This window comes from Flavobacterium succinicans (assembly GCF_001662485.1).
Lineage (GTDB): Bacteria > Bacteroidota > Bacteroidia > Flavobacteriales > Flavobacteriaceae > Flavobacterium > Flavobacterium succinicans_A.
The window spans coordinates 230,686-346,028 of record NZ_JMTM01000035.1; the positions used below are offsets into that span (position 1 = coordinate 230,686).

Genomic DNA, 115,343 nt, shown 5'->3' on the forward strand with positions numbered 1-115,343 from the left:
ACTGCCAAATATTTGAAATTAAGAGCCGATTTATGGAAAATTGATGCTGATAAAAAAACAATTACCGAAAAACAACTGGCCTTACAAGTTGAAATTAACACCAACCACGAGAACATTCGAAAAGTACTTATTGGCAATCAATCACTTTCTTCGGATTCAGCTCAAAATCGAAAACTCTTGATTGTATTTGTTAATCTGGTTGAAATATTAGAACTCGCATTGGCGACCGCTTTCGATCATAAAACACTGCATCAAAAATTTGACACACATCCAGAACTTATAAGAAGTTATGCTACAATTGCTACTAATTTGAAAAAGACCTTAAAGCAATTGAGCAAAAATATTGAGAGCAGAACTACGTATCGTTCCAAACATTCGTTAGTCGAAGATTTGAAAAAATTTGAAGCAACTATTTTAGCCTACGAGAAAGCATTAGGCAATAATGAAGCAAAAGAAGGTGTAATTATGCTGACTACCATGTTGCATTATGCCGAAAGTCAGGTTGAAAAAATTAAAATTATAGAACGTGCATTTAATTTAAAGATAAAAGAGGTAGATGTGGTTACAAATCAAAAAGAGTTAGAAAAATTCCTAACGCCACAATACTATCCTTTATCTACCTTTATCAATAATTTAAGTTTCTCTTCTACTCTTTTTAGGCACTCACTCCGTCTATCGATTGCGCTACTCTTCGGATTTTTGATTGGTACCTTTTTGCCTTTTCAAAATGTGTATTGGATTTTACTTACCATCATCGTTATTATGCGACCTGGTTATGGGTTAACTAAAGAGCGTTCCTTTGAGCGAACTTTTGGGACTTTCCTCGGCGGCTTCATTGCTTTTGGTTGTATTTATTTTATAGACAATAATGTTGTATTGAGTTTGATGGCCATTTTATGTGTGCTTTTGGGTATGTCTTTTACTAACATTAGCTACAAAACCAGTGCCACATTTGTCACTATGTATGTCGTTTTTTTATATAGCATTCTTTCCCCAGATTTTGACAATGTTATTCAATTTAGAATTATTGATACCATGGTCGGAGCATTTTTAGCGTATACTTTTAATCATTTTGTTTGGCCATCGTGGGAATTTATAAATACGCCTAATCATATTGAAAAAGCAATTTATGCTAATAAAAAATACCTGACTGAAATTGCACTTTTTTATAACAAAAAAGGAAATGTTACCACAGTTTATAAAGTAGCCCGAAAAAATGCCTTTATAGAAATAGGCAATCTAATGGCTTCGTTTCAACGCATGAGCCAAGAACCTAAATCAAAACAGAAAAAGATTGACCAAGTGTATAAATTAGCAGTTTTGAATCACACGTTACTATCCTCCATTGCATCAATGGGAACGTACATTCAATCTCACAAAACAACGGCTGCTTCTGATGCGTTCAATCGTGTAATGGCTACCGTCTTACAAAACTTAGATGAAGCCTTACTCCTTTTGAATCCAAATTATAATGCTGAAATTAACCCTATTTCAACTTCTGAAAAAGCAAAAGGTTTTACTGAACTTATGGCAATCCGTATGAAGGAATTAACAGAAAAAAGTACTTTGGACACTACAACCAACAAAGTACAAATGCAAGAAGCACAACTCATAATCGAGCAGTTAATTTGGTTGATTAATCTCTCTGAAAATATCTTAAAAAACACCAAATTATTAATAGAAAAAGAATAAAAAAAACCCCAAATTTCTAAATGAAATATGGGGCTAAATGAACAAAATTAATCCTTTACAAATTTAAAACTTCAGCGGTATTTGCTCTCACCTCTGCTAATAACGCTGGATTTTCATTCAAAGCTTGTCCGTAAGAAGGTATCATTTTTTTGACTTTTTCTTTCCATTCAGAAGATTGCATCTCTTTTTCAAAGCATTTTCCAACCAAATCTACCATAATCGAAACTGCTGTAGAAGCACCTGGAGAAGCACCTAAAAGAACGGCCAAACTACCATCGGCAGTAGTAATCATCTCCGTTCCAAATTCTAATTTACCAATTAATTCTTCGTCTCTTTTTATAACTTGAACGCGTTGGCCTGCGCGTTCTAGCTTCCAATCTTTCGCTTTTGCATTTGGTACATATTCTCTCAAAGCATTCATTCTATCTTTTGGAGATTGACGAACTTGTTCAATTAAATATTTCGTAAGTGGAATGTTTTTATATCCCGCCACCAACATAGGTATGATGTTATTTGGTTTTATAGACAATGGCAAATCAGAATAAGAGCCATTTTTTAAGAATCGAGTCGAGAAACCTGCAAAAGGACCAAAAAGCAATGCCTTTTCTCCATCAATCATACGAGAATCAACATGAGGTACGGACATTGGTGGTGCTCCCACACTTGCTTTCCCGTATACCTTTGCTTCATGTTGCGCAATCACGTCTGGATTTGTACATTTTAACCACTGTCCACTCACTGGAAAACCGCCATATCCTTTGCCTTCTGGAACATCAGCTTTTTCTAATAAAGGTAGCGAACCTCCTCCAGCTCCAATAAAGACAAACTTTGTATAGGCCTTTACTTTTTGTCCCGATTCTAAATCAGCAATTTTTATACGCCATGATTTATCCTCACGTTGTTTCAACTTCTTTACTTCATGACCAAAATGAATCGTAACTCCATCTAAAGAAGTTAAGTAGGCTAACATCATTCTTGTTAAAGTACCAAAGTTAACATCAGTTCCTATTTTCATTGAAGTTGCAGCGACCTTCTCTCCTTCTTTTCTACCATTCATAACCAATGGCATCCATTCCTTTAATTCTGAAGGATCGGTACTAAATTTCATGTCCGCAAAAAGAGGATTAGCTTGCAAAACATTAAATCTGTTTTTCAGGAAAGCAACATTTTCATCTCCCCAAACAAAACTAATATGCGGTATACTTTTAATGAATTCTTTTGCTGAGGCCAGTTTACCTTCGTTTACAAGATAGGACCAAAACTGCCTTGAAACCTCAAACTGTTCTGCAATACTTATGGCTTTAGCAGGATTAATAGTACCATCAGGGCTTTCGGGAGTGTAATTTAATTCACAAAAAGCTGAGTGTCCTGTTCCTGCATTATTCCATGCGTCTGAGCTTTCTAATGCAGCAGCATCTAAACGTTCGAATATTTCAATCTTAAGATCAGGCTGCAATTCTTTAAGCAATAACCCTAAAGTGGCACTCATAATTCCAGCACCAATTAACACTACATCACTATTAATTCTTATGGTTGTATCTGACATTGTTGGTTGTGTTTTTTAAAAGTGCAAAAATAGTTCATAAAAACACAATAAAAAAAACAAAATTGTAAAGAGATAGTTTACAAATCCAACAATAGAAATAAAGTATGTTATAAGTTATACTAGAGCAAAAAAAATCATTTTCTATTGAGATAATCTTGTAGCATAATTGTTGCCGATATTTCGTCAATAAGTGCTTTGTTTTGGCGTTGCTTTTTGTTTAACCCGCTATCAATCATGGTCTGAAATGCCATTTTTGAAGTAAATCTTTCGTCAACTCGAATAACTTTCATTTCAGGAAAATGATTAGTAAAATGCGTTACAAACCCTTTGATTATCGAGGCACTTTGCGAAGGCTCGCCGTTCATTTGTTTGGGTTCACCAATCAAAACTGCTTCGACTTTTTCTTTGGAAAAATACGTTTTCAGGAAATCAATGGCAGTAGCAGAAGGTATAGTGGTTAATCCCGAAGCAATGATTTGTAGTTCATCGGTAACTGCTATTCCGGTGCGCTTTTGTCCGTAATCTATGGCTATAATTCTTGGCATTGGTAACTTTTTTGTGGACAAATATACGCAAAGAAATGCATTGAATTGTAGATAAAAACCGCTCCAATATCTTGAAGCGGTTTGTGTATATTGAAATTTAAAAAACTAAATTAATTCCCAAAAAATCGTCTAAAGAAACCTCTTTCATCTTCGACTTCTACTGGCGTTTCGGATTTTTGCGCCTTTTCATATTCAGTAAACAAATCATTAATATATTCTACATAAGAGCGATTTTTTTCTTCTAAAAAACCTACTAAATACTTTTCACTATATTCTACTCCACTCGCATTTTCAATTTGCAACAATTTTTTATACAATGGCTCAATATGATTTGAGATGATTTCCTGAGGAACAGCTCTTCTTCTTCCAAAATAATTGGTAATCTCTCCATTTTCATTTTTGGTAGATTCAAAATCGGTAACTACCCAATAATATCTTCCTGATTTTGCTAAATTTTTTACGACAGCATGAAAATTCACTCCTTGTTTTAGATTTTCCCACAAGACTTTGAATAGTACTTTTGGCATATCTGGGTGTCTGATAATACTATGGGGCTGTCCCATTAATTCATAATCCTCATAGCCACAAACATCTACAAAAACATCATTTGCATACTCAATGATTCCTCGATGATCTGTTTTACTCATAATGACTTGAGACTTGTCCCATGCCACCTCTTTGTCAATAATTACTGGTTGTTTAAATAATTCGTTGGTTTCCATTTGTGTTAAATTAAGTTGGTTTTGATTGCTTTTTTACTGAAAATACTTCCATAAAAAATCCAAAATTATTGATAACAAAATGTTCAAAAAATGATTTTTATCAGCTATTCATTTCTTTATTGCCTTAGAAGAAAAAAAGGGCATGGATAGATTCACTTCCTTTAATAAACAACACTCTCCATAAGATAATAAATGAGTACTATTAAATAAACTAAAGTTTGATTTAAAAAAAATCGATTTATCTTTGCCAAAAATATTTTTAACATGAAAACATTACAAACTATTATAGAAAAAGCCTGGGAAAACAGAGCTTTGTTACAAGAAACCGTTACAACCGACGCTATTAGAGCTGTAATTGAGTTGTTAGATGCTGGAAAACTTCGCGTTGCTGAACCTGTAGGCGATGGATGGCAAGTAAACGAATGGGTAAAAAAAGCCGTGGTGATGTACTTCCCTATTCAAAAAATGGAAACCTGGGATTCGGGTATTTTTGAGTACCATGATAAAATGCTCTTAAAAAGAGGCTATGCCGAAAAAGGAATTCGTGTAGTTCCTAATGCGGTAGCTCGTTATGGAGCTTATATTTCTAGTGGTGTGATTTTGATGCCAAGTTATGTAAACATTGGAGCTTATGTAGACGAAGGAACAATGGTCGATACTTGGGCTACTGTTGGAAGTTGTGCTCAAATTGGTAAAAATGTTCACCTTAGTGGTGGTGTAGGAATTGGTGGTGTTTTGGAACCTTTACAAGCGGCTCCAGTAATTATTGAAGATGGTGCATTTATTGGCTCTCGTTGTATCGTGGTTGAAGGTGTTCACGTAGGAAAAGAAGCGGTTCTTGGTGCTAACGTTTGCTTGACTGCCTCAACAAAAATTATCGATGTAACTGGTGATGAACCTGTGGAAATGAAAGGCTTTGTTCCAGCTCGTTCTGTGGTAATTCCAGGAAGTTATACTAAAAAATTTGCTGCTGGTGAATTTCAAGTTCCATGTGCATTGATCATTGGAACTCGTAAACCTTCGACCGACTTAAAAACTTCATTAAATAATGCGCTTCGTGAATATGATGTAGCGGTATAATTAAAGAACAACAAAACTGCGATACCTTTGTATTGCTCATTATTTCAATAAATGAAAATAGGATTTGAAGCAAAGCGTGTTTTTCATAACAAAACAGGATTAGGAAATTATAGCAGGGATTTAATTCGAATCCTTGCTGATTTTTTCCCAGAAAATGATTTTTTATTGTACAATCCTAAACCCAATAACGAGATACTATTTAAGAATACAAACGCAAATGTGTTTGAAAAACGACCTGCAACTTCTTTCTATCAAAAGTTTTATAATTTATGGCGACAAATAGGGATTGTGAAAGACCTAAAGAAAGATGGAATTGAATTATTTCATGGAATATCTGGAGAGATACCATGGGGACTGAGGCAAAACAACATAAAAAGCGTGGTTACTATTCATGATTTAATTTTTGTTCGATATCCCGAATTGTATTCTTTTTTTGACCGTAAAATTCATTGCTACAAGTTTAAAAAAGCAGCAAAAGATGCCGATCTTATCATAGCAATAAGTGAACAAACAAAAAGAGATATTGAACTTTTTTTAAAAATTCCTTCTGAAAAAATACAAGTAGTCTACCAAGGTTGCCAAAATGTTTTTAAGAAGGAGTATTCAGAAACAGAAAAGGAAATGGTGCGTCAAAAATTCAACCTCCCTAATGAGTTTATTCTCAACGTAGGGACACTTGAAGAACGAAAAAATGCATTAACATTAGTAAAAGCTATAAAAGACATTGACACTAAGTTAGTTTTGGTGGGAAAAAAAACTACTTACACCCAACAAATACGTCAATACATAAAAGAAAATGGTCTTGAAGGAAAAGTCATTTTTTTGAAAGGATTAAGTAGCGAAGAATTAGCTATAACTTACCAACTTGCAACCGTTTTTGTTTATCCCTCCATTTTTGAAGGTTTTGGTATTCCAATCATTGAAGCTTTATTTTCAAAAACACCTGTAATCACTACAAATTCTGGTGTTTTCCCTGAAGCTGGAGGGCCAAATTCTATGTACATTGACCCTATGAATGAACAAGAAATAAAATCCAAAATTGAATTTTTACTACAAAATGAAGTGGTTCGTAATGACATGGCTCAAAAAGGATTAGAATATGCCGCTAAGTTTAAGGATGATGTCATTGCAAAACAAATAATGGATTGCTATACTTCCTTAATTTGATCTAAATCATACAACTTAGCATATTTCAAAAAACTACCAAAAGCTGCGAACATACTCCAAACAAATCCTTGATAGCCGTTTAAAAAATTACACTGCAAAAAATAAACTCTAAAAAATTCAAATGGAAATTTGATCACTGCCTTAAACAGTGAGCCTTTTTTTCCTTTTTCAGCTAACAACTCACCACTCAATAATGAATATTTTACTTGTTTCTGAATAGCGGTAGAAACATCAAAAACAGTATAATGCAGCATTTCATTTTTCAAGTGCCCTATATTGCCTTGAATTTTTATGACTTCGTGAACTTTATCCGCTGTAAATCCTCCCTTTGTTTTATCAAATAAACGTAGTATTGGTTTTTTATTTTCACTTCCAAATTTGAAAATTTTATTCAAAAAAACATGCGTTCTTGGAATTAAATATCCAGAGTATCCCTTGGAAAAATCTAAGGATTGTATTTCATTTATTAATTCATCTGACAACACTTCATCAGCATCGAGAGATAAAACCCAATCATTTTGGGTTTGATGTAATGCAAATTGTTTTTGTTTACCAAAATCCTCGAATTGATTAAAGACAACTCTTGCTCCAAATTTTTCACAAATCATCACAGTTTCATCAGAACTTCCAGAATCTACTACCACAATTTCGTTTGCCCAATGCAATTTCTCTAGACATTGTCCAATTATTTTTGCTTCATTGTATGCTATGATAAAAACAGATATTTTCATTATTTAATAGTAGCTATAAATTGCTTAAAAGTTCCAAAAGGGTATTTTTTTGATTTTAAAAACAAAATAAAATCATCCAATCTATTTACTAAACTTTGCCCACTATTTCTAACAACATAGCCAGGAAAATTAAATTTTTCTGGTTGGTTTAGATCGGTAAATTCCCAAGGATGTAAATAGATATTCAAATAGTTATCTTTTTTATAAGTCCAGTGCGCTAATAGTTTATAAATCCACATTGGTAAATTATGAAACGATAACCAAAATAGAGGGAATCGAAAAACAGGACTTACTGATGCCGGAATTTGCAAAACACTATCTTGGTAAAAAAAAGTACGAGGCTTGTTAAAATTATTATAACGCCCAGGCAAATAGGTTGGATTTATAGAAGAATTATATACATACCCAGCTTTTTTTACTTCTTTTTCATCAACAGGATACATACGAGGCATACGAAAACCGATGACTTCAGTACCTGTTAATTCTTCTAATTTGTCTTTGGATTCTTTAAGATGTTGTATTTCAAAATCAGTGTGAAAATAATTATGTGAGGCGATTTCGTGACCTGAAGCAATAATTCTTTCAATTACTTTTGGGGCATTTATGGCAAAGGTAGCGGTTGAAAAAAAGGTAGCTTTTACTTGGTGTTTTTCCAGTACATCAAGTATCGTATTGGTACCTTTTATAGATATTGCTATTTGTTCTTCAAAAGAAATATTTCTATTGTACTCAAAAGGCATATCAAACTCTTCGATATCAAAACTTAATAAAACCATTACTTATAATTTGTTTCTTTAATTAAATAATTAGGGCGATTTTTAGATTGTATAAAAAGCTTACCTACATAGATCCCTATAATTCCCATTACAATCAAATTTAGTCCTCCAAAGAAAACGACTGTGCTAATCAATGAAGCCCAACCCGAAATAACATGACCATAAACCAAACTATAAATCACATATCCTATATAAAGCATAAATGCTAAAAAAGAAACTCCTAAACCAAGGTAAATTGCAATATACAAAGGACGTATACTGAAGGATGTGATGCCTTGAATGGCAAATCGCATCATTTTTTTGATGGTATATTTGCTTTCGCCTGAGAATCGCTCTTCAGGCTTGTAATCGATACCAAATTGTTTAAAACCTAACCAATTCACTAATCCCCTTATAAACAGCTCGTTTTCAGAGAAATCAGAAAAAACTTTTACCACTTTCTCATCCATTAACCTAAAATCCGCAGTGCCAGGTTCAAATTGCATATCAGAAAGATAATTCATTAACCTATAAAATGCTTTGGATGATTTTTTCTTAAAGAAAGTTAGTTTCTTATCCTCTTGTCTTCTTGTGTACACTACATCATAGCCTTCTTCCCACTTCTTTAACAATTCAGGAATAAGTTCTGGAGGATGCTGCATGTCACCATCCATAGTAATAACCGCATTAGCTTTTGCTACATCGACACCCGCTTTTAAAGCATTTTGGTGTCCAAAATTTCGTGACAACTCGATAAAAAACAATCTGGCATCTTTTGCTGCCAATTGCTTTAGTCTTTCTAGCGTTTTATCACTACTACCATCATCTACAAAAATCAGATCATACTCATAATTCAAAGTAGAAAAAACAGCATGCAGGGCAGTTACAATTACTTCAATATTTCCTTCTTCATTGTGAGAAGGAATCACAACTGCTATTTTTTTAGGAGTATACATTATTTCAGTTCAATTAAATTTGCATTTACGTCTTTCAAAGTCATCATTTCATAAACAATTTTTAACCAAACTAGCACACAAGGCAATGCTTTAAGAGCATAAGGTTCTATAAAATTATTTTGTAAATACTTAGGCATCAAATCTGTTGGAGATAAACTTGTTACTACTATTGCAAATATAAACAAAACCCAGTTTGCGATAGAAATTGGGCTTTCCTGAATCACAAACCAAATCGCTACTCCTAAAAAAGCAATAATATAAGTAGGTGATTCTGATCCGGAACTAAAAATCACTGTGAAAATTAAAACAGAAGCTAATAATAATAATTTAAATTTTTCGTTGCTATATAATTTAAATCGTAAATAAGGTAATCCAAATAACAGTATCCCAACCGCTAAAAAAGGAAGATTTGATAAATTAGGCATTTGCAATACTCTTCTAAATATACCCATTACCGAAATATCTTGCATGGAGTTTAGAGAGGTATTCTCTGCATTTTTTACGATTAATCGCTCAAACCATTCTTGATAACTGTTTAAAATAAACTCTGGCGAGGAAATAAACATAGGTAAAACAAACAAGATCACTGACCAGATAACTAGCGAGCCTAGGAATTTTGGCTTATTCTTTGAAAAAAAGAAAAAAGCAAGACCAACCACACCATACAACTTAATAAAAGTCCCTAAAACAATACAAAAAGCTGCCCAAAAATCTTTCCCTGTAACAATACAGACATAGGAAAAAATGATTATTGCAGTCATTACAGGATTGAACTGAAAACCTAAATTGGCGGTCACAAACTCATTGACACCGATCCAAAGTATAAGATTTATTTTATTGGATTGCAGCGGTAATTTTGATATAGCCCATACTAAAAGCGCAGCATTAAAAACATTCCAAAAAATTACTCCCAACCAATCAGGCATAAGGGCAAATGGTGCTATAAACAAACTAAAAACAGGACCATAATGATTATGATCAAAATATTCGGTTGGATATTCTTTATAGAGGGATGTTTGCTGTATTGTATGCCAAAAAACATTCTTAAAAATCAAATAATTATTCAATCTATGAAAACTGAATTGCTTAATGGCCGAAATTATTGCAATGACTATCCAAATAATAGCAATGTATTTTTTATTCGTAAAAAAAGAACTTTTAAAAATCTTTATCATTAAAATTTTAACTTTTGCTTTATCCTTTGTCGTTTTTTATATTTCTCTTGAAATCGAGAAGTATAGTACCACATTTTTTCAAAAACTTCTTCTTTTGATTTACCATACCACTTAGCATATTCCTCACTAATCACTTCAACTTGATCTTGTCGGGCTGTGATTCTACGCAAATTTTTCATACGGGTTTCAAAGTCCATGTTATCATGAAACTTCATTCGGTTTAAATCAACTAGATAAAAGTTAAATTGGCCACTCGCTATTTTTTTAATTAGTGTATTTCCAGGGGAATGATCCAAAAATTCAATTCCTTTTTCATGGAGATTAAAAGTGAATTTTGCAAATTGCCTTAAAATATTTTCGCGTTCAAAATAATTTGAAATTTCAACAATCTCCCTGTAAGTCAAATCAACATTTAGATGTTCGCTCACATAATAACTATCTTTTAATCCAAAAAGAGAAAAGTTTTCAAAAAAAGCAATTGGTTGTGGAGTTCCTATCCCTTTTTCTAATAAAATTCTAGCATATTCAAAAGATCGCTTAGCCTTTGACTTTCTAAAATACTTATAAGCCACTTTATTAAATACATTCGGAATTTTAAATGATTTTATGTTAATCGTTTTACCATTTAAATCAAATAATTTGATCTTGTTTCGATCTCCATTTCCAAAAAGTTCACCTGTAGAACTAAATTTTTTGACTTTGTCAAGTATTGACTCAGTACTATTTTCAAAAATTGGATTTATTTTAAAATTCATCAGATTTTTTTTTAAAAGCAACAAAAATACACATAGAATTTAGGACTTAAAGTTAAGATTCATTCTTCACCTACTTTCATTTATGGCATGATTACTTTATCGTTTTTTTCAATAAGTATTTCAACCATTGCAGAAAATTTTCATAATTAATATACCATTTTGATACACCCAGTCTTTTTTCTTTTTCAATAATCTCTTTGATTTGAGGAATACTTTTATTGGGGAAAAAATTCAGTTTCTTGGATTTTTTAGGATTCAGATAATAAAAATCCTTGAAATCGTTATAATTATTTTCATCTACAGCTAGCCATTTGCTCAGAAATCCTTTATCTATTTCTTGATTATGTCCCCAATTATCGAGTTTGAAACGCAATTCTTCCTCTGTTCTTGCCAAGGATTCGTGTAAAACAATACTATCCGTATAAATTTTACGTCCTTTAATTCTTCGTCCGCCTTTGTAATTAGGGAAATTAGTAGCAAAAATAGCGTTCATGGGCTTATCTACATACAAAATACCATTAGCGGTATATTTATATAGCATTACCCAAAAAGCACATACTTGTATCGGATTCTTTTCTGGATGTATTAAAAATGAATCATAACGTCTCAGATTTGCAACAAATTTTTTAAAATCAACGAAATATTCATCACAATCTACCTGAACAATCCAATTCCCGATACCCATTTTTTCGGCAAGCATTTTTCTTTCTCTGATTTCACATTGCATTGTAGTTAATTCAGGAACATAAAAATCATCTTCATAAATGACTACTTTATTATCAACATCAAAAGCCTTAATCCACTCAAAAAAGGAATCATCAATGCTAAAACTTCCGCCATTCCAGGTATTTCTATTTTTATCAATAGCGATAAAAATTTGATCAGACTCAATGTATACTGTAGGAAGTGAGGTTTTTAACAATTCATAATCATACGAAACTAAGTAGCCCGTCTGTATTTTCCCCGCCATATTTACCAATTTAAAAATGGCGCAATTTAGGAATAATTATCTAATTTTGTGCCATGAAAAAAGAATATGATTATCTAATAGTAGGCTCAGGTCTCTTTGGCAGCGTGTTTGCTCATGAAGCTTATAAAGCTGGAAAAAAATGCTTGGTTATTGACAAGAGAAATCATTTAGGGGGTAACGTTTACTGTGAAAAGATTGGAGACATTAACGTTCATAAATATGGAGCTCATATCTTTCATACGAATGATAAAAATTTATGGAACTATGTCAATCAATTTGTAGAATTCAATAATTATATCAATGCACCACTAGCCTTTACCAAAGGAAAACTGTACAACCTACCCTTCAATATGAATACTTTTTATCAATTGTGGGGCACCAAAACTCCAGCTGAAGCTCAAGCAAAAATTGATGACCAAATCAAAACCTATGGCGTACAAGAACCTAAAAATCTAGAAGAACAAGCTTTGTCATTGATTGGAAAAGACATTTATGAAAACTTCATAAAGGAATATACCGAAAAACAATGGGGACGAAAAGCATCAGAACTACCGGCTTTCATCATTAAAAGACTACCTGTTCGATTTACTTTTGACAATAACTATTTTAACGACAAATATCAAGGGATTCCGATTGGTGGGTATAACAAATTGATTGATGGCCTACTGAAAGGGATTGAATGCAAAACCGATGTTGATTATTTTAAGGAAAAAGAATATTACGACAACCTAGCCTCTAAAATTGTTTATACTGGAAAAATAGATGAGTATTTTGATTTTCGATTAGGAGTTTTGGAATACCGATCCTTACGTTTTGAAAATGAGACTTTAGATCTTAAAAATTTTCAAGGCAATGCCGTTGTAAATTATAATGATGCTAGTTATGATTATACTCGTATTATAGAACACAAACATTTTGAATTTGGTAATCAGTCTCAAACGGTAATTACAAAAGAATATCCCCAGGAATGGGATCGTAAAAACGAGCCTTTTTACCCAATTAATGACCATCACAATCAATCCCTATTTGAGGAATATAAAAGACTTTCTCTTCAAGAAAAAAATGTTATATTCGGAGGAAGGTTAGCTGAATACAGGTATTATGACATGCATCAAGTAATTGCGTCCGCTTTACATAAATCCAAAATAGAACTTCAGAATGACTAAAATATTTATTGTTACACACGAAAAAAGCCCAATATTAGCAAATGATATTCTCGTACCTATTCAGGTTGGAAACAGGGCTAATATAGAAACTAACATTCTAAGGGATGACACTTTTGATACAATCTCTAAAAAAAACAATACTTTTTGCGAATTGACTGCAGCCTATTGGATTTGGAAAAATTATAATGATGCAGACATTGTGGGGATTTGCCATTATAGGAGATATTTCAACTTCTTTAATCCAATTTACAACCTAAAGCCTTCTGCTCAAAAAAAAATAAGTGTTTCGAAATTTAAGCAGACTAAAGCATTTAAAAGTTCATCCAGTATTTTAGATAAAAAAATTACTTCTATACTCAGTACTCATGATATCATATTAGTTAGGCCTTATGAGTTCAAAAAAGGCTCCTTAAGTCAAAATTACTGTGATGAGCATAGGCATGAGGACTGGGAGTTGACAAAAAAAATAATTAAAGAGAAATATCCACAGTATACTGAAAGTATCAAATTGTTTTTAGACGAAGGAACCAAATTTCATATTGGCAATATGCTAATTTGCACAAAGAAATTATTTGATGATTATCATGAATGGCTATTTTCTATCCTTTTCGAACTTGAATCTAAAGTCACCATACCAGACGATCCATATCAAGCTAGGCTATTTGGATTTATATCCGAAAGACTAATTAACTTATATGTATACCACAATAGTCTAAAAATAAAAGGCATCCCATCTTATAAAATTATTGATCTTTAACTTTCTGTATTTTTTCAAGGGTGAAGTATCGAAATAATTCAAAAACCAATCAACAAAAAAAAAGGCTTAGAATCAAAATTTCTTAAGCCTTTGTTTAGTAAAAATTGAAAAAAAAATTTAACTATTCAATAGGTAAAACTAAAGTTGAAGTTATTGCCTCTAATACTTCAAAAGCAGTTTCTGCCATTTTATTGCCTTTGGTATCCAATAATGGATTAACTTCTACGACTTCAATACATACTACTTTTTTGGTTTTGATAATTTGATCTATTATAGCGATTATCTCGTACTGATCAAATCCTCTTGATACCGGAGTTCCAGTCCCAAAGGATATCAAATCACAATCCATAGCATCTACATCAAAAGAAATATAAAGCACTTCGCAATGTGACAAATGCACTAAAGCCTCTGCAACACACTTTTCTAATCCTCTATAACGTACTTCGTCTACTTTATAATTACGAATAGACAAACGTAGCATTTGCTGATCTTCAGCTTCTTCGGTATCACGAACCCCGAAATAAACCAAATTCTCTGGCTTTATTTTTGGTCCTTTATAACCAATTTGCTTCATTTCTTCCCAATACTTTTGAGTAGCTAAATCCACAGCATTTGTTTTGGCTTCTAAATTATCATTAGCCAATGCGGCAGCCAAAGGCATACCATGAATATTTCCTGAGGGTGAAGTATAAGGTGAATGCAAATCTGCATGCGCATCAATCCAAATTACTCCCACATTCTGTTCCGGAAATGCCGCTTTTATTCCGCTAATAGTTCCTAAAGCCGAGGAATGATCTCCAGAAAGTACGATGGGGAAATAATCTTTTACATTTTTCTGAACTGCATTACTGACACGAACACATTGTTCTACCACATGTTCAATTCGCTTGGCAACAGTACTCCTATTTTTATCGTAAATCGATTCATTATGCGTTTTGATATCCTCAAAAGGAAACTGATTAAAGTAATCACTTCCTTGATTGATTGCTGCAATTTCTATAGCATCGATACCCATATCTGAACCACGTGTACCAGCTCCAATATCGGATCTGTTTTTAATTAATTTAATAGGCTTCATACATCCTTCTAGATAAAGTCATTTAACGCTTTTTCAATAATCGCTAAACATTCTTGAATTTGTCCTTCAGTAATTACTAATGGTGGAGCAAAACGAATTTTATTACCGTGAGTTGGTTTGGCCAACAAACCATAATCTCTAAATCGCAAACAAATATCCCAAGCCAAATCAGAATTTTCATCGCTATTAATCACTATTGCATTTAGCAATCCTTTTCCTCTAACCAAAGTTATCAAAGGATTTTTGGCAGCAATATCATTCAATCCTTGTCTTAAAATTTTTCCTAAACGATCTGCATTAGCAGCCAAATTTTCATCTTTTATTACCTCCAAAGCTGCGATAGCCACAGCAGCTGCAACAGGATTACCACCAAAAGTAGAACCATGTTGCCCAGGTTTGATCACATTCATAATCTCATTATTGGCTAAAACTGCCGAAACTGGATATACTCCACCTGAAATAGCTTTCCCAAGAATCAGAATATCTGGTTTTACTTCTGGTGTCTTTTCACAACCTTTTTCACAAGAACAATTTCCGCAAGTAGCTAATAAACGGCCTGTACGAGCGATTCCTGTTTGTACCTCATCGGCAATAAAAAGTGCATTATGTGCTTCACAAAGCGCTTTAGCTTTGGCCAAATATCCTTCGGATGGAACATACACTCCAGCTTCACCTTGAATAGGTTCAACTAAAAAACCAGCAATATTAGAAGTTGATTGCAATGCTTTTTCTAATGCTTCGATATCATCATACGGAATTCTGATAAAACCTTCGGTGAATGGACCAAAACTTTTACGTGCTCCTTCATCATTAGAAAAAGAAATAATGGTTGTGGTTCTACCGTGGAAATTATTTTCGCAAACAATTACTTGTGCTTGATTTTCTGGAATACCTTTCACTTCATATGCCCATTTACGGCATAATTTTAAAGCAGTTTCTACCGCTTCTGCCCCAGTATTCATTGGTAATACTTTATCGAAGCCGAAATAATCTGTAATATATTCTTCGAATACGCCTAATTTATCATTATGAAAAGCACGAGAAGTTAAGGTCAATTTTTGGGCTTGTTCTACCATGGCGCCAACAATTTTTGGATGACAGTGTCCTTGATTCACGGCTGAATAAGCCGAAAGAAAATCAAAGTATTTTTTCCCATCAACATCCCAAACATAAACCCCTTCCCCTCGTTCTAAAACTACAGGTAACGGATGATAATTATGGGCACCGTATTGGTCTTCTTTTGCAATCAAAACTTCGGATTTTGAAGAGAGAATTTGTTCTGAATGTATCATTTTATTGCATTTAATTTATACTTTAAAAACAAAAGTAGCATAATTAAATCAAAAAATATTTAAAAAAGTAAATTTTGACTCTATTTTTTATTCAAAAAAATATTTTTTAGCTTTATTTGTATCTTTTCAAGTCATTTTGTTATTTTTAAAACCGAATCAAAGCTTTAATTTTGAAATGAAATAAAAATAATTACTTTTATAAATGAAATAAAAAGTGATTTTAACTTAAAAATACATTTAAAAATGGAAGTATTAGACGAATTTGACATCAACATTATTAAGGAATTGGAGAAAGATGGCAGAATGGCTTTTTCTGCTATTGCCACTAGTCTCAAAATTTCGAATACCATGGTGCATCAACGAATCAACCGATTAATTGACCAAGGTGTAATTACTGGAATTAAACCTGTAATTAACGAGAAAAAAATTGGCTATGATTGGGGTGCTTTTACTGGTATCACTTTAAATAAAGATGCCGATTCAAAAAGAGTAATTGACGAATTGAAAGAAATTCCAGAAATAACCGAATGCTATTTCATCACAGGGTCATACACCTTATATATCAAAATGATTGCAAAAGATCATGAGCACATGAGAAAGCTACTCTACGAAAAAATAGATAACATTCCCGGTATTGCCAAAACCGATTCTATTATCGAATTAGGCTGTGCTTTTAAAAGAAATGTCACTTTTTAAACCACTAAATATGTTCCCCGATTTTCTAACCAACCACCAATCCAATACAATTTCTAACTTGTTCTGTATAGTATTGACTACAATGTAAAGATGACACACATTCTATTCAAAAAAAATCATGAGTAAACCATTACTAACTGTTAAAACAAGTCCTATTATGCCGTTTTCAAAAACTACTATATCAAAATTTTCCGTTTTTGTGATTCTTTTTTTAACCATTAGCTGTGTGACGCATGCTCAAAAAAACAAAGGAAAATTATTCATCATTGGTGGCGGAAAACGCTCTGATGTATTGATGAATCAGATGCTAAAAGTAGCTGATTTAAAAACCAAAGATTTTATTGTAGTACTTCCAATGTCGAGTGAAGAACCTGATAGTGCCTATATTTATTTCAAAAAACAGTTAAGTAAACTTACTCCTCACCCTATCGTGATGCTCAATTTTGACAAAACTACAGGTCAAAATAAAGTCCTTACGGATTCGTTACAAAAAGCCAAACTCATATTCATCAGCGGTGGCGACCAAACCCGATTTATGGGAGTCGTTCGCGGAACTCCTATTTATGATGCCATTCACAAAGCGCATCAAAACGGAAGCACAATTGCTGGAACCAGTGCTGGCGCAGCAGTTATGTGTGAAAATATGATTACGGGGAACCAAAAATTAGAAACAAAATACACCGAGACCTTTGACAATATCCGTTATGATAATCTTGAAATCAATTCTGGTTTGGGATTAGTTAAAAACGTCATTATTGACCAGCATTTTCTAAAAAGAAGTCGTTACAATCGCTTACTGACAGGCCTAGTCGATTTTCCAAATCACATTGGAATTGGCATTGACGAAAGTACCGCGATTGTCGTGAGAGATAAAAACATAGAAATCGTGGGCGAAAGCGAAGTCATCGTGGTCAAAAATCCTAAAGAAATCAAGAAAGCACCCAAGAATCATCTCGTTAGCATCAAATCTTTAGAAATGAGCGTTTTGATTGAAGGCCAAAAATTTAATATCCAATAAAATGAAGACACAACACTATTATTGGGCGATTGTTTGGATGCTAGTATTGAATCCATTTTCTTCGATTTGGGCACAACAATTAACGGCTTCGGAAGTAAAACGAATGGAGCAACAAGCCAAACAAGTCACTATCATCAGAGACAATTGGGGCATTGCTCACGTCTACGGAAAGACTGATGCTGATGCTGTTTTTGGGATGTTGTACGCGCAATGCGAAGACGACTTTAAACGTGTCGAAATGAACTATATTGATAAGTTAGGACGCTTGGCCGAAGTAAAAGGCGCTAGCGTTTTGTACAACGATTTAGAAACCCGTTTACTTATTGACGCTGAAGAAGCCAAAGCCGATTACAAAAAAGCGGCACCTTGGCTCAAAAAATTAATGAACAGTTATGCCGATGCCATCAACTATTACTTGTACAAACATCCTGAGATAAAACCATTATTACTGACGCGTTTTGAACCTTGGTTTCCTTTGCTTTGGACCGACGGCAGTATTGGCGCGATTAGCACCGCCGATTTAAGCACGGGCGAACTGAAAGCTTTTTACTCTGGCAACAACGACAAAGTTGCTTACATTGAAAGAGACGTAAATGTACAAACAGGCTCTAATGGATTTGCTATTGCACCTTCAAAATCGGTAACGGGCAATGCACTTTTGTACATCAATCCACACACAACTTTTTATTTCAGACCCGAAATCCAAATCAGTAGCCAAGAAGGATTAAATGCATACGGAGCCGTGACTTGGGGACAATTTTTTATTTACCAAGGTTTTAATGAAAACTGTGGCTGGATGCATACGTCTTCGAATGTAGATGTAGCCGATATGTATGCAGAAAAAATAGTTGAGCAAAAAGGTAAACTATTTTATGAATACGATGGAAAATTATTGCCAGTAAAAGAAAAAAACATCGTTCTAAAGTATTTGGATAAAGAACAAATGGCCTCCAAAACCATCAAAACGTATTTTACGATTCATGGTCCAATTATGGCTAAACGAGACGGAAAATGGATTAGTTTGAAATCCAAAAACCGCAATATGGAAAGTTTGGTGCAAAGTTGGGTGAGAACCAAATCAAAGGATTTCAAGGATTACCAAAAAGCGATGGCTTTAAAAGCCAATACGTCTAACAATACTGTGTACGCCGACAACAAAGGCAACATTGCCTACTGGCACGGGAACTTTATTCCGGTGCGCGACAAAAGTCTCAATTGGGCAAAAGTAGTCGATGGAACCACCTCCAAAACCCAATGGAAAGGTTTGCATCCTGTATCCGAAACCGTGCATTTGTACAATCCAAGTAACGGTTGGTTACAAAATTGCAACTCTACGCCCTATTCTGTAGCAGGCAATAATAGCCCAAAAGAATCCAACTATTTGCCTTATATGGCACCTGATGGCGAAAATTTTAGAGGAATCAATGCCGTTCGTATTTTCAGTCAAAACAAAAAATACACGCTAGACGATTTAATTAAGGATGGTTACGACACCAAACTTTCGGCTTTTGAAGTGTTACTTCCAGCTTTGATTGCTAATTTTCAAAAAGACGCGCAAACTCAAGAACCCAAATTCAAAGATTTGGAAGCTCCTATTCAAGTGTTGAAAAATTGGAATTATTACTCCAATGTAAATTCTGTAGCGACTACCTTGGCCAATGAATGGGCTTTCAAATTGAATCCAATTTTACAAAAAGTCTACATTGACGAAGGTGAAAAAGACCAAGTAGAGAATATGACCGAATTTGCCAAAACTGCTGGCATTGATGATATGCTACCACAATTGCGAGAAGTTATACAAGAACTGCGAACTAAATTTGGGAAATGGGAAATTCCGTGGGGCGACATCAACCGTTTTCAACGTCCTTCTGGAGACATAGACTTAACGTATGACGACAACCAAGAAAGTTTAGCAATGGGTACCGCTTCTGTATTGTGGGGAAGCTTGCCTGCTTTCAAAAGTTCGTACCAAAACAACAGCAAAAAACGCTATGGTTACAACGGCAACAGCTTTATTTGTGCAGTTGAATTTGGTACAAAGATAAAAGCCAAGTCTTTATTGGCAGGAGGAAATTCAGGAGACCCTAACTCGAAACACTTTTTTGACCAAGCCAAAATGTATCAAAACGCTCAATTCAAAGACGTTTTATTTTACAAAGAAGACGTCCAAAAAAATGCTGAGAAAACCTATCATCCTGGTGAGTAACATGATTTTGTACAATTTTCGCTTAAACGCTTCCTTTGAAAACAAGTAACTAATTATAGTAAAAAAACAATCAATATTCTGTTTTACAAAGAAATACACTATTATTTTTTAATTATAATTATAGATATTTGCTAATAATGACAAGTAGTAATATATCATCTATTACATACTTTACGCGTTATATTCCGTAAGTATGCTATCTAGAAAATACATAAATTAAATCAACAAAACACAATGATTAAAAAAGTCCTACTATTATCGGTACTTATAGGAATTTCATGTACCGCACAAAACAAAACCAAAGCAGCTCCCATACAAAAATACCTGGCTACCATTACCCAAGCCGACCTCAAAAAACACCTGACTATCGTAGCTTCCGACGAAATGGAAGGACGCGACACAGGAACCGAAGGTCAAAAAAAAGCCGGTCGCTATCTCATCGAACAATACAAAAAAAACGGCATTTCCTTTCCCGATGGCGCCACCGACTATTACCAAAAAGTACCCGCCGAGTTCATGAACACCCGTTACGGATCAAAACTCAATGACTCCGAAAACATTTGGGCTTTCATTAAAGGAACTGAAAAACCAGACGAAATTTTGGTTATTTCTGCCCATTACGACCATGTAGGCGTTGAAAATGGTGACGTATACAACGGCGCCGACGACGATGGCTCAGGAACCGTGGCACTTTTAGAAATCGCACAAGCCTTTCAACTGGCAAAAAAACAAGGTCACGGGCCAAAACGTTCCATCTTAATTTTGCATGTAACAGGTGAAGAACACGGCTTGCACGGTTCTCGTTTTTATGCCAAAAACCCATTATTTCCTTTAAAAAACACCATTGCCGACATCAATATTGATATGATTGGACGTCGCGATTTTGACCATCCCAAAACCAACAATTACGTTTATGTCATTGGTGCCGATCGATTGTCGAGTCAACTGCACGACATCACTGTGGCCGCCAACGAAAAATACACCAAATTGGATTTGGATTTCAAATACAACGACAAGAAGGACCCCAATCATTTTTATGAGCGTTCCGACCATTACAACTTCGCTAAAAATGGCATCCCATCGGTGTTTTTGTTCAATGGCGTACACGAAGACTACCATAAAAAAACCGATGAAGTCAGCAAAATCGAGTTTGATGCCCTAGCCAAAAGAACCCAATTGGCCTTTGCTATGGCTTGGGAATTGGCCAACAGACCCGAACGCCCCATAGTAGACAAACCTTTACAATAGTTGCCTTCTAAGGAGCAGAGAAAATAGGCTTCTTTGCCAGCATAGGTCCCGCCATCCGCTGTATCTTTGCTTTTCTAAAGAAAAAAAGCAAAGGATGCCGCTGCTGTCGGGGCTAAAAGGAAATATTTTTGATGATTTGAGAGATATAAATATTTAAATACTTAAACTAGGTAACAATATTATAAACACCCTAAAAACAAAAGCTTTAACGGACAAGCTGAACACCGTTTTACAAAGTAGGCAAAACAAATATTTTAAAAAATGAAAAAGATATCATTAGTAGTATTTACCCTTTTTGCTTTTCAAACACTAATTTTTGCTCAAGCAAAAAAAACAAAAAAAACAAAAAAAATTGAAACAGAGACAATAACTGACTCCCTAAAATGGAGGAAAGAACACTATGTTGTCAATCGAGATTCTGCTTATGCAGATCCTAGATTAGGACTTAAAAAGCTAATGGGAGGAAACAAGCGATTTATTGAAGGAAAAAGCATTAGACCTCGACAAGATGCTCAAACGATTAAGAAATTAGAATTTGGTCAAGCACCTTTTGCAACTATCGTCGGCTGTTCTGATAGTAGAGTACCTAACGAAATGGTTTTTGATCAAGGCTTAGGTGATTTGTTTATCATAAGAACAGCAGGCCAAGTATCAGCTGCAGCGTCATACGGAAGTATGGAATTTGCAACATTAAAACTAAAAACAAAGCTGATTGTAGTTTTAGGTCATACAGAATGTGGTGCCGTGGCAGCTGCTGTTCAAAGACAAGAAAACGTACCCGGTCATATCGTTACTTTAATCAATGAAATAAAACCCGCAGCAGCGAAAAGTTCTCATTTGTATGGTGACCCTGTAAATAATGCAGTTCGTCAAAATGTAATTGACCAAGTGAACTCATTACGCGATTTAGAGCCTATTTTACACAAAAAATATGTAGATGGAGAAATATTAATTGTTGGCGCAGTGTATGACGTTCACACTGGGAAAGTTGAATTTTTACAAGAGACACTTTTAAATCTGCCACAACCAAAAGCCAAGTAATTGATGAAAAGACATTTTTTTTACGCTGTATTTATACTGTTTGTCATAAATACAGCGTATTCTCAAAACACAAGAATATCCAACCATAACAGTATTGGTTGGTATAACTTTTTTGGTACATTCAAAGTGAACAAAAAATGGAGCATCCATACAGAATACCAATGGCGTAGAGAAAACACAGTAACTGAATGGCAACAAAGCCTTTTGCGTTTAGGTGTAAATTATCAGTTAAATCCAAAAATTCAATTAAGGGCAGGATACGCTTGGATAGAAACTTTTCCTTATGGTGAAATTCCAATAAACGGAATGGGTAAAGATTTTACGGAACATCGTGCCTTTGAAATGGTGACCATAACAGATAAAATTTCTATCGTTGATGTATCTCACCGCTTTATGCTTGAACAGCGTTGGATAGGGCGATACTCAAACGCCACTTTGACAACAGAAGATGAATTTCCATTTTTAAATCGTTTAAGATATATGTTTCGTTGCCAAATTCCACTAAAAGGCACAGAAATTAAAGACAAAACCCCTTACGTTGCAGTATATGATGAAATATTTGTGGGCTTTGGCAAAAATGTAAATGAAAATATTTTTGACCAAAATAGGTTAGGTATTCTTTTGGGCTATCGATTTAATTCTACAGTACGCATGGAAGCAGGCTACCTAAATCAAATTGTGCAGTTAGGCAGAGAAGTAAATAGCAGAAACGTATTTCAATACAATAACGGACTTATTATAAACGCAAACTTTAACATAGACCTGAGTAAAAAAAACCAAAAGTAAACAGCTCTTAATTGAGTCTTCGGCTGTAAGAATTTATGATCCGCTGTATCTTTGCTTTTTTTACAGCAAAAAAGCAAAGGATACCGCTGCTGTCGGGGCTAAAAGGAAACATTTTTGATGATTTGTAAGAAAAAATTATATTTTTGAACAATCATAAAGCAAGTCTACTACGTTCGGTGTGGATAGACTAAAATTGACAATCACTTGTATAACAACATCAGCAAGAATGACAATTACTCAAAAAAAAACATTTAAAATCATAGCGCTCCTATTGCTCGCCTTTACTTTTCAATTTTCAAAAGCCCAAATAACCCTTACCAATAATGTTGGGACAACACTAATTAAGACGGATATGTATTCTTGTCTTGAAGAAGAAACTTGGGGTAAAGTATTTAAGTTATCTGATTTTGGCATTGCTCCCAATGAACAATTTGTTATCAAATCAGGCCAGATAGGAATTGCTCAATCAGATATTGGTTCACAATTATATTTTTCAGTATACATTGTTGATGAAAGATTTCCTGCCATATATAATTCCAACTGGGATAAGCCGATATTAGGGTCAACGGGCGGTAAAGCTACCAAAGCCATAAATGGAAATCCAGAAATAATGCATTTTGATTTTGAGCAACCAATCATTGTGCCTGCTGGTATTCAAAAAATTTTGGTAGTAGTCGATAAAACAAGAGATTATAATACAATTGCTAAAGTTTTTGTAGCTGGCACAACAGAGGACAAAGGAGTGTCATGGTATAAAGGTTGTAATGATAACCAACGTTTAGTGCCAACGACGGATTTAAATATCCCTGTACCCAATGCGAATTTTTATATAACTGTAAAAGGCGATGTTTTTAATTCAAAAAGTCAGGGATCTGTTACCCGATTATCACACAATGTATGCGACGATTTGGTAAAAACAGATATGTATGCTTGTTCTCAGCAAAATTTTTATTGGGCTAGAGATTTTGACTTAAAAGATTTTGGCATATCACCCAAAGAAGAATTCACAATTACTTCTGCGCAGGTTGCCGTAAATGGAACTGCATGGGGAGCTAATGCCAAATTTAATATTTACAAAATCGACGCTAATTTTCCAACATCTTTTTCTGAAACTAATCTAATTGGAAGTAGTCAAGTTACTGACCTTCCTCGAGTTATCGGCAGGGAATCTCAGATAATGCAAATGGACTTTACTACACCTGTAAAGATACCTGCAGGTATTGAAAAAATATTAGTTGAAGTAGAAGTTGGAGGTGGATCATTAGGTGTTTTCATAGCTGGATCTACACAAGACAATGGCACTTCATGGTTTAAAGGTTGTAATCGCTCACCTAATATTGGATACAATCAATATTTCTCTACAGCCGATGATGGAATTACAAATGCCAATTTCTACATCAATGTAACTGGAAATGTAAAAAACATTTCGAATCATTTCGAAATGAATTTCACGAATATCTGCTCTGAATTTCTAAAAGAGTTTAGCATTGATGATGAGTCAAAAATAGCTTCAATTGTCTGGAATTTTGGAGATCCAGCTTCAGGAATACAAAATACTTCTACAGATTTATCTCCTTTTCACGATTTTTCAATAGATGGAAAATATACAGTTACTGCCATCGTTACTGGAAAAGATGGTACAGTAGAAATTTTAACCGAAATAATTGATGTAAAAGAACCACCAAAAGCATACGGAATCAACAATATATATGCCTGTGAAAATGAAGCCGCTACAGGCATTTCAAAATCTTTTGATGTTTCTATGATCACACAACAAGTTTTAAGTGGGCAAACGGATAAAGTCGTTACATTCATAGATGGAAAGGGAAATAAATACACATCATTACCAAATCCTTTTACCAATAGCATAAAAGATAAAGAGACAATAACGGTAAGAGTAAGTCATAAGGATAATCTATGCTGTTACTCTGAAACTACTTTTGATTTAATTGTGAACCCATTACCAAAATTATCAGCTTTTTCTAATCTAATTGTATGTGATAACGACACTGATGGTTTTGGACAATTTAATTTAAAGCCTATAGAAAATTTAATTATTGGAAGTGCTACAGATATAAAAGTAGAATTTTATCATGAAAACGGACAAAAAATTGTAGCTCCATTAACTGCAATTCCAAATTTAATCATCAATGAAGAAGAAATAAAAGTAAAGGCCATAAATACAAATACAAATTGTTATAATGAATCAAGTTTTAAATTAATAGTAAGTGTTTTACCAAAAGCAAATTCATTACAAGAAATTATAGGTTGTGATGATAATAATGATGGTATTTCGGAATATTTTGACACTTCAAATATAGCGTCCAACGTTTTAGGAAATCAAACAGGAATGGAGGTGAGTTACTACGACATTTATGGAAATCAACTTCCAAGTCCTTTACCAAATCCATTTACTAACACTGTAGCGAACAAGGAAAAGATCACAGTAAGAGTTATTAACCCCCAAACAAAATGTTATACCGAAACATTTTTAAACTTAGTAACATCAACTAAACCACTCATTAATCAACCAAAAACATTGTACGCTTGCGATGAGGGAAACGGGTTTTCGTACTTTGATACTTCAGCCATTGAAAGTCAATTGATAGCAAACAAAACAGGTTACCGTATATCCTATACAGACGAAAATGGAAATAAATTACCAAGTCCTTTACCTATAAAATATCAAAATACGGTTGCTTGGTCTCAAACTATTAATGTGCGAGTTGAGAATGAATCTAATCCATTATGCTTTTGTGAAACTAGTTGTAAACTAGTTGTAAATAGGTTGCCCAAAATTGATTTAGAAAAAGAATATTTTTTATGTGATTTAGAACCTTCATTAAAAATAGCAACGGACTTTACTTTCGATTCTTGGGAATGGACAAATGAGGATAATTCAATTATTTCAAATTCTTTTCAAGCAAATTTAGTAGCTGCCGGACAATATCGACTTAAAGTTTCTAAAATAAATAATGGAATATCTTGTGAAAATTCATTTTCATTCACTCTAGTTCGCTCAACTTTGCCTAAAATTGTCGAAGTTAAAATTCAAGATATTTCACAAAACAATTATATTGAAATTAAAACCTCTGGTGATGGTGATTTTGAGTATTCTATTGATGGATTTAATTTCCAAAACAACAACACTTTTAATAACATTTCAGGAGGAGTCTATGAGGTTCAAGTTAGAGATAAAAAAGGTTGTGGTTTTGATAAAAGAGAAATAGTACTGATAGATTATCCTAAATTTTTCACTCCTAATAATGACGGATATAATGATTATTGGCACATCCTAGGGATAGAAAAATTTCCTGAATCAATTACAAACATCTACGATCGATATGGAAAACTTCTGAAAAGATTAACATTTAAAGATTCTGGTTGGGACGGAACTTTAAATGGGGAAAAATTATTTGCTACAGATTATTGGTTTACTGTCGAACTAGGTAATGGAAGAAATTTTAAAGGCCATTTTTCACTTAAAAGATAATTTAAATTGTCTTAACTCAATAGATAGATTTACTAATTTGAAGTGATCACTATGGCGAATCCGAAAATAAGCCTTAATATAGTCATAAACTGCGTGGTACAACAAGATATGCTTAGCAGTAATTTCAAAAGAACAAAATGACTACAGAACAAGTAATAGAATTTACAAAATTGCTAAGCAAAATAGTTTTTTTGGTAATAACTTGTTTATTATCATTTGTGTATGGTACAGCTTTGTCTATGAAAATTGAACATCCAAACTTTAAAAATTTACCAGTAAGTGATTTTTTTATTTTTGGTACTATACTAATTATTATGATTTTTATTAATCTTAAAGTCTTTGGGATTTTGAAACCACGCTCCGTAACGACTACCTAATTCGTCGCTCAAGCAGCAAACATCCCTATTGTTGTAGCCTATACCATAGCTTAAGTGTTCATTTTCTAAAACCAGAACTATCAATTAAAAATATGTCCAAATTAAAAGCCATCAGAGAAACTCAAAACCTCACCCAAGAAGAATTAGCTCAAAAATCAGGTGTTTCGGTAAGAACGATTCAGCGCATCGAAACGGGAAAAGAACCCAAAGGATATACTCTTAAAGTTTTAGCTCAAGTATTAGCAATTGAAGCTAATGAATTGCTTACTGAAAAACCAGCAAAAGAAAATTTAGCAGATGTCGAAGAAATCGAGAAAAACCAAGAAACCGATTTAATCAATTTTACCAAGCTAAAATTAATCAATCTTTCTTCCATTCCGTTTATCATTATTCCACCTTTTAATATTATCCTTCCGTTGTTGCTAATGTTCACAATGAAACAAAAAAACAGCCTAGCAAAGCAACTTATTTCCGTACAAATACTTTGGACTATAGTAGCACCTATCATTTTTATGCTGGGCATTTTTTTGAAACTAGGCAACCAATTCACAATCTTGCTTATGGCGCTAATTGCAATCTCAAATGTGATAATTGTCCTTAGGAACGCTGTAGCCTTAGACAAAGAAAAAAAACTTTTTTTTAAGCTGAATTTCAGCATACTATAAAAACTGACGGGTAGTTGTCAGGTTATTGTCAGGATTGTTTTTACGATTTTAAAACGCAAAGCACATAGCTTTGTTTCTGGAATTAAAATCGCAAAACAAAAATAATTATGACAAAAAAAATTATCATTAGCTTTATCATTGTTCTGTTTTTTGGAACAAAAAGCCAAGCGCAAGTCGAGAAAAACTCAGCATTATACCAAACTATTCTTTCAAAAGACAGTCTGTTGTTTGAGGTAGGTTTTAATCATTGCAACATCACTCAGTTTGAAAACCTGTTGAGTGATACGTTTGAATTCTTTCACGACAAAGACAGTATTTCCTATAAAAAAGAGTTTCTATACAAGTTTAAAAATGGCTTGTGTAAATCCCCTACAACGTACCAATCAAGACGCGAATTAAATACAGAAAGCACCGAAATTTTTCCTCTTTATAAGAACCAAGTACTATATGGAGCCATTCAAACAGGAAATCATAAATTCTATGAAACGATTTTAGGTCATAAAGAAACCTTAGCTGGTTCAGCAAAATTTACACACGTTTGGCTTTTAGAAAATGGTGTTTGGAAATTAGCCAAAAGTTTAAGTTATGACCACCAAGACAACAATAATAATTCTAACTATCAATCTTCCATTTTTGACAACGATACTAAAATAGAAAAGTGGTTACAAGAAAACAAAGTGCCTACTTTAGGAATTGGTGTTATTAAAGATGGAAAATTGCAACAAGTAAAAGTATTTGGAACCATAAAAAAAGGCATAACGGCTCCATACAACACTATATTTAACGTCGCTTCACTAACCAAACCCATAACGGCTATGGTAGCTTTAAAATTAGTGAATTTAGGCAAATGGGATTTGGATGAACCTATTTCTAAATATTGGATTGACCCTGATGTTTCAAAAGATAAAAATTGCAAAATACTTACAACAAGACATATTTTGAGCCATCAAACTGGATTTACCAATTGGCGTGGCAATAACAAAGACGGAAAACTTCATTTTGAATTTGAACCAGGAACAAAGTATCAATATTCGGGAGAAGGTTTTGAATATTTGAGAAAAGCGTTAGAAAGAAAATTCCATAAATCACTAAACGAATTAGCAAGTGAATTGATTTTTAAACCATTACAAATGACAGACACCAACTATTTTTGGAACAACAAAACAGATATTTCACGATTTGCAATAGGTTATGACACTAAAGGAATGGCTTACGAAATAGAAAAAAATGAAGTAGCCAACGGTGCTGACAATTTATTGACAACCGTTGAAGATTATGGAAAATTCTTGACAAGTGTTATGAATAGCGATGGTTTAAGTGATGACCTATTTAACGAGATGGTTAAAAATCAAGTCGAAACCAAAAATGGAAAACATTTTGGACTTGGTTTTGAAATATATGATCTTGGAAATGGAGAATATGCTTTATCCCACGGTGGTTCTGACAAAGGCTGTCAAACGATAGTCTTTATTCTTCCAAAGACAAAGCAAGGGTTACTTATTTTTACCAACGTAGATGATGGCTATAAAGTTTATGAAAAAATAGTAAAACATTATCTAGGAGTGTATGGAAACAAAATATTTGAAATAGAAACAAAAAAAGAATAAAATAACAATTGAATGTTACAAAATTAAAAAGATTGTGAGAGGAAAGAGATTATGAAGTAAGAAAGCAGTTTTATTGCAACAAAAAAAGCCTTGAATTCCTTCAAGGCTTTTTATTTTGGGTGGCTGACCGGGTTCGAACCGGCGACCCGCGGCACCACAAACCGCTACTCTAACCAGCTGAGCTACAACCACCATTTTGCTTAGCGGTTGCAAATATAGAACAATTGTTTGCTTCTGCAAAGATTTTTTCAAAAAAAATACTAGAAATTTACATCAAATCACTTAAGCTATTGACAGCCAAATACCTTTCGGTAGTAAATCCTTCGGCGTGTTCGAGTCCGGTTAAACGTCCTAAATCTCGGGAACGATAATTCAAGCTTTCCAAAAAGTTTTTACTCGAAATGGGCGATTCGGGTTCTTTGGAATTAGGGTCGTAAAACTGAGAACTATAGGCCAAAATAGCCGCTGTTTTTTGCTCCACGTAACCTGTAATATCGACTACGAAATCTGGCACAAGGTTTTTCCATTGCATATAATGGTATACTACTTTGGGACGCCACGCTTTTTGCTCTTCGTCATCTAAACTTGTGGAAATTCGCATTAATCCCGATAAAAAACAAGCATCCGAAACCAGTTGGCTCCCTTTGGGATGGTCGATATGGCGGTCATCAACGGCGTTACACAACACGATTTCGGGTTGGTATTTGCGAATCATTTTTATGACTTCGAGTTGGTGTGCTTCGTCATTTACAAAAAAGCCATCTCGAAACGCTAGATTCTTTCGCACTGAAACGCCTAAAATTGCCGCTGCTGCTGCGGCTTCTTTGTCTCTAATTTCGGCTGAACCACGTGTGCCCAACTCCCCTCTTGTCAAATCTACGATGCCTACTTTTTTTCCTAAAGCGACTTCTTTTAAAATAGTGCCTGCGCAACCCAACTCTACGTCGTCTGGATGGGCACCAAAAGCTAATATATCTAGTTTCATATATTTAAAAATTTAAACAGCTATGACTGTTGTTGACTTTGTATGATTAAAATTTTCTCTTTTACCCAAATAACGACTCACAAAACGGAACCCAAAAAATCACTTTGTTGCTCTCTAGCCCCGATGGCAGTGGCATCCTTTGCCTTTTTTCTTTAAAAAGGCAAAGATATAACGGACAGCGGGACTATTGCTGGCCAAGAAGCCTTTTGTTGCTGCTCCTCACCAAGCTACTGTTCCATTTTGTCTAAGACTCTTTTCATCGTCATCGATTTGTTGACACTTTCCTCCCATTCTTTCTCTGGAATACTTTCTAAAGTAATGCCGCAACCCATATATAAATAAGCTTTTGCTGTGTCGGATTTGTCTTCACTTTGCTTAATTTGCATACAACGCAAATTTACAAATAAATGAGATTTTGGTTTATTCAAATAATCTCCTTTTACATTTAGCTCACCCAAAAAACCAGTATAATAACTACGGTCATAGCCTTCATTAGCCAAAATAAAATCTTTAGCTTGCTGCTTGGGTAATCCGCAAACGGCGGGCGTTGGATGCAAAACCGAGACCACTTCTTTTAAACTCGAACTTCGTTTCAGCACGCCTTCGATATCTGTGTTGATATGTAGCAACTTTCCTGCTTGAACTGTGTAAGGACTCGAAAGTACAATCTCAGCAGTATGGTTTTTAAGACTATCTAAAATAGAATCTGTAACATATTGTTGCTCTTTTTGTTCTTTATTTCCCCAAACTGCTGTTCTTTTTTTGGGGTCAAAGATTTGCGTTCCAGCCAAAGCAGTGGTGTAAAACTTAGATTTGTTTGCTTTCAACAATCGTTCAGGTGTAGCCCCCATCCAAAGCCCTATTTTGGGATGAAACCAACAATACGTAAAAGCAGTAGGATACAAAGCAATTAATTTTTCGAAAGTTGTCACAACATCAAAATTGGAGACATTGACTTCTTCTTGTCGAGACAAAACTACTTTATCAAAAACTCCTTTTTTAATCGTTTCGACTCCTTTTTCAATTAGTGCTAAAAAATGATTTTTCGCCTCCTGATTTTCATCTGAAGAAGTAACTTTTGTTTCTTCAAATTCAACGGTTGGCACAATCGTTTCCCATTTAACAGACTCCTTGAGTGGAATCAAAATCATCTGATTCCCATTGAAAGGTGAAAAAACAAATCCACTTTCTTTAAAATCATCTACGAAAAACAAGTGGTCATTTTTTTGAAAAAAGCCTATTAACTTACTCTTATTAGGTTTGTGATAGATAACGAAAGGTAAGTTTAAGGCAATTTGCTGCTGTACTTTTATAAAAAAATCAATCATAACCGCTATTTTATGGTTCGTAAATAATTAAGGCTTTTTTTGCAAAACCATATTGGTCAATTTGCATAAGGAAATCAAATTTCCGGCTTCGTCGGTGATTTTTATTTCCCATAAATGTACGGTTTTGCCTTTATGAATAATTTTGGCTGTGCCGAAAACTACTCCTTCGCGTATGCTTTTTAGATGATTGGCCGAGATTTCAATCCCGCGAACTTCTTGTTCCTTAGGATTGATAAAAAAGTGAGAAGCCGCACTCCCAACACTCTCTGCCAAAGCCACAGAAGCACCGCCGTGCAACAATCCCATAGGCTGATGTACTGCTGAATTGACTGGCATTTTGGCCACCAAAAAACCTTCGCCAGCATCAATGTATTCTATATTTAAGGTCTCCATCAACGTATTCTTCGAAAAGGCATTGCAAAATTGGAGCATTTTTTCTTTGTCTATTTCCATTGTCAATATATTTCCCGTAAAAATAAGCGAACTAATTGGTCAGTACAAACCAATCACTGTTTTTTAGTATAATTCACTAAATTTAAAGGCAACAGCCATCACCATCAAATTTGTAGGATTTGCGATGGCATATTCTAATTAATCGTTATTTTTACAAAAAAAAATAAGAAATGCGCTCCATTGCTACCGTTTTTATTCTTGGAATTATACTGCTTCTGGCTTCTTGCCGAGCTGATTTTGATACGGTGGCTAGTACTGGCGACTTGAAATTTTCTAAGGATACGGTGTATTTGGACACGGTTTTTACCAACATTGGTTCGAGTACGTACCAACTAAAAGTCTATAATAAAAGTAAAAACGACATCAATATTCCAATCATTCAATTCGAAAAAGGACTCAATTCTAAATACCGAATGACTGTAGACGGACAGCAAGGAACTGCAGGTAAAATTTTCAAAGACATTACTTTGTTGGCCAAAGACAGCTTGTATATTTTCATCGAAACCACAGCAAGTATAGCTGATGCCAACCCTACTGATTTTTTGTACACCGATAAAATTCAATTTGATAGTGGTGCCAATTTGCAAACGGTTGAATTGGTTACGCTAATTCAAGATGCTATTTTTCTTTATCCACAGCGATTCGCGGATGGCACGACTGAGACGCTACCAATTGGCAATGAAAAAATAGAAGGTTTTTATTTGGACGAAAATGATGTAATCAACGGTAATGAGTTGCATTTTACCAAAACAAAACCTTATGTTATTTATGGTTATGCCGCAGTTCCTTCGGGAAAAACAGCTGTTTTTGATGCGGGTGCTCGAGTGCATTTTCACGCCAATTCTGGATTGATTGTTGCCAATCAAGGAAGTATTCAAATCAACGGAACTACCTCAACCACCAATGCTTTAGAAAATGAAGTCATTTTTGAAGGCAATCGCTTAGAGCCCGGATTTTCTGATGTTGCAGGGCAATGGGGCGCGTTATGGCTAACCAACGGAAGCACCAATAACCGCATCAACCATTTGACTATAAAAAATGCAACCATCGGACTTTTGATTCAAAATAACGATGGAACTACAGTACAACTAAAAAATACTCAGATATATAATTCTAGCAACTACGGCATTCTGGCTCAAACAGGCAAAATCGTAGGTGAAAATCTAGTCATAAACAATTCGGGTATAGCGAGTTTGGCTTGTTTATATGGTGGAGCGTATCATTTTACGCATTCGACCTTTAACAATAATTGGAATAGCTCCAAACAAGTTGCAGTTTTGGTCAGCAACTTTATCACAGGCGCCGTTCCTGAGTCTAAAGATTTGACGCAAGCCACTTTTAATAACTGTATCATTTATGGTTCTTATGCTAATGAAATGCTGTTGAATAAAAAAACTACTTCGGTTTTCAATTATCAATTCAATCATTGTTTGTTGAAATTCAACAATAGCAATAACTCATTTACCACTGATCCTTTGTACCAATTTGAAACGGATGCTACACATTACAGCGGGATAATTTTAAACAAAGACCCTAAGTTTTTCAAAGCAAATCAGAACCTACTCAACATTGACAATACTTCGGCGGCTTTTGCCAAAGGGAATACTGATTTTTTAATTCCATTGGACATTTTAGGAACAAGTAGAACCTTACCTCCTGATTTGGGCGCTTATCAAAATAAAGCATTTCCGAAAACCAATTAAAAAGACTTGCTTTTGGCATTTGTACTTAGTATTTTTTAAACTAAATTTGCAGCGCAATACAACAAACCCTACAACAATGATTCATTTCTTTGAAAACCAAAGTAACACTGTTTTTGCCGTACAAACGCAGAACGCATTGAGCGAAGACGAAATGTCGGCTCAAGACATCTCAAAACTCAATTGGCTATTTGCTGATGCCACTAAAATAGAAAAATCCGTTTTGTCGGATTTTTTTGTTGGACCACGTGCCACTATGATTACGCCTTGGAGTACCAATGCGGTAGAAATTACTCAAAATATGGGGATTTCTGGTATCATCAGAATCGAGGAATTTCAACGTGTTACCGAAGATTTTTCGGATTTTGACCCTATGCTTTCGCAAAAATTTAGCGAACTCAACCAAGATATTTTTACTATCAATATCCAACCGGAACCTATTTTGGAAATCGATGATATTGAAGCTTATAATCAATCGGAAGGTTTGGCATTAAGTCCAGAAGAAGTGGAGTATCTTTCTAATTTGGCCACTAAATTAGGTAGAAAATTAACCGACTCTGAGATTTTTGCGTTCTCGCAAGCGAATTCAGAGCACTGTCGCCACAAAATTTTCAACGGAACTTTTGTAATTGATGGCGAAGAAAAACCGACTTCTCTTTTCAAATTAATTAAAAAAACGTCAGAAACGAATCCAAACGATATTGTTTCTGCCTATAAAGATAATGTGGCTTTTGTAAAAGGACCAAAAGTGACACAATTTGCACCAAAAAGTGCCGACAAACCTGATTTTTACGAAGAAAAAGAATTTGACGCCGTACTTTCCTTAAAAGCCGAAACCCACAACTTCCCTACAACTGTCGAGCCGTTCAACGGAGCGGCAACAGGTTCTGGTGGAGAAATTCGCGACCGTTTGGCAGGAGGACAAGGTTCATTACCATTGGCCGGAACAGCGGTTTATATGACTGCGTATTCTCGATTAAACGATGAACATTCATGGGAAAAAGGAATGGCAGAAAGACCTTGGTTGTACCAAACACCAATGGATATTTTGATTAAAGCTTCGAATGGAGCGTCTGATTTTGGAAACAAATTTGGACAACCGTTAATTACAGGTTCTGTTTTGACCTTCGAACACGAAGAAAACAACCGTAAAATTGGCTATGACAAAGTTATCATGCAAGCAGGTGGAATTGGTTACGGAAAATTAGACCAAGCGATTAAAAAGAAACCTACCGCTGGCGATAAAATCGTTATTTTAGGTGGAGAAAACTATAGAATTGGAATGGGTGGTGCTGCGGTTTCTTCAGCTGATACGGGTGCTTTTGGATCTGGAATTGAGTTGAACGCCGTGCAACGTTCTAATCCAGAAATGCAAAAACGTGCCGCGAATGCCATTCGTGGACTAGTGGAAAGCGACCACAACCCTATCGTATCAATTCACGACCACGGAGCGGGTGGACACCTCAACTGTCTTTCGGAATTGGTGGAAGAAACTGGTGGATTGATTGACTTGGATAAACTTCCTGTTGGTGACCCAACGCTTTCTGCTAAAGAAATTATTGGTAACGAATCGCAAGAGCGTATGGGATTAGTGATTGGTGAAAAAGATATCGATACCTTACAACGTATTGCCGATAGAGAACGTTCTCCAATGTACCAAGTAGGTGACGTGACGAACAACCATCGTTTCACTTTTGAATCCAAAACTACAGGAGTAAAACCTATGGATTATGCTTTGGAAGATTTCTTTGGAAGTTCTCCAAAAACGATAATGACAGACAAAAAAGTAGCTGTAAATTATACGGAACTAAATTATGCTACTGAAAATATCCCGAACTATCTTAATCAAGTACTGCAATTAGAATCCGTTGCATGTAAAGACTGGTTAACGAATAAAGTAGACCGTTGTGTGGGAGGTCGCGTGGCCAAACAACAATGTGCTGGTCCGTTGCAATTACCTTTAAACAATGTTGGAGTAATGGCCTTGGATTTCAAAGGAAAAGAAGGAATTGCAACCACTGTTGGCCACTCGCCAGTAGCCTCGTTAATTGACCCTGTAGCGGGAACAAGAACAGCTATTGCAGAAGCACTTTCTAATATTGTTTGGGCTCCGCTAAAAGACGGTTTACAATCAGTTTCTTTATCGGCCAACTGGATGTGGGCTTGTAAGAACGAAGGTGAAGATGCTCGTTTGTACGAAGCAGTTCAAGCGTGTTCTGATTTTGCTATCGAATTAGGGATCAACATCCCAACAGGGAAAGATTCGCTTTCTATGAAACAAAAATATCCTAACGACGAAGTAATAGCACCAGGAACAGTGATTATTTCGGCAGCAGGAAATTGTACCAATATCACCAAAGTTGTAGAACCTGTTTTACAACGCAACGGAGGCAACATTTACTACTTGAACTTATCTCAAGATAGCTTCAAATTGGGAGGTTCATCTTTTGCACAAATTTTGAACAAAGTAGGAACTGATGTGCCAAGCATTACCGATGCAGCCTATTTTAAAACAGCTTTCAATACCCTACAAGACGCTATCAAAAACCGCCAAATCAAAGCAGGTCACGACGTAGGTAGCGGTGGTTTGATTACTACTTTGTTAGAACTATGTTTCAGCCCCCTAACCCCCGAAGGGGGAACTAGCAACTATGCTGAAACAGGAATGAAACTAAATTTTGACGAATTAATCAACAAATGGGGTAATAAAAAAGATTATGTAGAAGTATTATTCTCAGAAAATATTGGGATTGTCGTACAACCTGCAAATAATATTGAATTTGAAACTTTGTTAGAAGAACAAAAAATAGAATTCTTTAATTTAGGAACAGTTAACACAACCGGTAAATTGGAATTTGGCGATTGGAGTTTGGATATTCCTAGTTTAAGAGATACTTGGTTTAAAACATCGTATTTGTTAGACGCCAAACAATCTCGCAACGGTATGGCTGAAGCGCGTTTTGCCAATTACAAAAACCAACCGTTAGACTATCAATTCCCAGCGCATTTTACTGGTAAAGCAGCTGTCACTTCGAGCGCAGTCGGTGTCACTTCGAGCGCAGTCGAGAAGCCAAAAGCAGCTATTATCCGTGAAAAAGGAAGTAATTCCGAGCGTGAAATGGCAAACGCTATGTACTTGGCTGGTTTTGATGTGAAAGATGTACACATGACCGATTTAATTTCTGGTCGTGAGACGCTGGAAGACATTCAGTTTATTGGTGCCGTGGGTGGTTTCTCTAACTCGGATGTTTTAGGCTCTGCCAAAGGTTGGGCGGGAGCTTTCTTGTACAACGAAAAAGCCAATACCGCTTTGAAAAACTTCTTCAAACGCGAAGACACTTTATCAGTGGGAATTTGCAACGGTTGTCAGTTATGGATGGAATTAGAATTAATCAATCCAGAACACAAAGTACACGGAAAAATGCACCACAATACTTCGAACAAACACGAGAGTATTTTTACCTCGGTAAAAGTGCAAAAAAATAACTCGGTGATGCTTTCTAGCTTAGAAGGCGCTACTCTTGGGGTTTGGGTGTCACACGGTGAAGGAAAATTCCATTTACCTGAACAAGAAGCGAATTATAACATCGTTGCAAAATATGGTTACGAAGGCTATCCTTCTAACCCAAATGGTTCGGATTACAACACGGCTATGCTATGTGATACGACTGGTCGTCACTTGGTGATGATGCCGCATATTGAGCGTTCTATTTTCCCTTGGAACTGGGCACATTACCCAGACAATGGACGAAAAGATGAAGTTTCGCCTTGGCTAGAAGCTTTTGTGAACGCAAGAAAATGGATTGAAAAAAAGTAATGTTTATAATGAATTAATTTGATAAAGCTCATTCTTATTGAATGGGCTTTTTTTTGTCAAAAGTTGAAATGATAATGACAACAAAAAAGAAACCATAACTCCTCATAGCCCCGATGGCAGTGGCATCCTTTGCCGACGGGGTTCGGCGGCAAAGATAAAACGGACAGCGGGTTCAATGAAAACAGGAATGCACTTTGTTGCTGCTCCCTAAAAAAATAATAAAATCGGTACCTAAAACTATGCATGCCGCGTGAGATGTTAAAAAGTATTCTTACAGCTAAGAAGGGTGTTTGAGAAACAAATCTTAATTTTTAAAAAATAATTAGAAAATTTTATACTTTATAGATTTTTTTTCATAAAATTGAATTCTTAATTTTAGAAAAATGAATACTTCTTCAAAATGCTTAAATTGTGATCACGAAATGAACCATAATTATTGTAGTAATTGTGGTCAAAAAACAGCTATCCATAGAATTACGTTTAAACATTTTATAAGCCATGATGTTTTGCACGGACTATTTCATTTAGAAAAAGGAATGCTTTATACGGCAAAAGAAGTATTGACCCGACCTGGAAAAGCAGCTTTAGACTATATTGAAGGAAAGAGAATTAGATATTACAATGTATTTTATTTTATTCTAATTCTTATTGGTTTGAATTTATTTTTAAATGGTTATTATGATAAATTTTACGAATATTATATATCAAAATTTCCAGAACATTTAAATATTGTTCAAACTAAACTTGATAAATTCATCCACGAAAATGCTAAAATCATAATTTTTTCTGTAGTACCTATTTTAGCCTTAAATGGTGCTATACTTTTTAGAAAACGAAAATTAAACTTAAGTGAACATTTTATCATTGCGGCTTTTACTTTTTTAGGAATACTTTTAATTGTCACTGCAAATAACATATTGTCTTTTTTTGATTTTGTAAAGCATTTAGATTTTATTTCTGATTTTTCTGGGTTTATTACAACTATTGCTATTTTTACCTTAACAACCATAAGCTATTATCAAACATTTAAAGAGTATTACAAAAAAGGATCATTTATCATCAGAATCTTTTTGTTTGCTACTTTATTAATCATAGAGTTAGTGATTTTTTCGATTTTACTTATTGGCTATACAACCAATTGGTTGTTTTCGGATTTCACTTACCAGTTTTAAGTATACCGATACAAAAAAAACAACGCATTCAGTTTTTTAATGATTTTATGAAATCGATTTCGCTGAATAACACCCAATTAGTATTCAGAGCAATATTTAGTTTTTAAAAACCTAAAAACATAAGCATTTTTTATTTAATTTGCGACAAATTCAATTCATTTATAATGGTAAACATCACACGCCTTTTTGATTTTCCTTACTATCAATTAGAAAAATTCAACTCAATTCCCGATGCTTTGGTAACCAAGCAAAATGGAGTTTGGATCAAAACTTCAACCGAAGATTATATTGCAAAATCGAATACCATTTCTAGGGCTTTGATTAGATTGGGCATTCAAAAAAACGACAAAATTGCCATTATATCCTCGAATAACAGAACCGAATGGCACATCATGGATATTGGTGTACTCCAAACCGGAGCTCAAACGGTGCCGATTTACCCAACAATTGGCGAGGAAGATTACGAATACATTCTGAACCATTCTGGCTCTTTATATTGCTTTGTTTCAGATGTAGAAGTATACAACAAAGTAAAAAATATTCAAGCTAATGTTCCTTCTTTGAAAGGGGTATATTCTTTTAATGAAATTGAAGGTTGCGAGAACTGGTATTCACTTTTAACCCTTGGCGCAGATGCCAGTAATCAAGATGTAGTAAACGATCGCAAAAATAATGTGGGCACCCAAGATTTAGCCACCATAATTTACACCTCTGGAACCACTGGGAAACCAAAAGGAGTAATGCTTTCGCACCAAAATATTGTTTCTAATGTATTGAACAGTGCGCCTAGAATTCCGTTTGAACCCGGAAAAAATACAGCGTTAAGCTTCTTGCCTATTTGCCATATTTTTGAACGTATGATTTTGTACTTGTACCAATATTATGGTGTTTCAGTTTATTTTGGAGAATCAATTGAAAAAATTAGCGATAATATCAAAGAAGTACGTCCAAACGTGATTACAGCGGTTCCGCGTTTGTTAGAAAAAGTATACGATAAAATTTATGCTAAAGGAGCCGAATTAACTGGCATCAAAAAAGCCTTATTCTTCTGGGCTATCGATTTAGGATTACGGTACGAGCCTTATGGAGCAAACGGATTTTGGTATGAATTTCAATTAAAAATAGCCCGAAAACTAATTTTCAGCAAATGGAAAGAAGGTCTGGGTGGCAAACTTGATTTAATGGTTTCAGGAAGTGCTGCTTTGCAACCACGTTTATCAAGAGTGTTTGCCGCAGCAGAAATTCCTGTGATGGAAGGTTATGGTCTAACTGAAACTTCGCCCGTAATTTCTGTAAATGATGTGAGAAATAAAGGCTTCAAAGTAGGAACGGTAGGAAAACTAATCAACGGTGTAGAAGTAAAAATTGCTGAAGATGGTGAGATTCTTTGCAAAGGTCCAAACGTAATGATGGGCTACTACAAAGATGAAGAAAAAACAAATGAAGCTTTGGCTAATGGCTATTTCCATACTGGAGACATTGGCAACATCGATGCTGAAGGTTTCTTGAAAATTACCGACCGTAAAAAAGAAATGTTCAAAACCTCTGGTGGAAAATACATTGCTCCACAATTGATTGAAAACACCATGAAACAATCCCGTTTTATTGAACAAATTATGGTGATTGGCGATGGCGAAAAAATGCCTGCCGCTTTTATTCAGCCAAGTTTTGAATTCATCAAAGAATGGGAAAAACTACACGGTATTGAAGTGGGCAAAACCAACCAAGAAATCATTTCTAATCCAAAAGTAATTGCACGTATTCAGGAAGAAGTAGATCACTTGAACGCTAAATTTGGAAATTGGGAAAAAATCAAACGTTTTGAGCTAACACCAGACGTTTGGTCTATTGATGGTGGGCAACTTACTCCTACCCTAAAACTAAAACGTAAAATTGTACTAGAAATGTACCGTGATTTATACGATAAAATTTATGGTCAATCATAAATAGATGATTTTAAAAAAAACTAAAAGTCTTGAATTTAAAATTCAGGACTTTTTTTTGTGGGTGATTTTAGGAAAATTTCTGGATACAATTCATAAACTCCAATCGCTTTTGACCATTTCTCAATTCATTTTTCTTTTTGTTAGCAAAATTATAATGTATTGGGAAAAAAAATAGTTTTACAACCACATAAACTCCTGAAATAGAAAGGAGTTTTTTTATTTTTACAAAAAAAATAAAAAAATAATATGCATGCATAGTATTTTTTATATATATTTGAAATCGATATAGTAAACTATGAAAGACAAAACAATTGATTATGTTTTAAGAGCAACATGGCAAGCCGTTTCCAGAATGTATAACGAAGAAGCCGCGAAATATGATGCAACGATGGCAACAGGATTTGCCTTATTGAGTATTGATAAAGAAGAAGGAACACCATCGACTGCGTTAGGACCAAGAATGGGAATGGAAGCTACTAGTTTAACCAGAACCTTGAAAACTATGGAAGAAAAGGGGTTAATCTTTAGAAAGAAAAATCCAGACGACGGCAGAGGGGTTTTACTATATCTAACGCCTTTTGGAAAGGAAAAAAGAGAGCTTTCAAAAAATACAGTGCTAAAGTTTAATGAAACAGTTAAACAACATGTTTCGGAAGAAAAATTAGCGCACTTTATGGAGGTCGCCGAAATCATCAACGAATTGATCCTTGAGAAAAGCATTTTCACTTCACCAGAAAATGAAGCCGATGAAAATACAATGATGATGAGTAAAAATACCAAGCAGTAACTTACGGCTTGAAAAGCGACACAACAATCAAAAAATAAAATAAAAAAAATAAATAGTAACTAAGTATGAAACGCACAATTAAAAAAGTCGCAGTAATCGGGTCTGGAATTATGGGTTCTGGAATTGCTTGCCATTTTGCCAACATTGGTGTTGAAGTCTTGCTTTTGGATATTGTTCCAAGAGAATTGACGGATGCAGAAGCCAAAAAAGGATTAACTCTCGAGAGTAAAATCGTGAGAAACCGATTGGTAAATGATAGTTTAGCTACCGCTTTAAAATCAAAACCCTCTCCTATTTACAATCAAAAATTCGCTAACCGTATTAGTACTGGAAACACTACTGATGATATGGCCAAAATTGCAGGAGTTGATTGGATTATCGAGGTGGTTGTAGAGCGTTTAGACATCAAGAAATTGGTTTTCGAACAAATTGAAAAATTCAGAAAACCAGGTACTTTGGTAACCTCAAACACTTCTGGTATTCCGATTCACTTTATGAGTGAAGGTCGTAGCGAAGATTTCCAAAAGCACTTCTGTGGTACTCACTTTTTTAACCCTGCGCGTTACTTAAAATTATTCGAAATCATTCCTGGCCCACAAACTTCTACTGAAGTATTGGATTTCTTAACAGGATATGGCGAAAAATTCTTAGGAAAAACTTCGGTTGTAGCCAAAGATACTCCAGCTTTTATCGGAAACAGAATTGGAATCTACGGAATCCAAAGTTTGTTTCACTTGGTAAAAGAATTGGGATTAACTATTGAAGAAGTGGATAAATTGACAGGACCAGTTATTGGTCGTCCAAAATCGGCTACCTTCAGAACGGTAGACGTTGTGGGATTGGACACCTTGGTTCACGTTGCCAACGGAATCTACGAAAACTGTCCAACCGATGAGCAACACGAATTGTTCAAGCTACCAGATTTCGTCAACAAAATGATGGAAAACAAATGGTTGGGAAGCAAAACAGGTCAAGGTTTCTACAAAAAAGAAGGCAAAGAAATTTTATCTTTAGACTTAGACACTTTAGAATATCGTGCTGCAAAAAGAGCTTCTTTTGCTACTTTGGAATTGACAAAAACAATTGACAAACCCATCAATAGATTTAAAGTTTTAGTAAAAGGAAAAGACAAAGCGGGTGAATTCTACAGAAAAAGTTTTGCTGGAATGTTTGCTTATGTTTCGAATAGAATTCCTGAAATCTCAGACGAATTATACAAAATTGACGACGCTATGAAAGCTGGTTTTGGATGGGAAAATGGGCCATTCGAAATTTGGGATGCCATAGGTGTTGAAAAAGGAATTGAAATCATGAAAGCTGAAGGTTTAGCGCCTGCTGCATGGGTTACCGAAATGATAGCTGCTGGAAACACAAGTTTTTATACTGTAAAAGAAGGCGCTACTTATTTCTACAATGTTCCAACCAAATCACAAACTAAAGTGCCTGGTCAGGATGCATTCATCATCTTGAACAACATTCGCGAAACCAAAAAAGTATGGAGCAACAGTGGCGCCATTATTCAAGATTTGGGAGATGGTATCTTAAACCTAGAATTCCAATCTAAAATGAATACTATTGGTGGTGATGTATTGCAAGGCATCAACAAAGCAATCGATCTAGCCGAAAAAGAATACCAAGGTTTGGTTATTGGAAATCAAGCAGCAAACTTTTCTGTTGGAGCCAATATTGGAATGATTTTCATGATGGCTGTAGAGCAAGAATATGACGAATTGAACATGGCGATCAAAATGTTCCAAGATACTATGATGCGTGTACGTTACTCCGGAATTCCAGTAGTAGTAGCTCCTCATGGAATGACATTAGGTGGTGGTTGCGAAATGAGTTTACATGCTGACAAAGTTGTAGCTGCAGCTGAATCTTACATTGGATTAGTAGAATTTGGTGTAGGTGTAATTCCAGGTGGTGGTGGATCAAAAGAAATGGCGTTGAGAGCGTCTGATTTGTTCCGTAAAAACGACGTAGAATTGAACGTACTTCAAGAGTATTTCTTAACAGTGGCTATGGCCAAAGTATCTACATCTGCTTATGAAGCTTTTGACTTAGGTATTTTACAACATGGTAAAGACATAGTGGTAGTCAACAAAGATCGTCAGATTGCTGAGGCTAAAAAACATGCTTTATTGATCTCCGAAGCTGGTTACACTCAACCAATCCGCAGAAAAGATGTAAAAGTATTAGGAAAACAAGCCTTAGGAATGTTCTTAGTAGGAACTGACCAAATGCAAGCTGGTAAATACATCTCTGAACACGACAAGAAGATTGCCAACAAACTGGCTTATGTAATGGCTGGTGGAGACTTATCTGAAGCGACCTTAGTATCTGAACAATACTTATTGGATATTGAAAGAGAAGCTTTCTTATCACTTTGTACAGAAAGAAAGACATTGGAGAGAATTCAATTCATGTTAACTAAAGGAAAACCGTTGAGAAACTAGATTGAAGTACAAAGAATTAAGTATTAAGTATTAAGTATCAAGACCTAGAAACATGCATCAATTTGAAAAGTTAAAGATTTGGCAAAAAGCAATGGATATAGCTGTAGATGTTTACAAAGTCACTTCAGAATTACCCTCTGATGAGAAATTTAACTTAACACCTCAAATTAAAAAATGTGCCGTTTCTATTCCATCAAATATTGCTGAGGGCTCAGGAAGAAACTCAAATAATGAGTTTGTGCATTTTCTTGGTATTACAAATGGTTCTACTTATGAATTAATCACTCAATTAATGATTTCAAAACGCTTAGAATTAGTTGAAGAAGTAAAAATTACTCCAATCATCCATAATTTAGTTGAAGTGAGTAATATGAATTTTGCCCTTCAAAAATCTCTAAAAACTAATAACAAATAACGATTGGAAAATCTTAATACTTAATTCTCCAATCTTAATACTTTATAACAATGAAAACAGCATATATAGTAAAAGCTTATCGTACAGCCGTAGGAAAAGCACCAAAGGGAGTTTTTAGATTCAAACGCCCTGATGAATTAGCAGCAGAAACCATTCAATATATGATGAATGAGTTGCCTGATTTTGACAAAACTCGTATTGATGACGTAATGGTTGGAAATGCCATGCCAGAAGCTGAGCAAGGTCTAAATGTCGGGCGTTTAATCTCTTTAATGGGATTAAAAGTAGACGATGTTCCTGGAGTTACCGTAAACAGATATTGTGCTTCAGGTTTAGAAACTATCGGAATGGCAACTGCCAAAATCCAGTCTGGAATGGCGCATTGCATCATTGCAGGTGGAGCAGAAAGTATGAGTTATATTCCAATGGGAGGTTACAAACCAACTCCAGATTACAAAGTGGCTGCAGCTGGTCACGAAGATTACTACTGGGGAATGGGATTGACTTCTGAAGCGGTGGCTAAACAATTCAACATTTCTCGCGCAGATCAAGATGAGTTTGCTTTTCAATCACACAATAAAGCCTTAAAAGCCCAAGCAGAAGGAAAATTTGACAACCAAATTGTACCTATTACAGTTGAGCAAACTTTTATCAATGAAAATGGTAAAAAAGATACCAAATCGTATGTAGTCACTAAAGATGAAGGGCCTAGAGCTGGTACTTCATTGGAAGCCTTGGCAGGTCTACGTCCTGTTTTTGCTGCCGATGGAAGTGTAACTGCTGGTAACTCTTCTCAAATGAGTGATGGAGCTGCTTTCGTTTTGGTAATGAGCGAAGAAATGGTGAAAGAATTAAACATTCAGCCGATTGCTCGTTTGGTAAACTTTGCTTCTGCAGGTGTAGAACCAAGAATTATGGGAATTGGTCCGGTAAAAGCGATTCCAAAAGCCTTAAAACAAGCCGGATTGACACTAAATGACATCGATTTGATTGAGTTAAATGAGGCTTTTGCTTCTCAAGCTTTAGCAGTAACTAGAGAATTGAACTTAAATCCTGACATCATCAACGTAAACGGTGGAGCTATCGCTTTAGGTCACCCTCTAGGTTGTACAGGTGCTAAACTTTCGGTTCAATTATTCGACGAAATGAAACGAAGAGGCAACAAATACGGAATTGTTTCTATGTGCGTAGGTACAGGACAAGGAAGTGCGGGTATTTTTGAGTTGGTATAAAAGACCCCCTAGCCCCCAAAGGGGGAACTCCAAAAACAATTCAAAAAATAAAGTTCTTTAAAAAAGTATAATCACATCTTTAACTTTATCAAGGTTAAAGAATTTAAAAACCTACTGACCCCTAGTAGGAATTCCCCCTTTCGGGGGATTAGGGGGCTACTATGAGCAATAAAACAAGAGGTGGTCAATTCATCGTAAAAGAAACAAAATGTGAAGATATTTTCACACCAGAAGATTTTAATGAAGAGCAGTTAATGATGCGTGACTCTGTAAAAGAGTTCGTAGACAAAGAATTATGGGCGCACAAAGATCGTTTTGAGAAAAAAGATTACGCTTACACTGAAGAAACTATGCGTAAAGCTGGTGATTTAGGATTCTTAAGTGTTGCGGTTCCCGAAGCTTATGGCGGAATGGGAATGGGATTTGTAAACACGGTCTTGGTATGTGATTATATCTCTGGAGCTACTGGATCATTTTCAACTGCATTTGGAGCACACACAGGAATTGGAACTATGCCAATTACTTTGTATGGAACAGAAGAACAAAAATTAAAATACGTTCCAAAATTGGCTTCAGGTGAGTGGTTTGGTGCGTATTGTTTGACGGAACCAGGAGCTGGATCGGATGCAAACTCAGGAAAAACAAAAGCAGTTTTATCTGAAGATGGAAAATATTATTCTATCACAGGACAAAAAATGTGGATTTCAAACGCAGGATTTTGTTCGCTTTTCATTGTTTTCGCTAGAATTGGCGATGACAAAAACATTACAGGTTTCATCGTAGAAAACGATCCAGCTAACGGAATTTCTATGAATGAAGAAGAGCATAAATTAGGAATTCGTGCTTCTTCTACTCGTCAGGTATTCTTTAACGAAACCAAAGTTCCTGTAGAAAACATGTTGTCTGAAAGAGGAAATGGATTCAAAATTGCAATGAACGCCTTGAACGTAGGACGTATCAAATTAGCAGCGGCTTGTTTGGATGCACAAAGAAGAGTGATTTCTGGTGCAGTAAACTATTCTAATGAAAGAATTCAATTCAACACTCCTATTGCTCAATTTGGGGCTATCCGTTCTAAATTAGCTGAAATGGCTACTTCATGCTATGCTGGAGAAAGTGCTTCCTACCGTGCTGCTAAAGATATCGAAGACAGAATCACAGAACGCGAAGCTGCTGGTTCTTCACACCAAGAAGCAGAATTAAAAGGGGTTGAAGAATATGCTATCGAGTGTTCTATCTTGAAAGTAGCCGTTTCTGAAGACGTTCAAAACTGTTCTGATGAAGGGATTCAAATTTTTGGTGGAATGGGATTCTCTGAAGACACTCCTATGGAAAGCGCTTGGAGAGATGCTCGTATCGCTCGTATCTATGAAGGTACTAACGAAATCAACCGTATGTTATCAGTAGGTATGTTGGTTAAAAAAGCCATGAAAGGTCACGTAGATTTGTTAGGGCCAGCTTCTGAAGTACAAGCGGAATTAATGGGAATTCCTTCTTTCGAAACACCTGATTATTCTGAATTATTTGCTGAAGAAAAAGAAATGATTGGCAAATTGAAGAAAGCATTCTTAATGGTTGCTGGTGGAGCAGTTCAAAAATACGGTCCAGACTTAGACGGTCACCAACAATTACTAATGGCTGCTGCAGATATCCTTATCGAAATTTATATGGCTGAAAGTACCATTTTGAGAACAGAAAAATTAGCTAAGACAAAAGGTGAAGCTGCTGTAAAAGGACAAATTGCTATGGCGCAGTTATACTTGTATAAAGCAGTAGATATCATTACTCAAAAAGGAAAAGAAGGAATCGTATCTTTTGCCGAAGGCGATGAGCAACGCATGATGTTAATGGGACTTCGTCGTTATACTAAATATACTAACATGCCGAATGTGGTAGGTTTAAGAGAAATTATTGCCTCGCAACTAGTAGCTGAAAACGCATACTGTTTCTAAGATTTTTTTAGTTTTTATTTGTTTAAAAAAGTCGGCTTGTGTGGTACAAGTCGGCTTTTTTATTTTTAGAAAAAAAACCGAAAATTCGCAAATTACTATTTACCAAGAATGGCAAACAATCTGCAAATTTGCGGTACTTTTTCTAACCTTTTTTCTTAGATAATGTTCGATAGGAAAGATAAAAACTAATCAAAGTCAGGCATGAAGCCAAGAAAAAAGGAGCGCCAGGCACATGAAATACACTATCTTTTGCAGTAGCGAAAGCAAACAGATTGGTCATTAACAAAGGGCCAAAAACGCCACACAAACTCATTAAACTGGTAAGTGCGCCTTGCAATTCACCCTGTTCATTAGCGGGTACTTGGCTCGAAATAACACCTTGTATACTTGGCCCAGCAATTCCGCCCAAACAATATGGAATCAAAAAAGCAAACATCATCCAGCTTTCTGAAGCCAATCCAAAAAGTAATAATCCAAGGGCTGAAAAAGACATCCCTAAGTAAATGGATTTGACTTCTCCCAAACGAGGAATAATCTTCCGAATCAAAAATCCTTGTACAAAAGCGACTAATACTCCGACTACGGCAAGAGAATACCCAACGATTTCTGGTGTCCAATTGAATTTATAAATAGTGTAAAAAGACCAATTAGATTGTACTGCATGTGAAGCAATAAAAGTGAGTACCAATGAAATTACCAATCCTGAAACTACAGGATACTTTTTCAAATTCTGCAAAGAGCTAATTGGATTAGCGCGCTTCCAATCAAAAGCTCTACGATTAGCTTTGGATAAGGATTCTGGCAAAACAAAAAAACCATACATCACATTCAATAAAGTAAGACCCGCAGCAATCAAAAAAGGAACATTCGTCCCCCATTTACTACTTATTCCTCCAATTACAGGTCCAATAATAAAACCCAAACCAAAAGCGGCTCCGATTAGTCCAAAATTCTGTGCTCTTTTTTCGGGTGAACTAATATCTGCAATGTAAGCAGTAGCCGTACTAAAACTCGCTCCCATGATTCCCGCAATAATTCTGCCCACAAAAAGCCAAGCAATAGTTGGCGCAAAAGCATGAAAAACATAGTCCAACCCTAGGCCAAAAAGGGACAACAATAATATAGGTCGTCGCCCAAAACGATCACTAAGTCCTCCTAAAATCGGCGAAAAAATAAATTGCATCATAGCAAATGAAAACAACAACCAACCTCCATATTTTGAGGCTTCATTGATTCCGAGTCCCGTAAGATTTTCAATCAATTTTGGAACAATAGGAATAATTATCCCCAAACCAATAACATCGACTAAAACGGTAATAAAAATAAACAGTAAGGCATTATTGGTTGATGTCTTCATATAAAAGCAATAGAATTAAGAAAATAAAAATAGCATTTAAAAACCAGCACGCATGCTATTCATGTTTTTAAAATTTCGCGTAATAAAATCAAAGACCGCCGTCATTATACCCCCCATAGATTTTGCATTTTTAAAGTTCAAATCGTGGGTATAGTTATACAGTTCCAATTTAAGTGTATTCAAATGTTCAACTGGCGCTAAGGTCTCCGCAGACATAATTTGTACCAATCGTTTTATTCTGTTTTCCGAAGAATGTACTCTTTTGGCCATAGCTGAACGCTCTTCATTTTTGTATTGCTCAATAGAACTTTCTTGTAATTTCTCTTTTACCAACATAACCATGGGATAATTTTCTTTAAAAAACTGAGGACGATACACTTTAAAATTTCCTTCATAACACTGCTGATCAAAATCTATAGCGCGAATTTTATAGACTACTTGATCAAAATCATGTGTGGGCACAATTACATAATTATAAGCGCGCATGTCGCCCAAAAGCCGAATCATACATCTTTCATTAAACTTTACAAACTCTTTTGCAATTTGAGCTTTGGCGGTTTCGGTGCAATCTTTCAAAATTGTTTTCATAAAAACATCTCCTGGAATTCCCATAATATGTTCTTCGATCAAAGTATCGTTATACACCAAAAAATTGATTTTATCAGGCGATAAAATATGTTCAAATTCTAAACCATATACCCTAGAAGCATCTGCTTTTTTGATATAAAAATGTGTATAATTGTCGTTGAGAATGTTTCGTACTTTTACCCGAAAGGGTTTTGAATTACCAAAAGTGCAATAATCTATCGAATCGACATTGAGGAATTTGATGATATTCAAATTTCCATCAGAATGTAAAAGAGAATAGATTTTCATTAAAGTCAAATCGATTTCTTTGCGTTCAAACTCGTTATAGTATACCCGAATCCATAAAGTATCGTTATTATTTTTATCGTAGACGTTTATAGAACCTGAAAAACGCAACAAATCATCATAAAAAATAGGGACTTTAGAAATGCGTTCAAATCGTTCTAAGTATTCCATCAAAGGTTTATTGATGGGATATGTGGGTTTTTTAAAAACCATTAATGGCTCACTCATAAATCTGTCTTTTATACAAATTTACGGTATTTTCTATTTTATAAGTAACAAATATCAAATTGGTTCGTCCTACAAGAAACTAAAAATTAATACCATTGGAAACCATTCTAACCATCAAAAACCTCAACAAACGCTATGGAAGAATTCAGGCGTTAAAAAACGTTTCTTTTGAAATCAAAAAAGGGAATGTTTACGGCATTTTAGGCCCTAACGGAAGCGGAAAATCAACAACTTTGGGTATCACCCTCAATGTGGTAAACGCTACCTCTGGAGAATACCAGTGGTTCGACGGTGCTCTCGAAACACACGAAGCACTAAAAAAAGTTGGCGCAATCATCGAACGACCTAACTTCTACCCGTACATGACTGCCTACGAAAATCTCAAATTAGTCTGCAAGATAAAAAACATCAGTTATGCTAAAATAGAAGAAAAACTAGAACTAGTAGGCCTTATCGAGAGAAAAGATAGCAAATTCAGCACCTTTTCTTTGGGAATGAAACAACGTTTAGCGATTGCATCAGCCCTGCTCAACGATCCCGAAATTTTAATTCTAGACGAACCCACTAATGGTCTAGACCCACAAGGAATCCATCAAATTCGCGATATAATTAAGAAAGTGGCCAGTTTAGGCACCACTATTTTATTGGCTTCGCATCTTTTGGACGAAGTCGAAAAAGTATGTTCGCATGTGATAGTTTTGAGAAAAGGAGAAATTTTGTATGCTGGTTTAGTAGACGGAATGGCTGCTAACGAAGGCTTTTTCGAACTTGAAGCGGATGATAATGCAAAACTTAAAACAGTCCTTGCTTCACATCCATCAGTGGATAAAATTGTAGCAGATGAAAACAAAGTATTGGTGTATCTAAAAAGTGAATTGAAAGCATCGGATTTGAATAGGTATTTATTCGAACATGGTATTACGCTAAACCATTTGGTCAAACGAAAAAACAGTTTGGAAGAGCAATTCTTAGCATTAACCAAAAAATAGTTTTTTTTTCTCTTAACCTTCTCAAAAAATAAATCATGAAACGATTACTTTCTATAGAACTTCAAAAAATCTGGCTCAATAAAGCTAGTAGAGTACTAACATTAACTTATTTCATATTACTTTCTTTCATTGCCTTAATTGCATCCATCAAATTTGATTTGGGTGTTTTCCAATTTCATCTGGCCGAAATGGGGATTTTCAACTTTCCTTTTATTTGGCATTTTAATACCTATATCGCGGCCATTCTAAAATTCTTTTTGGCGATTGTCATTGTATCGATGATGGCCAATGAGTACAGTTATGGTACGCTGAAACAAAACCTCATCGACGGCATGAGTAAAAAAGAACTGGTGCTTTCTAAATTTTTGACCGTAGTCGCTTTTGCTTTAGCTTCTACTGTATTCGTTTTTGTAATGAGTTTAATTCTGGGATTGTGTTTTTCTTCCTACACTGAGGTAAGCATTATATTTTCGGATTTGGAGTATCTTTTGGCCTTTTTTGTAAAACTAACAGGTTTCTTTTCTTTGTGTTTGTTCTTAGGAATTTTGGTTAAACGTTCTGCTTTTGCTTTGGGATTTTTATTGGTTTTATCTATAGCCGAAGGAATAATTAAAGGTATTTTAACTTTCAAAATCTTTCCTGATAGCCCAATTGCGGGATATATTACCCAATTTTTCCCCTTAGAAGCCATGTCTAATTTGATAACAGAGCCTTTCTCTAGGTTATCGTTAGTGAAAACTATTGGTAACCAAATTGGAGTAGAAAACACCAAAGAGTATGGAGTAGCAATTTCCACCATTCTGATTGTTTTGGCATGGACAGTTATCCTTAATTTCTTGTCTTATAAAATATTAAAAAAGCGCGATTTATAGTATATTTGCTGTACTATGAAAACAAATTCCTTTCTTTTTTTACTAGTTGTTTTTTGTTTTTTTCAAGAAGCAAAGGCGCAATACATCAAAGTAGATGATACATTTAACACCCTGTATTTGGTTGAAAAAGTATTGGTCAACAGTTCTTGTGCCCAAGTTTCTAATTTTAAAGAAACGGGCGACACCTTTACAACTGGTAAAAAAAGTTTAGGTTTTTTTGATTTTAATGGCAGTGCCTTTCCTTTTAAACAGGGGATCTTTTTGAGTACATGGAGTAGCAACAACACTCCTGGCCCTTACGTTGACAATCAAAGAGGCGGTGGCTCTAAAAACTGGGGAGGAGATGCTGATTTAGATGCAGCTCTTGGCATTTCGAGTATTAATGCATCTGTCATAGAATTTGACTTTGTTCCTCTGACAGATTATGTGAGCTTTAATTACTTTTTTGCTTCCAATGAATACCAATCATACTTTCCTTGTCAGTACTCCGATGGGTTTGCTTTTTTAATCAAAGAAAAAGGAAGCGCTACTCCTTACAAAAATTTAGCTGTTTTGCCAGGAACCACAATTCCTGTAGCTTCAACTAGTGTACATCCGTTGATAAATCCAGTCCCCACTAGCAATAATGTTATCCCAGGATGTCCTGCCCAAAACGAAATCTATTTTGGAGGATACAATCAGTTCAATAGTCCAATTAATTATGCTGGACAAACCAAAGTATTGACGGCCGAAACCAAAGTTACTGCTGGTAAAACCTATCACATAAAATTAGTGGTTGCTGATGACAGAGAAGAAGTTTTTGACTCGGCAGTTTTTATTGAAGCTGGAAGTTTTAACGCCAAAATCGATTTGGGTCCAGATCGCTTATTGGCTACTAAGAATCCTATATGTTTTGGAGAGCAACTGCTTTTGAATACTAATTTACTCGCAACCAATTCATTTGAATGGTTCAAAAATGGAGTAAAAATTCCAGGAGCCAACCAACCTACCTACCAAGTTAGTTCGGCAGGAACTTACAGAGTAGACGTAGCGTTTTCTCCAACTTGTATTATTTCTGAAGAAATTAAAATAGAGTTTACCACAGATTTGACACTAAACAGCAGTACGCTAGTACAATGTGACATTGATGCGGATGGTTTAACCACTTTTGATTTGAGCACTACCGATGCCAACATAAAAAGTAATGATGCAAACATTACAAAAACTTCTTGGTACAGCAACCTCACAGACGCTCAAAATTCTACCAATGCTATACCTAATTTAACTTCCTTCAACAATACGAGTCCAAATCAAGTGCTTTATATCAAGGCAAGTTCAACCTACGAATGTTCTAAAATTGCGACTGTTACATTGAGTACAGCTACCACCGTTGTCCCGAGTCCGAATCCGATTGCTGTTTGTGACGAAGATGGTACGCAAGATGGATTGTATAAGTTTGATTTGACAACACTTGTAACCCCAAAGCTTTTGAATGGTTTGCCTGCTGGCTTAGTGGCAAAATATTACCTTTCGTTTTCTGAGGCTTTGGCTGAAAAGAACAAAATAGGCCCTGTGTTTACCAATACCCAGGCTTTGCAACAAACCATTTATGGTCGAATTAAAAATGGTCAAGATTGCTATGGTATAACACCAATTACGTTGGTGGTCAACATTTTTAACCCTATAAATTTTGAAGAAGAATCTTCTTTTTTATGCACTGGAAGAAGTTTAAATTTGAGTGTAGATTCGGGATTTTCTAGTTATTTGTGGAATACTGGTGCTACCACTGCTGCAATTACCGTGCAACAAGTAGGGACTTATACAGTAGCTGTCACTAACGATAAGGGATGTAAAAAAATAAAAACTTTTATAGTAAAAGCCTCTGAAAAAGCACTATATGAGGGGGCAGAAGTAAATGATTTTGCTGGGAATAAAAACACAATTACTATAAAATATAGCGGAAAAGGCGACTATGAATTTTCGTTAGATGGTACAAGTTATCAAGACAATCCTCTTTTTGCCAATGTAGCTCCCGGGAGTTACACCATTGTAATTCGAGATAAAAATGGCTGCGGCATAACTGTTAGTGATTTGATTTATGTATTGGATTATCCTCGTTTCTTTACCCCTAACGGTGATGGTTATAACGATACGTGGAAAATCAATAATTGGAGTGCGCTTCCGCCGTCTAGAATTGTGATTTTTGACCGATATGGAAAACTTCTTAAGGAAATAAACAATTCAAGTGATTCTTGGAACGGTACTTTTTCGGGCAGCCCTTTGCCTTCGGATGATTATTGGTTTCAACTTATCATTCCTAATGGCAAGATCATTAAAGGTCATTTTAGTTTAAAGCGGTAATTTCTTTTATTTTATCATTTTTGCTTTTCTTGCAACAAAACAGAAAAAAAACAACAAGAGTTTACATAAAAAATTGAGAATAATTCTTTATATCACTCTTTTTTAATCCACTTATTAAACCTATTTTTGGTTTTAAAATCTAAAAAACGAATGCGTTTGTTGTAACCAAGCAATCGATTTTTTGGTTTTTAGCCCCGGTAGTAGCGGCATCCTTTTCCTTTTTTCTTTAAAAAGGAAAAGATACAGCGGATAACGGGACGATGTTACCTGATCAAGCCTATTGTTACTGCTCCTAAAAAAGCCATTTTACAATTTGGTGAACCATAAATCATGCTTTTAACTACCCTATGAAAAACCTTTTTTCCTTTTTTTTACTCCTTTTTGTTGTGGCTTCTCAAGCTCAGTTTAGTAAAACGCATTACCTACCTCCTATTACGGCCCAATCGGGTATAGTGGAAGATCATTATATTTATATTTCTACTCCAAACACTAAAAATGTTCCGTTTAAAATCATTGAAAATGGCGGCAACGTAATTACGGGTGTGGTGAATAATGTAACCCCTTTTCGTTATTTTATTGGAACGGGGGATTTTACGCAATTGTTTACTCCAAAAAACACCATTGGGATTGTTAAAAATAAAGGATATATAATTGAAGCTGAGGATTTGGTGTATGCCAATATTCGCGTGAATGCAGCAAGAAGTGGTTTTGGAGGTTATAATCATGCTGGTGGGCTAGTTTCGAAAGGGAATAGTGCATTGGGAAAAACATTTCGCTTAGGAGCGATGTTGAATCCACTTTTTGACACAACATTATTGAATTTTGCCTCAATTTTAGCTACTGAAAATGGGACAAAAGTTACCATTTCTAATCTACCTATCGGAACTATTTTGACCGATGGAATTGTGACAAATGGTCCAATAACTGTGACACTTAACAAAAATGAAAGTTACGTACTCGCACTAGAGAATAATAATTCAGGCGGAACACCTTCTAACAGCTCAAAAATGATTGGTGCTTTAATTGAATCTGACAAAGCAATCGCAGTAAATGCTGGATCTATTTGCGGAAGTAATAGCACTGTTCTTGGTGTAGGAGGGAATCCAATTGGAAGGGATTTAGGTTTTGATCAAATTGTTCCTCTAGAACGTACAGGAACAGAATATATTTTTGGTAAGGGCTTTGGAACAGATGAATTGGAGCGCGTACTTCTTGTTGCTCATTTTGATGCAACAAGTGTTTTTTTGAATGGTAATCCTACTCCTTATACCACCTTGAATAAAGGAGAATATATAGCGATTGACGGATCACAGTTCAGTAACGGTAGTTTGTACATTAAAACTTCTGAAAAAGTATTTGCTTATCAAAGTATTGGTGGAACAAACTCACCTGCTAATCAAAACATGTTTTTTGTCCCACCGTTGAATTGTTCGACACCGAATGTGGTGGATAACATTCCTAACATTCAAGAAATAGGAAGTACTTTTTATGATGGTGGATTGAATATTATTACTGAAACTGGGGCGACCGTTTTAATTAATAACAGTCCAATTGGAAGCAGTCCTCAAACTATCACTGGAAATCCAAACTTTGTAAAATACACTGTTTCTGGACTAAACGGAAACATAGCTGTAAAATCAACCAAACAAGTGTATGTTTCTTATTTTGCTACAAATGGAGCAGCAACCTATGGTGGTTACTATTCTGGTTTTGATTTAAAACCAGAGATTGTATCGGATAAAATTGCTGTTGGAACCTCATCTTGTATTCCTAATGTTGTTTTAAAAATTAGTAGTTTATCGGCTTATGATACGTTTCAATGGTACAAAGATGATGTAGCTATTCCGTTGGCTACTACCAACACCTACACCCCTACTACTCCTGGTTATTATCAAGTTAGAGGAAGTATTTCGGGTTGTTTGAGTGATGTCTTTTCGGATAAAATCCCTGTTAGCGATTGTGCCAAAGACGATGACAATGATGGTACCAACAACAACATTGATATTGACTGGGACAATGACGGCATCTTAAACAATACCGAAAGCAATACTACGTTGCTTAACCAAAGTACACCTTTAGCATCAAGTGATTATGATGGAACTATTACAGGCCCAGGAACGATTTCTGGTTATCCTTTTTATGGATTTGTTTCTGAAGTACCTGCTGTTAAAAACACTCCAAATAACTATACTTTGACTTTCAAAAAACCTGAAACCATTACTTTTCAATACATAATTGATGGCACTTCTCAAACTACACCTGTTGGAGATTTAGCCAATGGGGATGGAGATTTCGTAGTTAGTGCGCCAACGAATCAGACGTTGACTATTACCAACCCATTCGATGATGTCTTAATTGATACGAATTTTGATGGAATTTACGAAAGTGGTGTAAAAGAATTTACCTCTTTTGAAATTCGTTTTCGATTTAAAAGCACTACACCTATTCCCCAAGGTGGTGCACGCTTCAAAATTCAAGGATACAAAATTACAGCCTTAACATTTAAACATTACAATCTTTCGGAAACAACCAGCAATCGTGCTGCATTTATGCTAGGCCAAAATATTGAAACGGACTCTGATGCAGATGGTATTGCGAACGCCTTGGATTTAGATAGTGACAATGATGGAATTCCTGATAGTATTGAAGCACAAGGAAAAGGATTCAAATCATTCTCTGGTGTAGACACCAATAAAGACGGTTTGGATGATGCCTTTGAACCTGGATTACAACCCATTAATTTTGATACTGATGCAACTATTAGTTTCACTGGTTATGACTACTTAGACCTTGATAGCGACAATGATGGTATTTTTGACCTTGTTGAAGCTGGTCATAATGCCACTGATGCCAACAAAGATGGCAAAGTAGACGGGAATGTCGGTTTGAATGGTTTATTAGACAATTTAGAAACGGCTCTAGATAGCGGAAAATTGAAATACACTATTGCAGATTCGGATGCAGATGGCAACTCTAACTATTTTGAATTAGATAGTGATAATGATGGTTGTAAAGACGTCATCGAGGCAGGTTTCCTAGATGGTGACGCCGATGGATTTTTAGGAAACAGTCCCGTTACGGTAAATGACAAAGGAGTTGTTACATCGGGCATAGGATACACAACGATACCAAATGCTAATTACACTCTTGGAGCGCCCATAACTATAACTACACAGCCTAGCAACAAATCACAATGTCTACTACAAAGTACTACTTTTGAAGTGGTCTCCAATGCAGACAGTTTTCAATGGGAATTGAGTACTGATGGCACAAGTTGGACTACCCTAACGAATAACACAAACTATACTGGCGTTACATCCAAAACATTACAAATCAATGCCATTGCTGCCAATATGAATAATTACAGCTATCGTGTTCAATTAAACAGAGTAGGAAATTCTTGTGGCTTAACTTCTACAGCGTCAACATTAACCACATTAGCGCTCCCAACCGTCGCCACAAGTATCACTTTGAAACAATGCGATGATAACATTGATGGCATTTCTGACTTTAATTTGACGGAAAAAAATAGCTTTATCAGTACCAATTATCTTAATGAAACTTTTACCTATTTCAAAACTGCTGCCGGAGCTGCAACCAAGGATCTGGCAACAAAAATTGCCGATCCAACCAAATATACCAGTGGAATCGGAAGCGTTTGGGCAAGAGTAGAAAACACCAATGGCTGCTTTAGTACGACGGAGATAAAATTAATTGTTTCGGCTACACAAATTCCAATAACTTTTAAACGAAATTTTACAGTATGCGATGACTATGTAGATGCCGCAAACGACGACAAAGACGGAATCGCTACCTTTAATTTTAGTACTGTTACTACTGCTATTCAAGCCTTGTTACCTTCCCCTTCTACCGCTTACACTATAAAGTATTACCCAAATTTAGCCGACGCACTAGCCGAAACTAACGAAATCACAAATAGTACTTCCTATAGAAACACGATTGCAAATCAACACCCAATTTTTGTGCGTGTCGATTCAACCCTTGACAATGCCTGTTTTGGTTTAGGAAACTATGTAACATTAACCGTTGAAAAATTACCAGTAGCAAATCCAATTTCAGATTATAAAGAATGCGATGAGATTAGCAATGATGGTATTTTTACATTCAATACGGCAACCTTACAATCTGATTTATTAAAAGGACAAACGAACGTTGCGGTTACCTATTTTGATGAAAATAATAATCCGTTGCCAAGTCCGTTTCCAGCTAATTTTTCGACTAAATCACAAACCATAAAAGCCCGAGTAACGAACACCATTACCAATACAAACGACGGCGTTCCTTGTTATGACGAAACCACCATCAAATTTATCGTAGACATCCATCCTGTAGCCAATACAGTAACCATTTCTCCAGCTTGTGATGACGCTAATCCTAGTGACACGGATGGTTTAAATACTTTTGACACTAGTACTATAGAAAGCCAATTATTAAATGGGCAAACGGGAATGGTGGTTCGCTATTTTGATGCCAACAACACTCCTTTACCAAGTCCGTTGCCTAATCCGTTTACCACCGCTACGCAAAATGTTAGAGCAACGGTTGAAAACCCAAAAAACACGACTTGCATAGAAGAAACCTTACTCTCTTTTGTTGTAAATCCATTGCCAAATATTAATTTGAATACAAATGGATCAGAGGATCAATTGGTTTGTACCAATTTGCCAACCTTCACGGTCCAACTCAATGGAGGAATTAATGATGGAAGTCCTACAACTAATTACACCTACGTTTGGAAAAAAGACGGAACTGTACTAACAGGACAAAAAAATTACACTTTAAATGTTAATAGCGAAGGGCTCTATACTGTTGATGTTGTTACTCCACAAGGATGTAGCAGAACTAGAACCATAAAAGTGACCGCCTCTGATATTGCAAAAATTGAATCAGTAGAAGTAGTTGATTTAACGGATGTAAACAAAGTTACAATCAATGTTAGCGGTCAAGGAGATTATGAATACAGCTTAGATGATGCGACAGGCCCTTTTATTTCTTCGAATGTATTTGAAAATATTCCTTCCGGTATTCACACCATTTATGTAAATGATAAAAATGGATGTGGAATTGTAAGTAAAGAAGTAGCCGTAGTTGGAGCTCCGAAATATTTCACCCCAAACGGAGACGGATACAATGATTACTGGAATGTTAAAGGAACCAATACTGCCGCCAACTCAAAATCTGTGATTCGTATTTTTGACCGATACGGTAAATTACTAAAACAAATTTTCCCTAACAGTAATGGTTGGGACGGAACCTTCAATGGCCAGCCCTTACCTTCGGATGACTATTGGTACACGGTTGTACTGGAAGATGGTCGAGAAATCAAAGGGCATTTTGCTTTGAAACGATAAATCATCTATTTTTTTCAACTTTTTTTTTCAAACTACCATCGTTTGCGTAACTGGATTTCCTAAAATAAAAGTTAAGATCAGATTTAATTTATTTCAATAAATGTAAATTTAGGGATATTGTATTTTCATGATAGAAATTCTATAGAGAATACAAAAAAAATATTTCTAAATAAAAACGATTGCAATGAAAAAATTAGCGCTCTTCTTAATTCTCATTTCTACAACAATTTACGCACAAATCAATAGAATAGAACCTGCAAATTGGTGGGTAGGAATGAAACTCAATCAAATCACTTTATTGGTCTACGGAAACAATATTCAAGATTTAGAACCTACTATAAAATACGATGGGGTTCATGTTGTAAAAATAGAAAAAGTTGAAAATCCAAACTATCTGTTTGTGACGATAAACATAGCTCCCGACACAAAAATCGGTAAAGCTAAAATTGACTTCAAGAAAAATGGAAAAACCATCATTACTAAAGATTTTCCTTTATTAGCAAGAGAAAACAACAGCGCCAACAGGGAAAGTTTTTCTAACAAAGATGCTATACTGTTAATCATGCCTGATCGTTTTGCAAATGGCAATCCAAAAAATGATAACCTGCCCGGTAGTTTAGAAAAAGCCAATCGTAATGACGAAAATGGAAGACACGGAGGCGATATTCAAGGCATAATCAATAATCTAGATTATATTCAATCCCTAGGTTACACTCAAATTTGGAACACACCATTGGTAGAAAATAACATGCAAAAATATTCCTATCATGGTTATGCCGCAACCGATTTTTACAAAATTGATCCTCGCTATGGAACCAATGAAGATTTTAAAAGATTAGTTCAAGAAGCCAAAAAAAGAAATATCGGTTTAATTTGGGATGTAGTATTGAACCATTGTGGATTGGAATATTACTTCATCAAGGATATGCCAATGAAAGATTGGGTTAATTTCCCAGATACTAGAACAAGAACGAATCATTTAAAATCTACACTTTTGGATCCTTATGCTACCAAACAAGACAAAAAAGGCTATACCGATGGGTGGTTCGATACCACTATGCCTGATCTAAACCAAAGAAATCCTTTGATGGCAAGTTATTTGACTCAAAACACCATTTGGTGGATAGAATATGCTGGTTTATCTGGCTTTAGAGAAGATACTTTTTCCTATGCCGATAAAGACTTTTTGGCCTATTGGACCAAAACTATCTTAGAAGAATACCCCAACTTTAATATTGTGGGAGAAGAAATGACGCATGTTACCGAAATCGCTGCGTATTGGCAAAAAAACAAAAAAAATATTGACGGATACCAATGCTATTTACCCTCACTTATGGACTTTGCCTTAACCGATAATTTAGTAAAAGCATTGAACAATAAAAATGATTGGGAATCGACATGGAAAGAAGTATACAAAAGCATGGGTCAAGATTACCAATTTCCAAATCCAAATAATTTATTGATATTTCCAGACAATCACGATATGGATCGAATTTATTCAAGGTTGAATAAAAATTTAGACCACTGGAAATTGGCGATGACCTTATATGCCACCATGCGTGGGATTCCACAAATTTATTATGGTACAGAATTACTATTTACTCATGAAAAAATGGGCAATGATGGACAACGTAGAGGTGATTTTTATGGCGGATGGGAAGGTGATACCAAAAACGCTATTACAAGAAAAGGGTTGACAAATGAGGAACTAGAAGCACAAAAATTCTTTACCCATCTTTTCAATTGGAGAAAAACAGCTACTGCCATTCATGATGGAAAATTCACCCATTATGTTCCAGAAAAAAATGAAGCCTATGTTTATTTTAGATATACTGACAAGCAAAAAATCATGGTGATTTTGAATAAAAACGATAAAAAAATCACCTTAGATATGAAAACCTATCAAGATATAATTCCTTCTAATTTCAGTGCAAAAGAAGCACTAAGCGGAAAAGAAATAAATGTGAATGGAATGCTAGAAGTTGCTCCAAAATCGGCTTTGATTTTAGAAATTAAATAATGTAAAACGAGTTGTTAATTGAATTCAGATTTAGCTGGAGACAGTTTTTATCTTATAAAAAGCGAACTCAATTATCAAACCTTTGATTTCCTGCAAGGTTTTCAAAACCTTGTAGGTATATCTAAACACCAACAATTCCTACGAGGTCAAAAAAAGACCTTGCTCAGAATTGAGAAAAACACTAAACACAAACAAATGAAATTCAACCTAATTTTACTATTTTCTATCCTTTTTATCCAACACTCGTTGGCACAAGTAAAAGTAAGTTCGGGCAAAGTACAGCGTTTTGAAAATTTCAAATCAAAACTGATTGATACCCGAAATATTGATGTTTGGTTGCCTAACGGTTATTCTGAGAAAGAAAAATATGCCGTTTTGTATATGCATGACGGGCAAGCTTTATACGATGCCCAAAGTACTTGGAACAAACAAGCATGGGAAATAGATGAAGTGGCTGGAAAATTAATTGCCGAGGGAAAAACACAAAAATTTATTGTCGTAGGTATTTGGAACAACGGGCCAAAACGCCACCCCGAATATTTTCCTCAAAAGCCTTTTGAAAGTTTGACACAAATTCAAAGAGACACAGTCACCGCTCAATTACAAAAAGCAGGTAGAACCAAGGACATTTTTAAACCGTATTCTGATTTGTACCTTCAGTTTTTGGTTACCGAATTAAAGCCATTTATTGATAAAAATTTCTCGACGAAGCCTAATCAAAAGAACACATTTATAGCGGGTTCCAGCATGGGAGGACTCATTTCGATGTATGCGATTTGTGAATATCCAAAAATTTTTGGTGGTGCCGCTTGTTTATCTACACATTGGCCAGGTACTTTTTCTTTAGAAAATAATCCCATTCCAAATGCCTTTGTAGAGTACCTCAAAAAGAAACTTCCCAATCCCAAAAACCATAAAATCTATTTTGATTATGGCGACCAAACCTTGGATGCCATGTACAAGCCTTTACAAGAAAAAGTAGATGTTGTGATGAAAGCCAAAGGTTTTACCAACAAAAACTGGGAAACCAAATTCTTCCCCGGAGAAAACCATTCGGAAGTAGCTTGGGCGAAGCGATTGGATATACCTTTACTGTTTTTATTAAATTAGTGAATTTTACTTCTAATTTTCAAATAATAAAAATCCCAAACTCCATATATTTTGGAATTTGGGATTTACTATTTTTGAGATTTAGAAAAATTTAGACTTTAAATCTTTTTCTATCTGTTTCAGTTAAATAGATTTTTCTCAAACGAATCGATTTTGGTGTACACTCTACATATTCATCTTTTTGAATGTACTCTAAAGCTTCTTCCAATGAAAAGATAATTGGAGGAATAATTCTAGCTTTTTCATCATTTCCTGAAGAACGTACATTAGATTGTTTTTTCTCTTTCGTTACGTTTACACACATATCATCTCCACGAGAGTTTTCTCCAATAACTTGTCCTTCGTAGATTTCAGCATTTGGCTCAACGAAAAATTTACCACGATCTTGCAATTTATCGATAGAATAAGGAATAGCTTTTCCTTTTTCCATAGAGATCAAAGACCCTTTGTTACGTCCAGCAATTTCACCTTTGTAAGGCTCATAACCGATAAAACGGTGTGCCATAATAGCCTCACCAGCAGTAGCAGTAAGCAATTGATTACGCAATCCAATAATTCCACGAGATGGAATATTAAATTTAATAATCATACGCTCTCCTTTTGTTTCCATAGAAAGCATTTCACCTTTACGCAAAGTAACAAATTCAACAGCTCTTCCAGAAAGATTTTCTGGTAAGTCGATAGTTAACTCTTCAATTGGTTCACATTTTTTACCATCAATTTCTTTGATAATTACTTGTGGTTGACCAATTTGCAATTCGTAACCTTCTCTTCTCATGGTTTCAATAAGAACAGATAAGTGCAATACACCACGACCAAAAACCATAAACTTATCAGCTGAATCAGTTTCACCCAATTTCATTGCTAAGTTTTTCTCTAATTCTTTGGTTAAACGCTCTCTAATATGACGAGAAGTTACAAATTTACCTTCTTTACCAAAGAATGGTGAGTCGTTAATGGTAAACAACATACTCATTGTAGGTTCATCAATTGCAATAGAAGCTAATCCTTCAGGATTTTCAAAATCAGAGATAGTATCACCAATTTCAAAACCTTCAACACCAACAATTGCACAAATATCTCCAGCAATTACTTGTTCTACTTTTTTACGTCCAAGACCTTCAAAAGTATGTAATTCTTTAATTTTAGATTTAGATATAGAACCATCTCTTTTTACTAAAGAAATTGGCATCCCTTCTTTCAAAACACCTCTTTCCAAACGACCAATAGCGATACGTCCTGTAAAAGCAGAAAAATCAAGAGAAGTAATCAACATTTGTGGCGTTCCTTCAGACACTTTTGGTGCAGGAACATTCTCAATTACCATATCCAACAAAGGCTCGATGTTTTCTGTTTGATTTTTCCAATCATCAGACATCCAGTTGTTTTTTGCAGAACCGTATACTGTTGGAAAATCCAATTGCCATTCTTGTGCACCCAATTCAAACATCAAGTCAAAAACTTTTTCGTGAACTTCTTCTGGTGTACAGTTTTCTTTATCAACTTTATTGATAACTACACATGGTTTTAATCCCAAATCGATTGCTTTTTGCAAAACGAAACGAGTTTGAGGCATTGGTCCCTCAAAAGCATCTACTAGTAAACAAACACCGTCTGCCATGTTCAATACACGTTCTACTTCTCCACCAAAATCAGCGTGACCAGGAGTATCAATAATATTAATTTTAGTTCCTTTATACTGTACCGATACGTTTTTTGATGTAATAGTAATCCCTCTTTCACGCTCTAAGTCGTTATTATCTAGAATTAAATCACCTGTGTTTTCGTTGTCACGAAATAATTGACAGTGATACATAATTTTATCAACCAAAGTGGTTTTACCGTGATCGACGTGGGCAATAATTGCAATGTTTCTAATAGATTCCATCTGTGATTTTTTGTGGGTGCAAATGTACACTTTATTTTCATATAAAAAACATTCCTAGACCGTTTACTAAAACAATGAATAGCAAGTAGTTCAATATTCATGATTTTTATAAAATTAAGTTTTGCAACAAAAATTTAAAATTCTAACAAATAAATTATTTATATTTGAGTAATGAAAAGTAAAACCAACCAAATAATTAGTATTTTCATTCTTTTCTCCATATTTATGGCTATTGTTTGGTATAAATTTTCAAACAAAATCCATTTTGAAAACCCTCTCTTCAACAATTTAATCAAAGACATAATTTTTATCTTATTTGTAGGATTATTATTTAGATACATTTTATCCAAAAACGACAATCGCAACATTAGAATTTTAGATAAAATAAGAACAAATACAAATGAAATAAAAGAATCAAATGAAAAGTACGACATTGTCTCGAAGGCTACTAGTGATACTATTTGGGATTGGAAAATACAAGAAGACTCAATCACTTGGAACAAAGGAATAGCATCTATTTTTGGGTATACCGAAGATCAAGTAGGCAATACGTCTGCATGGTGGTTTGACAAAATTCACCCCGAAGACAGCATAAAAATGTCTGTAAAATTATATTCTTTCATTGAACAAAAGTCTGAAAAATGGCAAGACCAATATCGCTTTAGATGCTCCGACAATACTTATAAATATGTACTTGACCGAGGTTTTCTTTTAAAAGACAAAGAGGGTAGAGCTTTACGGATGATTGGAGCCATTCAAGACATTACAAAACAAAAACAAGAAGAACAAAACCTGAAATTATTAGAAACTGTAGTTACCCAAACAAAAGATGCAGTAGTAATCACCAAATCCGATTCAGAAAGTGCTTTGTTCCCAAATATCATTTATGTAAATGACGCTTTTCGCCTCATGACAGGACATAAATCAGAAAACATTCTTTTAAAACCTTTCAATCCTTTCAACACTGACAATCTTGATCACAATGAATATGAAAAATTCTGCTCAGCACTTGCCGAAAAAAGGGAATGTCAAATCGAAACTCTAACTAGAAAAAAAAACAAAGAAGAATATTGGGTTCGTTTTTCAATGATTCCCATTTACAATGCAGACAAAGAACTTTCACATTGGATTTCAATTCAGAAAGATGTTACAGCTGAAAGAAAGCAAGAAAAGGAAAAAGAACAGCTCATACGCGAATTGACGCAAAACAACAAAGACCTAAAACAATTTTCTTACATCACTTCCCATAATTTAAGAGCACCATTATCAAATTTAATAGGCCTCCTGAATTTAATTGAAGACATAACAATTACTGATAGCGAATTGTTAGAAATAATAAATGGATTCAATAAATCTACCCATCTTTTAAACGAAACCATCAATGATTTGGTCAAAATTATTGTAATAAAAGATCAAATTTCTATACAAAAAGAAAATGTTTCTATTTGTGAAGTTTTGGAACATGTTTTTAATCAACTTCAATTTCAAATTGAACAATCCGAACCCGTATTAAAAGTAAATATTGACCCAATTGAAACCATCTATACTAATAAAGCATATCTTGAAAGTATTTTAATGAACTTGTTAACCAATTCCATTAAATATAAATCCGAATCTAATAGATTAAAAATTACAATTTCAACGAAAAAAATCAACAATAAAACGGTATTAAAATTCAAAGATAATGGCATTGGAATTGATTTAAAACGAAACTCCGACCATGTCTTTGGTTTATATCAAAGATTCCATGATTACCCAGACAGCAAAGGTTTGGGACTCTACTTAGTCAAATCGCAAATAGAATCATTAGGCGGAAACATAAGTATAGAAAGTGAAGTAAACAAAGGTACTCAATTCACATTAACCTTTTAAAGAAAAGCAAAATGTACAACACCATTTTTTGTATTGATGACGACCCAATATCATTGATGATTAGCAAAAAAATCATCTCAAAAACTGCCTTTGCAAAGGAAGTCATTACCGCTTTAAATGGCGAAGAAGCCCTACGAATGTATGATACCGCTAAAAAAAACACCTCAACAAATCTTAATTCAATACCTGAATTAATCTTTTTAGATCTAAACATGCCTGTTATGGGAGGATGGAAATTTCTTGAACTTTTCACCAGCGAGCATTACTTAGAGTTCAACAAGGCTAAAGTAATTATACTTTCGTCAACTATTGACCCACAAGACCTAGCAAAAGCAAAGACGTTTAGTGTGGTTGCTGATTTTCTTCCAAAACCGATCACCGTAGGAATGCTAGATTATTTGAAAGAAAAATTTAAATAACAAAAAGCATAAAAAAAACTCCTTAAAGGAGTTTTTTTTTATTAGTATGCTATATAAAATATCGTATTACAATTTAGCAACATGTTTAGTTAACTTAGATTTCAAGTTAGAAGCTTTATTATCATGGATAATATTTTTCTTAGCTAACTTATCAATCATAGAAATAACAGCAGACAATTTAGCTGTAGCATCAGCTTTATCCGTAGCAATTCTTAATGCCTTAATAGCATTACGAGTAGTTTTGTGTTGGTATCTATTTAACACTCTTTTCTTTTCGTTACTTCTGATTCTCTTTAGAGCTGACTTATGATTTGCCATTGTATTATTTTTTTATCTTTATTATTTTTCTGTAGTCCGTAAGGGAATCGAACCCCTGTTACCAAGATGAAATCTTGGCGTCCTAACCCCTAGACGAACGGACCATTATTCTTCTAAGTTCGGGAATCAATTCAATAAAAATTCGTAGTCCGTGGGGGAATCGAACCCCCCTTACCAGGATGAAAACCTGGCGTCCTAACCGATAGACGAACGGACCCTGCTTCTGTATTGCGGATGCAAAAATACAACTATTTTTGAGAAGCACAATAGCTGATGCAAAAAAAATTAATTTTTTTTAATATGCCTTTGCAAATAGCACTCTTCCAACCGAAGAATTCCCAGTAAACACGCAGCTTCCCGCCTCCTCTACTCTATCCAAAGGAATACATCTTATAGTTGCTTTTGTCAACTCTTTTATCTTTTCTTCAGTAGCCGCAGTACCATCCCAATGGGCTGAAACGAACCCTCCTTTTCCTTCCAAAACAGACTTAAATTCCTCAAAATTATTTACTTCCGTAACATGACTCTCTCTATAAGATAACGCATTATTAAATAAATCCGTTTGAATTTGAGAAAGTAAAGTAGCAATATAATTTTCAATTCCATCTGCAGCAATGACCTCTTTAGACAAATTATCTCGTCGAGCTACTTCAAAAGTTCCATTTTCTAAATCTTTTGGACCAACTGCAATTCGAACAGGAACACCTTTTAATTCCCACTCTGCAAATTTAAATCCTGGTTTCTGTGTGGTTCTATCATCATACTTAACACTAATATTAAGTTTGCGTAGCGCAGCTGAAACAATAGCAACAGCAGCAGAAATAGCTTGCAATTGTTCATCTGACTTATATATAGGCACAATCACCACTTGTATGGGTGCTAAATTTGGAGGCAAAACCAATCCTTTGTCATCAGAATGCGTCATTACTAGCGCACCCATCAATCGAGTCGAAACTCCCCAAGAAGTTCCCCAAACATATTCTTGCTTTCCTTCGGCATTAGCAAACTTAACATCAAAAGCTTTAGCAAAATTCTGACCTAAGAAATGAGATGTCCCAGCTTGTAATGCCTTTCCATCTTGCATTAAAGCCTCTATACAATACGTTTCTTCGGCTCCTGCAAATCGTTCTGTTTCAGTTTTCAATCCTTTGATTACTGGAATCGCCATGAAGTTCTGAACAAAATCAGCATAAACATTCATCATTTTTTCAGATTCTTCTATAGCTTCTTTTCTTGTAGCATGAGCGGTATGACCTTCTTGCCACAAAAACTCAGCGGTTCTCAAAAACAAACGTGTTCTCATCTCCCATCTTACTACATTTGCCCACTGATTAATTAATAAAGGTAAATCTCTATAAGACTGAACCCATCCTTTATAGGTTGACCAGATAATCGCTTCACTTGTTGGACGCACAATTAGTTCCTCCTCTAATTTAGCATTTGGATCAACCATTAATTTTCCGGGCTTGTCAGGATCGTTTTTTAATCTATAATGGGTCACAATAGCACATTCTTTTGCAAACCCTTCAGCATTTTTCTCTTCTGCCTCAAACATGCTTTTGGGCACAAACAATGGGAAATAAGCATTTTGATGTCCTGTTTCTTTGAACATACGATCCAATTCTGCTTGCATTTTTTCCCAGATAGCATATCCGTACGGTTTAATTACCATACAGCCTCTAACCCCTGAATTCTCGGCTAAATCAGCTTTTACAACTAGCTCATTATACCATTTAGAATAATCTTCTTCTCTTGTAGTAAGGTTCTTGCTCATATCAAATAGTTTGGCACAAATTTTGTTTTATTTTTTTTAACGTATTAGTTAGGCAAAACTAACTATTTTTGTATTGTTCAACAATAAAAATTCCTATAGATATGAAAACTACCGTTTTTCCCTCAAAAAATATTATCCAATTTACCTTTGTTGGACTTCTAAGTTTAGTAATTGTTTCGTGTGGTTCTTATCAAAATAGCTCCTACTACGAATCAGATGGTGTATATGGTTCTAATTCCTCTAGAGTAGTTTATAACGAATCACAAAACACTGCAGGTAATCAATATCAAGAATACTTTAATTCGCTACAAAACACCAATTCATCGGCAGACATTTTTACTGATGTAGAAAGTTATAACAACTATGTAGACGTTACTGATAGTATTCAAGCTCCAAACACTGGCTATGCTAGTTGGGGAAGCAATCCACAAAGTACTACCATATATATAAACAACAACGGTTGGAACAATTGGTATGGCCCTGGATGGGGATGGGGAATGAACAACTGGTATGGCGGATGGGGCTGGAATAACCCTTGGGGATGGAATGCCGGCTGGGGATGGAATACTGGTTGGGGATGGAATATTGGCTGGGGTTATCCTGGCGGTGGCTGGTGGGGTTACCCTGGAGGACATTGGGATTACCCAAGTTATAGATACAACAATTACGCCTACAACTCTAGTAGAAGAGGCTCAGGTTACTCTAACGGAAACTATATCAATAGAACTTATAACAGCCGAAACAGTCAAAACATTACCAATTTCAACAGAAGAAGTAGTACTGACCTTAGACGAAATTCAAATTATGATTACAGCTCTAACAATTCTGTAAATAGAAGAAATTCGAATTCCGATTACAGCTCTAGCAATTCTTTCAATAGAAGAAACAATAGTTCTGATTACAGTTCTAACAGTTCTTTTACCAGAAGAAATAGCAGCTCTAACTCAAACAACTCTTCATACAACCCGATGAGAACAAGTAGAGAAAGCAGTAATTACAACACAAACTCTAATTCCTCTTCAACATCAAGAAATAATAGTTACACCCCTACTCGTTCTTATTCTCCAAGCTCTTCAAGCGGCAGCATGCGTTCTTCTGGAGGTGGAGGTGGAGGCGGTGGATCAAGATCTTCTAGCGGAGGCGGAAGAGGCGGAAGAGGATAAAATCTTCTTTTTAACAACTATTCAATCAAAATAACTCAATCAATATGAAGAAACCCTTTATACTACTAGCTTTTGCTTTTATGTTTACATCGGCAAATGCTCAAGAAATATCTGACGCCTTACGTTATTCTATAGAAAACCTAAATGGAACTGCAAGATACAGGGCAATGAGTGGCGCTTTTGGAGCACTAGGAGGTGACTTATCGTCTATCAATGTAAATCCTGCGGGTTCTGCGGTGTTTAACAACAACCAATTAGGATTAACCATCAGCAATTATGACACTAAAAACAATTCAAATTATTTCGGCACCCAGACTAGTGATAGCGAGAATTCTTTTGATTTGAATCAAGCAGGAGGTGTTTTTGTTTTTAAAAACCATGATAAAAATGCCAAATGGACTAAAATAGCCTTTGCGGTTAACTATGAAAACACCAACAATTTTGATAATGCAAAATTTTCTGCGGGTGTAAATCCAACCAACTCAATTGCGAATTATTTTTTGAGTTTTGCTAATGGAATCCCTTTAAATGTGTTAGAAAATGGTAATTACTCAGCATTAAATAACGCAGAACAACAAGCTTTTTTGGGCTATCAAGGATATATCATCAACCCGGTTTCGAATTCTACAAATAATACTGCCTATACTTCAAATGTTCGCGAAGGAGGCAATTACTTTCAAGAGAACGGTATTTATTCTAATGGGTACAACGGAAAGTTATCTTTTAACTTTTCGTCTTCCTACAAGGACAAACTTTATATAGGTATTAACCTTAACTCGCATTTTTCTAATTTTACGCAATCTTCTAGGTTTTACGAAGACAACGATAACACCTTAACAAACGTGGATCGCATTAACAGAATGCGTTTTAGTAATGATTTATACACCAACGGAACAGGATTTTCTTTTCAAATTGGCGCTATTGCAAAAATTACAGATGGATTAAGACTAGGTGCGGCATATGAATCACCAACTTGGATGAATTTGAGTGACGAATTGACACAACGACTGAGCTCCGTTAGAAGCAACCTTTCTGGAGAATTACCTGCCGATGTAATTGATCCGCGCATCACTAATTATTATGCTCCTTATCGATTACAGACTCCTAGTAAATTTACTGGAAGCGCGGCTTATGTGTTTGGCAAAAAGGGATTGATAAGTATCGATTACTCTGTAAAAGATTATTCAAATGTAAAATTTAGACCTACAAGCGATGATTATTTTAGAGGATTGAATGCTGAAATGAATACAACTCTTGATTATTCAGGTGAATTACGAATTGGAGCTGAATACAAAATAAAAGCGTTGAGCTTGAGAGGTGGCTACCGTATGGAACAAAGTCCTTATAAAAACAAAACTACCATTGGCGATTTGACTGGCTATTCTGGAGGTTTGGGATACAATTTTGGAGCAACACGAGTAGACCTTGCCTATTCTTATGCCAAACGAAATTACCAACAAGGTTTTTTTAGCACGGGACTTACGAATGCTGCGAGTATAGATGCTATCAATAACAATGTATCGCTCACGGTGTTGTTTGAATTATAAAAAGATATAAAGATAGAAGCCAAGTTCGGCTTCTTTTTTTTTGCTCTTGCATTATCGAGTCTTCTTTTAAATGCTGGCAAAAAAGCCCTATCTTCCTTATAGCCCCGGTAGGAGCGGCATCCTTTGCCTTTTTTCTTTCAAAAGGCAAAGATATAGCGGATAACGGGTCTTTGCCCTCAAGAAAGCCTCCTTCTTTCTGCTTCTAAAACATTACAAAAATCTATCTAAAATCCGACACATAATGGGATAACAACCCTAATTAATGCTTTTTCTGAAGAAAAAAAACGTAATTTTGCCAATTCCTAGAAGAAGGGGAATTTATATTATGAGAACAAAGTCAACAAAAAAGAATAAAATTAATGTCATCACTTTAGGGTGTTCTAAAAATGTTTATGATAGCGAAGTCTTGATGGGACAACTTCGTGCCAGCGGAAAAGAAGTTACTCACGAAGCAAAAGCGGAAGACGAAGGAAATATCATAGTAATTAACACTTGTGGTTTTATTGATAACGCTAAAGCAGAATCGGTAAACATGATTTTGGAATATGCGGATAAGAAAGAAAAAGGTTTGGTTGACAAAGTTTTCGTAACAGGTTGCCTTTCTGAAAGATACCGTCCGGATTTAGAAAAAGAAATCCCGAATATAGATCAGTATTTTGGAACCACTGAATTGCCGGGTTTATTGAAGGCTTTGGGAGCGGATTACAAACATGAATTATTGGGCGAGCGTTTGACAACAACTCCTAAAAACTATGCTTATTTGAAAATTTCGGAAGGTTGTGACCGACCTTGTAGTTTTTGTGCAATTCCGTTAATGAGAGGAAAAAATGTTTCTCAAACCATTGAAAAATTGGTTAAAGAAGCAGAAGGATTAGCCAAAGATGGTGTAAAAGAATTGATTTTGATTGCGCAAGACTTGACGTATTATGGTCTTGATTTATATAAAAAACGTGCACTTGGCGATTTGCTAGAAGCACTAGTAAAAGTGGAAGGTATTGAATGGATTCGTTTGCATTATGCATTTCCAACTGGATTCCCGATGGATGTATTGGAAATCATGAAACGTGAACCAAAAATTTGTAACTATATTGATATTCCGTTACAACATATTTCAGACAGCATACTGAAATCTATGCGTCGAGGAACAACTCAAGCAAAAACTACGCAATTGTTGAAAGATTTTAGAGCAGCTGTTCCAGGGATTACAATTCGCACAACTTTAATCGTAGGATATCCCGGAGAAACTCAAGAGGACTTTGACACGTTAAAAGATTTTGTTCAAGAAATGAAATTTGACAGAATGGGTTGTTTTGCTTATTCACACGAAGAAAACACACACGCTTATTTACTAGAAGACAATGTTCCTGATGATGTAAAACAAGCTCGTGTAAACGAATTAATGGACCTACAATCACAAATTTCATGGGATTTGAACCAAGAAAAAGTAGGCAAAACCTTTAAATGCATTATTGATCGCAAAGAAGGAGCACACTTTATTGGGAGAACCGAATTTGATAGCCCAGATGTTGACAATGAAGTTTTAATCGATGCATCAAAACATTATGTAAAAACTGGTGAATTTGTCATGATCAAAATTACAGAAGCTACGGAATTTGACTTATACGGAGAACCCGTTTAATTAGTATATTTGAATTTATAAATCAATCGCAATGCAAAAGATTCAATTTTTATTTTTTTTAGGATGCACCTTGTTTTTTACTCAAACTAATTGGGCACAATTCAATAATGGATATGGCAACAATGGAAGAATGAGTCAAATGAACCAAATGGGGCCTGGACCAACACAAAGCGCACCAAAACCGCCCTCTAATGAAGAGACGGCTAGCAGAGTAATGGAAAATCTTAAAACAGAAATGAATTTGGATGCTTTGCAAGAGATTGCTATTAAAAACATTTTGATCCAAAGTCTAAATGCACAAGGCGTAATTCTAAAAAAAGAAGGCTCTAACGAAAGTAAAAGCGAGGATATTAAAGTAATCTCTGAAAATACCGACCAAAAAATACTAGAGTTATTAAATCCAGATCAAAAAGATACTTACAAAAAAATTATTGCAGGAGGATTCAAAAAGAAGAAAAAGAAATAAAAGAAGCCACACTTGCTATAACAACTAACCAACTTACAAATGTACAAACAACTTTTACTTAGTATTGCTTTGGGCTTACTTATAAGTTCATGTGGAACTAATCCTTACAAGGAAAGTAATAAAGTATACGAGCAGCAACTTAAAGTTTTACAGCAAAAACTAGCAGAAAAAGAAGCTATTGCTCTAAAAAAAGTAGAGACTACCACCACTTCTTTGGACACGCTTTACACAAAACAAATCAATACCCTAAAGGATTCTATCTCTAAATTTAACCCAACTGCGTTAGAAAATGTAACTACTGAATGGATTGGAACAGTAAACTTTAATCTAAGAAAACCAAATTTTGTAATTATACATCACACCGCACAAGATTCATTAAGACAAACATTGAAAACTTTCACATTAGCTAGTACAAAAGTTAGTGCGCATTATGTAATCGCAGAAGATGGAAAAGTGGTACAAATGCTAAATGATTACTTAAGAGGATGGCATGCAGGCAATGGAACTTGGGGAAGAAATAGCGACATCAACTCTGCTTCTATTGGGATTGAACTTGACAACAATGGATTTGAACCCTTTTCAGAACCACAGATTAATAGTTTATTGGCTCTATTAACAAAATTGAAGAAAGACTATAACATCCCTACACAAAATTTCATAGGTCATTCTGACATTGCTCCAACCAGAAAAGTAGATCCTAGCGCTTTATTTCCGTGGCAATTATTAGCAGAAAAAGGGTTCGGAATTTGGCCAGATGCGCTATTAGAAACCGCCCCTACAGATTTTAATGCTGAAATGGCGTTGCGAATAATTGGGTATGATACCAAAAACTTGAGTGCCGCTATCAAAGCGTTTAAATTGCATTATATCAAAACAGAAATCGACTCGGTTATAGATCAAAAAACATTAAATGTTATCTATGCGATTTATAAAAAACAGTAACATGTTATCTTAATAAAAAAAGGGCTTTTGAATATGAAAAGCCCTTTTCTTTATTACTTAAAACTTAAACCAAGCATAAGGTTCATGTTCAAAATCTAATGCTCTTGGTAAACCATCCCCAGGTATAACTTTTAGTTCTGGCAATATTGATGGATTAGACGGGTAAGTTTTTCCATTAAACTTCACAACACGGTATTTACTTCCGCTGTAAATAAATAAATCCTTCCATCCGTTGGTTTTATTCGTATCAATTACAACTGGATTACCCGATACCGAAAATTGCGTAATTATATTTCCTTGATCATTCAACAGCAGTTGAGTACAACCTCCAGTACCACAAAAATAACCTCCAGTTAATCCGACTAGAATCTCTTTTTTTCCATCTTCGTTTAAATCATATTCAAAGAAAATAAACTTTTTACTATTGTCATCGATAAAATTCTTTGCTAAGTCATCTTTGTATAATTTTTTCAAAATTAAACGAATCAAATCGGCGGTTTTACTACTTGACGAATGTATACCGTAGCTGCCTGCTGGGATGGTATCTGTTAGATCAGGATCTACCACAGCTTCGGTTTTTAAAGAATCTACTATAACAGTGGTTGATTCACCTGGTTTTACTTCTTTCTTACAAGAAGATAATACCCAAAAAACAAAAAGGGCAAGTGTTACAATTACTTTTTTCATTTCATTTTAATATTAAAATAGTTACTAATACTCTAATTACGGATGAATAATTTTTCTTTAACAAAAGGACGCATTTGGTAACGAAAAAATTATTCTTTATCTAGATTTTCATCATTAGAATTAGAAACATTGGAACGAATATGTAGATCTTGTTGCGGAAATGGGATTTCGATTCCATTGACTTTAAAGGCAACATCTATTGCTATAATCAAATCATTTTTTACATCATTTCCAAAATTAAAATGAGGCACCCAATATTTTATGGCAAAGTCAATAGAACTATCATTAAACTTAGTTACCCAAACCATGGGTGCAGGATTTTTCAATACTAGCTCGTGCTGCATTAAAATGTCAATCAAAATTGTTTTTACCTCCTTTAAATCTGAACCGTAAGCTACGCCAAGATCAATCTCAAATCTACGACGATTGCTTCCCATAGTCCAATTCACCAAATGTTGACTTAATAAATCTCCATTCGGAATAATAACATCAGCACCATCCCAAGTAGTAATTACACTGCTACGAATTCCAATTGATTTCATTTTTCCTGTCTGCCCTCCGACCTCGACAATATCATCTAAATTAATGGGTTTTTCGAAAGCAATGATTAATCCGCTTACCAAATTGTTAATTACATTTTGTAAACCAAAACCAATACCTACACTTAAAGCACTAATCATTAACGCAATTTTATCCATTGGGATACCTACCGAAATAAAAGCGATTAAAACACCAATGGTGATTATGGCGATGCGTATCAACAATAACCAACTTCCTAAACCTGATTTTGGCTTTCCATTATTTGTTCCTTTACTATCGGTAGTTAAAAAAGAAACTATTTTGGCACTTAATCCTGACATGAATAAAATAAAGAAAAACAAGAATATGGCATTGAATGAGAATTTGAATTCCCCAAATTGTTTTTCTTCATAAAAAGCCTCAGAAATTGGTTCTATAAAACTTTGAAAACTGTAGGAATTCCTGCTTATTAACACATACCATGCTATCGCAAATAAAACGTAAATAAAAGTGGGGACTTTAAATTTCTTTTCTTTTTCTTCTGAAAAAAGGGATTCCTCTTCAGATTGTGATAAGTATTTTGAAAAATTTAAAATATCTAAACTTAAACCAAATGCCCAAATTAATTGATACGCTATTAAAATGGTAAAATATCCATTGGTCATCAAAATTTTGGCCAAATTATAACAATTTGCAATTGACAAAATCATAGCGCATAATTCAAAAATCACAAAGACGAGCAGTGCAATTACAAAACTTTTTTCGTGAATCTCTTTCTCTTTATCCTTTCTATTCCAAAAAACATAAACCCCTAAAGCAAAACCAATAACGCTTAGAAGCAAAACAAATCGAGACTCTGATACTGAAAATAGTAGTAATAAATTATCTTGAAAGGCTAAATTATTACAAACAAAAAATGCCATCCAAATGAAGAACCAATAGTTACTTACGGATTTGTACAAAATGCGAGTTAAAGCTAACCCTCCAATAATCCACAAAAATGCACTAAACACAAATGGCGGCGAAGGCAAGAAAAATTGAAAAATTGAAATCATTATTAGTATAGAAGCTGCCAAAGGGTAATTCAAAACATGGCCCGGGTATTTTAAATTTTCATACATATTTGCCTTCTTATATTTACTTCTAACCACTCTTAAATAAAGCGTGAGGCCGATGATAAAGAGAAACAACAAGGATAAAATCCCTGTTTGATTAGCAAAATAAAACACAAACAATAAATATCCTTTTATAAAGGAATGCAAAAAATTCTCCGCTAATGTCAAGCCTATTTCTTTTTGATCAGCAACATCTGGTGATATTGAATTTACTTTTTTACTTAGCTTTTTCCTTACATTATTTACGACAGCTAAGTCTGATTCAAGACTAAATTTGAACATTTTTCCATTAACTTCTAACTTTTGAATGCTATCAATGGCATTTTTCAAGTTGGCATTGGCGCTATTTAAATCTTTAGCCATTAATACCATTCGTTGGTAATAATTTTTTTTTGCAGATTCTTGAACAGGAATTTGATAAAAAATCTTATCGGTTGCCAAGGAATCTATTCTTCGCTGTATACCACTCAACGACTTGTTATTTGATGAAATTCTGTCTAATTGATAATCGGTTCTTTTTAGTAGTTCTTTCAATAAAAGTGAAGTAGTCGTTAAATCCCTAACGGTTTGCATCTTGCTTACATTCTTAACTATGCCTTTTACTGATTTATCTTTCCATTCTACTAACAGTGCTAATTCTTTAGTAAAACCTTTATAATCAATACCTTCTTTCAAAATAGTATTAGCTCTTTGAATTTCTTCATTAATTAAATTAAAACTTGAATTTTGTCTATTGGTCAACACATTAAATGCGTAGTTTGTTTTATTTTCCTTCAAACTTGCCGCGTTCAATTGCTGCATTAGACTATCTAATCGTTTACTTTCATTTGTTTTTGCATCCTTTTTTATCCCTTCTTTGGATTGACCATAAGAGATAAAAGTCATGGCAAAAAAGAGTACACTAACGCATCTTTTAAAATTTAAAACGAAAACATTTTGGCGCACTCTTTTTGGACTGGTTTTCATAAAAAATGGAATAATAATGAAATAAAAAAACTGGTTTTGAAGCCATTGTTCAAACAAAAATCACAAAACTCATTATAAAAATAGTTAAAAAAACAGAAGTAAAATTAATTATTCTGTATAACCCTTTGAATTTCTGAAACTAATCATTCGTTAATAAAATTCAAAAAGAATAAGAAATTAAAACAGATTGATTTAATTTTACTAGCTAATTCAGTGTTTCTACATGGAGCAAGATTTGAAGAAATACTACTATTTTTAGCAAAAAAAAAAAAAAAAAAAAATGACGCTCACCCTCAACAATATATTTACCAAAGCATTACCAGCCGACAGTCTACTAGACAATGCTCCAAGACAAGTATATCAAGCATGCTTTTCTTTTGTTTCACCCAAAATACCTTCAAATCCTTTCTTAATTCACGTGGGCATTGATGTAGCAAAGCAAATTGGATTAGAACCAGAAGATTTAAAGGACGATGATTTCTTAGCCGTTTTTTCAGGAACAAAAACATATCCCAATACGCAACCTTTTGCCATGTGTTATGCAGGACATCAATTTGGGAATTGGGCAGGACAATTAGGAGATGGAAGAGCCATTAATTTGATGGAAGTAACTCACGAAGGGAAAAATTTTACGCTACAATTAAAAGGTGCTGGGCCAACGCCCTATTCACGAACTGCAGATGGATTGGCCGTTTTACGTTCTTCTATTAGGGAATACTTATGTGCAGAGGCGATGCATCATTTAGGAGTGCCCACTACCCGATCCCTTTCATTGGTTTTAACTGGAGACGAAGTACTGAGAGACATTATGTACAATGGGAATCCAGCTTACGAAAAAGGCGCTATAGTTTGTAGAGTAGCACCAAGTTTTATTCGATTTGGAAATTTTGAAATCTTTGCTGCCAGACAAGATCATAATAATCTGAAACTACTGGCTGATTTTACCATTCAACATTATTTTCCATCTATTAAAGAAACAGGAAAAGAAAAATACATTCAATTTTTTGAAGCAGTTTCTAAAAGCACACTAGAGATGATTCTTCACTGGCAAAGAGTGGGTTTTGTCCATGGCGTTATGAACACAGATAACATGTCAATTCACGGTATTACCATTGACTATGGCCCTTATGGTTGGCTAGAAGACTACAACCCAACTTGGACACCAAACACAACAGACAATCAACACAAAAGATATCGATTCGAAAATCAACCTCAAATTAGTTTGTGGAATTTGTATCAACTCGCCAATGCCTTATATCCATTAATCGAAGAAACGCAACCTCTGGAAGCTATTTTGGATGCCTACACCAAACAGTATGACTCAAAATATCTCCAAATGATGCAATCAAAATTGGGATTACAAATACAACCTACTGAAGATCGCAACTTAATTCAAGAACTTATTGATTTGCTACAAGAAATAGAGACCGATATGACTATTTTCTTTAGAAACTTAAGTTCAGTGCTTAAAAATGACACTCCAGCAACTGCTTTAACAAAAATTGAATTTGCCTTTTACAACACCAATGATTGTAATGAAAGCATAACTTTAAAATGGCATAATTGGTTCACTAAATATATCGAAAGACTTCAATTAGAAATCGTATCTGATGCGGAAAGAAGTATTGCTATGAATCAAGTAAATCCAAAATATGTCCTTCGCAATTATATGGCGCAATTATGTATTGATGCCGCAGAGAAAGGAGACTATAGCCTACTCAACGAATTGTATGAACTTTTACAAAACCCTTACAAAGAACAACCCGAACATGAAAAATGGTTCGCCAAACGCCCCGATTGGGCAAGAGTTAAAATAGGATGTTCAATGTTGAGTTGTAGTTCTTAAAAAGTTTCAAAACATGAACACTTTTTGAACCAATAGATAAAATTCATCTAGAATCCATTTCTGAACAAAGAAAAAAAACGCTTTTTTATACGCTATCAAAAATCAAATGGATAGTTTTGCATTTTATGGAACAAAGTCAAAATCATTAAAATAAAATGCAGATGAATCAAGAGATTATCAATGCTTTTGAAGTAATAAAAAACGGCGGCATCATTCTTTATCCAACAGACACCGTTTGGGGCATAGGCTGCGACGCAACAAATCCTGAAGCCGTCGCTAAAATATACCAACTCAAACAAAGAACCGAAAGCAAAAGTATGATTTGCCTTATGAACGGAGAAAAAATGCTATATAATGTATTCAAGGAAATCCCAGAAGTAGCCTGGCAAATTCTAGATTTATCCGAAAAGCCAACAACTTTAATATTAGATAATCCAAGAAATGTAGCTCCTAATTTAATTTCTGAAGACAAATCATTAGGTATTCGACTGATAAAAGAACCTTTTTGCTTTAAGCTTTTAGAACGAATGAAGAAACCATTAGTATCCACTTCAGCGAATATTTCTGGACAACCCACCCCATTATCTTTCAAAGAAATTAGTCCAGAAATTATAAAAGGCGTAGACTATATTGTAAATTTGCAGCAGGAAAAAATTGCAGGAAAACCTTCTACGATTATTAAATTGACGAATGATTCTCAGGTTAAAATCATTAGAAAATAATTTTTTTTTTGCCGCAGATTCGCAGATTTTAGAGAAAGAAGAAATTAATATGATTTTATAATTTATGGCTCAATATTTATTTGAAAAAGAGACCTATAAAATAATAGGAATTTTATTTGACGTACATAAAAATCTAGGAAAAGGTTTTTCTGAAATCGTGTATAAAGACGCATTAGAATATGAATTTAATATAGCTAACATACCTTTTGAAAGAGAAAAGGAATATGTAGTAAATTATAAAAACACCATTTTAAAACACAAATTCTATGCTGATTTTGTAGTTTTTGACAGTATTATTCTTGAAATAAAATCTTGTGAATCTTTTAATAACAGTCATATTTCACAATGTTTAAATTATTTAAAAGTGTCGAAAACTAAATTAGCGCTTTTAGTAAATTTTAATAAAACATCTTTAGAACACAAACGAATAGTACTATCAGAAAATTAGCTGAAAATCATAATTTTTAAAATAAAATCAGCGAATCTGCGGCAAAAAATCGTGGTAAAAACAAGATATGAATTATAAATCAGCACTTAATAACACAATATTCGAAGTAATATCGAAAGCTTCCCAAGAACTAAACATAGAAAGCTATGTAATTGGTGGGTTTGTTAGGGATTTACTTTTAAAAAGAGGCTCCAAAAAAGATATCGATGTGGTGGCTGTAGGCAGTGGCATCGAATTGGCGCTCAAAGTTTCAGAACTTTTACCTAAAAAACCAAAGGTGCAAGTGTTCAAAACTTATGGAACCGCTATGCTTCGTTTTGAAGATACAGATATCGAATTTGTTGGTGCCAGAAAAGAATCCTACACCCACGATAGCCGAAATCCAATCGTAGAAAATGGAACCTTACAAGATGATCAAAACCGCCGTGATTTTACCATCAATGCCTTGGCTTTATCTTTGAATCCGTCTAACTATGGAGAACTTTTAGATCCATTTGCTGGTATTTCTGATTTAGAATCTAAAACGATAAAAACGCCGCTTGACCCAGATATTACCTTTTCGGATGATCCATTGAGAATGTTGAGAGGCATTCGTTTTGCTACGCAATTAGGTTTTGATATTCATCCAGAATCTTTAGCTTCAATTACCAAAAATGCAGAACGAATAAAAATCATTTCGGGAGAACGCATTGTTGAAGAGTTAAACAAAATTCTCTTGACAGAAAAACCTTCTTTGGGCTTTTTATTACTTTACAAAACGGGATTATTAGAACTGATTCTACCTGAATTAACAGCCTTGAATCAAGTAGAAGAAATAGAAGGGCATACCCATAAAAACAACTTTTATCATTCTTTGGAAGTAGTCGATAATATTTGCCCGAATACAGACGATGTTTGGTTGCGTTGGGCAGCTTTATTGCACGATATCGGAAAAGCACCAACGAAACGCTTCAACAAAAAACAAGGATGGACGTTTCACGGTCACGAGTTTTTGGGCGGTAAAATGGTTAAAAAAATCTTCGAAAGATTGCATATGCCTTTGAATCACAAAATGAAATTTGTACAAAAAATGGTCGTAATGAGTTCGAGACCAATTGTCTTGGCGCAAGACACTGTTACCGACTCAGCAGTACGCCGTTTGGTTTTTGATGCAGGAGAAGATGTAGAAAATTTAATGACCCTTTGTGAAGCCGATATCACCACTAAAAACCCAAACAAGTTCAAAAAATACCATAGTAATTTTGAAATTGTTCGCAAAAAAATTGTTGAAGTTGAAGCGCGCGACCACGTCCGCAATTTTCAACCTCCAATCAGTGGTGAGGAAATAATGGAGCTCTTCAATTTAAAACCATCCAGAGAGATTGGCATCCTAAAAGAAGCCGTAAAAGAAGCTATTCTAGAAGGAGAAATACAAAATGAGTACCAAGCAGCTTATGAATTTATCTTAAAAAAAGGAGCCAAATTAGGCCTAAAGATTAACGATTGTTAGCCCTTTTTTTCGTTGCCAAACCCATAAATTTGCAATTAAATAATTGATTTTTATCACTAAAAAAATGACTAAATCTAATAAACCTGTTATCATTTGGCTGCTTTCTGGTTGCCTACTCTTATTTTTAATGGTTGTGGTTGGCGGAATTACCCGTTTAACTAATTCTGGACTCTCAATGACCGACTGGCATTTGATTACCGATACCTTCCCTCCTATGACCGAAGAAAAATGGAGTCAAGCTTTTGAAGAATACAAAAAGTTTCCTGAGTATCAAAAAATCAATATTCATAATGATTTTACCTTATCTGATTATAAATTCATTTACTTCTGGGAATGGTTTCACCGTTTTATTGGTCGAATCATCGGTATGGTATTTTTAATCCCTTTCTTTTATTTTTTAGCTAAAAAAAGATTAGACAAATCGACCATCAAAAAATGTATTGTTCTTTTGTGTATGGGAGGATTTCAAGGCTTTTTGGGTTGGTTTATGGTAAAAAGTGGATTAATCGACAATCCGGATGTGAGTCATTTTAGACTGGCGTTGCACCTTACTTTTGCTTTCATCACCTTTGCCTATACCCTTTGGGTGGCTTTGGATTTGATTTACCCCAACAAAGACAACTTTTATCCTCAGTTGAGAACTATTGCTCGATTTGCCTTGGTGTTTTTGATTATTCAAATTATATACGGTGGTTTTGTTGCAGGACTCAACGCTGGATTAATTCACAACCATTGGCCACTAATGAGCGATGGGCAATTCATTCACGACAGTGTATTTATCGAAAAAAACAGTTTTATCCTCAATTTGATTGAAGGAAAAAGCGGCGTACAATTCGTGCATCGTACAACCGCTTATCTTGTTGTAGCGTTAATGGTTTTGTTGTATTTCAAAAGCAAAAAGTACACTTTGTCAATTGCGCAACAAAACGGACTCAATGCGCTAGTAGTACTTGTGTTTGTACAATTTGCACTAGGCGTTTTGACTTTGTTGTACAGCGTACCGCTATGGTTAGGATTGGCACACCAAATCACGGCTTTCTTTTTATTGACAGCTATGACTTATACGCTACACCGTTTCACTAAATAAGATAAAGAGATGGTCTAATACACCATCTCTTCTCTTTCAAACGTTGGTAAAACGATGTGATTTATGTTTTGCTCCATCCATTGGTTCTCTAACAAATCTGCCCACGCATTCATATATTTTACCGTATCTGACATCACATTTCTATTGAAAGAAGCCACACCAGCTTTGGCTAAAATCTCGGGATTGGACAAGTTTTCGAGTTGTCTCAAATCTGATTGGGTAAAACCAAATTCAATCATTCTACCGATAATTAAATCCATAGGATAACCACTCGTTGGGCAATAATCTATAACTTGTTCCGACCAATCACCGCGTTTTTGCAAGGCAAATTGTTGAATTTCTGCTCTGGTAAACGAAGTTATATTTTGTGCCAAATGCCCACAATTACAACTTCCCATATGCCCCCATTCATAACGACCGCTACTTGCAATTTGTTTCGCTGTTTCTCTAAGGGCTTGAATTACTTTTAAATTTGGTGCCGCCATAATACAATAAATTTGGTTTTTTAATACCATAAAAGTACTAAAACTCGAAACGCGCTTTTTTTACTTTAACACAAAGTAAACTATTGTTTAGGCAACTATTCCCCTTAAATAGAGCTACTTTTGCGCCTAGACTATATTGTCATTCTACTTTTACAGCTTATAATGTCAAAACTTGCAACACAAGATAAGTTCTTCGACCTCTCAGATTATGGTCGCCCATTTGGTAAATTTCTGGCGCAACAACTAAAAGAAACTCGATTTACCCCAATTCACGTAACGCTACTTTTTGGCCTTTCTGGCTTGATTGCCATTTTTTGCATACTCACCAATCATTACTTTTTGGCCGCCTTTTTCATTGTATTAAAATCTGGAATTGACGCTGCTGATGGTGAATTAGCAAGACTAAAAAACAAACCTTCATACGTTGGTAGATACCTCGATAGTGTCTTTGATATCGTCTTAAATTTTATGATTTTTATGGCCATTTGTTGGGTCTCAAAAACGACATTTTGGTATGCGTTTGCAGCTTTTTTCGGCATCCAATTACAAGGAACTTTATACAATTATTACTACGTAATTTTGAGACATAAATCGGTTGGAGGAGATAGTACCAGTAAAATTTTTGAGTACAAAACCCCCAAAGCTTTGCCTGGAGAAACACAAAAATCGGTGACTCTTTTGTTCCGAATTTATACAATCGTTTATGGGCTTTTTGACAAAATAATTCACGCGCTAGACCAAGAGGCATACAAAGTAAAAACGTTTCCGAATTGGTTTATGAGCTTGTTATCCATTTATGGTTTAGGCTTTCAATTGCTAATTATTGCCGTGATGTTACCGTTGCATCTTATTGAATACATAGCACCATTTTTTATTGCCTACACACTGATGATTTTTGTGCTTATCGCTATCAGAAAACGGTTTATTAGTGAATAAAAGCGCAATAGATAAATCCTATACCAAACACGTAAATAACTAATAACCAGTATTTTTAACAAGCTTTATCTAAACTAAAAAATAAAGTCATTTTTTAACCAATCCAGTTTTTGAAATCCGCTACTTTTTCTCTACTTACTATCACCTCTTCTGCTTTATAAGTAGGTAAAATAATCTTTAAACGAGAGTTACTGTACACCACTATTTCCTTTATGGCCTTTAATGGAATGATAAATTTTCGACTGATTCTATAAAAAGCAGCAGGGTCTAATTCTTGTTCCAAAACCTCTAAAGTGGTTTCCAGAAGATAATCTCTGTTGTCGAAAGTATGCAAATAGGTTCCTTTATTTTCGCTGTAAAAACATTCAATTTCATCAACTGAAATCACCTTCAAATGTTGCCCAATTTTTAACGTAAATCGCTTTTTGTAATTTTTCTCAAACGGGTTCGTCAGCATCCTTTTGATAGCTTCAAAATCTAAAGCAAGCGAAGGATTTTCAGGCGCCTTTTCTGGCACTCTTGATTTGTATTTATTCACTGCTATTTCCAAGTCATCTTCATCGATGGGTTTGAGTAAATAATCAATACTATTAAGTTTAAAAGCACGCAAAGCATATTCGTCATAAGCAGTGGTAAAAATGATAGCACTCTTAATTTCGACCGCTTCAAAAATGGCAAAAGACAAGCCATCGGATAATTGAATATCCAAAAAAATTAGGTCAGGATGTGGATGGTTCGAAAACCATTCGATAGCCTCTTCTACCGAGTGCAGCAGTACGGTTACATTGATTTGTAGTTTTTCGAGTTTACGTTGCAACAAACGCGCTGCAGGTTTTTCGTCTTCGATGATTATAGTTGTCATTATTTGAGGTTAGAGGTTAGAAGTTAGAGGTTAGAAGTTAGAGGTTAGAGGTTAGAGGTTAGAGGTTAGAGGTTAGAGGTTAGAGGTTAGAAGTTAGAGGTTAGAAGTTAGAGGTTAGAAGTTAGAGGTTAGAAGTTAGAAGGCAGAAAGCAGAACATAGAAAACAGATTAAACTTTAAACTATAAACTTTAAACTTTTAAACCTTAAACCTTAAACTTTAAAACTGAAATCACTTCCACTGTTGTTGTTTTTCATCTTCTTCTTTTAAAAATTCCTCCATTTTTCTTTTCTCCCAATCTTTGCCTAAAAACAAATCTTTCCCAAAAACAGAAGCTCCGTGTGCTATCAATCCAATGCCCCAAAAGAAAGCGGTATTGAGTGTTTGCCAACTCCAAAAATTGTTATCTAACGAATCCAAATGCCTCGCTCTCAAAGCGATTAATCCGATATTGACTAAAACATAGACTATTAGATGCACATAAAATCCTTTTATTTTCTGCACTCTTTTAAATGCGATTTCGTAACGCTCTTCTTGAGTTCTGTCTAAAAATGAATCGTATTGGTTTTGCTTAATTTCCATTTTATTTTCTATTTAATCTTACTTTTTTATTTCCAATCGTTTCTGGATTGTTTTTCTTTTTCCATAAACTCTTTAATTTTTTGCTCTTCCCATGCTGCGCCGAAAAATGGCATCCAATTAAACACTTTCATCGCGTGAAAGAACACGCCTACACCCCAACCTAGTAAAGGCCAAAAGAACCATAAATATCCTGGAGAGGTTAGTAAATTGATTACTGCTAAAAATATATTCACTACAATGTAAGAGGTCAAATTTCCGTAAAATCCTTTTAAATCCTCTACTCTTTTCTTGGCTTGATAATATCTGTCTTCTTCTTGAAAATTCGTTTCCATAATTATTTCCAGATTTGTTTTTCGTTATTCTTTTCAATCATTTTTTTAATTTGCTTTTCCTCCCAAGATTTACCCAAAATAACTTCGGTAAAAAATAATTGAACCGCTTGAATAGCAAAAAAGGTCGTCCAAATCGCCATCACAAAACCGTTGATATACCGAATGGGAAAAAAGTTCAAAGGTGCGCCATAATACGTTTTCAAAACATAGATTACTACGCCTAGCATAAAAAATACCATATGAAAATAAAAATCTTTCAACTTTTTTACTCTTTCTTTGGCCATTTGAACCAAAGCTTCTTGTTCTTGATTAGTATCTATTCGTTCCATCGTTATTTCCATTTTTGTTGTTCGTCTTCTTTTCTTAAAATCTCTTGAATTTTTCGTTCTTCCCAGCTAGAGCTGTAACCAAAAACTTTGAAACCGTGCATAATCAAACCAAATCCCCAGCCTCCTGCGGAGAACCAAAACCAATGAAATTGTGGGACAAAAGTAAGATTCACATAAATTAAAATAGGGATCACTACACAATACGAAATCAGGTTGCCATAAAATCCTTTTAATTCCTCTACTCTCTTTTTTGCGCGGTAGTACGCATTATTTTCTCTGTAATTTAAGGTCGTTTCCATAACAGTTATTTGTTGGGTTAAAATGGGTATTTTAACGGTAAAAGTTTGTTCGTTTTGTTCAATCAGTACTTTTCGTTTGGTAATGATTGCGTATCGATTGATGATGTTTTGTAATCCAACGCCTTGGCGGTCTTGTAATACTTCTTTCTTTTGATAATCATTCTGAATCACCAAATAATCATTTTCAATATAAATTCGGATATGCAAAGGTCTTTGCTCGCTTACCACATTGTGTTTTACGGTATTTTCTAGTAATAATTGCAGCGAGAGCGGCACTACTTTGGCGTCTGGGTTTTGAACTTCGGCAGTCACTTCATAAAACAAGCTGTTCTCAAAGCGCATTTTCAGCAGTTTCATATAGGTAGTTGCAAAACTCAATTCCTCGGCTACAGAAACCAATTCTTTATCTTTTTGTTCCAACACATAGCGGTAAATTTTAGATAAAGAAGTGGTGAAACGTTGCGCATTATCTGGATTTTCCTCAATCAGCGAGCTTAACACATTCAAACTATTGAAAAGAAAATGTGGGTCGATTTGATTTTTTAAGGTTTCGAATTTGGCCGAAGCCGTTCCTGCAATGATCTTTTGTTCGAATACTTCTTTTTTAGAAGCTTGTTTCCAATTGAGCATAAAACTACGTGCGTGCATAAAGGTCGAAACTCCCAAGGAAAGAATGATATAAAACATATGCACCCAAACCATTCGGTTGTTGAAAAACTCAGCAACCTCTAGTTTTTGAAACACTACGAAAGTCAAATAATCGATTCCTAAAACTACAGGAACGGTGTACAAAATGGTGCAAAAAATTCCAAAATACACTCTCAAATTGGTTTGCTCTAACCAATTCCATCTGCGGTCCAAAATATCATTGATGAGTCCGTTTCCAAAACCAATTCCGTAAGAATATAGAGCACTAACTAAAAAAGTGGTGAGTAGACTTTGAGGACTGAAATCCCCTTGCAACAACGAAAAAACAAGCGTAAATACTAGTGTAATCTTCAAACAATCTATAAAGCCTTTTTTGATTCCTTCTAGTGTACTGTATTTCTGTTTTTCCATTGTTTTGGGTTTTGGGTTTTGGGTTTTGGGTTTTGGGTTTTGGGTTTTGGGTTTTGGGTTTTCAACCCTTCAGAGTTAAAACTCTGAAAGGGTTACTGCTATTTTTTACAATTTTTTTGAGCTTCTTGAGCGCGATCTAATCCCCATTTTGGTGAGAAAGCTGTTTCTGGTTTAAAAGTAGCAAAAAGTCCGATAGCTTTATCAATTTGTGCACACATAGGTGTTGTATCTGTTCCCCAAAACTTGGCTCCACCAATTTCAAACTCGGCTTTACAGAATACCACTCTTGGATTTTCTGGAGCAATGGCCTGTGCTTTACCGTAGAGTTCCATTACTTTTCCAGACAACTTTTGTCCATTGGTCATTGGGTCATAGGCAATCCAAGCGGTGTGAATCATAGCTTGCATTACTAATAATTCGGGATTATTTTCGTTTTTGATTAATTCTACATCCAAAGCGTTTTGTGCTTTGGTTAGTAAAGCTGTTACTTCGTCTTTGCCTTTGGTTCTAAAAGCGGTTGTAGTATTTACCAAAGCCACATAATAGTTAGGCAACCAGTTGTTTTTTTCGACTGCTGCAATTCTTTCGAATAAAGCGGCAGCTTCGGTATTTTTTCCTTCTCCCCACAACTGGAATGCTTTTCCCATTCCTTGTTCGTATTGTCCTTGGGCAGCTAATAAACTGCAAATAAATAAAGCGGCGGCGGTTAAAACTTTGATCATAATTTCTATTTTTTAGTTGTTAATTTCTTTTAAATGGTTGTTGTTATTTTGATGATGTAAAAGTATTGCTGATGTGCTACTTTTGAAATTGATTCTGACTGAACTGTCGTTTTTTGAGGATGAATTGTAAACCGGTTATACTTTCAATACGATGTGCTTGTTTTGTGTGGCTTGGAACTTAGCGTCTTTGTATTTTGGAGGGCCCATAAACCCTTTGGCATCGTTTGAAGCGGCATAAGCTTCTTTTGGAATTCCCATAAAGTTGGTGTCTAATTTTCCGTTGCTGTTTTCATCGTGAAAAACGCTTATCGCATACTCGCCAGCAGGAAGGTTTTCAAAAGTGACCGTTGCTTTTGCGTTTTTGATTAAAGCGACATTGCCTTTGTAGACTTTTTTTAGAAAATGATTTTCGGAATTGTACAATCCGATTAGGACTTGACCTTTGTTGTTTTTTAGACCAACGATGTCTACTTTGATAGCGACTTGAGCGGTTGCCATTGTACTTATGGCTAAGAACAGGATAAGAACTGATGTTTTCATAGTTTATTTTTTAAAGGTTGTTTATTATGCTGATGTAAAAGTAGTTTGGACCAATCGAAACTAAAATTGATTGTAACTGAACTGTTGTTTTTGGTGGATGAATTGTAAAAACACTTTTCTTTCCAAAAACACCTTATCTTGCCTCTTAGCCCCGGGAGGAGCGGCATCCTTTGCTGACGGGGTTCGGCAGCAAAGATATAGCGGATCACGGGACGATGCCTGCTGGAAATGCCCTATGCTTACTGCTCCTAATTCGGTTTATAAATTCTTTAACTGGTTGTCGTTTTTGTTGTCGCTGATGGTCCAAAAGAAACCTACAAAAAAGAAACTATCGGCCGTTGGTATGATGGCTCTGCGGTTGTAAACGCCCGCTGAATCTGGAGTATTGGCGTACTCGTAACCAAAGACATTTTGAGTTTGCAAAATATTGGACACGGAGAAATACAGGATTTTTTGTTGCGACACTAAATACGCCCAATTGAAACTCAAATTATTGAAAGCTTTGGTTTTTCCGTTCATAAATTGGGTCTCGTTTGGATTGTTGTACGGACGACCTGTGGCGAAAGAATGGGTGAAACCAATTTGTGATTTCCAGTCGGTGATGAAGTATTTTGTCACCAACGACGCTGTATGGTCCGCCACAAAATTTGGCGTAACTTGTTTAGGGAAATTGCGATAATCGCGCTCCGTATCGATGTAAGAATAGGAAATCCAATACTCTAAATTCTTAATCGAGCTGCCGTCTCTCCAGAACAAATCAAGTCCTTTGGCGTAGCCAGAACCGTTGTTGTTGTACACTGAATTAAACATTGGCGTTGTTGTATTGAATTTTACCAAATTGCTGTAGTCTTTGTAATAAGCCTCGGCTCTAAAGGTTTGACGGTCGTTGTTGTATTGAAAGTTTAAGATGTAATGCGAGGCTTTTTCGCTTTCGAATTGGTGCATTTTGGAATACTTGATAAAATCGACACTTGGCGCCTGAGTGAAATCGCCATAAGCGAAAGAAAACTGGCTGGTTTTATTCAGTTTGTAAGCCAAGGAAACACGAGGAGCAACGGCGGTTTCGTCCAACAAATCGTTGTATGAAGCACGAACCCCTACTTTGGCAGCAAAGTTTTTGGTGAATAAAATATCGCCTTCGGCAAAAGCTGCTGCAATGGAAGAATTGTATCCGCTAGTGCCTCCAAATCCAGAATTTGGCGTAAAATCTTCGTTGAAACGAGTAATGAAATAATCCGTTCCGAAAGCTAATTTAACGTGTTGCGAAATGCTTTTACGGAGTTTGAATTTAAGGTGTGAGGCGTTTTCGTCATTGTTTAGCTTGTCCAAATCCAATCCCAATTTGTTTTTGGAATAACCATAACTCAATCCCGTTGTCACTTGCCAATTGTTGCCAAAACCACCTTTGTAGGAAGTATTTAAGTAAAAGTTGTTATTGTTCAAATCGACTCTGACTTTGTTAGGCGAATTAACGCTTTCTTGATTCAAATCGAATTTGGAGGAATCAAAAGCTGCATACAATTTTAAGATTCCGTTATTGAAGTTGTAACGATACACGGTTTCGCCAGATAGCGATTGAAAAGGATTGTTCCATTCGATATTTTGAGGCACCACTTTTTGATAGGGCGCCAAGTTGATGTAAGCAGCATTGACACTCAAAGAGCTTTTTTTCCATTTTTGTGTATTTCCAACGCCCAAACCTACAGTCATTAAGGCGATTTCGGTTTTGTTTTGGTCGGGTTCGTCTTGGGTATTCAATAATAACACACTTGACAAAGCCTCGCCATACTCGGCAGAATAACCTCCAGTAGAAAAAGAGATACCGCTGAACAAAAACGGAGAAAAGCGTCCGCGAGTAGGCAAATTATTTGTGCTAGCGCCATAAGGCTGCGCCACTCGGATACCATCGACAAAAGTTTGTGTTTCATTGGCCTCACCTCCACGAACGAACAAACGACCGTCTTCACCCACGTTTTGAGTACCTGGTAAAGTTTGTAGCGCAGCAATAATATTTCCAGCAGAACCCGCTGTGGTGACAATATCCAAAGGTTTCAATACCGAAACACGAGCTTTGTCTCCCGACTCTAAAGTTCCAGCCGTAATCACCACCGCATCTAAGGTGTTGACATTCTCTTTGAGGGTTATGGTTTTGCTTTTGTAATTCGAAACATCTATTGAAATGGTAGCTGTTTCGTGTATCAAAGAGCTTATGATTAGGGTCGCATTTCCTTTGACTGTGGTTTCGAATGAGAAAAGCCCTTTCTCATCGCTTGTGGCGCCATCATAAGTGCCTTCGATATAAATATTGGCGCTAACTACGGGCTTACCTTTTGGGTCAATAACTTTTCCTGAAATAGTATTTTGAGCAAGAGTAACACTACTCATCAAAACCAATAGGGTTGCTAAAAAGAATTTGTGTGCGATTTTTTTGATACTTGTTTTCATTATACTGTTTGTTTTTTGATGAAGCAAATATCTTTCGGGATTATGGATTCTCTAAAAAGTTATGACCGAATTGTAGAAAAACGAGGCTGAATTGTAATTCAAATTGAATAAAAAATTCTCAACAAAAAATTAAAAAAGACAAATAATAATGATTATAAATCTTAACCAAAACAAAACAACCCTAATAATTCAATGAAAAAAAGTTAATATAAATACTAATATATAATTAAATTACTTAATTTTTAAAAAAGTAATAATAATACCAAATAGTAAAAAAAACCTTGGAAAATCAACCTTAATTTATTTATGTTTGTGCCAAAATTGGTAACTATGCACATAAGTAAAAACAAACATACTAATAAAAATAGCAGCATTGCCTTGCTATTTCTATTTGTATTTTTTCATTTTTTACTATATTCCGCATTTAGTGCCATTCCTGTTTTTTCTTCTTCAAAATTAGAAAAAGAAAATCTTGTTCAAATCTCGACAAAAAGTGATCATTCAAAATACTCAAAAATCACTTTTCCCTCCTCGGATATGGAAGAGGATTTTGAATATAATGAGATTGAAATAGATCCTTTTCTTAACGCTAGTACTGGATTAATTGCTTTGAATTCTTTGAATAAAAAGATTATAGCAATTCATTCTAAATTTTTAAATAATTATTTCTACAAAAAAAGCAGTTTATTTCTACTGTTTTGTAATTTAAAATACCATTTGGGTTAATACAATCATTGAAAATTATTTTCGATTATTTGTTTATTAACCTAATAAAATACATCAACTACTTTATTAAAACAGCAATAGCCTTACACAAAAGACTAACTGATAATCTGTTATTTAATTCCGTATTGTAAGTATTTTAGAAATATTTTAAAAAAAATGAAATCAACTTCCATCGTTTTTGATGAACATGAAGTACTTCATAGTCTAAAGCATTATTTACCCGCTCAAAACCCACTAAAGGATTTTGTACACCACAATACACTTCATGCTTTTCAGGGAAAAACATTCTTTGAAGCCTTAGAAGAATCCTCCAAAATTTTTGGCTACAAAACGTATCTCCCTTTGTCTAGTTTTAGAGAGCGATATGCCAAAAAAGAGATCAACAATGCAATTCTTGAACAAGTCATTCGTTCAAAAAAAGGAGAAAAACAGCTTTCGACATGGAAACATAATCTTCTTGAAAAAAACTATGACGAATCTATTTACCCTAGAATTGGTAGTTTGCGAGCAACCTGGAAGAAAGAATACGCCATTAATCTAGAAAAATCTACTTATAGCATTTTATTCAAGGTTCTTTGTGGCTACTTAGATCAAGGAATCGCAATCACTACTTTTCCGGTTTTAGGAACTAGCTTTTTAGAATCTATAAAAGAACTAGATAAAAACAGTTCGATTGGAATTCTTAGAACCAAACGCGCTAAAAATATGCTCCAAAATGGAGCCTCTATCGAGGAGCTGCTTCATATTATTGTTGGAGATCCAAAATATTACAAACATTATTTATTCGATCAACAATTTGGTCATCCGGGTTGGAGCGGAATAGTTGCAACGATTGAAAGCAATCCCGCATCTTTATTAGACAAACGCACCATTTCTTTAAAAGAGTTAATTCAGTTTGAATTACTGCTTGAAATAGATAGTTTGGATCAAAAATTTAATTCCATTTGGTCTCCTTTGAGTTTCAAAATCAGTCAGGAACCAGCTCCAATTTTTGATACCATAAAAAAATCAGAACTTTTCGAAACCTTATCGCTTTGGCAAGAGGCATTCGAATGGACATTTTATGATCAAGTTTTATCAGGAATCAAAACTGTTGAAAAAGAAACAGCAACTACAACACCTTCATTTCAAGGTTTATTCTGCATGGATGATCGTGAATGTTCTTTCAGAAGACATGTTGAGCATTTAGATAATTCAGCAATAACCTTTGGTACTCCTGCATTTTTTAATTTTGAGTTCTTTTATCAGCCTGTAAATGGGCAGTTTTTTACCAAACTTTGCCCTGCGCCAATGCAGCCAAAATACTTGATAAAAGAAGCACAAAGAAAGAAAAAACAAGCTAGAGATTTACACTACCATAAACATTCGCATTCTTTAGTTTTTGGCTGGATTATCAGTCAAACTCTTGGTTTTTCAGCGGCTTTGAAATTGTTTTTGAACATTTGGAAACCAACGTTAACCCCTGCTACAAGTGCCTCGTTTAAGCATCTAAATAAAAAATCAAAACTAATTATAGAACATGATGCCAAATTTGAAAACATAGATGGGCTACAAGTAGGCTTTACTGTTGAGGAAATGGCAAATCGTGTTGAGGGTTTACTAAAAAGTATTGGATTTGTATCCAATTTTGCTCCAATAGTTTATATCGTAGGTCATGGAGCGACTAGTGTAAATAATACGCATTATGCCGGTTATGATTGTGGGGCTTGTTGCGGAAGACCAAGTTCTGTAAATGCAAAAGTGGCTTCTTTTGCCGCTAATCATCCTGAAGTTCGTGAAATCCTAAAAAAACGTGGTATCATTATTCCTGATACAACACAATTTTTACCTGCATTGCACGACACAACAAGGGATGAAATCGCTTTTTATGATGAAGAAACGCTAACCGCTAGCAACAAAGAATTACATCAACAAAACGAGATTACTTTTGCGAAAGCTTTGGCTAGAAATGCAAAAGAACGTTCTCGCCGATTTGACACTATAGATTCTACACAAAGTCTAGAAAAAGTACATGAAAAAATTAAAAGACGTTCCGTTTCTCTTTTCGAACCTAGACCTGAATTAAATCATGCGACCAATGCGATGTGCATAGTAGGTCGTAGAAGTTTGTCTAAGCACTTGTTTCTAGACAGACGTTCGTTTATGAATTCTTACGACTATCAAGTGGATCCTACGGGGGATTATCTTGCTGGAATTCTTGGAGCTGTTGCCCCAGTTGGTGGTGGAATCAACTTAGAATATTACTTCTCTAAAGTAGATAACCAAAAGTTAGGTGCTGGAAGTAAGCTTCCTCACAATGTCATGGGATTAATTGGTGTTTCCAATGGGATCGATGGAGATTTGCGTTCGGGTTTACCAAGTCAAATGATAGAAGTACATGACCCTATTCGTTTATTAATTATTGTAGAACATTTTCCAGAAATAGCCAAATATGCTATTACTAAAAATCCTGCAACTTATGAATGGTTCAAAAACCAATGGGTAAAATTGATTGTAGTTCATCCTGAAAATCAAGAACTCTTTCATTTCATTGACGAAACCTTTGAGTCCTACTCCCCTATTCAGCAAGAGAACGCAAGCATTCATGACGAGTTAGCATTGGCAGAAGTTTCACAAGAAAACCTTCCAATCTATATTCTAAAATAACAATATCCCCTATGAACGAGATACTTCAATACTTTATATTACTTCCATTTATTGGATTCGTAATCAGCTTACTTATTCCAGAAAGAAAAGAATCCAGTATTTCCTGGCTGGCTTTTGGTATCGTTTTTACGCAACTTACAGGTATTGCTATTTTTACCATCATTTGGATTATAAATGGAAGCGAAACTTTAAACTTAGATGAGTTAACAATCGTAAAAACGAACAATTATACTTTTTTTATTGATTTTTACTTTGATAAAATTTCGGCTGTTTATTTGTTAATTGGCGCGTTATTAACGGCTATGATTTCTACTTACAGTAGGTATTATTTACACAGAGAAAAAGGTTATAAGCGTTTCTTTAATACCGTTCTTTTTTTCTTTTTTGGATACAATTTAGCCATTCTCTCGGGCAATTTTGAAACGCTATTCATTGGTTGGGAAATCATTGGAATTTCTTCTTTTTTGCTTATTGCTTTTTACAGAGAACGTTATTTACCTGTGAAAAATGCTTTCAAAGTGTATTCACTTTATCGCATTGGAGATGTTGGATTGATATTAGCCATGTGGGCTAGTCATCACTTATTTCATGAAAACATAACGTTTATTGAATTAAACAATTATGCATTAGTCCATCATCATTTAGCGAGTCATACTTTTATTGGTTTCTTTATCGCTTTCAGTTTAGCATGCGCTGCAGCTGTAAAGTCAGCTCAAATCCCATTTTCGAGCTGGTTACCTAGAGCTATGGAAGGACCAACACCCTCGAGTGCTATTTTTTATGGTTCGTTATCTGTACATTTAGGTATTTTCTTAATGCTCAGAACCTATCCTTTCTGGGAACACCAAATCATTGTAAGAGTCGCCATTGGTATCATGGGATTGACCACTAGTGTAATCGCATCCATGATTGGTAAAGTACAATCGAATGTGAAAAGTCAAATCGCTTACAGCTCTATTTCGCAGATTGGATTAATTTTCATCGAAATTGCTTTAGGATTAGACAATCTAGCTTTACTACATTTTACTGGAAATGCATTATTGCGTACTTATCAATTACTGGTATCTCCATCAGTAGTAAGTTACTTAATTCGTGATCAGTTTTATAATTTCGTTCCTATGCAAGAGAAAACCAACCCTTGGCTTTCAAAACGTGTACGTAATTCTTTATACGTGCTTAGTTTAAATGAATTTAATGTAGAAAATATTCAAAGTGCTTTTTTATGGAGACCTTTGCGTGCTTTGGGGAAATCATTAGATTTTCTAAATTTAAATAGCGTCTATCTTATCTTCTTACCGCTTTATTCAGTAGGAGCATTACTATATATTTTCCAAGAGAGTATCCCACCTGAAGTAATAAATAGCATTCCGAACTTATTTGCTTTTTTTGGTTTTGTCTTTGTATTAAAATCATTTTCAGAGCGTAAGTCCCCATTTTTGGCTTGGACGTTAATTGTTTTGAGTCATTATTGGATTGCTATGGCTATTCTTTTCAACGAAAAAGTAACGGCAAGCGAACTCATTATGTACCTAGCAGGAATTACCATTTCTGGAATCATAGGTTATGTCTCTTTATTACAACTCAAGAAATTAGAAAAACGCATCTTGATTAACCAATACTTGGGCCATGCTTATGATCACCCAATATTTGCGCTGTTCTTTTTGATTGCTGCACTAGGCGTTACTGGATTTCCAATCACTTCTACTTTTATAGGTGAAGATCTCTTATTTAGTCATATTGAAAGCAATCAATACCTATTAGCATTTCTTATTTCTTCTTGTTTTGTAGTTTCTGGAATTGCTGGTATACGCATTTATGCTAGACTATTCTTGGGCCCTCACGTAAAGACCAATCACGAATTACCATATAAATCAGCTTAGCCTAATTTTAACCAACTTAATTATCAAAAGAATGTCATTAAAAAATAAACTAAATATACCTGCTGATGGACTTGCAGGATTAAAAGAAAACTTCAAAACAGACGCCATTTCAGGTTTCATTGTATTTTTATTAGCATTACCGCTAAGTTTAGGTATTGCCAAAGCCTCTGAATTCCCTCCTATCATGGGACTTTTAACTGCCATAATTGGAGGGTTAGTAGTTAGTTTGATGATGGGCTCAAAATTGACCATCAAAGGACCAGCTGCTGGACTTATTGTAATTGTTGCTGGTGCTGTGGCTGAATTTGGTCAAGGAGACCCAGTCTTAGGCTGGAAACTTGCACTAGGCGCTATGGCTGTTGCTGGCGTAATTCAAATCCTTTTTGGTATTTTAAAACTAGGTAAACTAGCCGATTTCTTCCCGCTTTCCGCTATACACGGGATGCTTGCCGCTATTGGTATTATCATTATAGCCAAACAATTCCCTGTCTTGCTTAATGACGATCCAAGTTTAGCCAAAGGAAAAGGCCCTTTAGAATTGATTGCCAACATTCCAAATTTTATCATGAATTTGGATCCAAAAGCAACATTAATTGGAATTGTAAGTTTAACCATAATGTTAGGGTGGCCATTTATCAAAAACAAAACAATCAAAATGATTCCTGCTCCTTTGGTGGTATTGCTTTTTGCTATTCCATGTGAATTGTTTATGCATTTCAAAGAAACTGAACCTGCTTATGCCCTAGTAAAAATTGGAAGTTTAGTAGACAACCTTCATGTTAATGTAAGCTTCGATGGTTTTACTCAAACGGGTTTATTTATCAAGTATGTAATCATGTTTGCGTTAGTTGGTACCATTGAATCTTTACTTACTGTAAAAGCAATTGATTTGATGGATCCTTTCAAACGAAAATCAAATATGAATCAAGATTTGATTGCTGTAGGGGTTGGAAATACCATTGCAGCTATTTTTGGTGGTTTACCAATGATTTCTGAAGTAGCTCGTTCTTCTTCCAACGTAAACAATGGAGCAAAAACTCGTTGGGCCAACTTTTTCCATGGTTTCTTTATCTTGATTTTTGTGCTTTTGGCAGCTCCTATTTTAGAGTTGATTCCAAATGCAGCATTAGCTGCAATGTTGATTACTGTAGGAATCAAATTAACGCATCCAAGAGAGTTTATCCATACCTTAAACATTGGAAAAGAACAATTGGCTATTTTCTTAATTACTATTTTCTTTACTCTTCATGAAGATTTACTAGTAGGTATTGCAGCAGGGATTTTATTAAAAATCTTCTTCCACTTAATTCATGGTGCTCCAATTAGTTCTTTATTCAAAGCTACTGCATTGGTTTCATCAAATGGGAATGAGTATCTAGTCGAGGTAGAAAAGTCGGCTATTTTTAGTAACTTTTTGGGAATTAAAAGTAGATTAGATGCACTACCATCAGCCATGAATGTAACCATCGATTTTACAAAAACAAAACTAGTAGATCACTCGGTTATGGAAAACCTTCATCATTTTGAAAACGAATATGTTGCCAAAGGTGGAAAAGTAACCATAATTGGTTTAGATAATCATATCACTTTCTCTGATCACAAATTGTCTTCAAGAATGAAAGGTCAAAAATAATTGTATTAAGTCGTTTGATTTTAGTTAGGGTTGCGATTGTACTTCCCGCAAGAAAATTCTTGTGGGAGTACTAGTCGCGTTCCTATATTCAAGTTACATCTTCACTTTATAAAACAAAATGAAAAAAAAAATAATATTTCCAATACTATTACTCTTCCTTTTCTTGATCTTTACAAAAGCTTCTGCCCAAGTAAAATCGCAGAATAATGACATTTGGTTCCATTATTTTGGAAAAAACATGATTACCAAAAAGACCTCAGTTTCGTTTGAAGCCGTAATGCGCTATGCTAATGGTTTTAGCGAAAAACAACAATGGTTTGTTCGTCCATCTGTAGATTACCAGTTTACCAAGAGATTCATGGGAAGCCTTGGTTACTCGCACTATAACACCTATTCTTATGGTGATCCTGCGATGAACAAAATTAGCATTCCCGAAAATCATGTTTGGATACAAGGTACTTACACCATTGTTTCTGGGGATTTTAAATTTGTCAATCGTTTACGAGATGAATTTAGATATGTTGGCGTTGCGGTTGGACAAAAAGACCCCGCAACAGACCAAACAGAATATTCTATAGACCATTATGATTACAGAAACCGACTTCGTTATCTTTTCTTAGCCAACTATAATTTGACCAAAAAAGACGGCAAAGTAAAACTCTTTACTTTTGTTGGTGATGAAGTTTTTATGAATATTGGCAGTAATGCTGGGGCAACCTTTTTAAATCAAAATAGAATTATTGGCGGTTTTGGCTACAATATCAATACGCATCATCAAATTCAGTTATCCTATATTCATCAACATATTTGGAATTATAAGAATACGATTCAAGAAGATAATCCAACCTTGAGAATATCTTACATTACTAATTTTAACTTATAATGGCTGTTATTTAAATTCGTTCTTTTTTTTCATCAACTAAAAAGTTGATACCTTTGAACCAATAACTTTTAAACAATAACCATGAAATCTTTAAAATTCTTAGCTGTTTTGTTCTTCTTTTTAGTCGTTTCCAATTTGTCTGCACAAACTACTTTTGAAAAATGGCCTGCTATCAAAACCTTTCACGGGGTAATGTCACAAACTTTTCATCCTGCAGAAGAAGGTGATTTGAATCCAATTAAAACGCGTTCTGAAGAAATGGTTCAAAAAGCTGATGCATTGTCAAAAGAAGCGATCCCAGCCGAATTCAAAACACCAGCAATCTTAGCTTCCATCAAAAAATTACAAGAAGGTGCCAAAGGCTTGGACAAACTAGTAAAAGCCAAAGGTTCAGACGAAGCTACCCTAAAATCATTGACTGCCTTGCACGATGTATTCCATGAAATTGTAGGTTTGTGCTCTGAAGAGAAACACTAAAACTTCAATTTTAATCATAGTAAAAGCTGTCTGTTATGGACAGCTTTTTTTGTTTGCGCAGCTTTTGAAAATAAAATCTTTTCAACAAAATAAGATTGCAAAATGGTTTTCCAAAATTAAGTTTTACCTTTGGCGTTTCAACAAAAACAAAAATTATGGTTTATAAATTTAGAGTTATTCTAGATGCCGAAGAAGACATTTTTAGAGACATAGCAATACGTTCTGACGATACTTTAGAAGATTTACACAACGCTATTTTTAATGCATTTGGCTTTGATGGTATGGAGGTAGCTTCCTTTTATACCTGTGATGAAACTTGGAATCAAGAAGATGAAATTCCTTTGTTTGATACGGGTGATGTTCCTGGCGAACAACGCACCATGAGCGATTACGCTTTATCTGATATCCTTGATGAAGCCAATACCAAAATCATCTATGTGTACGATTTCATCAACATGTGGACGTTCTTGGTTGAATTAGCCGCTATAGAAGAACCAGTTGCTGGTGGTACCTATCCAGAAACCTTATTCTCTCACGGTATTATGCCTGCAGAAGCCGGTGAAAAAAACTTTGAAGCCGATATGAATGACGACATCTACGGCGAATTCGAAGACGATCTTGACGAAGACGACCTAGATATGTTTAGCGGTGACGATAGCTTCGAAGACTACGGTTTCGAGGAGAATTGGAACTAAGAGCTTAATAGTGGTATAGAAGTTTAATGTTGTTTAAAATTGTTTAAAGGTTTAAGATTGTTAAAAGCTAAAACTACCTAGTATGGCTACTATAAAAAGATTTGAAGATTTAGAAATTTGGCAAGACGCTAGAAGACTTTCAAAAGAAATCATTTTTATAGCTAAAAATACCGATTTAAACAAAGATTTTAAATTTAATGCTCAAATAAAAGACTCCTCGGGATCTGTTATGGATAACATTGCCGAAGGATTTGAAAGAAATGGGAACATAGAATTTCGTCAATTTCTGTCAATAGCAAAAGGATCTGCCGGAGAGACTCGCTCTCAATTGTATAGAATATTTGACAATGATTATATTAATGAAGAAAAATTAAACTATTTAGTCATTGAATATGAAAAATTGAGTGTTAAAATCCATAATTTCATCACATACCTAAACAAAAAAGACTTTAAAGGAACAAAATTCATAGGCGAACATGCCCAGAACCAAAATAAACTTTAAACTATTAAACCCCTTTAAACGTTAAACAATTTTAAACCTTTAAACAACTTTAAACACTTAAACAACATTAAACAATTTCAAACTTTTAAACAACTTTAAACCTTCATACTTCCTTAATGATCAACTTATTCAACACCCACATCGAAACGCTTTCCATACATCGTGTTGGAAACAAGAGTCGTAATGAAGCGATCTTCTTATCAGAACAACCTTTTAACCTCAACGATGAAATTGTTCCGTTGATTAAAGAATTCTTCTTAAAACCTTTTAGAGAAAAAGAAGAAAATTACTTTCAATTTGCACACGAAGTAGATTTGGATTACAACGACATGTTCAAATTTGCCACTCAAATTTTTGATAATCCAAACAATCTTCACGAAGTTTCTAAACAAATTACCCAACACTTGTTCGAGCAATCCAATCATCCGCACATCAAGAATGGCGAGGTGTATGTGGCGCACTTGACGAATGTTTCGATAGACAATAACATAGTAGATGCGATTGGTGTTTTTAAAAGCGAAATCCAATCCGACTTTTTACAATTTGAGGAAAAAGAAACGCACTTGGAGATGATTCTACAACACGGCGTGAGCTTGAACAAACTCGACAAAGGTTGTTTGATTTTCAACCACAAAAAAGAAGAAGGCTACAAAATATTAACCGTAGACAGCAACCGTTATGATGCGCGCTACTGGTTGGAGCATTTCTTGTCTGTAGATGCTTTTGAGGACGAAAACTTCATCACCAAAAAGTATTTGAAATTTTGTCAAAACTTTGCCAAAGATGTTGTTTTTCCTGCCGAAGACAAAAAAGAAGAAGTGATGTTCATGAACCGCTCGGTGAATTATTTTGCTAAAAATGACCAATTTGAAGAATCGAATTTCTTGAACGAGGTTATTGATAATCCCGATTTGATTCCTGAATTCAAAAACTATAAAGTTGACAAAGGAGAAAAATATAGCATCGAAGATGTGACCTCCTTCCCTATTGCCAATGCTGCCGTTTCAGACGCTAGAAAATCCATCAAAAACGTGATTAATCTGGATACGCATATCCAAATCAAAATGGATTTTATCAATCCAGAAAGTGCCGAAAAATTTGTAGAAAAAGGCTGGGACGAAGAAAAACAAATGTATTACTACTTAGTATATTTCAACAAAGAAGAGAAAAACTAGATTTTTTTCAGACTTCAAAAGTACTATCCTCAATTGCCCCGTGCAGTTGAGGATTTTTTTTGAGCCATAGCACACAAAGATTGCGTAAATTTGCATTCTTAAGCCTAAGCAAATGAAAAGCATTACACTCAAAGAAAGTCCTTTCAAAACGCTCATTTCGTTTCATAAACTCATCGAATCTTTAGAAGAAATTGCACAATCCGATGTGGATTACCGTTCCAACTATGCCAAAGCCTTACTAAAAGAAATCGAAGCTTTTCCTCAATTTAGAGACGGAATCGAGGATTTAAGCCTAATACAAGACAACGAAGCCTTAGTACGCAATTTACTCGCCGACTTGTTTCCTACCGCTTTAACCCACAACGAAATCAAAGCGGTGGCCATTCCTTTTCAAAATCTGACCTTCAATTATACTGAACGTTTCAAAAAAATACTCCAGCACCAAGGATTTACGCCCGAATTCTCGATAAGAGATGTAGACGATGACCAATTGTATATTATGAATTGCGCCTTGATTCTGAATGAATTCTACGGTCAAAAAATCAATTTCAACCAACCTTTGTTTTTTGATATCCAAGACCAAAACGGTATTATGAATCATTATCGCATTTTGTACAATGCCGATTTTGTCGAAATCATTCCTACCGAGAAATCCTTGACTTTAACCCAAGAAGAAGTACACGAATTGCTCGACAATTATGACAACATCGACCTTTGGAAAGCCAAATTCCCTAAAGAAAGCTGGATTCTCAAAGGCTTTGGAATTGTGTCTTTGTATGATGCCACGACCGAAAGCGCCATTTCGAATTTAAAAAGTAACCTTTTGAAGTCCGAAATCGAAAAGGCTGAATATGTTGATGAATTTGAAACCATTTTCCGTTCCGTGTTTCGAATTCCTGAGCTTAGAGTGGGATTCATTTTGTACAATCAAGAAGAAAACACCTTTGTCAAACCTCCTTATTCTGATGAGACCTTGTCGAGCTATTTGCTTTTTAACGAGCAAGAATTGAGTTGTTCCGACTCGCTATTTAGCTGTTGTTTCGAAGAAGCCATCGCAGAAAAAAAATCGCTTATCATTGCTGATGTAGACCAATATTTACTGCAAACAGAAAATAAGGTCTTGTGCGAACATTTGCTTTCGCAAGGCATCAAAAGTGCCGTGTTTTCGCCTGTCATCAAAAACAATGTGTTGCTGGGTGTAATTGAACTCGTGGCACCAACGGCTAGAGTGCTCAACAGCCTCAATGCCGAAAAACTCGATTTGATTATTCCTTATTTAGTCGACACTATAGAACGTCACAATACCGATATTTTGCATCAGGTCGAAGCAGTGATTCAACGTGAGTATACCGCCATTCATCCTAGCGTGTATTGGAAATTCCGTAAAGAAGCTTATAAATACATTCAAACCAACAGCTTCAACAAAGAGTACATTTTCAAGGAAATTGTCTTCAAAGAAGTCTTTCCGCTTTATGGTCAAATCGACATCAAAGGCTCCTCCGTTCACCGTAACGAGGTCGTCAAAGAAGATTTGAAAAACCAATTAAAAACGTTGTTGGATATTTTTTCGAACCAAAAATCCAATCAGCATTTGTTGTTGCTCGAGCAACGCCAATTCGAATTGCAGTCGTTCTACAACGAACTCGACGCACCGCTCAAAGCCGACTCAGAGCAGCTGATTCAGAATTACATCGAAAACGAAATTCACCCCATTTTGAGAAACACCAAAATGGATTTTGATACCGAAAAAGTAGAAAATAGTTACTTTGCGAGTTTGGACCCAAAAACGGGATTGTTTTACCACGCCCGCAAAAAGTTCGATAACGCCATGTCGATTATCAACAAAAAACTGGCTGCTGTCCTCGACAAAAAACAAGTCGAAGCACAGCAAATTTACCCGCATTACTACGAACGCTTCAAAACCGACGGCGTAGAACACAACCTGTACATTGGCACCAGCATTGCGCCCACCCGAAGTTTCGATATGATGTATTTGCACAATTTGCGCCTTTGGCAATTGCAAACCCTTTGCGAAATGGAGTTGGAACACCACCAGCTCAAAGCCACTTTGCCGTATGAGCTCGACGTCACCTCGCTGATTTTGGTGTTTAGTTCCCCGCTTTCGATTCGTTTTCGCATGGACGAAAAACGTTTTGATGTAGACGGCACCTACAATGCCCGTTACGAAGTGGTCAAAAAACGCATCGACAAAGCCAACATCAAAGGCACCCAAGAGCGCATCACCCAAAAAGAAAAAATTACCATAGTGTACTCGCACAACAACGAAGAGCAAGAATACCTCAAATACATCAAGTACCTACAATTCAAGAACATCCTTGAGCCCACCGTAGAGCAATTCGAAATCGAGGATTTACAAGGCGTTTCGGGTTTGCGCGCCCTACGTGTCAAGGTCAAAAACACCACCGAGAGCGACACTCCCACCAAAACCTATTCCTACCAAGAGCTCCTCGACGAAATCAAGTAATTTAGGCAACATACCCATCCCATTTTTATATTTTGGGCATGTCCCCCGCCAGACGTTTGGATTTTTACCACAACCAAAGGTCAAGCGGGCCCGGGCTGTACGCTATATCTCTTGGGGCGAACCCCGCCCCAAGAGGATGCCGCTCCCATCCCTCATGCGAAGGTAGAAGGACGAAATTAGAAGTTAGAAGTTGAAAAAAAACAAATAAAAAGAAGCAAAACAGAAGGCTATATTTCAGAAAATATTTATATTTTTTGAAGGAAAAAGGATATATTTGGGTAAAATTAAATTAAAATAAACCTTTGATTGTAAAATTATTTTAGTTTTATCTAATAAAGTTTGTGTTAGCAATAAACTCTAATTATGTGACATAATTTATGACAACATCGGTTAAATTTCTCATCAAATTTGGAAGCGAAGGAAATATTAAAAATCTCTTTGAAAAAGGAGAAATTTTTATGAATACAATCCAAACTTTCAAAAATCTTGACAAAAAAGACATTGGGGATAAATATGAAGGTAGTGCAAAAATTTTAAATCCAACAGAAAGTAAATTGACATTTAAATTTCCAAATAATCCAATAACTGTAAACCCCATTAAAATGCAACTTTGGCAAAATCCAAATGAACATATTGGAAATATTTATTCAACTTATGCAGTTTCAGACCAACTAGTGAAACACAAAAGAACCCATAGAATTGACCCGAGAATGCAAATTTTTGGTTCTCACTGTGTAATAATTAAAGATGTAAAAGGATTTTTAGAAGGAATTTTCAATAAACTCGAAGAACAAAATATTAGTTATTCGCATAACTTAGTAACATATTATGATTATAGTAAACTTAATCATAAAATAACTCTATTTGCTAAATCTCATTTATTGAGTTATCAAAAAGAACATAGAATTGTAGCAAAAACAGAGACGGATTTACCTTTAAAGTTTGAAATTGGCTCAATTGAAAATTATTCTGAAATTTACACTACAAAAGATTTTATTAAAGGAGCTGTTGTGCAGAGAATATAATTATTGTACTCAACATAAAACAATCGATTTATGCATATGCCTTAATGGAAAATTTGTTTGTATTTGAAAGTTTCGGCATATCCGAAAATTAAAGCTAATTTAATCTCAAGCCGCGTGTAATGTATGAACGTTATAAGCTAGTTAATCACCAATACACTTCCCAACTAACAAAAAAAAATGAAAAAAGATATTATATTTCGTCAAAATCCAAACATAGATTTTTTATTCGGGTATTTTGGAGACTTAGATGTTCCAACAAAACAGGATACATATCAGCCAATCGATGTTGTTGGAGTAGATGAAAACGGTGTTGAAAATCTACTTCGCAATTTTTACGTTAAAAGGCCAAACTCTAATTCTGTAAATGCTTTCAAAGAATACTTACACTCAATAGCAAAGCAGAAATTTAATGACGACAACATAATAAAAATGCCGCATAACGTTCAAGTTCACTTATCAATTTCAGTGCGAGAAGAACGGTACCATGAAGTTGACGTTGACAATTTAGCAAAAACTGTACTTGATTCCTTAAAAACTATTGCTTTTGATGACGATTGCCAAGTTTCTTCTTTGATAGTTCAAAAACATGTTCATCCGATGAAAACAAGTGGGATTATGATAGCTATAACTAAAATAACTGATAAACGAAAAGGATTGCAATTTGAAAAAATGGGAAACCTAACCAGCTCATAATAACTACTACAGATTTGGATAATAGCCCGCTCCCCAAAGTCTAACAAATTCATCACACGCACTCTGCGAATGTCTCCGACTTCGCAGTATTGTAGTTTCAGATTTTTTTGAGTACTTTAACCTAACAAAATAGCACCTTAACTAGTAAAAAATGATTGGAATAGCCATCCTTTTTATAATTTTCGGCTTCTTAATTAAATACGGAAAAATGTATTTTTTAATTGCGGGCTATAACACTATGTCAAAAGAAGAAAAAGAAAAGATTGACATCAAAGGAATTGCCACTTTATTTAGAAATGTGCTGTTTGGAATGGCTTTAACAATTATAGCTGGGTATTTCGTTGCAAAAAGCTTTGAAAATTCAACTATTGAAAGCATTGCGTTTTTTGCTGCAATTGTAATCGGTGTACCTTATTTATTGATGGCCTCAAATTCAAAAAAGTATAAAATTCGTTCCTAAAGATTAGCTATTTCGGTACTCCCGCTCTGCAAATGTCTCCCTATAGTTTAAAAACAGACCATTATGAATAGACTTATTATATTTTTTTTGACTTTTTCTCTATGCTCTATTACTTGTAATGCACAGAAAGTATCTATACCAAAAATGGAGAAAGTCTTTCTTGACCAAACCGATAAATCAAAAAGTTGTTACACAATAATTTATCCGCCAAAACTTCCATGGAGAGGATATATTTTTCTAATGCCGGGTTTTGGTGAGACAGCAGAAAACGTATTACAACAAACTGACTTACCCAAGCAATTAGCATTAAACGGCATTCTAACAATTATTCCCACCTTCCAAGACGGAGTTTTATCTTTTGGTGTAGACCGCTTAAGCCAACAAACTTTTGACAAAATTATTAAGGATGTAACCTCTAAACATAAACTTATTGACCAAAAATATTTTGTTGGTGGATTTTCAATCGGTGGTAGTTGTGCCATTAAATATGCTGAAAACGCAGCAATTAAACCAACAGCCATTTTTGCCATTGACCCACCACTCGACTTTGAGAGATTTTACAATTCCGCAAAAAGAGATATCCGCCTTTCAAAAGACAACGAAGCCAATCAAGAGAATGTGTATATGATAGACAGACTTGAAAAAGAAACTGGCGGGAGTCCAACAACAGCCCTCAACGAGTATTACACTATTTCGCCTTACTCCTTTTCAGACACAACTCAAACGGCAATTAAACAATTGATAAAAATGCCTTTGAGAATTTACACAGAACCTGACATAAATTGGTGGTTGAAAGAACGAGGTTTGGACTTTACGAATATGAATGCAGCAGAATGTTCCGCTATGATAAATGAACTAAATAGACTTGGAAATCAAAGTGCAGCATTAATAACAACACAAAATAAAGGCTATAGAAAACCTAACAATAAAAGACATCCACATTCTTGGAGTATTGTGGATAATGAGAAATTAATAAAATGGTTGCTACAACAAAAATAACCCACTTAGCAAATAGCTCCGCCTTCTCTATATTTCAATTTCGTTTGGCAATCCGTGCAAGTATCAAAATCTTCGAATTTGTTTCGCTATAGATTGTTGAATACCGTTGTCTTTTAAACTATTACCTTTATAAATTACGAATGCCTACACGCAAAAAGTCGGAATATTTTTATTAGTTTTGCCTCTCACAAAAACTTTATAAAATGAAAAATATCCTTTTTCCCCTTGTAACTATAGCCTCTGTATTGTTTTTCTCTTGCAGTAAAAGCGATGATGAAACTATAGTCCCAACAACAGCAGCTATTTCCGGCTCGGTCATTCTTTACGATGAAGCAACAACGCTATTGGACAAATCGAATATGAATGTAAAGGTTGTTGGAACGACTCCTTTGATTCAAACTACTACAAACGCTGAAGGAAAGTTTGTACTACCGGAAGTGCCTTTTGGTACCTACACCTTAGAATACTCAAAATCGGGATTTGGAACTTTTAAAAAAATTGGAGTGGTACACGGAACCAACGGGCAAGCTACAGTTATTAGTCCTATTCCCTCTTTAGGGCAGCAATCTACTACAACAGTAACGGATGTATCAGCCGCTGTTTCGAACAATCAAGTAAAGTTATTGATTACCACAAACCCAGCAGGAAATACAGGCAACCGTCGCTATGTGCGATACTTTTTATCTACCAATGCTCAAGTAAGTGCCACCAATTACACCTATTTTTCGGCTGTTTTTGTATCACAAATTAACCCTTTTGAAAAAACCATCACTCAAAGCGAATTACTTTCAGCAGGCTTTACATCGGGTCAACAAGTTTATGTGAGAGCCTACGGGGATTCGTTTTGGGACAATGCCTATGATGACTCCACTAATGGCAAAAGAATATTTCCAAATCTAAATGGTACTACTGTAACCGCCACTTCATTTGTGGTTCCGTAAACTTGAAAATTCTGAAAATATTACTCCCCCGACAGTTTAAAAGCGATCACAAAAGCGATTACCGAAGCCACAATCCCAAACATAAACAGATTATAAGCCACACGAAGCAAGCGATATTTACGCTCCAAGACAATGCCCAAAAAGTATAAATCTTTGATCATCGTGTTGTAAATATAATCACGGTCTTTGATCATTTCGTTCATCGCCCATTGGTATTCGTCGAGGGGCATTTTGTAAAAGTTACCAAAAAACAAGAGGTTTACTTTTTGCTCTTCGATGTCTTGTCGGGAGAAAAAGCCTTTGGTTACTTTGGGACGCGTCGAAAGAATCGCAAAAATAATCGTCGTTACACTAGAGACAATCATAAAGAAAGTCGGCATCATTAAATGCGCGTATTTGGGATTGTCTAACTTCGGAATAATCGTAGACAACGCAATAGAAATGATAATAGCATTTACGGATAACAAGATATTCGCTTTGCTATCAGCGATGCCACTCAATCGGGTGTGATTGCCCAAGGTAACTCTAAAAACCGTATCAATGCCACGATCGGGTTTGTCGGGCTTGTCTTCTTTGGGCGTATTGGCTTTCTTTTTCTCCTTTTTGCCTTTTTTATCTTCTTTGGTGTTAATTATTTTTTGCAAAGCGATACAGTTTTTATCTTTTAAGGGTTGCCAGTTCGTCTTGGCATAATCGGTATAAAATTGGTGAATGTTGACCATAAAATCAAAATTAACCAAAGCCCATTCTTTGTCAGAATAAGTTACCTTTTCGGTTGTCTCCCATTCCTTACGGAGTTTTTCACAGCTGAACAAATAATCAGAACCAAACAGATGAAAATAATCGGCATCTTTTATAACCTTTTCTGAAAGTGTTTTCGGAACATAATGTTTTTCAGTAGCTTTGATAAACCCACATACTTTATCAATAAAATCAGAAGTTGCGCCATTTTCCTTTAAAAAAACTGTGGCAAAATTACAACTACAAACTTCATGATTTTTACAGCTGGTAATAAAACCTGTATCATGAAACCAAGCGGCAATAAGTAGGGCCTCACGCTCTTCACCTTCTACTTTTTCTTCTTGACACAAAGTAGTAACTGCGGCTACCACGCCTTGGGTATGCGTTAAATTGTGATAGGTATATTCGCTAGAAAGTTTATCTTTGAGCAAAGAAGTGACAAAATCTTGAGCTTTAGCAATCAGGATCATAAACAAATTTTTATACGACTAAATTATGGAATTGTTTTGGGATTATCGTTTTAAAGCAATTAAAACTGGAATTACCCTTCTTATCTTTATACTATTACTTCAATCCTGTGCCATACATCAGGCACAATTTGGAAAAGAGGCAGCAAAAACAAGGACTCCTAACGGCATTGATACCACAAAAATTGCCCACACTTTTTATTTAATTGGCGATGCTGGCAATGGCGACTTACCTCTACCGCAACAAACCCTTGAGCTGCTGAATCAAAAGCTAGCTTCGGCACACAAAAATAGCACTTTATTGTTTTTGGGAGATAATATTTATCCCAAAGGAATGCCCAGCGACAAAGAACCTGAAGCAAAGGCCTTGGCCGAAACCAAATTGAATACACAACTCGCTTTGGCTAAAAACTTCAAAGGACAAACAAAATTCATTCCTGGAAATCACGATTGGTACAGCGGCATCAAGGGATTAGAACGTCAAGCGCAATACATCACCACGAAATTAAATGATAAAAAAAGCTTTCTTCCACAAAAAAACTGCGCTATCGAAAGTGTAAAAATCAACAGCAACCTGACAATGATTGTGGTGGATAGCCAATGGTTCCTTGAAGATTGGAATCAGCATCCTACCTTCAATGAGTCTTGTGACATCAAAACTAGAGAAGCTTTTTTCGAAGAACTTGAAGACCTTTTAAACAAAAACAGAGATAAAAAAGTGATTTTGGCTATGCACCATCCTTTGCAAACAAATGGGTCGCACGGCGGGCAATTTTCGCTAGAAAAACAACTTTTCCCTTTGGAACAAAAAATTCCGTTGCCTGTAATTGGGTCAGTTATCAATTTACTACGCAAAACATCAGGAATAAGTCCGCAAGACATTCAAAACAAACAATACACCATCCTGACCAAACGTATCAAAACGCTATTACAAGCCCACAATAATGTGGTGGTGGTTTCGGGGCACGATCATAATTTACAGTACATTGACCACGACAACATCAAACAAATCATCAGTGGTGCTGGCTCAAAATCTGAAGCCGCAAGAGCCATTTTTCCAAATGATTTCTCCTATGGTGGCAATGGTTATGTTACACTTTTCGTTTATAAAGATGGTCGCGTCACAGCTTCTTTTTTTGGAAATGAAAAAGGAAAAGAACAACTTTTATTCGAAACTACGCTGTTCGATTCGGATGAAAAAAGTGCTACTATAGCGCCAAAAGATTTCCCAAAAACAACCACTGCTTCGATTTACACACCAAAACAAACCCAAAAAAACGGATTTTATAAATTCTTGTTTGGTACCCATTACAGAAAAGTATACAGCACCAAAATTACCGTTCCTACAGTTACACTAGACACGTTGTATGGCGGCTTACGTCCCAAAAGAGCCGGTGGCGGACATCAATCCAATTCACTGCAATTGATAGACAAAGACGGAAAAGAATACGTAATGCGCGCTCTGAAAAAAAGTGCTACTCGTTTTTTGCAAGCCGTAGCCTTCAAAGATCAATACGTGGTTACTGATTTTGAAGACACCTATGCCGAAGATTTTTTGTTTGATTTTTACACCACATCACATCCTTATACACCTTTTGCCGTGGGTAACCTTGCGGACAAAATTGGCGTCTACCATACCAATCCAAAATTGTTTTACATTCCAAAACAGAAGGCTTTGAAAGAATTCAATGCCAATTTTGGCAATGAGCTATATATGGTAGAAGAAAGACCAAGTGACAGCCAAGCCGACAATGAGCTGTTTGACAATCCCGATAAAATCATTGCTACCGATGAGTTGCTCCACAATTTACACAAAGACGAAAAATACCAAGTCGATGAAAAAGCCTATATCAGAGCGCGATTGTTTGATATGCTCATCGGAGATTGGGACCGTCATAGCGATCAATGGCGCTGGAGTGCCTTCAAAGCCGGGAAAAATATTATTTACAAACCCATTCCAAAAGACCGAGACCAAGCCTTTAGTATGTACGATGGAGCGTTGCTTTCCTTATTAATGAATATGCCTGCGTTGCGCCATATGCAAACCTTCAACTCGTCTATTCGCAATGTAAAATGGCTCAATAGAGAGCCTTATCCATTGGATTTGGCTTTATTGAGAACTGCTACAAAGGAAGATTGGATTGAACAAGCCCAATACATTCAAAACCATTTGTCTGACCGAGAAATAGAAGAAGGTTTTGCATCAATTCCAAATGAAGTAAAAGGAAAAACTATCAACGACATCATTAAAAAATTAAAAGTCCGAATGCGAGACTTACCGAATTATGCCAAAGCGTATTATGAAGTGCTTCAAAAAACGGTGGTGATTGTCGGTACCAACAAAAAAGAACAATTTTCCATTTCGTTTCCTTCAAAAAATGAAGTTGAAGTGGTAGTCTCTCGTCTCAAGAAAGATGGTCCCGAATGGTGGTACACCAAACGATTTGATGCTAAAACCACCAAAACAATTTGGATTTATGGCTTGGATGATGATGACGTTTTTGAAGTAAATGGAAAAAACAAGTCTGGAATTTTATTACGTCTTTTGGGTGGACAAAATAACGATAGTTACACCGTAACGCACGGCAAAAACATTATGGTTTATGATTTTAAATCGAAACCTAATACCTATAATTTGGATGGAAAAACCAAAAAAGTAATCACAGATGATTATGACACCCAATATTACAATTATGAAAAGCCCAAATACAATGCGATTTCAGGGCTTCCGTTTGGTGGATACAATCCAGATGATGGCGTAAAATTGGGGTTGATTACCAGCTATACGGTGAATCGTTTTAAACAAAATCCTTTTACCCAAAAACACATCCTAAAAGCCAATTATTTTTTTGCGACAAGCGGTTTCGAACTTTTGTACAACGCTCATTTTCCAAAGGCTTTGGGTAGTTGGGATTTGGATGTCGCTTCTAAGTATACGAGCCCTAATTTTACCATCAATTTCTTTGGTTATGGTAACGAAACCATCAACAACGACGAAACGTTTGGAATGGATTATAACCGTGTGCGTCTAAGAACATTATCCATAACTCCCTCTCTAAAAAAAATAGGAAGAATGGGCAGTGAATGGAACTTTGCAACAATTATAGAACGCATTACCGTTGAAGAAAGCACAAACCGTTTTATCAATACGCCGGGTGTAGTTAATCCAGAGGTTTTTGAAAGACAAAAATTTGCAGGTGCCAGTGCCTCCTATTCCTATGAAAACTACGATTTGCCTGCTTTTCCAAGTATGGGATTTGGTTTTTCGATAAAAGGAACTTGGAAAATGAATTTAGAAGAGCTCAACCGAAACTTTACCGCTTTGGAAACCAAAATTAACCTCAACCATCGCCTTGATAAAAAAGGAAAACTAGTTCTTGCGACGATTCTAAAATCAAAAATACTCTTTAATGACCATTACGAATTCTATCAAGGTGCCACATTAGGTGGAGATTATGACCTTAGAGGTTTTAGAAATGAACGCTTTTTAGGAAAACGTTCCTTCTACCAAAGCAGTGATATTCGTTGGCAATTAGGGAAAATCAAAAAAAGCTTGTTACCACTATCGTATGGTCTTCTTGGCGGATTCGATTATGGCCGTGTTTGGCTCCCCAATGAAAGTTCCAATAAATGGCATCAAGCCTTTGGTGGTGGCCTTTGGCTAAACGGATTGAATGTGTTAACCGCTAGAATTACTTATTTTAAAGGTAGAGACGAAGAGGCACGACTTTCTATTGGCTTAGGGTTTGGATTTTAATTGACTTAACGAAGTCAAATACATACTTGATCTACCTTTTTTCTCGGCTTCATCAGCTATTAGTATTTGATTATCATCAATAAATGCAATGGATTCTTTTTGTGAAAAATGCCCTAAACTATAAAGGGTTTTCTTTACATTCAGTTCATTACCTCCTTTAAAACCTGATAACAAAAATACTTTATCATGGCAAAGCAGGACTACTTTGCTTTCATCAGGACTTAGTGCCGCGCCTGTAATTTGGCAACGGTTGAAAGTGTCGCACGTTTTAATTTTTCCAATTAATTGCGCTTGCTGCACTCCAGCCGCATTTCGGATTTTATAGACTAACGAGGTACCATCAAAATGTTTGCTTCGGTTTTTAGTAAACAAATAAAAATAGCCTTGTAATTCAATAAATGCTTCGGTATCGAAAAGTCGCTCTGTATTTTTGGGTGGAAATTCTTTTTGTTCTGGAAACGAAAACGAAATTTTATAATCGGCTTTTGCTGAAGAAGCATCAAGCTGAGAAGCTCCAATCTTGTAAATGCACAAATCACGACGGGTGTTGCGATTGTTTCCAAAATCGCCAATATACACATTGCCTTGCGCATCTTTGGTCAGCTCTTCCCAATCAACATTGGTGGCATTTGCGATAGTGCAAGTCTTTTTGATAACACCCGAATTCGCATCTAAACCAAGGAGTACATTTTTATTACCGCTGTCCTCTAATGCCCAAATCAATTTAGTTTGA

Annotated in this window: 91 protein-coding genes and 3 tRNA genes (2 of these 94 only partly in view); 59 read left to right on the forward strand and 35 right to left on the reverse strand. The window is 35.2% G+C overall.

What is annotated here, in order from left to right:
• Positions 1-1,692 carry the 3' portion of an FUSC family protein gene (locus FLB_RS06550; protein ID WP_064715150.1) on the forward strand. Its footprint begins 525 nt before the window's first position, so only the last 1,692 of its 2,217 coding nucleotides appear in the window; its start codon lies beyond the left edge, outside the window; the stop codon is at positions 1,690-1,692.
• 55 nt (positions 1,693-1,747) lie between these two features.
• Here FLB_RS06550 and FLB_RS06555 read toward each other — a convergent pair whose 3' ends face one another.
• The 3 genes from FLB_RS06555 to FLB_RS06565 all read right to left on the reverse strand — a co-directional run bounded on the left by FLB_RS06555 (position 1,748) and on the right by FLB_RS06565 (position 4,505).
• A complete protein-coding gene (locus tag FLB_RS06555) occupies positions 1,748-3,238 on the reverse strand; it encodes a malate:quinone oxidoreductase (protein ID WP_064715151.1) in 1,491 nt (496 codons plus the stop codon).
• Positions 3,239-3,372: 134 nt separating this feature from the next.
• Entirely contained in the window at positions 3,373-3,783 is a 411-nt protein-coding gene (ruvX, locus tag FLB_RS06560; RefSeq protein WP_064715152.1) for a Holliday junction resolvase RuvX, read from the reverse strand.
• A gap of 110 nt (positions 3,784-3,893) precedes the next feature.
• Positions 3,894-4,505 carry a PAS domain-containing protein gene (locus FLB_RS06565; RefSeq protein WP_064715153.1) on the reverse strand — a complete coding sequence of 204 codons (612 nt, stop codon included), beginning with the start codon at positions 4,503-4,505 and terminating at the stop codon, positions 3,894-3,896.
• 264 nt (positions 4,506-4,769) lie between these two features.
• Here FLB_RS06565 and FLB_RS06570 point away from each other — a divergent pair, with 264 nt between their 5' ends.
• Positions 4,770-5,585, forward strand: a complete 816-nt coding sequence (locus FLB_RS06570; RefSeq protein ID WP_064715154.1) for a 2,3,4,5-tetrahydropyridine-2,6-dicarboxylate N-succinyltransferase — start codon at positions 4,770-4,772, stop codon at positions 5,583-5,585.
• Positions 5,586-5,636: 51 nt separating this feature from the next.
• Positions 5,637-6,752, forward strand: coding sequence for a glycosyltransferase family 4 protein (locus tag FLB_RS06575; protein ID WP_064715155.1), 1,116 nt, complete (start codon positions 5,637-5,639; stop codon positions 6,750-6,752).
• Here FLB_RS06575 and FLB_RS06580 read toward each other — a convergent pair.
• The 6 genes from FLB_RS06580 to FLB_RS06605 form a co-directional block, all read right to left on the reverse strand.
• Positions 6,734-7,483: a glycosyltransferase family 2 protein gene (locus tag FLB_RS06580; RefSeq protein ID WP_064715156.1), complete on the reverse strand. Its 750-nt coding sequence runs from the start codon at positions 7,481-7,483 to the stop codon at positions 6,734-6,736. The two genes, FLB_RS06575 and FLB_RS06580, sit on opposite strands and share 19 nt — an antisense overlap.
• Positions 7,483-8,259 (reverse strand): polysaccharide deacetylase family protein, encoded by a 777-nt coding sequence (locus FLB_RS06585; RefSeq protein ID WP_064715157.1) that lies wholly within the window; start codon positions 8,257-8,259, stop codon positions 7,483-7,485. The genes FLB_RS06580 and FLB_RS06585 overlap by 1 nt, the downstream gene beginning before the upstream one ends.
• Positions 8,259-9,194, reverse strand: coding sequence for a glycosyltransferase family 2 protein (locus tag FLB_RS06590; RefSeq protein WP_064715158.1), 936 nt, complete (start codon positions 9,192-9,194; stop codon positions 8,259-8,261). The genes FLB_RS06585 and FLB_RS06590 overlap by 1 nt, the downstream gene beginning before the upstream one ends.
• Complete coding sequence (locus tag FLB_RS06595) at positions 9,194-10,261, reverse strand: glycosyltransferase family 87 protein (RefSeq protein WP_231891054.1); 1,068 nt, start codon at positions 10,259-10,261, stop codon at positions 9,194-9,196. The genes FLB_RS06590 and FLB_RS06595 overlap by 1 nt, the downstream gene beginning before the upstream one ends.
• 107 nt (positions 10,262-10,368) lie before the next feature.
• A complete protein-coding gene (locus tag FLB_RS06600) occupies positions 10,369-11,124 on the reverse strand; it encodes a lipopolysaccharide kinase InaA family protein (RefSeq protein WP_064715160.1) in 756 nt (251 codons plus the stop codon).
• Between the two features lie 91 nt (positions 11,125-11,215).
• Positions 11,216-12,094 (reverse strand): hypothetical protein, encoded by an 879-nt coding sequence (locus FLB_RS06605; protein WP_064715161.1) that lies wholly within the window; start codon positions 12,092-12,094, stop codon positions 11,216-11,218.
• A gap of 53 nt (positions 12,095-12,147) precedes the next feature.
• Between FLB_RS06605 and glf the strand changes: the two genes are divergently transcribed.
• Together glf and FLB_RS06615 are read left to right on the forward strand one after the other, a co-directional pair.
• Positions 12,148-13,260: a UDP-galactopyranose mutase gene (glf, locus tag FLB_RS06610; RefSeq protein ID WP_064715162.1), complete on the forward strand. Its 1,113-nt coding sequence runs from the start codon at positions 12,148-12,150 to the stop codon at positions 13,258-13,260.
• Positions 13,253-14,017: a DUF4422 domain-containing protein gene (locus FLB_RS06615; protein WP_064715163.1), complete on the forward strand. Its 765-nt coding sequence runs from the start codon at positions 13,253-13,255 to the stop codon at positions 14,015-14,017. Before glf ends, FLB_RS06615 begins: the two co-directional genes overlap by 8 nt.
• A 121-nt stretch (positions 14,018-14,138) precedes the next feature.
• Here FLB_RS06615 and FLB_RS06620 read toward each other — a convergent pair whose 3' ends face one another.
• Positions 14,139-15,095: an arginase gene (locus FLB_RS06620; protein ID WP_064715164.1), complete on the reverse strand. Its 957-nt coding sequence runs from the start codon at positions 15,093-15,095 to the stop codon at positions 14,139-14,141.
• Positions 15,096-15,103: 8 nt separating this feature from the next.
• Entirely contained in the window at positions 15,104-16,387 is a 1,284-nt protein-coding gene (gene rocD, locus FLB_RS06625) for an ornithine--oxo-acid transaminase (RefSeq protein ID WP_064715165.1), read from the reverse strand.
• A 243-nt stretch (positions 16,388-16,630) separates the two neighbouring features.
• Here rocD and FLB_RS06630 point away from each other — a divergent pair, with 243 nt between their 5' ends.
• The 10 genes from FLB_RS06630 (at position 16,631) to FLB_RS06675 (ending at position 29,524) form a co-directional block, all read left to right on the forward strand.
• On the forward strand, positions 16,631-17,083 hold the full coding sequence (locus FLB_RS06630; protein ID WP_064715166.1) for an Lrp/AsnC family transcriptional regulator: 453 nt from the start codon (positions 16,631-16,633) through the stop codon (positions 17,081-17,083).
• Positions 17,084-17,201: 118 nt separating this feature from the next.
• The gene (locus FLB_RS06635; RefSeq protein WP_231891055.1) at positions 17,202-18,101 is read left to right on the forward strand and encodes a cyanophycinase; all 900 of its coding nucleotides are present in this window, start codon (positions 17,202-17,204) and stop codon (positions 18,099-18,101) included.
• A 1-nt stretch (position 18,102) separates the two neighbouring features.
• Positions 18,103-20,307, forward strand: a complete 2,205-nt coding sequence (locus FLB_RS06640) for a penicillin acylase family protein (protein ID WP_317039020.1) — start codon at positions 18,103-18,105, stop codon at positions 20,305-20,307.
• Positions 20,308-20,544: 237 nt separating this feature from the next.
• On the forward strand, positions 20,545-21,555 hold the full coding sequence (locus FLB_RS06645) for a M28 family metallopeptidase (RefSeq protein WP_064715292.1): 1,011 nt from the start codon (positions 20,545-20,547) through the stop codon (positions 21,553-21,555).
• 261 nt (positions 21,556-21,816) lie between these two features.
• Positions 21,817-22,596, forward strand: a complete 780-nt coding sequence (locus FLB_RS06650) for a carbonic anhydrase (protein WP_197488942.1) — start codon at positions 21,817-21,819, stop codon at positions 22,594-22,596.
• Positions 22,597-22,599: 3 nt separating this feature from the next.
• Entirely contained in the window at positions 22,600-23,382 is a 783-nt protein-coding gene (locus FLB_RS06655; protein ID WP_064715168.1) for a DUF2490 domain-containing protein, read from the forward strand.
• Between the two features lie 226 nt (positions 23,383-23,608).
• Entirely contained in the window at positions 23,609-26,875 is a 3,267-nt protein-coding gene (locus tag FLB_RS06660) for a T9SS type B sorting domain-containing protein (RefSeq protein WP_157490564.1), read from the forward strand.
• 137 nt (positions 26,876-27,012) lie between these two features.
• A complete protein-coding gene (locus FLB_RS06665; RefSeq protein WP_064715169.1) occupies positions 27,013-27,252 on the forward strand; it encodes a hypothetical protein in 240 nt (79 codons plus the stop codon).
• Between the two features lie 92 nt (positions 27,253-27,344).
• Positions 27,345-27,917 (forward strand): helix-turn-helix domain-containing protein, encoded by a 573-nt coding sequence (locus FLB_RS06670; RefSeq protein ID WP_064715170.1) that lies wholly within the window; start codon positions 27,345-27,347, stop codon positions 27,915-27,917.
• Between the two features lie 107 nt (positions 27,918-28,024).
• Positions 28,025-29,524 carry a serine hydrolase gene (locus tag FLB_RS06675; protein ID WP_064715171.1) on the forward strand — a complete coding sequence of 500 codons (1,500 nt, stop codon included), beginning with the start codon at positions 28,025-28,027 and terminating at the stop codon, positions 29,522-29,524.
• A gap of 118 nt (positions 29,525-29,642) precedes the next feature.
• Here FLB_RS06675 and FLB_RS06680 read toward each other — a convergent pair.
• From FLB_RS06680 to FLB_RS06695, 4 genes are all read right to left on the reverse strand, one after another.
• Positions 29,643-29,716: transfer RNA gene (locus tag FLB_RS06680), tRNA-His, on the reverse strand.
• 76 nt (positions 29,717-29,792) lie between these two features.
• Positions 29,793-30,509, reverse strand: coding sequence for a bacillithiol biosynthesis deacetylase BshB1 (gene bshB1 / locus FLB_RS06685; protein ID WP_064715172.1), 717 nt, complete (start codon positions 30,507-30,509; stop codon positions 29,793-29,795).
• Positions 30,510-30,736: 227 nt separating this feature from the next.
• Positions 30,737-31,837, reverse strand: coding sequence for an isochorismate synthase (locus FLB_RS06690; RefSeq protein WP_064715173.1), 1,101 nt, complete (start codon positions 31,835-31,837; stop codon positions 30,737-30,739).
• A gap of 27 nt (positions 31,838-31,864) precedes the next feature.
• On the reverse strand, positions 31,865-32,290 hold the full coding sequence (locus FLB_RS06695) for a PaaI family thioesterase (RefSeq protein WP_064715174.1): 426 nt from the start codon (positions 32,288-32,290) through the stop codon (positions 31,865-31,867).
• Between the two features lie 170 nt (positions 32,291-32,460).
• Here FLB_RS06695 and FLB_RS06700 point away from each other — a divergent pair, with 170 nt between their 5' ends.
• The 9 genes from FLB_RS06700 (at position 32,461) to FLB_RS06740 (ending at position 47,767) form a co-directional block, all read left to right on the forward strand.
• On the forward strand, positions 32,461-33,993 hold the full coding sequence (locus FLB_RS06700; protein ID WP_064715175.1) for a hypothetical protein: 1,533 nt from the start codon (positions 32,461-32,463) through the stop codon (positions 33,991-33,993).
• A gap of 76 nt (positions 33,994-34,069) precedes the next feature.
• On the forward strand, positions 34,070-37,807 hold the full coding sequence (purL, locus tag FLB_RS06705; protein WP_064715176.1) for a phosphoribosylformylglycinamidine synthase: 3,738 nt from the start codon (positions 34,070-34,072) through the stop codon (positions 37,805-37,807).
• 383 nt (positions 37,808-38,190) lie between these two features.
• The gene (locus FLB_RS06710) at positions 38,191-38,979 is read left to right on the forward strand and encodes a DUF3667 domain-containing protein (RefSeq protein ID WP_064715177.1); all 789 of its coding nucleotides are present in this window, start codon (positions 38,191-38,193) and stop codon (positions 38,977-38,979) included.
• Between the two features lie 164 nt (positions 38,980-39,143).
• A complete protein-coding gene (locus tag FLB_RS06715; protein ID WP_064715178.1) occupies positions 39,144-40,925 on the forward strand; it encodes an AMP-dependent synthetase/ligase in 1,782 nt (593 codons plus the stop codon).
• A gap of 295 nt (positions 40,926-41,220) precedes the next feature.
• Positions 41,221-41,712 (forward strand): MarR family winged helix-turn-helix transcriptional regulator, encoded by a 492-nt coding sequence (locus FLB_RS06720; RefSeq protein WP_064715179.1) that lies wholly within the window; start codon positions 41,221-41,223, stop codon positions 41,710-41,712.
• Between the two features lie 65 nt (positions 41,713-41,777).
• Positions 41,778-44,168: a 3-hydroxyacyl-CoA dehydrogenase/enoyl-CoA hydratase family protein gene (locus tag FLB_RS06725; protein WP_064715180.1), complete on the forward strand. Its 2,391-nt coding sequence runs from the start codon at positions 41,778-41,780 to the stop codon at positions 44,166-44,168.
• Positions 44,169-44,220: 52 nt separating this feature from the next.
• Entirely contained in the window at positions 44,221-44,583 is a 363-nt protein-coding gene (locus tag FLB_RS06730) for a four helix bundle protein (RefSeq protein WP_064715181.1), read from the forward strand.
• Between the two features lie 50 nt (positions 44,584-44,633).
• Complete coding sequence (locus FLB_RS06735) at positions 44,634-45,815, forward strand: acetyl-CoA C-acyltransferase (RefSeq protein ID WP_064715182.1); 1,182 nt, start codon at positions 44,634-44,636, stop codon at positions 45,813-45,815.
• A gap of 161 nt (positions 45,816-45,976) precedes the next feature.
• Positions 45,977-47,767: an acyl-CoA dehydrogenase family protein gene (locus FLB_RS06740; RefSeq protein WP_064715183.1), complete on the forward strand. Its 1,791-nt coding sequence runs from the start codon at positions 45,977-45,979 to the stop codon at positions 47,765-47,767.
• A 142-nt stretch (positions 47,768-47,909) separates the two neighbouring features.
• Here FLB_RS06740 and FLB_RS06745 read toward each other — a convergent pair whose 3' ends face one another.
• Together FLB_RS06745 and FLB_RS06750 are read right to left on the reverse strand one after the other, a co-directional pair.
• Entirely contained in the window at positions 47,910-49,124 is a 1,215-nt protein-coding gene (locus FLB_RS06745; protein ID WP_064715184.1) for a TCR/Tet family MFS transporter, read from the reverse strand.
• Positions 49,125-49,160: 36 nt separating this feature from the next.
• Positions 49,161-50,225 carry a hypothetical protein gene (locus FLB_RS06750; RefSeq protein ID WP_064715185.1) on the reverse strand — a complete coding sequence of 355 codons (1,065 nt, stop codon included), beginning with the start codon at positions 50,223-50,225 and terminating at the stop codon, positions 49,161-49,163.
• A gap of 95 nt (positions 50,226-50,320) precedes the next feature.
• Here FLB_RS06750 and FLB_RS06755 point away from each other — a divergent pair, with 95 nt between their 5' ends.
• The 6 genes from FLB_RS06755 to FLB_RS06780 all read left to right on the forward strand — a co-directional run bounded on the left by FLB_RS06755 (position 50,321) and on the right by FLB_RS06780 (position 62,928).
• Positions 50,321-51,214: an ABC transporter ATP-binding protein gene (locus FLB_RS06755; protein ID WP_064715186.1), complete on the forward strand. Its 894-nt coding sequence runs from the start codon at positions 50,321-50,323 to the stop codon at positions 51,212-51,214.
• 35 nt (positions 51,215-51,249) lie between these two features.
• Positions 51,250-52,086 carry an ABC transporter permease gene (locus tag FLB_RS06760; protein WP_064715187.1) on the forward strand — a complete coding sequence of 279 codons (837 nt, stop codon included), beginning with the start codon at positions 51,250-51,252 and terminating at the stop codon, positions 52,084-52,086.
• A gap of 15 nt (positions 52,087-52,101) precedes the next feature.
• Positions 52,102-54,426, forward strand: a complete 2,325-nt coding sequence (locus FLB_RS06765) for a T9SS type B sorting domain-containing protein (RefSeq protein ID WP_064715188.1) — start codon at positions 52,102-52,104, stop codon at positions 54,424-54,426.
• A 347-nt stretch (positions 54,427-54,773) separates the two neighbouring features.
• Complete coding sequence (locus FLB_RS06770; protein WP_064715189.1) at positions 54,774-59,798, forward strand: T9SS type B sorting domain-containing protein; 5,025 nt, start codon at positions 54,774-54,776, stop codon at positions 59,796-59,798.
• A gap of 184 nt (positions 59,799-59,982) precedes the next feature.
• On the forward strand, positions 59,983-61,818 hold the full coding sequence (locus tag FLB_RS06775) for a glycoside hydrolase family 13 protein (protein ID WP_064715190.1): 1,836 nt from the start codon (positions 59,983-59,985) through the stop codon (positions 61,816-61,818).
• Positions 61,819-61,836: 18 nt separating this feature from the next.
• Complete coding sequence (locus tag FLB_RS06780; RefSeq protein WP_231891056.1) at positions 61,837-62,928, forward strand: alpha/beta hydrolase; 1,092 nt, start codon at positions 61,837-61,839, stop codon at positions 62,926-62,928.
• Positions 62,929-63,019: 91 nt separating this feature from the next.
• On the opposite strand, the gene typA is transcribed toward FLB_RS06780, so the two are convergent.
• Positions 63,020-64,816 carry a translational GTPase TypA gene (typA, locus tag FLB_RS06785; RefSeq protein WP_064715191.1) on the reverse strand — a complete coding sequence of 599 codons (1,797 nt, stop codon included), beginning with the start codon at positions 64,814-64,816 and terminating at the stop codon, positions 63,020-63,022.
• 171 nt (positions 64,817-64,987) lie between these two features.
• Here typA and FLB_RS06790 point away from each other — a divergent pair, with 171 nt between their 5' ends.
• Positions 64,988-66,688 (forward strand): PAS domain-containing protein, encoded by a 1,701-nt coding sequence (locus tag FLB_RS06790; RefSeq protein ID WP_064715192.1) that lies wholly within the window; start codon positions 64,988-64,990, stop codon positions 66,686-66,688.
• Between the two features lie 11 nt (positions 66,689-66,699).
• Positions 66,700-67,107 (forward strand): response regulator, encoded by a 408-nt coding sequence (locus FLB_RS06795; RefSeq protein WP_064715193.1) that lies wholly within the window; start codon positions 66,700-66,702, stop codon positions 67,105-67,107.
• A 66-nt stretch (positions 67,108-67,173) separates the two neighbouring features.
• Here FLB_RS06795 and rpsT read toward each other — a convergent pair whose 3' ends face one another.
• From rpsT to proS, 4 genes are all read right to left on the reverse strand, one after another.
• Positions 67,174-67,425 carry a 30S ribosomal protein S20 gene (gene rpsT / locus FLB_RS06800; RefSeq protein ID WP_064715194.1) on the reverse strand — a complete coding sequence of 84 codons (252 nt, stop codon included), beginning with the start codon at positions 67,423-67,425 and terminating at the stop codon, positions 67,174-67,176.
• A 32-nt stretch (positions 67,426-67,457) separates the two neighbouring features.
• Positions 67,458-67,529, reverse strand: a tRNA-Glu gene (locus tag FLB_RS06805).
• Between the two features lie 41 nt (positions 67,530-67,570).
• Positions 67,571-67,642, reverse strand: a tRNA-Glu gene (locus FLB_RS06810).
• Positions 67,643-67,720: 78 nt separating this feature from the next.
• Positions 67,721-69,199 (reverse strand): proline--tRNA ligase, encoded by a 1,479-nt coding sequence (gene proS / locus FLB_RS06815; RefSeq protein ID WP_064715195.1) that lies wholly within the window; start codon positions 69,197-69,199, stop codon positions 67,721-67,723.
• A 101-nt stretch (positions 69,200-69,300) separates the two neighbouring features.
• Between proS and FLB_RS06820 the strand changes: the two genes are divergently transcribed.
• The 5 genes from FLB_RS06820 to FLB_RS06840 all read left to right on the forward strand — a co-directional run bounded on the left by FLB_RS06820 (position 69,301) and on the right by FLB_RS06840 (position 74,956).
• Positions 69,301-70,362, forward strand: a complete 1,062-nt coding sequence (locus FLB_RS06820) for a hypothetical protein (RefSeq protein WP_064715196.1) — start codon at positions 69,301-69,303, stop codon at positions 70,360-70,362.
• Between the two features lie 44 nt (positions 70,363-70,406).
• Positions 70,407-71,909, forward strand: coding sequence for an OmpP1/FadL family transporter (locus tag FLB_RS06825; RefSeq protein ID WP_064715197.1), 1,503 nt, complete (start codon positions 70,407-70,409; stop codon positions 71,907-71,909).
• Positions 71,910-72,234: 325 nt separating this feature from the next.
• A complete protein-coding gene (gene rimO / locus FLB_RS06830; protein ID WP_064715198.1) occupies positions 72,235-73,548 on the forward strand; it encodes a 30S ribosomal protein S12 methylthiotransferase RimO in 1,314 nt (437 codons plus the stop codon).
• Positions 73,549-73,579: 31 nt separating this feature from the next.
• Positions 73,580-74,014: a hypothetical protein gene (locus FLB_RS06835; RefSeq protein WP_064715199.1), complete on the forward strand. Its 435-nt coding sequence runs from the start codon at positions 73,580-73,582 to the stop codon at positions 74,012-74,014.
• Positions 74,015-74,053: 39 nt separating this feature from the next.
• A complete protein-coding gene (locus tag FLB_RS06840) occupies positions 74,054-74,956 on the forward strand; it encodes an N-acetylmuramoyl-L-alanine amidase (RefSeq protein WP_064715200.1) in 903 nt (300 codons plus the stop codon).
• 57 nt (positions 74,957-75,013) lie between these two features.
• On the opposite strand, the gene FLB_RS06845 is transcribed toward FLB_RS06840, so the two are convergent.
• Both FLB_RS06845 and FLB_RS06850 read right to left on the reverse strand, forming a co-directional pair.
• On the reverse strand, positions 75,014-75,643 hold the full coding sequence (locus tag FLB_RS06845; protein WP_064715201.1) for a hypothetical protein: 630 nt from the start codon (positions 75,641-75,643) through the stop codon (positions 75,014-75,016).
• A gap of 89 nt (positions 75,644-75,732) precedes the next feature.
• Complete coding sequence (locus FLB_RS06850) at positions 75,733-78,162, reverse strand: mechanosensitive ion channel family protein (protein WP_197488943.1); 2,430 nt, start codon at positions 78,160-78,162, stop codon at positions 75,733-75,735.
• 361 nt (positions 78,163-78,523) lie between these two features.
• On the opposite strand from FLB_RS06850, the gene FLB_RS06855 reads away from it, so the two are divergent.
• From FLB_RS06855 to FLB_RS06875, 5 genes are all read left to right on the forward strand, one after another.
• Positions 78,524-80,089: a protein adenylyltransferase SelO gene (locus FLB_RS06855; protein ID WP_064715203.1), complete on the forward strand. Its 1,566-nt coding sequence runs from the start codon at positions 78,524-78,526 to the stop codon at positions 80,087-80,089.
• Positions 80,090-80,244: 155 nt separating this feature from the next.
• Positions 80,245-80,811 (forward strand): L-threonylcarbamoyladenylate synthase, encoded by a 567-nt coding sequence (locus FLB_RS06860; protein ID WP_064715204.1) that lies wholly within the window; start codon positions 80,245-80,247, stop codon positions 80,809-80,811.
• 64 nt (positions 80,812-80,875) lie between these two features.
• Positions 80,876-81,259: a GxxExxY protein gene (locus FLB_RS06865; protein WP_064715205.1), complete on the forward strand. Its 384-nt coding sequence runs from the start codon at positions 80,876-80,878 to the stop codon at positions 81,257-81,259.
• Between the two features lie 67 nt (positions 81,260-81,326).
• Positions 81,327-82,748: a CCA tRNA nucleotidyltransferase gene (locus FLB_RS06870; RefSeq protein WP_064715206.1), complete on the forward strand. Its 1,422-nt coding sequence runs from the start codon at positions 81,327-81,329 to the stop codon at positions 82,746-82,748.
• A 64-nt stretch (positions 82,749-82,812) separates the two neighbouring features.
• Positions 82,813-83,835, forward strand: coding sequence for a COX15/CtaA family protein (locus FLB_RS06875; protein ID WP_064715207.1), 1,023 nt, complete (start codon positions 82,813-82,815; stop codon positions 83,833-83,835).
• Between the two features lie 14 nt (positions 83,836-83,849).
• Here FLB_RS06875 and FLB_RS06880 read toward each other — a convergent pair whose 3' ends face one another.
• Positions 83,850-84,320: a hypothetical protein gene (locus FLB_RS06880; RefSeq protein WP_064715208.1), complete on the reverse strand. Its 471-nt coding sequence runs from the start codon at positions 84,318-84,320 to the stop codon at positions 83,850-83,852.
• A 162-nt stretch (positions 84,321-84,482) separates the two neighbouring features.
• Here FLB_RS06880 and FLB_RS06885 point away from each other — a divergent pair, with 162 nt between their 5' ends.
• Entirely contained in the window at positions 84,483-85,256 is a 774-nt protein-coding gene (locus FLB_RS06885; protein WP_064715209.1) for a CDP-alcohol phosphatidyltransferase family protein, read from the forward strand.
• A 94-nt stretch (positions 85,257-85,350) separates the two neighbouring features.
• Here the strand turns inward: FLB_RS06885 and FLB_RS06890 are convergent, their stop codons facing one another.
• From FLB_RS06890 to FLB_RS06925, 8 genes are all read right to left on the reverse strand, one after another.
• Positions 85,351-86,118, reverse strand: a complete 768-nt coding sequence (locus FLB_RS06890) for a LytR/AlgR family response regulator transcription factor (protein ID WP_064715210.1) — start codon at positions 86,116-86,118, stop codon at positions 85,351-85,353.
• Between the two features lie 230 nt (positions 86,119-86,348).
• Entirely contained in the window at positions 86,349-86,699 is a 351-nt protein-coding gene (locus FLB_RS06895; RefSeq protein WP_064715211.1) for a 2TM domain-containing protein, read from the reverse strand.
• Between the two features lie 26 nt (positions 86,700-86,725).
• The gene (locus tag FLB_RS06900; protein WP_064715212.1) at positions 86,726-87,031 is read right to left on the reverse strand and encodes a 2TM domain-containing protein; all 306 of its coding nucleotides are present in this window, start codon (positions 87,029-87,031) and stop codon (positions 86,726-86,728) included.
• A gap of 2 nt (positions 87,032-87,033) precedes the next feature.
• The gene (locus FLB_RS06905) at positions 87,034-87,360 is read right to left on the reverse strand and encodes a 2TM domain-containing protein (protein ID WP_064715296.1); all 327 of its coding nucleotides are present in this window, start codon (positions 87,358-87,360) and stop codon (positions 87,034-87,036) included.
• Positions 87,361-87,362: 2 nt separating this feature from the next.
• Positions 87,363-88,718 (reverse strand): histidine kinase, encoded by a 1,356-nt coding sequence (locus tag FLB_RS06910; RefSeq protein ID WP_064715213.1) that lies wholly within the window; start codon positions 88,716-88,718, stop codon positions 87,363-87,365.
• Between the two features lie 98 nt (positions 88,719-88,816).
• Entirely contained in the window at positions 88,817-89,440 is a 624-nt protein-coding gene (locus FLB_RS06915; protein ID WP_064715214.1) for a hypothetical protein, read from the reverse strand.
• Positions 89,441-89,575: 135 nt separating this feature from the next.
• Complete coding sequence (locus tag FLB_RS06920) at positions 89,576-89,980, reverse strand: DUF2141 domain-containing protein (protein WP_082923231.1); 405 nt, start codon at positions 89,978-89,980, stop codon at positions 89,576-89,578.
• Positions 89,981-90,238: 258 nt separating this feature from the next.
• Positions 90,239-92,425 (reverse strand): TonB-dependent receptor, encoded by a 2,187-nt coding sequence (locus FLB_RS06925; RefSeq protein WP_064715215.1) that lies wholly within the window; start codon positions 92,423-92,425, stop codon positions 90,239-90,241.
• 330 nt (positions 92,426-92,755) lie between these two features.
• Between FLB_RS06925 and FLB_RS06930 the strand changes: the two genes are divergently transcribed.
• From FLB_RS06930 to FLB_RS07000, 15 genes are all read left to right on the forward strand, one after another.
• Positions 92,756-93,151: a hypothetical protein gene (locus tag FLB_RS06930; protein WP_157490566.1), complete on the forward strand. Its 396-nt coding sequence runs from the start codon at positions 92,756-92,758 to the stop codon at positions 93,149-93,151.
• A 156-nt stretch (positions 93,152-93,307) separates the two neighbouring features.
• On the forward strand, positions 93,308-95,797 hold the full coding sequence (locus tag FLB_RS06935) for a YbcC family protein (protein WP_064715217.1): 2,490 nt from the start codon (positions 93,308-93,310) through the stop codon (positions 95,795-95,797).
• An 11-nt stretch (positions 95,798-95,808) separates the two neighbouring features.
• On the forward strand, positions 95,809-97,677 hold the full coding sequence (locus FLB_RS06940; RefSeq protein ID WP_064715218.1) for a proton-conducting transporter membrane subunit: 1,869 nt from the start codon (positions 95,809-95,811) through the stop codon (positions 97,675-97,677).
• 31 nt (positions 97,678-97,708) lie between these two features.
• Positions 97,709-99,310, forward strand: a complete 1,602-nt coding sequence (locus FLB_RS06945) for a SulP family inorganic anion transporter (protein WP_064715219.1) — start codon at positions 97,709-97,711, stop codon at positions 99,308-99,310.
• A 118-nt stretch (positions 99,311-99,428) separates the two neighbouring features.
• Positions 99,429-100,193, forward strand: a complete 765-nt coding sequence (locus FLB_RS06950) for a DUF2490 domain-containing protein (protein ID WP_064715220.1) — start codon at positions 99,429-99,431, stop codon at positions 100,191-100,193.
• A gap of 81 nt (positions 100,194-100,274) precedes the next feature.
• Positions 100,275-100,670 (forward strand): hypothetical protein, encoded by a 396-nt coding sequence (locus tag FLB_RS06955; RefSeq protein WP_064715221.1) that lies wholly within the window; start codon positions 100,275-100,277, stop codon positions 100,668-100,670.
• Positions 100,671-100,825: 155 nt separating this feature from the next.
• Entirely contained in the window at positions 100,826-101,365 is a 540-nt protein-coding gene (locus FLB_RS06960; protein WP_064715297.1) for an IS1096 element passenger TnpR family protein, read from the forward strand.
• Between the two features lie 82 nt (positions 101,366-101,447).
• Positions 101,448-101,867, forward strand: coding sequence for a four helix bundle protein (locus FLB_RS06965; protein WP_064715222.1), 420 nt, complete (start codon positions 101,448-101,450; stop codon positions 101,865-101,867).
• Between the two features lie 116 nt (positions 101,868-101,983).
• Complete coding sequence (locus tag FLB_RS06970; protein ID WP_064715223.1) at positions 101,984-103,042, forward strand: nucleoid-associated protein; 1,059 nt, start codon at positions 101,984-101,986, stop codon at positions 103,040-103,042.
• Between the two features lie 112 nt (positions 103,043-103,154).
• Entirely contained in the window at positions 103,155-105,527 is a 2,373-nt protein-coding gene (locus FLB_RS06975) for a GAF domain-containing protein (RefSeq protein ID WP_064715224.1), read from the forward strand.
• A 377-nt stretch (positions 105,528-105,904) separates the two neighbouring features.
• Positions 105,905-106,552 (forward strand): hypothetical protein, encoded by a 648-nt coding sequence (locus tag FLB_RS06980; RefSeq protein WP_064715225.1) that lies wholly within the window; start codon positions 105,905-105,907, stop codon positions 106,550-106,552.
• A 177-nt stretch (positions 106,553-106,729) separates the two neighbouring features.
• The gene (locus FLB_RS06985; protein ID WP_064715226.1) at positions 106,730-107,245 is read left to right on the forward strand and encodes a RusA family crossover junction endodeoxyribonuclease; all 516 of its coding nucleotides are present in this window, start codon (positions 106,730-106,732) and stop codon (positions 107,243-107,245) included.
• Positions 107,246-107,396: 151 nt separating this feature from the next.
• The gene (locus tag FLB_RS06990; RefSeq protein ID WP_064715227.1) at positions 107,397-107,705 is read left to right on the forward strand and encodes a DUF3784 domain-containing protein; all 309 of its coding nucleotides are present in this window, start codon (positions 107,397-107,399) and stop codon (positions 107,703-107,705) included.
• A gap of 144 nt (positions 107,706-107,849) precedes the next feature.
• Positions 107,850-108,704: an alpha/beta hydrolase gene (locus FLB_RS06995; RefSeq protein ID WP_157490567.1), complete on the forward strand. Its 855-nt coding sequence runs from the start codon at positions 107,850-107,852 to the stop codon at positions 108,702-108,704.
• Between the two features lie 203 nt (positions 108,705-108,907).
• The gene (locus FLB_RS07000) at positions 108,908-109,645 is read left to right on the forward strand and encodes a carboxypeptidase-like regulatory domain-containing protein (RefSeq protein ID WP_064715229.1); all 738 of its coding nucleotides are present in this window, start codon (positions 108,908-108,910) and stop codon (positions 109,643-109,645) included.
• 20 nt (positions 109,646-109,665) lie between these two features.
• Here the strand turns inward: FLB_RS07000 and FLB_RS07005 are convergent, their stop codons facing one another.
• Entirely contained in the window at positions 109,666-110,856 is a 1,191-nt protein-coding gene (locus FLB_RS07005) for a Pycsar system effector family protein (RefSeq protein WP_064715230.1), read from the reverse strand.
• Positions 110,857-110,881: 25 nt separating this feature from the next.
• Between FLB_RS07005 and FLB_RS07010 the strand changes: the two genes are divergently transcribed.
• A complete protein-coding gene (locus FLB_RS07010) occupies positions 110,882-114,610 on the forward strand; it encodes a metallophosphoesterase (RefSeq protein ID WP_064715231.1) in 3,729 nt (1,242 codons plus the stop codon).
• Here the strand turns inward: FLB_RS07010 and FLB_RS07015 are convergent.
• On the reverse strand, positions 114,593-115,343 hold the 3' portion of the coding sequence (locus FLB_RS07015; protein WP_317039021.1) for a hypothetical protein. 131 nt of this gene lie beyond the right edge of the window; only the last 751 of its 882 coding nucleotides appear in the window; its start codon lies off the right edge, out of view; its stop codon occupies positions 114,593-114,595. The genes FLB_RS07010 and FLB_RS07015 overlap by 18 nt on opposite strands.

Excerpts from the sequence above, each read along its gene's own strand:
- FLB_RS06925 (WP_064715215.1), bottom strand. The coding sequence starts at position 92,425 with ATGAAAACAAGTATCAAAAAAATCGCACACAAATTCTTTTTAGCAACC.
- FLB_RS06930 (WP_157490566.1), top strand. The coding sequence starts at position 92,756 with ATGCACATAAGTAAAAACAAACATACTAATAAAAATAGCAGCATTGCC.
- FLB_RS06845 (WP_064715201.1), bottom strand. The coding sequence starts at position 75,643 with ATGAAAAAAGTAATTGTAACACTTGCCCTTTTTGTTTTTTGGGTATTA.
- FLB_RS06745 (WP_064715184.1), bottom strand. The coding sequence starts at position 49,124 with ATGAAGACATCAACCAATAATGCCTTACTGTTTATTTTTATTACCGTT.
- glf (WP_064715162.1), top strand. The coding sequence starts at position 12,148 with ATGAAAAAAGAATATGATTATCTAATAGTAGGCTCAGGTCTCTTTGGC.
- FLB_RS06765 (WP_064715188.1), top strand. The coding sequence starts at position 52,102 with ATGAAAACAAATTCCTTTCTTTTTTTACTAGTTGTTTTTTGTTTTTTT.
- FLB_RS06870 (WP_064715206.1), top strand. The coding sequence starts at position 81,327 with ATGAATTATAAATCAGCACTTAATAACACAATATTCGAAGTAATATCG.
- bshB1 (WP_064715172.1), bottom strand. The coding sequence starts at position 30,509 with ATGAAACTAGATATATTAGCTTTTGGTGCCCATCCAGACGACGTAGAG.
- FLB_RS06775 (WP_064715190.1), top strand. The coding sequence starts at position 59,983 with ATGAAAAAATTAGCGCTCTTCTTAATTCTCATTTCTACAACAATTTAC.
- FLB_RS06890 (WP_064715210.1), bottom strand. The coding sequence starts at position 86,118 with ATGACAACTATAATCATCGAAGACGAAAAACCTGCAGCGCGTTTGTTG.
- FLB_RS06905 (WP_064715296.1), bottom strand. The coding sequence starts at position 87,360 with ATGGAACGAATAGATACTAATCAAGAACAAGAAGCTTTGGTTCAAATG.
- FLB_RS06735 (WP_064715182.1), top strand. The coding sequence starts at position 44,634 with ATGAAAACAGCATATATAGTAAAAGCTTATCGTACAGCCGTAGGAAAA.
- rimO (WP_064715198.1), top strand. The coding sequence starts at position 72,235 with ATGAGAACAAAGTCAACAAAAAAGAATAAAATTAATGTCATCACTTTA.
- FLB_RS06740 (WP_064715183.1), top strand. The coding sequence starts at position 45,977 with ATGAGCAATAAAACAAGAGGTGGTCAATTCATCGTAAAAGAAACAAAA.
- FLB_RS06620 (WP_064715164.1), bottom strand. The coding sequence starts at position 15,095 with ATGAAGCCTATTAAATTAATTAAAAACAGATCCGATATTGGAGCTGGT.
- FLB_RS06910 (WP_064715213.1), bottom strand. The coding sequence starts at position 88,718 with ATGGAAAAACAGAAATACAGTACACTAGAAGGAATCAAAAAAGGCTTT.
- FLB_RS06915 (WP_064715214.1), bottom strand. The coding sequence starts at position 89,440 with ATGATCAAAGTTTTAACCGCCGCCGCTTTATTTATTTGCAGTTTATTA.
- FLB_RS06605 (WP_064715161.1), bottom strand. The coding sequence starts at position 12,094 with ATGGCGGGGAAAATACAGACGGGCTACTTAGTTTCGTATGATTATGAA.
- FLB_RS06570 (WP_064715154.1), top strand. The coding sequence starts at position 4,770 with ATGAAAACATTACAAACTATTATAGAAAAAGCCTGGGAAAACAGAGCT.
- FLB_RS06990 (WP_064715227.1), top strand. The coding sequence starts at position 107,397 with ATGATTGGAATAGCCATCCTTTTTATAATTTTCGGCTTCTTAATTAAA.
- FLB_RS06675 (WP_064715171.1), top strand. The coding sequence starts at position 28,025 with ATGACAAAAAAAATTATCATTAGCTTTATCATTGTTCTGTTTTTTGGA.
- FLB_RS06725 (WP_064715180.1), top strand. The coding sequence starts at position 41,778 with ATGAAACGCACAATTAAAAAAGTCGCAGTAATCGGGTCTGGAATTATG.
- FLB_RS06895 (WP_064715211.1), bottom strand. The coding sequence starts at position 86,699 with ATGGAAATTAAGCAAAACCAATACGATTCATTTTTAGACAGAACTCAA.
- rocD (WP_064715165.1), bottom strand. The coding sequence starts at position 16,387 with ATGATACATTCAGAACAAATTCTCTCTTCAAAATCCGAAGTTTTGATT.
- FLB_RS06955 (WP_064715221.1), top strand. The coding sequence starts at position 100,275 with ATGAAATCTTTAAAATTCTTAGCTGTTTTGTTCTTCTTTTTAGTCGTT.
- FLB_RS06565 (WP_064715153.1), bottom strand. The coding sequence starts at position 4,505 with ATGGAAACCAACGAATTATTTAAACAACCAGTAATTATTGACAAAGAG.
- FLB_RS06855 (WP_064715203.1), top strand. The coding sequence starts at position 78,524 with ATGACGCTCACCCTCAACAATATATTTACCAAAGCATTACCAGCCGAC.
- FLB_RS06635 (WP_231891055.1), top strand. The coding sequence starts at position 17,202 with ATGAGTAAACCATTACTAACTGTTAAAACAAGTCCTATTATGCCGTTT.
- FLB_RS06975 (WP_064715224.1), top strand. The coding sequence starts at position 103,155 with ATGAAAAGCATTACACTCAAAGAAAGTCCTTTCAAAACGCTCATTTCG.
- FLB_RS06720 (WP_064715179.1), top strand. The coding sequence starts at position 41,221 with ATGAAAGACAAAACAATTGATTATGTTTTAAGAGCAACATGGCAAGCC.
- FLB_RS06600 (WP_064715160.1), bottom strand. The coding sequence starts at position 11,124 with ATGAATTTTAAAATAAATCCAATTTTTGAAAATAGTACTGAGTCAATA.
- FLB_RS06835 (WP_064715199.1), top strand. The coding sequence starts at position 73,580 with ATGCAAAAGATTCAATTTTTATTTTTTTTAGGATGCACCTTGTTTTTT.
- FLB_RS06840 (WP_064715200.1), top strand. The coding sequence starts at position 74,054 with ATGTACAAACAACTTTTACTTAGTATTGCTTTGGGCTTACTTATAAGT.
- FLB_RS06750 (WP_064715185.1), bottom strand. The coding sequence starts at position 50,225 with ATGAGTGAGCCATTAATGGTTTTTAAAAAACCCACATATCCCATCAAT.
- FLB_RS06700 (WP_064715175.1), top strand. The coding sequence starts at position 32,461 with ATGCGCTCCATTGCTACCGTTTTTATTCTTGGAATTATACTGCTTCTG.
- FLB_RS06660 (WP_157490564.1), top strand. The coding sequence starts at position 23,609 with ATGACAATTACTCAAAAAAAAACATTTAAAATCATAGCGCTCCTATTG.
- FLB_RS06900 (WP_064715212.1), bottom strand. The coding sequence starts at position 87,031 with ATGGAAACGAATTTTCAAGAAGAAGACAGATATTATCAAGCCAAGAAA.
- FLB_RS06665 (WP_064715169.1), top strand. The coding sequence starts at position 27,013 with ATGACTACAGAACAAGTAATAGAATTTACAAAATTGCTAAGCAAAATA.
- FLB_RS06865 (WP_064715205.1), top strand. The coding sequence starts at position 80,876 with ATGGCTCAATATTTATTTGAAAAAGAGACCTATAAAATAATAGGAATT.
- FLB_RS06555 (WP_064715151.1), bottom strand. The coding sequence starts at position 3,238 with ATGTCAGATACAACCATAAGAATTAATAGTGATGTAGTGTTAATTGGT.
- FLB_RS06820 (WP_064715196.1), top strand. The coding sequence starts at position 69,301 with ATGAAAACTACCGTTTTTCCCTCAAAAAATATTATCCAATTTACCTTT.
- FLB_RS06970 (WP_064715223.1), top strand. The coding sequence starts at position 101,984 with ATGATCAACTTATTCAACACCCACATCGAAACGCTTTCCATACATCGT.
- FLB_RS07010 (WP_064715231.1), top strand. The coding sequence starts at position 110,882 with ATGGAATTGTTTTGGGATTATCGTTTTAAAGCAATTAAAACTGGAATT.
- ruvX (WP_064715152.1), bottom strand. The coding sequence starts at position 3,783 with ATGCCAAGAATTATAGCCATAGATTACGGACAAAAGCGCACCGGAATA.
- FLB_RS06945 (WP_064715219.1), top strand. The coding sequence starts at position 97,709 with ATGTCATTAAAAAATAAACTAAATATACCTGCTGATGGACTTGCAGGA.
- FLB_RS06655 (WP_064715168.1), top strand. The coding sequence starts at position 22,600 with ATGAAAAGACATTTTTTTTACGCTGTATTTATACTGTTTGTCATAAAT.
- FLB_RS06730 (WP_064715181.1), top strand. The coding sequence starts at position 44,221 with ATGCATCAATTTGAAAAGTTAAAGATTTGGCAAAAAGCAATGGATATA.
- FLB_RS06590 (WP_064715158.1), bottom strand. The coding sequence starts at position 9,194 with ATGTATACTCCTAAAAAAATAGCAGTTGTGATTCCTTCTCACAATGAA.
- FLB_RS06580 (WP_064715156.1), bottom strand. The coding sequence starts at position 7,483 with ATGAAAATATCTGTTTTTATCATAGCATACAATGAAGCAAAAATAATT.
- FLB_RS06630 (WP_064715166.1), top strand. The coding sequence starts at position 16,631 with ATGGAAGTATTAGACGAATTTGACATCAACATTATTAAGGAATTGGAG.
- FLB_RS06690 (WP_064715173.1), bottom strand. The coding sequence starts at position 31,837 with ATGATTGATTTTTTTATAAAAGTACAGCAGCAAATTGCCTTAAACTTA.
- typA (WP_064715191.1), bottom strand. The coding sequence starts at position 64,816 with ATGGAATCTATTAGAAACATTGCAATTATTGCCCACGTCGATCACGGT.
- FLB_RS06985 (WP_064715226.1), top strand. The coding sequence starts at position 106,730 with ATGAAAAAAGATATTATATTTCGTCAAAATCCAAACATAGATTTTTTA.
- FLB_RS06950 (WP_064715220.1), top strand. The coding sequence starts at position 99,429 with ATGAAAAAAAAAATAATATTTCCAATACTATTACTCTTCCTTTTCTTG.
- FLB_RS06995 (WP_157490567.1), top strand. The coding sequence starts at position 107,850 with ATGGAGAAAGTCTTTCTTGACCAAACCGATAAATCAAAAAGTTGTTAC.
- FLB_RS06920 (WP_082923231.1), bottom strand. The coding sequence starts at position 89,980 with ATGAAAACATCAGTTCTTATCCTGTTCTTAGCCATAAGTACAATGGCA.
- FLB_RS06885 (WP_064715209.1), top strand. The coding sequence starts at position 84,483 with ATGTCAAAACTTGCAACACAAGATAAGTTCTTCGACCTCTCAGATTAT.
- FLB_RS06615 (WP_064715163.1), top strand. The coding sequence starts at position 13,253 with ATGACTAAAATATTTATTGTTACACACGAAAAAAGCCCAATATTAGCA.
- FLB_RS06710 (WP_064715177.1), top strand. The coding sequence starts at position 38,191 with ATGAATACTTCTTCAAAATGCTTAAATTGTGATCACGAAATGAACCAT.
- FLB_RS06935 (WP_064715217.1), top strand. The coding sequence starts at position 93,308 with ATGAAATCAACTTCCATCGTTTTTGATGAACATGAAGTACTTCATAGT.
- FLB_RS06790 (WP_064715192.1), top strand. The coding sequence starts at position 64,988 with ATGAAAAGTAAAACCAACCAAATAATTAGTATTTTCATTCTTTTCTCC.
- FLB_RS06585 (WP_064715157.1), bottom strand. The coding sequence starts at position 8,259 with ATGGTTTTATTAAGTTTTGATATCGAAGAGTTTGATATGCCTTTTGAG.
- FLB_RS06850 (WP_197488943.1), bottom strand. The coding sequence starts at position 78,162 with ATGACTTTTATCTCTTATGGTCAATCCAAAGAAGGGATAAAAAAGGAT.
- FLB_RS06575 (WP_064715155.1), top strand. The coding sequence starts at position 5,637 with ATGAAAATAGGATTTGAAGCAAAGCGTGTTTTTCATAACAAAACAGGA.
- FLB_RS06670 (WP_064715170.1), top strand. The coding sequence starts at position 27,345 with ATGTCCAAATTAAAAGCCATCAGAGAAACTCAAAACCTCACCCAAGAA.
- FLB_RS06715 (WP_064715178.1), top strand. The coding sequence starts at position 39,144 with ATGGTAAACATCACACGCCTTTTTGATTTTCCTTACTATCAATTAGAA.
- FLB_RS07000 (WP_064715229.1), top strand. The coding sequence starts at position 108,908 with ATGAAAAATATCCTTTTTCCCCTTGTAACTATAGCCTCTGTATTGTTT.
- FLB_RS06980 (WP_064715225.1), top strand. The coding sequence starts at position 105,905 with ATGACAACATCGGTTAAATTTCTCATCAAATTTGGAAGCGAAGGAAAT.
- FLB_RS07005 (WP_064715230.1), bottom strand. The coding sequence starts at position 110,856 with ATGATCCTGATTGCTAAAGCTCAAGATTTTGTCACTTCTTTGCTCAAA.
- FLB_RS06860 (WP_064715204.1), top strand. The coding sequence starts at position 80,245 with ATGCAGATGAATCAAGAGATTATCAATGCTTTTGAAGTAATAAAAAAC.
- FLB_RS06760 (WP_064715187.1), top strand. The coding sequence starts at position 51,250 with ATGAAACGATTACTTTCTATAGAACTTCAAAAAATCTGGCTCAATAAA.
- FLB_RS06825 (WP_064715197.1), top strand. The coding sequence starts at position 70,407 with ATGAAGAAACCCTTTATACTACTAGCTTTTGCTTTTATGTTTACATCG.
- FLB_RS06960 (WP_064715297.1), top strand. The coding sequence starts at position 100,826 with ATGGTTTATAAATTTAGAGTTATTCTAGATGCCGAAGAAGACATTTTT.
- FLB_RS06965 (WP_064715222.1), top strand. The coding sequence starts at position 101,448 with ATGGCTACTATAAAAAGATTTGAAGATTTAGAAATTTGGCAAGACGCT.
- FLB_RS06880 (WP_064715208.1), bottom strand. The coding sequence starts at position 84,320 with ATGGCGGCACCAAATTTAAAAGTAATTCAAGCCCTTAGAGAAACAGCG.
- purL (WP_064715176.1), top strand. The coding sequence starts at position 34,070 with ATGATTCATTTCTTTGAAAACCAAAGTAACACTGTTTTTGCCGTACAA.
- FLB_RS06640 (WP_317039020.1), top strand. The coding sequence starts at position 18,103 with ATGAAGACACAACACTATTATTGGGCGATTGTTTGGATGCTAGTATTG.
- FLB_RS06795 (WP_064715193.1), top strand. The coding sequence starts at position 66,700 with ATGTACAACACCATTTTTTGTATTGATGACGACCCAATATCATTGATG.
- proS (WP_064715195.1), bottom strand. The coding sequence starts at position 69,199 with ATGAGCAAGAACCTTACTACAAGAGAAGAAGATTATTCTAAATGGTAT.
- rpsT (WP_064715194.1), bottom strand. The coding sequence starts at position 67,425 with ATGGCAAATCATAAGTCAGCTCTAAAGAGAATCAGAAGTAACGAAAAG.
- FLB_RS06770 (WP_064715189.1), top strand. The coding sequence starts at position 54,774 with ATGAAAAACCTTTTTTCCTTTTTTTTACTCCTTTTTGTTGTGGCTTCT.
- FLB_RS06650 (WP_197488942.1), top strand. The coding sequence starts at position 21,817 with ATGAAAAAGATATCATTAGTAGTATTTACCCTTTTTGCTTTTCAAACA.
- FLB_RS06695 (WP_064715174.1), bottom strand. The coding sequence starts at position 32,290 with ATGGAAATAGACAAAGAAAAAATGCTCCAATTTTGCAATGCCTTTTCG.
- FLB_RS06875 (WP_064715207.1), top strand. The coding sequence starts at position 82,813 with ATGACTAAATCTAATAAACCTGTTATCATTTGGCTGCTTTCTGGTTGC.
- FLB_RS06940 (WP_064715218.1), top strand. The coding sequence starts at position 95,809 with ATGAACGAGATACTTCAATACTTTATATTACTTCCATTTATTGGATTC.